This is a genomic window from Saccharothrix obliqua (genome assembly GCF_019375475.1).
In the GTDB taxonomy this organism is placed as follows: domain Bacteria; phylum Actinomycetota; class Actinomycetes; order Mycobacteriales; family Pseudonocardiaceae; genus Actinosynnema; species Actinosynnema obliqua.
Genome location: NZ_JAHXGQ010000001.1, coordinates 677,452 through 791,841, shown reverse-complemented (window position 1 = coordinate 791,841; position 114,390 = coordinate 677,452). Strand labels below are relative to the sequence as shown.

Below are 114,390 nucleotides of genomic sequence, written 5' to 3'. Positions count from 1 at the left end.
AGGATCGCCTGGTCGGTCTTGGCGATGTCGGCCGGGTCGCCGGACAGCGCCGCCCAGCGGAACGGGCCCTTGCCCTCGCAGAACAGCGGCCGGATGTAGGCGGGGACGAAACCGGGGAACTCGAACGCCCGCTCGTAGCCCCCGAGCTGCGCCTCACCGCGGATGGAGTTGCCGTAGTCGAACACCTCCGCGCCGCGGTCCATGAAGCCGACCATCGCCTCCACGTGGGCGGCCATCGACTCCCGCGCCCGGTCGGTGAACTCCTCGGGGCTCTTCGCCGCGTAGTCCGCCCAGTCGGCCAGGTCGACGCCCTTCGGCAGGTACGCCAGCGGGTCGTGCGCCGAGGTCTGGTCGGTGACGACGTCCACCGGCACGTCGCGGCGCAGCAGCTCCGGCAGCACCTCGGCGGCGTTGCCGATCAGGGCCACCGACAGCGGGCGGCCGTCGGCCTTCGCCCGGAGCACGCGGTCGACGGCGTCGTCGATGTCGTCCGCGATCTCGTCCAGGTACCGGGTTTCCACGCGGCGGCGCGCCCGCTTCGGGTCGACCTCGATGCACAGGGCGACGCCCTCGTTCATGGTCACGGCCAGCGGCTGCGCGCCGCCCATGCCACCGAGCCCCGCGGTGACCGTGAGCGTGCCCTTCAACGTGCCGCCGAACCGCTTGCGCGCCACGGCCGCGAACGTCTCGTAGGTGCCCTGGAGGATGCCCTGGGTGCCGATGTAGATCCACGAGCCCGCGGTCATGTTGCCGTACATGGTCAGCCCGAGCTTCTCCAGCCGGCGGAACTCCGGCCAGTCCGCCCAGTCCGGGACCAGGTTGGCGTTGGCGATCAGCACCCGCGGCGCCCACTCGTGCGTGCGCAGCACCCCGACCGGCTTGCCCGACTGCACCAGCAGGGTCTCGTCGTCGGCCAGTCGGGTCAGCTCGCGGGAGATGGCGTGGAAGCAGTCCCAGTCACGCGCGGCCTTCGCCGTGCCCCCGTAGACCACCAGGTCTTCAGGGCGCTCGGCCACCTCCGGGTCGAGGTTGTTCTGCAGCATCCGCAGTGCTGCCTCGGTACCCCAGCTCTTGGCGGCCAGCTCGGTTCCCCGACGGGCACGGATCTTCGCGTTCATGGCATCTGCTCGTCTCTCCCGCGCGGTCGCGGGTTGTTCAACTTCGGTGTCTCTGAAACGACGGGGGCGTGAGCACGGCAGTGCCCACGCCCCCAGGTCATTTCGGCACAGCGTCTACATCGGACTTGTCCCCTCCGCGGTCGTCATCGTCAGGCGGCCTGCCTGACCAAGCCCACCCTCGGCTCGGTGACGACCTGGATGTCCTTCATCTTCGCGTCGACGCCCGCGGGGTCCCGGTAGATGTTCCACAGCACCGAGACCTCCAGACCGGGGAAGTGCTTCCGGTCCGGCCCCTGCGGAGCGGTCACCTGGGACTCGTCCGCGTCCGCCAGGAGCAGTTGCGTCAACGCACGGGTGTCCGTGGACTCCGCCTCGCGGAGGTCGGTCATGCCCGCGATGATCTCGGTGAAGTTGCGCACCGGCTGGTCGTCGTAGCGGACCTGCTCGTGCACCAGCCGCTGCGACTGCCAGAAGAAGTCGTCCGCGCCCTCGTACCGCTCGTACATCCGCGACACGAGCACCAGCAGGCGCGTGTAGGCCCGCCGGTAGGCGTACTCGAAGAACGCCAGCGATTCCTCCTCGGACAGGTCGCCGTTGAAGATCGAGGACACCGTCGCGGCCCCGAGCAGCGCGCTGAACTGGGCCAGGTGCACCCCGGTGGACAGCAGCGGGTCCAGGAAGCAGGCCGAGTCCCCGACCATCAGGTAGCCCGGACCGCAGAACCGCTCGGCGACGTAGGAGAAGTCCTGCTCGGCGCGGATCGGGTCACCCGAGTCCCCGTTGAGCAGCGTCGCCTCGTCGAGCAGCCCGTGCAGCGGCGCGCAAGCCTTGATCCGGTCGAGGTAGAAGTCCTTCAGCGAGTCGAAGTTGTTGCGCCGCTCGGCGAAGGTCTTCTTGTGCGTGACGAACCCGATGCTGAACCGGTCCTCGGTCAGCGGGATGTGCCAGTACCAGCCGTTCGGCGAGGAAAGGCCGTTGAACCCGCCGTCCGGCGTGCCGGGCAGCAGCTTCGCCCCGCGCCAGTAGCCCCAGACCGCGATGTTCTGGAACACCTCGTGGGACTGCCGGATCTTGAAGTGCTGGTTGGCCAGCACACCCGCCCGGCCCGAGGCGTCGATGAGGTAGTCGAAGTGCTCGGTGTGGACGGTGTCGCTGTCCCGGCCCACCCACTCGACCGCCGTGGGCCTGCCGGCGTCGTTGAACACGACCCGCTTCACCGTGGCGCCCTCGACCACGTCGGCGCCCTGGTCGGCGGCGTTGCGTAACAAGATCTCGTCGTACTTGTCGCGCTCCACCTCCCAGGTCCACGCCTGGCTGTCGACGAGCTTCGCCCAGTCCAGCACCCATTCGTCGTCGCCCCAGCGGAACAACGAGCCGCGCTTGACGACGAAGCCGTGCTCCTCGACCTTTTCCAGGGCCCCGGACAACTTCAGCAGTGACTTGCACGAGGGCAGCAGGGACTCACCGATGTGGTAGCGCGGGAACACCTCCCGTTCCAGCAACCGCACCTGGACCCCGGACTTGGCCAGCAGGGCCGCTGCCGTTGACCCGGCGGGTCCCCCACCGATGACGAGCACTCTCTTCCCGTTTGACATGACGCATCCCTCTCAATCGTCAATGCATTCCGTGAGGCGGCTTCATCGGTGGGTGTGCCCTCGTCGTTCAGACCTCCGAGCGGTTCTGGTTCGAGACGACGTCGAGCAGCGCACCCGACCGGATGAACTCTTCGGCGGCGGCGATCTCCGGGGCGAGGTGGCGGTCCGGGCCGGGGCCCGGCACGTGGTGGCGCAGGGCGGCGACCGCCGCCGCGGTGGCGGGGGCGGGTCGGAGGGGGGCGCGCAGGTCCAGCGCGCGGGCGGCGGTCAGGAACTCGATCGCGAGCACCGTGCGCAGGCCGTCCACGGCCTTGCGCAGCTTGCGCGCCGCGGACCAGCCCATCGAGACGTGGTCCTCCTGCATGGCGCTGCTCGGGATGGAGTCGACGGACGCGGGCACCGCGAGCCGCTTCAGCTCGCTGACCACCGCGGCCTGGGTGTACTGGGCGATCATGTGGCCGGAGTCGACGCCCGGGTCGTCGGCCAGGAACGGCGGCAGGCCGTGCGAGCGGTTGACGTCCAGCATCCGGTCGGTGCGGCGCTCGGCGATGCTCGCCACGTCCGCGACCGGGATGGCGAGGAAGTCCAGCACGTAGGCGATCGGCGCGCCGTGGAAGTTGCCGTTGGACTCGACGCGGCCGTCCGCCAGCACCACCGGGTTGTCGATCGCGGCGGCCAGTTCCCGGTCGGCGACCGTCTCGGCGTAGCTCACCGTGTCCCGCGCCGCCCCGTGCACCTGGGGCGAGCAGCGCAGCGAGTACGCGTCCTGCACGCGGGTGCAGTCCGGGCCGCGGTGGCTCTCCATGATCTCCGAGCCGGCCAGCAGCTCGGCCATGCGCCGCGCGCTGAGCCCCTGGCCGGGGTGCGGGCGCAGGGCGTGCAGGTCGGCGGCGAAGACGCGGTCCGTGCCGAGCAGCGCCTCGACGCTCATCGCGGCCGTCAGGTCGGCCACGTCCAGCAGGTGGCGCAGGTCGTGCAGGGCCAGCACCAGCATCCCGAGCATGCCGTCGGTGCCGTTGATCAGCGCGAGGCCCTCCTTCTCGGCCAGCCGCACCGGCGTGATGCCCGCCCGGTCCAGGGCCGTGCGGGCGGGCACCAGCTCACCTGCGGCGTCCCGGACCTCGCCCTCGCCGGTCAGCGCCAGGGCCGCGGCGGACAGCGGCGCGAGGTCGCCCGAGCAGCCGAGCGAGCCGAACTCGTGCACCACGGGCGTGATGCCCGCGTTCAGCATGGCCGCCATCGCCTCGGCGGTTTCCAGGCGCACGCCGGTGTGGCCGGTGGCCAGGGTCTTCAGGCGGAGCAGCACGAGCGCCCGCACGACCTCCCGCTCGACCTCCGGGCCGGAGCCGGCGGCGTGCGAGCGGACGAGGGACTGCTGGAGGGCGGCACGCCGGTCCGGCGGGATGTGCCGGACGGCGAGGGCGCCGAACCCGGTGGACACGCCGTAGGTCGGCTTCTCCGCCGTGGCCAGTCGCTCGATGTGCGCACGAGCGGTGGCCACCGCTTCCCGCGCCGCCTCCGTCAACTCCACGGGCGCGTCGCCACGGGCGACGGCGTGGACGTCCTCGCGGGTGAGGAGCTTGGACCCCAGTTGCACGGGCTGCTGCATGTGCTCCATCACAACCCGACCGCCCGCGCCGCACGACCCGGGACCGGCGGAGACTGTCTGGTATTCCAGACGACGCGAAGATTCTTCGGGTGTGCTCGGCCCTGCTCCGGAGGTCGCCGGGGTTGTCGGGCGGCTCGGGCGGTGCCGATCGGCAAGCGGCGGCCGGCCGCCCCGAACAGCCAACCAGCAAGCCGGCTGCGAGGGAGGCGCGAACAGCAACCCGACCCTCGAACGGCCCAACACCACAGCAGCCCCGGAGGAGGAGCACGGCTGGGGTCCGAAGGCAGGCGGCGGCGGTCCGAAGGCGGGCGGCGGTCCGGGGGGGCGGCGGCGGTTCGTGTGTGCGGGCGGCGGTCCTGAGGCGGGCGGTGGCGGTCCGTGCTCGGATGGTGGGCGTCCGGCCGCAGGGGTGGACGGAGGGCCGTGTGCGGGCGGCGGCGGCCCCTGCGCAGGTGGGGCGGGCGGCGGGTCGTGCGCGAGCGGTGGGCGGCCGGTCGAGGGGGGCGAGCCGGGCGGGCTGGTCTGGTATTCCAGACGACGCGCACAATGGGGCCGTGGGCGCGAGCAGCGACGTGCCGGCGTTGCGCCGGGGACTGGCCGTGCTGCGGTTGCTGGCGAGCAGGCCCGGTCCCCTGTCCGCCGCCGCCGTGGCGCGGGAGTTGGGGCTGCCCCGCTCCACCACCTACCACCTGCTGGCCGAGCTGACCGAGGCCGGTTTCGCCACCCACTTCCCCGAGGAACGCCGCTACGGCCTCGGCGTCGCCGCGTTCGAACTGGGCTCCGCCTACCTCCGCCACGACCCCCTGGAACGCCTGGCGCGGCCGTTGCTCCGCCGCCTCGTGGACGTGGTCGGCCGGACCGCCCACCTCGGCGTCCTGCACGGGGCGGAAGCCCTCTACCTGCTCCGGGAGCAGCCCCGGCAGCCGTCGACGATCGTGTCCGACGTCGGGGTCCGGCTGCCCGCCCACCTGACGGCGTCCGGCCGCGCCCTGCTGGCGCACCTGCCTGCCGCCCAGGTGCGGGCGTTGTTCCCCGGTGTCACGTCGTTCGTCGAGCGCACCGGCCGCGGCCCGCGGGACCTCCCCGCGCTGCGCCGCCTGCTCGCCGCCGAGCGCCGCCGGGGCTGGGCCGTCGAGGACGGGTACGTGACGGCCGGTTTCGCGTCCGTCGCGGCACCCGTGTTCGACCACGGCGGGCGGCCGATCGCGGCGATCACGGTCACCTTCCGGCACGTGTGCGACGACGAGTGCGGCGAGACGTGGCCGGACCTCGCGTCGGAAGCCCGGCGGGCGGCCGACGCGCTCACCGATCGCATCGGCCCCCGGACACGCGAAAGGCCGCCGGCCCGTGCCGGCGGCCTCGACGCGTGATCAGCCGATCGCGGCGGTCTTGAGGAAGTCCGCGGCCACGTTCGCCACGGTCTCCTTGTCCACGTCCACGCGCTTGACCAGCTCGGCCAGCTTCTCCGTGGTCAACGCCTGCGACACCTTGTCGAGCACGGCCTTGCCCTTCGCGTCCACCGCGTCCGACCGCAGCAGCGGCACGATGTTCTGCGCCGGGTACATGCTCTTCGGGTCGGTCAGCTCCACGAAGTTGTTCGCCTTGATGTCCGCCGAGGTCGTGTAGAGGTTCACCACCTGCGCGGAGCCGTCCTTCAACGCGTCCACGGTGACCGGACCGCCCGCGTCGGTGGTCTTGACCTCCTTGAACGTGACGCCGTACAGCTCCTTGACCTTGCCCTGCCAGCGCTGCGCCCACTCGCCCGCCGCGCCCAGCACGTACTTGTTGTCGCCCAGGTCGGCGATCGACTTCACGCCCGAGTCGGCGGTCTCCTTGGTGACCACCAGCACGTCCTTGTCCTCGGCCGGCGACTTCGCCAGGACCTCCAGACCGGCCGGGGTCTTCTCCTTCAGCGCCGCGTACACCTCGTCCGGCGTGGTCTTCGCGTTCGCCTTGTCGAAGTAGTTGAGCAGGTTGCCCGTGTACTCCGGCACGACGCCGAGCGACTTGTCCTGCAACGCCTTCACGACCAGTTCGCGCGCGCCGATGCCGGACTTCACCGACACCTTGGCGCCGGTGGTCTTCAACGCCCCCGCGTACACCTCGGCGAGGATCTTGTTCTCGGTGAAGTCGGCCGAACCGACCACGACCTCACCCGAGGCGGCCTGCTGGTCGCTCCCGCTCAGGTCCTCCTTGGACCCGCACGCGGAAACGGCCAGCGCCGCCGCCGCGACGATGACGGTCAACGTGCGCTTCATGCCGTACTCCCTCTCCCACAACACTCAACCGACCCGGGGCGCCTTCGCGCGCCGCCGCGGCCGGGCGGACAGCCGCAAACCCCTCGGGATGACCAGCTTCCCCACGAGCGCGAGCACCACGTCCAGCACGACCGCCAGCAGGGCGACCAGCACCGCGCCGCCGACGAACTGGCCGTAGTCCAGCACTCGCAGGCCGTCCAGCAGTGGCCTGCCCAACGTCTCGATGCCCACGTACGCCGCCACCGACGCGGTCGCGACGACCTGCAACGTCGCGTTGCGCAGGCCACCGACCAGCAGCGGCAGCGCGTTCGGCAGCTCCACCCGCCACAGCCGCTGCGCGCCGGTCATCCCCATGCCGCGCGCGGCGTCCACGACACCGCGGTCCACGTCCTGGATGCCCGCGTACGCGCCCGCCAGGATCGGCGGCACGGCCAGCACGACGAGGCCGATCAGCACGCCGACCTGACCGCCGCCCGCCACCAGGTACAGGAACGTCACCAGGCCCAGCGTCGGCAGGGCGCGCAACGCGTTGCTGCCGCCGACCAGCAGCACGCCGCCACGACCGGTGTGCCCGACGTACAGCCCCAGCGGCACGGCGATCGCCGCCGCGCCGAGCACCGCGCCCAGGCAGTACAGCAGGTGCACGCCGACCCGCACCGGTATCGACCTGGACCCGGTCCAGTTGGCCGCGTCGAGCAGCCAGGCGAACGCGTCCGCGAAGATCATGCCCGACCCGCCCTCGCCCACGGCGTCACCAGGTTGCGCAGCCCCACCAGCAGCAGGTCCACCACCAGCGCGAGCGCCAGGGTCAGCACGATGCCGATGGCGATCGGCGCGAGGTAGCGCTGCCGGAAGCCGTCGGTGAACAACGTGCCGAGCCCGCCGGTGCCGATCAGCGCGCCGACGCTGACCAGGCTGATGTTGCTGACCGAACCGACCCGCACGCCCGCCGCCAGCACGGGCACGGACAGCGGCAGCTCCACGGTCAGGAACCGCCGCCACGGCCGGAAGCCCATCGCGGTCGCGGCGGCCGTCACGTGCGCGGGCACCGCGTTCAACGCCTCCACGACCGGGCGCACCAGCAGTGCCGTGGTGTAGATGGTGAGCGCCAGCACCACGTTCACCGGGTTCAACACCTGCGTGCCGATCACCGCCGGGATGATCGCGAACAACGCCAGCGACGGGATCGTGTAGACCACATTGGACAGTCCGACGACGAAGCCGTTGAGGCGCCGGTACCGGTGGCACACCAGGCCCAGCACGACCGCCAGCACCACGGAGATCACCAGCGGCAGCAGGGACAGCCACACGTGGTCGAGCAGCATGGACCACAGCGCCGCCCGCGTGCCCGCGTCGCTGAGGTACTTGACGACGTCACCCACGGCGGCTCTCGATCACGTCGAGCACCTGCCGCGCCTCCACCACGCCCGCGAGCCTGCCCTCGGCGTCCACCACGACGCCCAGCCCCGACGGCGACGACAGGGCGGCGTCCAGCGCGCCGCGGACCGGGCCGCCCGACTCGTAGAGCGAGCCGCCGGGCACGGTCGAGCCGTCCGGCGCGCGCCAGCCCTGCGGTCTGCGGTCGGCGTCCACCACCAGCCGCCACCGCCCGTCGCCGCCCGGCTCGTCGGCGGTCTCCACCGGGCGCACCTCCACGCCGGCGGCGTCCACAAAGGACAGACTGCGGTAACCGCGGTCCTTGCCCACGAAGCCCGCCACGAAGTCGTCGGCAGGCCGGGCGAGCAGTTCGGCGGGCGGCGCGTACTGGGCGAGGACGCCGCCCTCGCGGAACACCGCCACCTTCTCGCCGATCCGCACGGCCTCGTCGATGTCGTGGGTGACGAAGACGATCGTCTTGTCCAGTTCGGCCTGGAGCCGCAGCAACTCGTCCTGCAAACCCTCCCGCACCACCGGGTCCACCGCGCTGAACGGCTCGTCCATCAGCAGCACCGGCGGGTCGGCGGCCAGCGCGCGCGCCACGCCCACCCGTTGCTGCTGGCCACCGGAGAGCTGCACCGGGTAACGGCGACCGAGTTCGGCGGGCAGCCCCACCAGTTCCAGCAGCTCGGCGGCGCGGGTCCGCGCGCGGCCCTTCGACCAGCCGGACAGCAGGGGCACCGTGGCCACGTTGTCCAGCACGGTGCGGTGCGGGAACAGGCCGGCCTGCTGGATCACGTACCCGATGCCCAGCCGCAGCTTCGGCGGGTCGACGGTGAGCACGTCGCGGCCGTCCACCAGCACCGTGCCCGACGTCGGGTCGATCATCCGGTTGACCATGCGCAGGGACGTCGTCTTGCCGCAGCCGGACGGCCCGACGAAGACCGTGATCGTGCCCGCCTCGACCACGAGGTCCAGGCCGTTCACCGCGATCGTCCCGTCGTCGAACCGCTTGGTCACGCCGCGGAACTCGATCACCCGTGGTCCCTCCCCGTCGGTGGCAGCAGGCGTCGAACGACCCTAGCCCGTCCGGCCGGCGGTGGCAGCGGTGTTTCAGAATTCGGTCAGTAGGCTGCTCCGTTTGTGGCCACCGAACTAGTCCGCGAACTACTTGAATCGCACGGCGCACACGCGCGCAGACTCCGACGCGTCCTCACGTTGCTGGGTGACGACTGGCACACCCTCGCGGACCTGGTCCGCGTGCCGGCCGTGCCCCGGCGCACCGTGCAGGACGTGTTGAAGGCGCTGGGCGCGGACGTGGAGACCAGCGGCGACCGGTTCCGCATCACGCCGTCGCGGGCCGCGGCCTACAAGGAGTTCGGCGCCGCGCTGGAACCGGTGGACCCGCTGGTGACGCGCAACACCGCGCTGCTCACCGGCATCCGCGCCGACATCGCCGCGGTGCCGCCGCCGCTGACGGCGCTCGACCACGTGCAGGCGACGGCGGAGACCGCGTTGAAACGCGCGTTGTGGTTGGACGAGCAGTACGACCTGGTCGGCCGGACCCTGGTGCTCCTGGGCGACCACGACCTGACGTCGCTCGCGGTGGCCGCGGTGAACCCGGACGTCTCGTTGGTCGTGGTCGATGTGGACGATCGACTGCTCCAGTACGTCGAGGAGCGCTCGGGTGGCCGCGTCCGCGCGCTGCACGCGGACCTCCGGTTCGGGCTGCCCTCCGCCGTGCGCGAGTCGGCGGACCTGGTGTTCAGCGACCCGCCGTACAGCCCGGAGGGCATGGCGTTGTTCGCGTCCCGCGCCGTGGAGTGCCTGGCCCACCCGGCACACGGCCGCGTGCTGCTGGCGTACGGGTTCAGCGAGCGCACGCCCGCGCTCGGGCTGAAGGTGCAGCAGGAGTTGCTGCGGCAGGGCCTGGTGTTCGAGGCGGTCCTGCCCGCGTTCCACCGGTTCGACGGCGCGCAGGCCATCGGCAGCGCCGCCGACCTGTACGTGTGCCGGCCCACCGGCCGCCGCGCCGCCGTGCCCGCGAAGACCACGATCTACACGCACGGCCCGCAGTCGGTCGAGGCGACCGGTCCGGGCCCGGAAGCCCTGCGGGCGCTGGTGGAGCACGCGCCGCGGCCCGAGTCGTCACCGCCGCCCAAACCCCGCGCGCCCGGCTGGGCCGACCCGATCGGCAAGGGCGCGGCGTCGCTCGCCGTGGACCTGTCCGGCGACCCCGGTCCGTGGCTGCTGCGCACCCTGCTGGCGTGCTCGCCCGGCCGGATGGCCGCGCTGGTGCCGAACAACCACCCGGACGTCGCGTCCGCGGCGGGCCAGGCCGGGTTGTCGGCGCTGGTGGACACCCGGTTCACGTTGCGCCACCTGCGGTCCACCCCGGACGGCGGGCACTGCGTCGTGGTCGCCGACCAGGTGCTGCCGGGCACCCTCGACCCCGGTGGGCTGGTCGTGCGCGAGGTGTTGACGCGTGCCCACGGCAAGGTCGGCAACGTGTGGCGGGAGGCGTTGACCACCGTGCTGCGGGTCACCCGGCGCGAGGCGCGGGAGCTGGTGCCGCAGCACGACGACCTGGAGCACCGGCTGATCGACCTGCCGAGGCACCGGATCGCGGCCCTGCTGCCGCTGGTCCGGGCGTCGGCCGGCTGACCCGCCGGCGGCGGGTCAGCCCGCCCGCGGGATGTGCAGCGGGCCGAGGGCGAGCACGGCTCGGAACTCCTTGGGCGGCACCGGGCGGGAGAACAGCCAGCCCTGGTAGGCGTCCACGCCGACGCCGCGCAGCACGTGGAACTGGGTCGCCGTCTCCACGCCCTCGGCCACGCACTTGCGGCCCATCGCCCGCGCCATGTCCACCACGGCCCGCGCCACCGCGAAGTCCGACGAGTCGTTGCCCACCCCGGACACGAACCGCCGGTCCACCTTGATGATCTGCGCCGGCAGGTCCTTCAACCGCGCCAACGACGAGTACCCGGTCCCGAAGTCGTCCACCGCGAACCGGATGCCGCGCGCCACCAGCTCGTCCATCGACTGCCGGACCCGCGACGGCAGGTCCACCAACGCCGTCTCCACCAGCTCCAGCACCACCCGGTCCCACGGGATGCCCGCCTCGGCGATCGCACTCGCCACGATGTCCTCGAACTCCGAGTCACCCGGCACCAGGCCCGCGAGGTTCACCGCCACGGACACCGGCTTGCCGTTGGGCGCGGGCCACGTCGCGGCCTCCTTCAACGCCGTCCGCAGCACCCACCGGTCCAGCTCGCGCAGCAGGTCGCCCTGCTCGGCCACGGGCAGGAAGATGTCCGGCGGCAGCAGCCCGCGGTCCGGGTGCGGCCACCGCACCAGGGCCTCGGCGGTCTGCACCGAGCCGTCCACGCCCACCACCGGCTGGAAGTGCAGCGCCAGCCCGTCGTGCGCCAACGCGTCCCGGAGCTGGCCCTCCAGGTGGACTTGCCGGTCGGCGGACGCGATCAACGCCGCCGACGCGAGCGCCACCCGGCCCGCGCCGGACCGCTTGGCCTCGAACATCGCCGCGTCCGCGAACCGCAGCAGGTCGTTGCCGGTCGCGCGGGAACCGTTGGGCACCGCCGCGCCGATCGACGCGGACACCCGCACGAGCTGCCCGTGCACCGGCACGGCCGTGCGCAGCAGGCCCGCGACCTTGGTGGCCAGCGCGTCCACACCGCCCACCCGGTCGATGTTCTCGCAGATGATCACGTACTCGTCGCCGGACAGGCGGGCCGCCGTGCAGCCCTCCGGCAGGCCGCCCTCCAACCGCCGGGCCAACGCCACCAGCAACTCGTCACCCGCGTCGTGGCCCAGGGAGTCGTTGACCCGCTTGAAGTTGTCGATGTCGCAGAACAACACGGCCACCCGCGACCGGTTCTCCGACTCCAGCAGCTCCGCCAGCATGTCCTTGACCAGCGCCCGGTTCGGCAGGCCGGTCAGCTCGTCGTGCGTGGCCTGGTGGCGCAGCGCCTCCGAGGCGCGGCGGCGCTCGGTGATGTCCTGGAACACGGTCAGCCAGAACCGGCGGCCGTCGTCCTGGACGGACAACGCGATGTGCAGCTCGCAGTAGACCCGCTCGCCGTCCGGGCGGACCAGGATGCGCTGCGGGATCTTGTGCACGCGGTCCGCGCCGAGCTGCGTCATCCGGTTCACCGAGACGAGCCGGTTCTCCTTGTCGTCCGGGTGGGTGAGCTGGTCGGCGGTCATGCCGCGCAGCTGCTCCAGGTCCATGCCGAGCAGGTCGCACAACGCGTCGTTGGCGTCGACCAGGCGCTCCGCCTCGTCGAACAGGCCGATGCCGACCGGCGTCAACGACACCAGGTCGGCGAACCGCTGGCTGGACCGCTCCATCCGGGTCTCGGCGGCGCGCTGCTCGGTGATGTCCTGCGCCGTGCCGACCGCCAGCGGCCGGCCGTCCGGGCCCTTCACCACGACGCCGTGGCTGCGGAACACGCGGACCCGGCCGTCGCGGCGCAGGATGCGGTACTCGCACTGCACCGGCGAGCCGTCGGCGGACAACTGCTGCCACAGGTCGTCCACCCACGCCCGGTCCTCGGGGTGCACCAGCTCCAGGTACGTGCGGTAGTGGGTGCGCTCGTCACGCGGCACGCCGAACAGGTCGGCCAGCATGTCCGACCACACCACGTCGCCGGTCTGGAGGTTCCACTCCCACACGCCGAGCCGGGCCGCGCGCTGCGCGTCGGCCAGCCGCCGCCGGTCGTCCCGGAGCTGGCGCTCCAGCACCCGCGCGTCGGTGACGTCCTGGATCGTGCCGTGGAAGCGGTGCAGCCTGCCGCGCTCGAACTCGGGCCGCGCGCGGCAGACGTAGACGCGGTCGCCGTGCTCGCTGCGCACCTCGACCTCGACGGTGCGCTCGTCGGTGGCGCGCAGCAGGTCGCGGCGCAACGCCTCCAGCTTCGGGCGGTCCTCCGGGTGCACGCCGCACAGCAGGTCGGCGCCCGGCTCGACGCCCAGGTCGGCGTACATCTCGAGCAGGACCTCGCTGCGGTGCACGGCCTTCGTCGGCACCTCGTAGCTCCAGCTGCCGATGCGCGCGATGCGCTGCGCCTCCAGCAGCCGGGCGCGCTCGGTCTCCAGGGCGCGGTCCGCGCGCAGCTGGGCCGTGATGTCGCGGATGTAGCCGGTGATGAACTGGGTGCGGCCGTCCGAGCGGGCCTTCGCCTCGGCCACGCCGCGGATCCAGCGCAACTGGCCGTCCGGCAGCACCACGCGGTAGACGATGTCGATCGGGTGGCCGTCCAGCTCGCGGTTCGCCCAGTAGCTGGCCACCATGTCGTAGTCGTCCGGGTGGACGACGTCGAGCACGGCCTGCGCGCCCGGCACCACGTCACCTGGCCGCACGCCGAGCATCTCGTAGTGCGATTCGGACCAGACCGTCACGCCGGTCGCCGGGTCGTACTCCCACGACCCGATCTGGGCGACCCGCTGCACGGCACGCAGCCTGCGCTGCTCGTCACGCAGGTCGTCGGCGGCGCGGGCCAGGTCGGACACGTCGACCAGCAGCACGGCGTGCAGTTCCGCGCCGGGCACCGGGGTGCGGGCCACGCGGACCGGCAGCAGGCCGCCGTCGGACTGGCGCAGCCGCGGGTCCGACTCGTCGCCGACGAGGAGGTCGCCGAGGGTGCGGCCGACCAGGTCCTCGGCGGAACCCGCCTTGGCCAGCTCGGCGACCGCGGCGTTGGCGCTGACGACGACGCCCTCGGGGTCGCACAGCAGCGAGGGCGCCTCGGGTAGTGGGGTGCCGTCGAGCGCGACCGGTGTCCCGGCCGGGCGTGCAGGGTCGAGCACCACCGGAGCGCGTCCAACCCGCTTGGGCACGGTCCCACCTTCCCGTGACTACGGCAGGGATGAACCGGCCCGACCGCACCCGAATACGGCGTCCCTCTCCGCGGGCAATATTCACCCGAGGAGAGGGACGGTATCGCTTCGGAGCGTCATCGCCCACCCCTCTCGGAGGTAACGAAACAACACGTTGGTGGTTTCGTTGCTCTGTTGAGTCCAGTGGACGGATGCGGCCGGAGGTCTCCCAACTCCGACTGGGGGTCAGGCTACTCCGTCCCGGCGGGCTGCCAAGGCCACGGCGGCGGCGACTTCGGGGGCGACCCGCGGGTCGAGGGCGCTGGGCACGATCCGGTCGACCGCGAGGTCGTCGGCGGCGACGGCGGCGATGGCCTCCGCCGCGGCGAGCTTCATGTTCTCGGTGATGCGCTTCGCGCCCGCGTCCAGTGCGCCGCGGAAGATGCCGGGGAACGCGAGGACGTTGTTGATCTGGTTCGGGAAGTCGCTCCGGCCGGTCGCGACGACCGCCGCGTGCCTGCCCGCCACCTCCGGGTGCACCTCCGGGTCCGGGTTGGACAACGCGAACACGACGGAGTCGGCGGCCATGCTCGCGATCAGCTCCTCGCCCACCTGCGAGGAGGACACGCCGACGAACACGTCGGCGCCGCGCAGCGCTTCCGCGATGCCACCGCGGAGGTTGCTCGCGTTCGTCACCTCGGCGAGCCCGGCCTTGACCGGGTTCAGCCCGTCCCGGCCCGCGTGCACGATGCCGCGCGAGTCGACCACGGTGACCTCGCCGACGCCCGCGGCCAGCAGGATGCGCGCGCACGCCACACCCGCCGCGCCCGCGCCGGAGATGACCACGCGTTGGTTCGCGATGTCCTTGCCCAGCACGGTGTTCGCCCCGCGCAGCGCGGCCAGCAGGACCACGGCCGTGCCGTGCTGGTCGTCGTGCATGACCGGCACGTCCAGGGCTTCGACGAGCCGTTCCTCCAGCTCGAAGCAGCGCGGCGCGGCGACGTCCTCCAGGTTGACCGCGCCGAACGACGGGCGCAGCCGGACGAGCGTCTCCACGATCTCGTCCACGTCGGTCGTGTTCAGCACCAGCGGGATCGAGTCCAGCCCGCCGAACGTCTTGAACAACGCGGCCTTGCCCTCCATCACGGGCAGCGACGCGCTCGGGCCGATGTCGCCGAGGCCGAGCACGGCCGTGCCGTCGCTGACCACGGCCACCAGGCGGTGCGCCCACGTGTACCGGGCGGCGAGGGCGGGCTCCTCGGCGATGGCGCGGCTGACCCGCGCGACACCCGGCGTGTAGGCGATGGACAGCGCGCGGGGGTCGGCCAGCGGCGCGGTCGCGCCCACGGCCAGCTTGCCGCCCTCGTGGGCGCGGAAGATCTCGTCGTCGGACAGCTCGGTGGTCATGGGCTGGTCGTTCAAAGCGGTCACGGGGAAGTCCCTCCTGCGGTGCGCGATTCCTGCGGCGCACCGGGACCGGCGTTGTCACGCGGATCTGCGGGGCCTGTCGGCGGGCCGGCCGGTGCGGTTCACGCGACGGGCCCTGAGTTGCGGTGTGGGGCCAGCATGACAGCGTTGGTGATCGCTGTCTGCGGCGGGGATCACACACTTTTCCGCAGGTCAGAGCCGGTTTCAGCAGGACGTACGTCCGTTTTCCTGCGGTTTCCGCAGGCAGGATCGGTCAAGACCGGGAGACGCATAGGGTTGGGGTCATGCAGGCACGTGAGCTGAAAATCCCGGGGACTTTTGAATTCACCCCATCGGTCTTCCCGGACGACCGGGGGATGTTCGTGTCCCCGTACCAGGAGCAGGCGTTCACCGCGGCCGTCGGGCACGGGTTGCGGATCGCGCAGACCAACCACAGCAGGTCCCGGCGCGGCGTCGTCCGCGGCCTGCACTACGCCGACGTGCCGCCTGGTCAGTCCAAGTACGTGCACTGCCCGCGTGGCCGGCTGCTGGACGTGGTGCTCGACATCCGGGTGGGCTCGCCGACGTTCGGCGTGTGGGATGCCGTGGAGTTGTCCGAGGGCGCGTTCAACGCCGTGTACGTGCCGGAGGGTGTCGGGCACGCGCTCATGGCGTTGGAGGACGAGACGGTGGCCTCGTACCTGTGCTCGGAGGGGTACAACCCGCGGGCGGAGCGGGGCCTGCACCCGTTGGCGCTGGACCTGCCGTGGCCGGCCGACGTGACGCCCGTGCTGTCGCCGAAGGACGCCGCCGCGCCGACCCTGGAGGAGGCGCGGGCGGCGGGCCTGCTGCCGACGTACGCGGACTGCGTGGCCTGGTACGACAAGCTGCGGTCCTAGCGCAGGCGGCGCGGGCGGGGCCACAGGCGGAACCGGACGACGCCCAGCACCTCGGCCGCGCCCAGCGTGCGGGAGTCGGTCGACGCGAACGGGTTGTCGCCCTCCACGTGCCACCCGCCCGGCACCGCGCGGACGGCGCGCTTCACCGACAGCCGGCCCGGCCGGGCGGCCCACCTGACCAGCACGAGGTCGTTCGCCCGCGGTGGTCGGGCCCGTTCCAGGACGACGACGTCCCCGGTCCGCAGGGTGGGCGCCATGGATGGCCCGACCACCCGTACCAGCGGCAGCGGGTTGTGCTCCGCCAACGATCACCTCCAACTGCCCGACCGGGGTCCCCGGAGTAGGGTTCGGCCCTGTCGGAGCATCCACTGTCAGGGAGGAAAGATGCGACTGCTGTCGCGCATTCTCCGCCGTCCGCTACTGGAGGCCACCGCGCACTGCGACCTCCCGTGCGGCGTCTACGACCCGGCCCAGGCCCGGATCGAGGCGGAGTCGATCAAGGCGGTGCAGGAGAAGTACCAGGCCAACGAGGACCCGGAGTTCCGGGCGCGCGCCATCCTGATCAAGGAGCAGCGGAGCGAACTCGTGAAGCACCACCTGTGGGTGCTGTGGACCGACTACTTCAAGCCGCCGCACTTCGAGAAGTACCCGGAACTCCACGACCTCTTCAACCGCGCCACGAAGGCCGCGGGAGCCTCCGGCACGAAGGGCTCGATGGACCCGACGAAGGGGCAGGAGCTGCTCGACCTGATCGCTCAGATCGACAAGATCTTCTGGGAGACCAAGGCGGCGGCCTGACCTCGCGGTGACACGGCGCCGGCCGGGCGGAGAGATTTCCGCCCGGCCGGTGCTGTTTCTCGTTCGCGGCCACGGATGCCATGCGGACGCATCGAGTACCCGCCGGGCTGACGCACGCCCGATGCCAGCAGCGACCAACGAACCCAATGGTCCACCGACAGCGGCCGGTCCCGCCATGACGACCCAGGATGGTCCACAACGCTGTCAGGGTCTGATCAGCGCCAAGCTTCGGGCAGGATCGGCAGATCGGGAGACCCCGCGGCTCGCTCGCCGTGGCACGGCTGCTGCCGGCGCGCCAGGCTCGCTGAGCCACCGTCCCGCTCATTCCCCACGACATACCGGAACGTCATCGGAGTGAGGTTCGGGCGCAGGACCCGCCATGGGTGCACCACGTGTAACTCGCCCCCGGATGCCGTCACCGGAGTGGTGGTGCGATCAAGCGTGATCCGGCTGACGACAACCAACATGTTGTTCGGGTACACGTGTTCGTGCAGGTCGACTTCGTTCTTGGTCAGGATGATCTCCGAGTCGCCACCCCATGCCGACGTAGTGCCTTTTACTTCCACGAACAGACGTTGCTCTCCCCTGCGCGCGTCGAGGTCGTAACTGCGAGTTGCCCCGACGTCGGCGACAACGAACCCGTCGGCGGTGAGATGGCGCGAGGCGACCGCCACTGCTTGTCGCTCGATCGCAGCGCGTTCCGCAGCGGTAAGTCGAAGCCCCTGGCCCCTTCGCGATCTCCCGGCCGCTTGCTCCGCCGTGACGAGCGCATCGAGCACCTCAGGAGCCATCTCGCCAGGGAGGTCGATCGCGTTCTCTGCCAGTTGGTATAACTTCCCGAGGACAGATACGAGGAATCGGAGATCGGCAGTCAGCACCTCTTCGCCCGGTAATCCGTCCACCCGGTAGTCGAAGGCGACCACGGTGCCCGCTTCGTACGCGGGGCCCAGTTTGGATTTGCGGGCGCCGAGGCTGATACGTTCCACCAGTTCGCCCCGGCCTTGCAGGAAAGGCGAGAGGGCTTCACGAGCCCACTGCGCGCGGCGACGAAGCTCCACTGCCGGACGGGGGTGGAATTCGCCGTTCTCCCAGCGAGTGGTGCCCTGCATCAACGACAGGTAGACGCGATCCCCCGAAGCACCGAACAGGTAGACGACGTACCACCCCGTCGTCGCCGACGCCGAGCGACTGGCGGAGTACACGCGCGCCCACGGGATCTCGTTCTTCAGCCCTGTGCCGTCGCGCGCCTCCACCGCCCAGTCATCGATCCTCCCCGATGTCTCCGCGACATCCGGCAGCCGCTCTCGAAGCCACGCCGCGATCTCATGCCGGACCAACCGGCCCCGCTTCTGCATGGCCGGGGTATTTTGCCGGCTCCAAGCGGGCTGAAGCAGTAGCACCTCGCGCAGGAGGTCACGCATAGGGAACCCGACACTCCAATCGGCGCAAGCCGGCTTGGCTCACATCGTGATAAGTCACCAGAACATCGCCGCGGTCGGCCGGGTCGTTACCTCAGCACCGGCCAGACCGCCTGCGCGTCGAAGGCCACGTCGCCGGCCGTTTGCGGAGTCCTCCAAGGACCGGGGTGCTACCGCCGACCGACTGGGAGACCTCCTGTCGATGTGAGGCTGTCGCGTCGGTGATCTATCTGTTCGGCACACGCGACCGACTGGACCGTTGCCGCCCTGCGTTGAGCACCCCGCCGCCGGTCGAGACCCAGCGGTCGCTTACGCCGCGGATGGCCGGCGCGCACCGCCCGAACGGACATTTCCCCGTCACCCGGTTGAGCCGAACGGTCGAATCAAAATAATGCCAGCCCACTGCGAATAAATACCCGCCCGCCGCACACCCGAACGGAACCGCAGTTCAATCTGAACAGTCGACTGCTAATCTGGGCTGCCCCCACTTCGGAAATGGCAATTTTGCGGAGGCCGCGGTCATGCGGGAAGCTCGGGAACTCCTGGATCGCCCCGTCCAGGGGCGTGAGGTCAACCTCAAGCGGCTGGTTGTGGAGATCATGGTCAAGTCCGACCGGCAGTCCCAGTTGGTCCGGCGGACCGGGTTGTCCGGGGCCCAGGTGTCGCAGTCGGTGCAGGAGCTGGTCAAGGACGGCGTCCTGGAGGTCGACGCGCCCGGTTCCGGGCGGGCTCGGGGGCGGGTGCGGTTGAGTCGGATGCGCGGGGTCGCGGTGGGTGTCGACGTGGGGTTCAACCACATCTCCGCGGTCGCGCGGCCGGTGGGCGACCCGCACGACCGGATCGCCGTGCGGCGTGAGGGGTCCGGCGCGAACATCGGCTTCCGGCGCCTGCTGCCCTCGGTGTTGCGGCTGGTCCGCGAGGCCGTCGAGGAGACCAACCAGGGCATGGCGGACGTGGTGTCGGCCGGACTGGCGGTCCCCCGCATGGTCGACCCCCGCACGGGCCGGTTCACGACACCGGTGCTGCCCCCTTGGGAAACCGACGACGACCCGGCGGGCGAGCTGGCCGCCGAACTCGGCACGCCCGTGGTGATGGACAACGACGCCAACCTGGGCGCGTTGGCCGAGCAGACGTACACCTCGGAGGAGGCCGTCGAGCACGTCGTCTACGTCAAGGCGTCGACGGGCGTGGGCATCGGCATCGTCGTCGGCTCCAACCTGGTGCGCGGACGACGCGGGGCGGCCGGCGAGATCGGGCACCTGACGATCGACCCGAACGGCGAGATGTGCCTGTGCGGCGGACGCGGGTGCCTGGACACGCTGGTCGGCTCGGAATCCCTGCTGGCCAAGGTGAAGCAGTCGCAGCGCGGCACGGCGCGGGACGTGCCGAACACCCTCGCCGAGCTGGTCCTGCGCGCCCACAACGGCGACGCGGTGTGCGTGCGCGTGCTCAACGACGCCGGCCGCGTCCTCGGCTTCGCGCTCGCCCAGCTGTGCAACCTGATCAACCCGCACCGGATCGTCCTCGGCGGCGAGCTGGCAGACGCGCGGGCGCTGCTGCTGGAGCCGTGCCGCCAGGAGCTGGACCGGTACGCCCTGGCCGGCGCGGTCGCGCGAGCGGAGGACTTCGACCTGCGCACCAGCACCCTCAGCCCGCTGGCGGAGGCGCAGGGCGCGCTCATCCTGGGACTGCGGTCCCGGTCGTCGAAGTGAAGTCGCGGACGCGCCCGCGCCGCCTCCGCCGTTCGATTCTACGAATTGATCCGACCGAATCACGTGAACCGGTCCCCCGCCTGATCGGGTGAACCGCCCGGCACTTCCAGCGGGGATACCTCACGTATTCGCGCCGTGCGCATTCGAGCGCTGGCTCGCGGTTATTTCGATGGGATACGCTGCGGACGCACGAGACGCACCCGTCGCCCGCAGTCGAACGAGGCACCGCCATGGACTTCTTCCGCAGGTTGCGCGCGCGCTACCGCGCCACGCATTTCACGGTAATCGGGAATTCACCCGCCGAACCGCGGGCGGTCACCGCCGAACCACCCGTGCTGATCGACTTCGGCGACGTCCGGCGGGTCACCCTGGGCAGCTCGTCCAGCGGCAACGCGGATGCCAACTCCCAATACTACTGGTAGCGCTCCGGTGGCACCCGGACCCGGACTCGTCGGCACCCACGGCGCGCCCCCGCCGGCGGCCGGAGCGGAAACACCGGCCGCCGGCGCGTGGGCGGATCCGGCGAGACCCGTCGTGTGGGGGCCGTGGCGGACCGGTGAGGTGCGGGTGGTGGTGTGCCCCGGCGCGTGGCTGGTGGTGGTCGGCGACTGCCGGGCCGACGACCACCGGGTGCGGGCCGACCTGCGCGCCGCGGTGCACGACAACCGCTGGGAACCGATCACCCGCTGGCCCGGCAGCTACCTGGCGATCGTGCTCGCCGGAGGCCGGCTGACCGCGTTCGCCGACCTCGCCGGCCAGCACCCCCTCTTCTTCCACCCCGGCCCGCCCTTCGTCTTCGGCACGAGCGCGCAGGCCACCGCGCGCCGGGCGGGTCTCGGCACGCGCCCGGACCCGGTGCACGTCCTGGCCGACGTCTTCTGCGCCGCCGCACCCGTGCTCACCCGCGGCCGGACCCCGCTCACGGGTGTGCGGCGGCTGGAGGCGGGCGAGTCGCTGCGGGTGTCCGCGTCCGGCTCGTGGCACGTCGAACCGCCGAGCACACCGACCGGACCGTCCACTCCGGACTGGCCCGGTCGGTTGCGCGCCGCCCTGAGCGAGGCCGTGGCCGGTCGACGGGCACCGCTGTCGGCGGACTTCAGCGGTGGCCTGGACTCGACGTCCGTCGCGTTCCTCGCCGCCCGCGACCGCGCCGAGCCGTTACCCGTCTTCACCTACCACCACCCCGACGCGCCCGCCGACGACCTGGCGCACGCCCTGCGCAACGCCACGCCGGACCTCCACCTGGAGGTCGTGCACGGCACCGCGGCCACCCTGCCCTACCAGGACCTCGCCGCCGCGCCCACGACCGACCTGCCTGATTTCGCGGCCACCACGCACGCGCGCAACCGGCTGCGCCTGGCCCGCGCCGCCGCGGCGGGCAGCCGGGTCCACCTCGGCGGCGAGGGCGCGGACGCCCTCCTCGTCGCACCGCCCGCGTACCTGGGCGACCTGGCACGCGCGGGTCGGGTGGGCGCGTTGCTGGACGACACCCGCGCGTGGGCGCGACTCCGCGACGACTCCCCGACCAGGGTGCTCAACCGCGCGCTCCGCCTCGGCCGGACACCCATGACGCGCGCACTGCGCACGCTGTCCCACCAACTCCGCCACGGGCACGCCCGGCAGCCCGAGTGGGTGGACGCCATCGCCTGGTGGCCCGCGCCGGGCCTGGAGGCGCGTTGGCTGACCGCGTCCGCGCGACGCACCCTGGCGGATTTCGTGGGCGACCACGCGGCGACCGCGCCGGACGTGGCACCGACCGGGGTCGCCGACCTCACCGCCTACCACGACCTGCGCCGGTCCGGCGCGGTGCAGCGGCAGTTGAGCGAGTTGGCCCGCCCGTACGGGGTGTGGCCGCAGGCGCCGTTCCTGGACAACGACGTGATCCGGGTGTGCACGGAGCGACCCGCGCACCAGCGGGCGGAAGGGACGGCGTTCAAACCGCTGCTGCGGGCGGCGTTGCGGGATCTCGTGCCGGAACACGCGCTCGCCCGCCGGACCAAGGGCAACTACCTGGGCGAGGAGTACCGGGGCGTCCGGGCCGCCGCGCCCGCGCTGCGGGCGGCGTTGCGGGCGTCGCCGCTGGCCGACCTCGGCCTGGTCGAGCCGGCCGAGGTGGTCGCGTCCGTCGACCGGGCGGCGGCGGGCGCGGGCGCGCCGTTCCCGGCGCTCAACCGGCTGCTCGCCTACGACCTGTGGCTGGCGCGGCTGTGATCGTGCACGTGCCGGCCCACCTGCACGCGGCGAGCGCGGCGAGCGGGTCGACGTTCCTGCTCAACGCCCGGTCCGGCCGGTGGCACGTGCTCAACCCGGCGGCGACCGCGGTGTGGCGGGAACTCGGGCGCACCGGCGACCTGCGTCACGCGACCGACCCGGCGGCCCGCCGCCTGGTCGGGGAGCTGGCCGCCCGCGGCCTGCTGGCGGCCGGTCCGGGCACGCCGCCGCCGGCACCCGGTCGGGACCGGCCGGCGGGTCACCTGCCGACCAGCGGCACGCCGCCGCGACCGGCGGCCGTGGTGGCGTTCGCGGTCGCGTTGCTGTTGCTGCGCCTGCCGTTCCGCGTCACCGTCCGCGTGGTCCGCGTCCTGCACGGCCGGTGCACCCGGCCGGCGTCACCGGCCGAGGCGGCGCGGGCGGTCGCGGCGGCCGACGCGGCGGCGGACCGGTACCCGGGCCGGGCCGCCTGCCTGGAGCGCTCGCTGGCCGCCGTGGTGGCCGCGGCGGCGGCACGCCGGCGGGTCGACTGGGTGCTGGGCGCGGCCGAGGACCCGTGCCGCTTCCACGCCTGGGTGGAAGTGGACGGCGTGCTGGTGGGGCGACCGCCGGGAACACCCGAAGACGTTTTCCTCCGGGTGTTCTCGGTGTGACCGCCCGGATGGCGCTCCGGGCAGGCCGAGCTGCAGGCACGCCGCGCTGACCAGCGAATCCAGGACCATGGTTGCTCCCAACTACCTCGCCGAACACTGTCCGGGACCCCGTGGGAACGCGCAAACCGAAGCGAAGGGCGGTTTCGGCGCACTTCACGAGGCGCATTCCCGGATTACCGCCGCGGCCCGGTTCAGAATGAATTCGCACCACGCGCCGCACCCGCCGCGCGGATCAGTTCTAAGCCTTCCCCGGCCCGATGCCGCCGAACGCCACCGCACCGCACCCGGCGGGGTCGCGAGCACCGGCCACCCGCCGCACCCACCACCGCCGCCCGGTCCCGCGCCCGCGCCACCCCGCCGACCGACGATCTGAACGACCACCGGCCCGGCACGCCGCGCGCGTCATCAGTTCCGGGCGCGGGCGCCACCCGCCGACGTCCTGGGCAAAGCCGGCGGATTTCACCCGACCGGAGCAACGTCCCGAGCCACCGGCTGTGATCTTCGGCAACAGCGGCCCGGCCCCGGCGACACTACGATCGTCCGGGTGACCTCTCACGTTTACCTGCTGCGCCACGGCCAGACCGAGTGGTCGGAGAGCGGGCGGCACACGGGTCGTTCCGACATACCCCTCACGGACGGAGGGGTGCAGCAGGCGCGGCGGGCCGGTGCCGTGCTCGCGCGGTTGCGCGGCACCGACCGGCCACCCGCCCTGGTGCTGAGCAGCCCACGCGAACGGGCCTGGCGCACGGCCGAGCTGGCCGGGCTGGAGGCCACCCGGACCGAGGACCTGGCGGAGTGGGACTACGGCGACTACGAGGGCCTGACCACGCCCCGCATCCGCGAGGACGTCCCCGGCTGGACGGTGTGGACGCACCCGGTGCCCAACGGCGAGACGTCCGACGCGGTGGGCGCGCGCGCCGCGGCCGTGGTGGCACGTGCCCGGCAGGCGCTCGCGGGTGGTGACGTCGTGCTGGTCGGCCACGGCCACTTCAGCCGGGTGCTGATCGCCGCGTGGCTGGGGCTGCCGCCCGGGTACGGCGTCCACTTCGGACTCGACCCGGCCGGTCTCGCGGTGCTCGGCGAGGAGCGCGGCGATCCCCAGCTGCGCCGCCTGAACGTGCCCGCCTGGGAGGTCGACGTTGACTGAGCCGAACATCCGGCGCATCCGGCCGGGCGACGTGCCCGCCGTGGTCGGGTTGGTCCGCGAACTCGCCGAGTACGAGCGCGCGCTCCACGAGTGCCACCTCACCGAGGAGCAGTTGCACGCCGCGTTGTTCGGCGACGCGCCCGCGCTGCACGGGCACGTCGCCGAAGTGGACGGCCAGGTGGTCGGGATGGCGTTGTGGTTCCTCAACTTCTCCACGTGGCGCGGTGTGCACGGCATCTACCTGGAGGACCTGTACGTGCGGCCGGACCAACGCGGCGGCGGGCTCGGGAAGGCGTTGCTGCGTGCGTTGGCACGGGAGTGCGCGGACCGCGGTTACGCTCGCCTGGAGTGGTCGGTGCTCGACTGGAACGAGCCGGCGATCGGCTTCTACAAGTCGCTCGGCGCGGTGCCGATGGACGAGTGGACCGTGTTCCGGCTCACCGACGAGCCGTTGCGGGCGATGGCTGAAGTGGACGGTTGATCTCGAATCACTCACGTTTCGGCGAAACGGACCCGCCACCACACCGGGCGTTGACATCGTCCCGCGCCATGACCGAGTTCGGGACCCCGATGCGGGGTGACGAGCACCCCGCTCCCGGATGTCGGTCGTGGAGGAAGTTCCGTGAACCAGACCGACGCGTCCATCGGCGTCGTGCCCGTGATCATCAGCATCGCGATCGCGGTGCTCATGATCGCCGCGATGTGGAAGGTGTTCGCCAAGGCCGGCCAGCCCGGCTGGGCCGCGATCATCCCGATCTACAACATGTACGTGCTGTTGAAGGTCGCCGGCCGGCCCGGCTGGTGGCTGGTGCTCTACATCATCCCGATCGTGAACCTGGTGGTCTCGATCATCGTGGCCCTCGACGTCGCGAAGTCGTTCGGCAAGAGCGGCGTGTTCGGGTTCTTCGGCCTGTGGATGTTCGGGATCATCGGCTACCCGGTCCTGGCCTTCAGCGACGCCCGCTACCAGGGTCCCGCCGCGGCGTGACGACCGCGCCGGGCCTCCCGCGCCCCCGATGTGCGGGCGGCCCGGCGCTCAGTCGCGCACGCCCACCGCGCCGTAGCTGACGCCTTCGGCGGCGGACACGACGCCGTCCTCGCCACGCCACCGCGCGGTCGGCACGAGACCCGGCTCCAGCAGCCGGAAACCGGCGAGCATGGGCTCGATCCCGGCCTTCGACCTGGCGACGACCGGCGTCCCGGTCTCCGCCGCCACGCCGGCCAGCTTCGCCACCAGGTCCGGTCGCACGTCGTCGGTGAGGTGGGTGAGCACCAGGTGGCTGCCGGGCGCCATCGCCGCCCGGTAGCGGGCGACCACGGCGGCCGGGCGGTCCGCGTCGGTCAGGTGCGGCAGGATACCCACCATCAGCACGGCCACCGGCCGGGACAGGTCGAGCAGGGACCGCACCTCGGGCGAGCACAGCACCGCGCCGGAGTCCCGGACGTCCGCCTCCGCCACGGCCGCGGTCGGGTTGTCCCGCAGCATCGTGCGGCCGTGGGCGACGGTCGCCGGTTCGTTGTCCACGTACACCACGCGGCACGTCGGGTCGACCTGCTGGGCGACCTCGTGCACGTTGCCGGCCGTGGGTATGCCGGAGCCGAGGTCGAGGAACTGGCGGATGCCGTTGGCCACGCACACCCGGACGGCGCGGCGCAGGAACGCGCGGACGCCCTGCACCACCTCCGCGGTGGGCACGACCTTCATGGCCTGCTCGGCGAACTCGCGGTCGACCGCGAAGTTGTGCGCGCCACCGAGGTAGTAGTCGTAGAGCCGGGCCACGTTGGGACGCTCCGCGTCACCGTTGATGGACATCCGTCTCGGTGGGTTCTGCACCGCGCACCTCACCCTGCCTGATCCCGGAGCGCCTGCCGAACCGTATCCGGCTACTCCGTTCGTGTCCATCCGCCAAACGTGAACACGCAGTGTGATTGTGACTGGTGGGACCCCGGAAATCCAAACGGGTTCCGGTGCTCAGTCCTCGTCGACGCCGAGCGCCCAGCGGCGTGCCGGGTTGGTGAACAGCAGCACGACCACGACCACCACGTACAGGCCGACCAGCGCGCCGTAGAGCTGCTGCCCCGAGGGGCCGTACGCGTACCAGGCCACGCCCAGCAGCAGGAGTTGCACCACGATCGACGGCGTGCGCGCCCAGTGCCGCGCGAGCACGAGGCCGATGCCGGCCGCCAGCACGCCGCCGCCGAGCACCGCGAAGTACACCGCCTCGCCGAGCACGCCGCTCGCGTGGTCGACGCCGAACGACCGGACGACGAGGGCGACCGCGAACACCAGACCGGCGACGCCCTCCAGGGCGGTCAGGACGCCGGCGGCGCGGACCGCGTGCGGGACCTGCTTCGGCTGTGTCACGCTGCGCCTTTCCTCACGGTGCGTACTCGTCACGCATCGTAGGCCACCCGGTTGGCGAGTCCCGTTCCGCCGCCGCGCGAGCGAAGATCGAGGGGTTCCTTGGCAAGCCGGCGGTCGGACCGGGGTGCACTTGCGACGGGACGGGGACCGAGGACCCGCGCTGCGCGCGGGGAAAGGAGACATGGACCACTACAGTGCGCTCTGAAGCCTCCTATCGGGTGACGCGCGACCTGTCGCGGGTCACGCGCTGTCCTACGCTTCAGTAGTGCGCGCACTTCTGGTGGTCAACCCGCAGGCGACGGCAACGACGCCCGGCGGTCGTGACGTGCTGGCGCACGCGCTCGCGAGCGACGTGAAGCTGGACATCGTCGAGACGGCCTACCGCGGGCACGCCGCGGACGCCGCGGCCCAGGCCGTGCCGGAGGGTTACGACCTGGTGGTGGCGCACGGCGGCGACGGCACGGTGAACGAGGTCGTCAACGGCCTGCTGCGTGGCGGCGTGACGCCCGCCGTCCCCATGCTGGGCGTCGTGCCCGGCGGTTCGGCGAACGTCTTCGCGGGCGCGCTCGGCCTCCCGCGCGACCCGGTCGAGGCCACCTACCGCCTGCTCCAGTCGATCGAGCACGGCACCAACCGCAGGGTCGGCCTGGGACACGTCGCCTCGGCGGGCGGCGCGGAGGACCACGACCGGTGGTTCACCTTCAACGCGGGCGTGGGCTGGGACGCGGACGTCGTCGCCGGTGTGGAGGCCCAGCGCGCCAAGGGCCGTGAGGCTTCTCCGTCCCTCTACGTGCGCACGGCGTTCGCGAGTTACGTCAACCAGCGTCGGCGGCCGTCGAAGCTGACCGTGCGCATCCCGGACGAGGAGCCGTTCGAGGACGTCCGGCTCGCGTTCGTCTCCAACACCGATCCGTGGACGTACTTGAAGGACAAGGCGATCCGGCTCAACCCGAGCACGTCGTTCGACGCCGGGCTGGGCCTGTTCGCGCTGCGCGCCCTGGGACTGCCCACAATCACCCGCTACGTCACGCATCTTCTGGCGACGGACGGGAACCCCAAGGGCGGGAACCTGCTGCGGCGCGACGACGTCGAGTTCATCCGGGTGACGAGCCCGGAGCCGGTCAACCTCCAGGTCGACGGCGACCTGCTCGGCACGTGCACCGAAGTGGAGTTCACGTCGGTGCCGCGTGCACTGACGGTCGCGGTGTGACCGTCGTGTGACCGGGTCGCTACCCATACGCGACGTATGGGCTGGTCAACCGGCCACAGAGGGAAAGCGCACGTGAACCCAGTCGATCTTTCGGGTGAGTTCACTCACCGGGTTAGTGCTAACCCCTTGACTTCCTGGCCGTTCGTGAAAGCATTCACAAGCACCCCAAAAACCGACCGCTGACGACCGGCGCGCCTACGCGCGCGCCTAGCTGAGGAGTAGTTCCAATGGACTGGCGCCACCGCGCGATCTGCCGCGACGAGGACCCCGAGCTGTTCTTCCCCGTAGGGAACAGCGGTCCCGCGCTTCTCCAGATCGCCGAGGCGAAGACCGTCTGCCGCCGTTGTCCTGTCGTCTCCGACTGCCTCGCGTGGGCTTTGGAGAGCGGGCAGGACGCCGGTGTGTGGGGCGGGATGAGCGAAGACGAGCGCCGCGCCCTCAAGCGTCGCAACGCCCGCACCAGGGCTCGCAGCAACGCCTGAGCGTCGCCGCGCATAACGCACACGAAGGGCCCGACACCGTGCCAGGTGTCGGGCCCTTCGTCTTGTTGCACACCCTCCCGCATGACCACGTGACTCCGCTGAGGTAGGTCGTCACGTGTGCACGGGGGTTAGTTTAACGCCGTGCCCTGAGGGGCACGCGCAGGACCGCCTCAGTACCGCCTCGGGGCCTCCTCCGCAAGCTCAAACTGCCCCTGAGTTCCGACTCGACCAGGGTGCGGACGATCTGGAGGCCGAGCCTCTCCGTGCGTTCGAGCGAGAAGCCCGGCGGGAGTCCCCGGCCGTCGTCGGAGATCACCACGTCCAGCCACTTGGCCGAGCGCTCGGCCCGCACGACGACCTCACCCTGCTCGCCCGCCGGGTAGGCGTGCTCGAAGGCGTTCTGCACCAGTTCGGTCAGCACCATCACCAGCGGCGTCGCCAGTTCGGCCGGCACGACCCCGAAGCGCCCTTCCCGGCGCACCACGACCTGCGAGTCGGGGGCGGCCACGTCGGACATCATCGGGATGACCTTGTCCACCACGCCGTCCAGGTCGACGCGTTCGTCCACCGACATCGACAGCGTCTCGTGCACCAGGGCGATCGACGTGACGCGCCGGACCGACTCGGCCAACGCCTCGCGCGCCTCCTCGGACGAGGTGCGCCTGCTCTGCAACCGCAACAGCGCCGCGACGGTCTGGAGGTTGTTCTTGACCCGGTGGTGGATCTCCCGGATCGTGGCGTCCTTGGACATCAGCGCCCGGTCGCGGCGGCGCACCTCGGTGACGTCCCGGCACAGCACCAGCGCGCCGGCCGCACTGCCCCGCGGTCGCAGCGGGAGCGCCCGGAAGAGCACCGCGGCTCCCCGCCGCGACTCCGCCTCGATCCTCATGCCGGCCCGGCCGTCCAACGCGGACCTGATGCGCTGGGCGACCTCGGTCGCGTCGAACGGGTCCCCGATGAGCGACCGCGTCAGCGGTGCCAGGTGCACGCCGACGAGGTCGGACGCGTGGCCCATCCGGTGGTAGGCGCTCAACGCGTTGGGGCTGGCGAACACCACCGCGCCGGAGGCGTCCAGCCGGATCAACCCGTCCCCGACCCGCGGGCTGGTGTGCACGTCGGGTGAGGGCTCGCTGGTGGGGAACGTGCCGTCCGCGATCATCTGGCACAGGTCGGCGGCACTGCCCAGGTAGGAGATCTCCAGCGGGCTGGGCACCCGCGGGACGGCCAGGTTAGTGTTCCGGCTCAGCACGGCGATGACCGAGTCGCCCAGCCGAACGGGAATCGCCTCGCGCCGCACGGGGACGCCCAGGTGCCAGCGCGGGTCCTCCTCGCGGCAGATCCGGGCCTCCACCACGGCCCGCCGCAACTGCGGGTGCTCGTCCACGTCGACCGTGCTGCCCACCACGTCCTCGGGGTGCGCGGTGGGCGCCGTCGTGGGCCGGGCCTGGGCGACGCACATGAACGAGGAGTCGTCCAGCGGCACCCACATCAGGAAGTCGGCGAAGCTCAGGTCGGACAGCAACTGCCACTCGGCGACCACCTGCTGGAGGTGGTCGACCTCGACGCCGGACAGCTTGCTGTGCTCGGCGAGCAGATCAGTGAGCGTGGACAGCTACGCCACCACCAATACCCACCCTGAACACCCTCCCGACTCGCATCCAACGGCCCTCCATCCAACCACGCCCGTACCCCTCGCCAACTGCGACGAGCGGCGTGCCACACTGGGGGGAAGCAATCTGAGCACTAGGAGAACCCCATGTCGAAGCGTGCCCGCAAGCGCCGCGACCGCAAGAAGGGCGGCGCCAACCACGGGAAGCGCCCCAACGCCTGACAAGCGCCAGGCACACCCGCGAAGGCCGTCCAGAGCACCCGCTCAGGACGGCCTTCGCGCGAGTTGGGACCCGCAATCGCGCTCGAAGGGGCACTACTTACGACGCCCAGGAGCTGTCCGCACAGCAGGAACGCGCCCGGACCGCCCCGTCGGCGCGAGGAACACGGCGGTCGGCAGAGCGCTAACTATCAGGCAGGCTCCCTGAAAGTTTCAGGGCGGGAGCTTCCAGGGCCACCTCTGCCCGCGCGGGGAAGACAGCGGCCCAACGCGGCGCAGACAGCGGCCCGACGCGACGAACACGGCGGCCCGGCAGGACGCTAACTATCAGGCAGGCTCCCTGAAAGTTTCGGGGCGGGGGAACCTTCAAGACCTTGAGGACCTTCGCGCCTTCGGCCCACTTCGCGCCTTCGGCGCACTCCACGCCTTCGGCGCACTCCACGCCTCCCGTCGTGTTCTCCCCGTATGGCCTGCGCGCCAGCGAACCGCGCTCGTTCCCTGGGTGCAAACACGCTTTTCGTTTGCGCCCGGGGAACGAGGGTGGTTGTCTTGACCAGGTCATACGGGGAGAACACGACGGCGCTTTGACAGTTCTCCTTGGCGGTCTGCCCAGCGGCGAGCGTTCAGCAGTTCACCTGGGCAAACGTTCAGCAGTTCACCCCGGGCAAGCGTTCAGCAGTTCACCCGGGCGAAGAAGCCCGGCAAGGCGGCCGGACCCCAGCGTCACTCCGAGGTGACTTCGACCTCGGTGATCTCCACGGTGGTCTGCTGGTAGATCCGAGCCCGGAGCCGCCGCTTCAACTCCTCCGGCGCGTGCTCACCACCGCACTTCTTCGCGAGCAACGCCTTCAGGTGCTCTTCGAGCCCGTACTGCTCCAAGCACGGGTGGCACTCGTCCAGGTGCGTCTGGAGCAGTTCTTTGCGCCGGTCGTCACATTCGTGGTCGAGGTACAGCCACACCTCGGCCAGCACCTCGGAGCAATCCGTCTCGTGCGGTTCACCGCAGCTCATCGACCCGCCACCTCCGAACCGCGGAGGAACCCGCGCTCACGCGCCACGTCGGCCAACTGCTCGCGCAACTGCCGACGGCCCCGGTGCAACCGGGACATCACGGTGCCGATCGGGGTACCCATGATGTCTGCGATCTCCTTGTAGGCGAAGCCTTCGACGTCCGCCAGGTACACCGCGATCCGGAACTCCTCGGGCAGCCGCTGGAGGGCTTCCTTGACGTCCGAGTCGGGCAGCCGGTCCATCGCGTCCATCTCGGCGGAGCGCAGGCCGGTCGACGTGTGGCTCTCGGCCTGGGCCAACTGCCAGTCGGTGATCTCGTCGGTCGGCTGCTGCAACGGCTGGCGCTGCTTCTTGCGGTACCCGTTGATGTACGTGTTCGTCAGGATGCGGTACAGCCAGGCTTTGAGGTTCGTGCCCTGCGAGAAGGACGCGAAAGCCGCGTACGCCTTGAGGTAGGTCTCCTGGACCAGGTCCTCGGCGTCTGCGGGGTTGCGGGTCATCCGCAGGGCGGCCGAGTAGAGCTGGTCGAGCATCGGCATGGCGTCGCGCTCGAAGCGCGTCGCTCGTTCGGCCGTCGTCTCGTCCGTCGGCAAGTCCTGCGTTCGCGTGGCTGGCACCGCGCTCCCTTCCCACCGCGTGGCGGTGGACGAAGCTGTTGGGGACGCGTTCGAGGATACGCGCCGGTCACCCGGCCGGCAGTGAGCCGAACCACGGGGCGGACGGGTCACTCCGGGCCTGCTGACCTGCTGTTCCATCACCTCGGTTGCCACGTCCACCGTCAACGCAAACTCCACGCGCGACATTCCCCCGACTAGAGTCCGCGATCATGGCCGGACGTGGAACGCCTGCCACGGCGTTGCTGGACAAGCAAAAGGTGGCGCACAAGCTGCACTCCTACGACCACGACCCGCGACACGAGTCGTACGGGCTGGAGGCCGCGGAGGCGCTCGGTATCTCACCCGATCGGGTGTTCAAGACGTTGGTGGCCGAGGTGGACGGCCGGTTGGCCGTCGGCGTGGTTCCCGTCACGGGGCAGCTCGACCTCAAGGCCCTCGCCGCGGCGCTCGGTGGCAAGAAGGCGCGGATGGCGGACGTCACGGCGGCCGAGCGGGCCACCGGGTACGTGGCGGGCGGCATCTCGCCGTTGGGCCAGAAGAAGCGGCTCCCCCTCGCCCTCGACGCGTCCGCCGAGGACCACGGGACGATCTACTGCTCCGCGGGGCGGCGCGGGCTGGAGGTCGAGTTGAACCCCGCCGACCTCGTCCGGCTGACCAACGCGGTGGTGGCCAGACTCACCTGATCACTCCGCGTCCATCGGCCGGAGGATCCGCTCCAGCCACTCCCCCACCGCCCGCCGCACACCTTCGAGATCCGCTTTCAGGTTGTGGTCGCCGGGCAGCACCTCCACCTCCCGGCGGTGCGCGGCGGCGGGCCGGCCGAACGGGTCCTTCTCGCCCTGCACGACGAGCACCGGCACGTCCACGGCGTCCAGCTCGGGCACGCGGCTGCGGTCCGGCTTGCCCGGCGGGTGGACGGGGAACGCCAGGCACAGCACCGCCACCGCCAGCCCCTCCCCCGCCGTCCGGCACGCGACCCGCGCCCCGGACGACCGGCCGCCGAACACCAGCGGGAGCCCTTCGAACCACCGCGCGCCGAGGTCTTCGGCGACGGACAGCCACGCCGCGTCCAACTGCTTGGCGGGTGCGGGCGCACGACGGCCGGCCACGCGGTAGGGCTGCTCCACGAGCGCCACGTGCACGCCCGCGTCGACGGCCGCGCGGGTTGCGGCGACCAGGTCGGGCGCGGCGATCCCGCCGCCCGCCCCGTGGCCCAGCAGCAGCCCCGCGCGTCCCTCCGACGCGCAGTGCAGTTCAGCCCGCGCGGGACCGTGCGGTGTCTCGACCTCCGTGACGGTCATCCCGGACCACCCGACCCAAGCACCAGCACCACATCCCTCAGGACAACTCGAACAACGTCGGTTCGGGCTTCTCCTCCTCGGCCAGCGGCACCCGGTCCAGCAGCGTCGGGTCGTTGTTCCGGATGCTGTTGACCTTCATCGACACCGGGCGCAGCTCGAACGAGTTCACCAGGTCCAGGTCCGGCGCGAGGAGGTCCTTGGGATCGGTCAGGTCCGGGTCGAGCCACGCCGCCCACCGGTCCTCCGGCAGCACCAGCGGCATCCGGTGGTGGACCTGGGTCATCTCGCCGATCGCGTCCGCGGTCAGCACCGCGCACGTGATGACCGGGGTCCGCTCGTCGCCGTTCTGCTGCCACCACACCGACCAGATACCCGCCATGGCGAGGCTGGACCCGTCCCCGGGGTTGATGAAGTACGGCTGCTTGCGGCCTTCGCCGGGCTGCCACTCGTACCAGCCGTCGGCCGGGATGATGCACCGGCGCTTGGCGGCGGAATCGCGGTAGGCGGGCTTGTCGAGCACCGACTCCGACCGGGCGTTGATCATCTTGGCCGCGCCGGACAGGTCCTTGGCCCAGTGCGGCACCAGCCCCCAGCGCATCACGCGCAGGCTGCGCTCCACGACGTCCGGGTCGGCGTTGCCCTCTTCGTCCCTCGGGTGGCGCTCGACGACCGCGACCACCGACTTGGTGGGCGCCACGTTGTAGTCCGGGCCCGGCGCGTCGTCCCCGGTGGCGTCCACCGCGTCGAACTCGGCCGCCAGCAGCGCCGGGTTCTTGGTGGAGGCGTACCTGCCGCACAAAACCGATCACCTCCGATTCGCCATCGTCGCACGTGGGTACCACCGGTGCGAGCCGCGAACTCGCCCATGCGGGATCATCGGGCCATGACTCCGCAGTGGCCCGCTCCCGTCGCCGACGGCCCCGTGCACGCGACCGTACCCGTGCCCGGCTCCAAGTCGATCACGAACCGCGCCCTGGTCCTCGCCGCGCTGGCGGACGGGCCGTCCGCGCTGCACGCACCGCTGCGCAGCCGCGACACCACGCTCATGGTCGCGGCGCTGCGGTCGCTCGGCGTGGACGTGGCGGACGGCCCGGACGGGTCGTGGCTGGTGACGCCGAACCCGCTGCGTGGTCCGGCGGCGGTGGACTGCGGGCTCGCGGGCACCGTGATGCGGTTCCTGCCGCCCGCCGCCGCGCTCGCCGTGGGTGACGTCGTGTTCGATGGCGACGAGCACGCGCGGGTCCGGCCGATGGGCACGATCCTGAACGCGCTGCGCGCGCTGGGCGCGTCCGTCGACGGCGACGCGCTGCCGTTCACGCTGCACGGCAAGGGCGGGCTGCCCGGCGGCAAGGTGGTCATCGACGCCTCGGCGTCGTCCCAGTTCGTCTCGGGCCTGCTGCTGTCCGGCGCGCGGTACGAGGGCGGGGTGACCGTCGTGCACGACGGGAAGCCCGTGCCGTCGCTGCCGCACATCGAGATGACCGTGGCCATGCTCCGCGAGGCCGGGGTCGAGGTGGACGACTCCTCTCCCGACACGTGGCAGGTCTCCCCGGGCCCGATCGCCGCCCGCGAGTGGCACGTGGAGCCGGACCTGTCGAACGCCACGCCGTTCCTCGCCGCCGCGGCGGTCACCGCGGGCGAGGTCACCATCCCCGGCTGGCCCTCGACCACCACGCAGCCCGGCGTGGCGGTCCGGGGCATCTTCGAGCGCATGGGTTGCACCGTGACGCACACGTCCGCCGGCCTCACCGTCACCGGCCCGGCCGCGTTGCACGGCCTGGACGTCGACCTGCGTGACGAGAGCGAGCTGACGCCCACCATCGCCGCGCTCGCCGCGCTCGCCGACAGCCCCACCCGCATCCGGGGGGTGGCGCACATCCGGGGCCACGAGACGGACCGCATCGCCGCGCTGGCCGCCGAGATCAACCGCCTCGGCGGTGACGCCGCCGAGACCGACGACGGCCTCGTCATCACCCCGCGCCCGCTGCACGGCGGGACGTGGCGCGCCTACGCCGATCACCGCATGGCCACCGCCGGCGCGATCATCGGGTTGGCGGTGCCCGACGTGGCGGTGGACGACATCGGGTCCACCACCAAGACGATCCCCGACTTCCCGGGGATGTGGTCCGCGATGCTCGGAGCGCGTTGACCGTGGCCCGCGACTGGCGGCGGATGGACGAGTCCGACGTGCGGGTGCGGCCCGGCAAGGGCACGCGCCCGCGCAGCAAGCGGCGGCCGGAGCACGCCGACGCCGTGCCCGCGATGGTCGTCGCGGTGGACCGGGGGCGGTGGACGTGCGCGGTCGAGGACGACCCCGGCCGGTTGGTGACCGCGATGCGTGCGCGTGAGCTGGGGCGCACACCGGTCGTGGTCGGCGACCAGATCGGGTTGGTCGGCGACACGTCGGGCAACCCGGACGCGCTGGCGCGGATCGTGCGGGTGAACGAGCGGCGGTCGGTGCTCCGCCGCACCGCCGACGACACCGACCCGTTCGAGCGGGTCGTGGTGGCCAACGCCGAGCAGCTGGTGATCGTGTCGGCGCTGGCCGACCCGCAGCCGCGGCGGGGTTTCATCGACCGGTGCCTGGTCGCCGCGTACGCCGGTGGCCTGGAGCCCCTGCTGTGCCTTACCAAGTCGGACCTCGCGCCCGCCGACGAGCTGGTGTCGGCGTACGCCGAACTCGACCTGCCCGTGGTCGTCACGCGGTCCGACGTGGACCCGGCGGAGCTGCGCGAGCGGCTGGTGCACCGGCTGTCCGCGTTGATCGGGCACTCGGGGGTGGGCAAGTCCACGCTGGTGAACCGGCTCGTGCCGGACGCGAACCGGGCGGTCGGCGTGGTGAGCGGCGTCGGGAAGGGCAGGCACACGTCCACGCAGGCCGTCGCGCTGCCGCTGCCCGAGGGCGGGTGGGCGGTGGACACGCCCGGCATCCGGTCGTTCGGGCTGGCGCACATCACGCCGGACGACATCGTGGCGGCGTTCCCCGACATGAAGGCGATGGCGGAGGAGTGCCCGCCGGGGTGCGGCCACCTGGGCGCTCCGGAGGACCCCGACTGCATGTTGGACGAGTTGGTCACGTCCGGGGAGGCTTCTCCGGGGCGGTTGGCGTCGTTGCGGCGGTTGTTGGAGTCCCGGGGGAAACTCGAGGAGTACGACTGAGGAGTCCAGCCACAAAGCGGGGTACACCACACAGCAGGCACAGCACAAAGCGGGGTACCACCACAAAGCAGGCACCAGCCACACCGGGCACCAGCCAAGAACCGGGCACCGCCAGGAGCCTCACCCCATGTGCGGATACCCGACCCCCGTCGGCGGCACGAAGGTCTCCTTGATCGTCCGCGAGCTGACCCACCGTTGCAGGTTGAAGATCGACCCCGCCTTGTCGTTGGTCCCGGACGAACGCCCACCCCCGAACGGCTGCTGCCCCACCACCGCACCGGTCGGCTTGTCGTTGACGTAGAAATTCCCGGCCGCCGACCGCAACGCCCGCGCCGCCTGCTCCACGGCCGCCCGCTCGGTGGCGAACACCGCGCCGGTCAACGCGTACGGCGTCGAATCGTCCACAAGCTCCAGCACCGACGCGTAGTCCCCGTCCTCGTACACGTGCACCGAGAGGATCGGTCCGAAGTATTCGGTGGTGAACATCTCGTGCCGCGGGTCGTCGCCGACGAGCACCGTGGGCTCCACGAAGTACCCGACCTCGTCCGAACAGGAGCCCCCCGCCAGCACCTCGACCCCGGCCCACTCGCGGGCACCGGTCAGCACCGCCTCGTGCCGGGCGTACGCCCGCGCGTCGATCACCGCACCGCCGAAGTGGCGGAAGTCCGTCACGTCGCCGTACGACAGGGAACGGGTCGCGTCCGCCAGCTCGTCGCGGATCTTCGCCCACACCGACCGCGCCACGTACGCGCGGGACGCCGCCGAGCACTTCTGGCCCTGGTACTCGAACGCGCCCCGCACCAGACCGGTGACCAGTGCCGCCGGGTCGGCCGACGCGTGCGCGACGACGAAGTCCTTGCCGCCGGTCTCGCCCACGATCCGCGGGTACGACCGGTACCGGTCCAGGTTCCCCGCCATGGTGCGCCACAACGCTTTGAACGTCCTGGTGGACCCGGTGAAGTGGAGTCCGGCGAAGTCCGGGTCGGCCAACGCCACCTCGGACACGGCCGCGCCGTCGCCGGTGACCATGTTGACCACGCCCGGCGGCAACCCGGCCGCTTCCAGCAACCGCATCGTGTGGTGTGCCGCGAGTTGCTGCGTCGGCGACGGCTTCCACACCACCGCGTTCCCCATCAGCACGGGCGCGAGCGGCAGGTTGCCGGCGATGGCCGTGAAGTTGAACGGCGTGATGGCGACGACGAACCCGTCCAGCGGGCGGTGGTCGAACCGGTTCCACGCGCCGGGGCCGGACTCCGGTTGCTCCGCGAGCAGCCGCCGCGCGAAGTGCGCGTTGAACCGCAGGAAGTCGATCAGCTCGCACGCCGAGTCGATCTCGGCCTGCTGCACGGACTTCGACTGGCCGAGGACGGTCGCGGCGTTCAGCGTGTCCCGCCACGGCCCGGCGAGCAGGTCGGCCGCCTTGAGCAGGATCGCGGCACGCACGTCGAACGGCAGCTCCGCCCAACCCGGCGCGGCGCGGCGGGCGGCGCGCACGGCGTCGGCGACGTCCTCGCGGGTGGCCTGCGCGGTGACGCCGAGGACGTGCCGGTGGTCGTGCGGCTGGACCACCTCGACGCGGTCGCCGCCCGCCATCCGCTGCCTGCCGTCGACGGTGGTGGTCAGCTCGTGCCGCACGCCTTCGAGTTCCGCGATGCGACGGCGGAGGGAGTCGCGCTCCGGGCTGCCGGGCGCGTAGGTCCGAACGGGCTCGTTGACCGGGCCGGGCACTTCGGTGACCGCGTCCATGCCGCCATGGTGGCACGCGGTAGTACGGTGCGCAGCCGTGGCGAAAGTGACCGGCATCGGCGGCGTCTTCCTCCGCGCCCGCAACCCGGTGCGGCTGGCGGAGTGGTACCGGGCGCAGCTCGGCGTGCAGATGAACGACCGCGGCGCGGTGACGTTCCACTGGGAAGCGGCGGAGACGACGACGTTCGCGTTGTTCGCCCACGACACCGACTACTTCGGCGAGCCGGGGCAGCGGGCGATGCTGAACCTGCGCGTCGACGACCTGCCCGCGCTGCTGGCGGGGCTGCGCGAGCGGGGCGTCGAGGTGCTGCCGCAGACCGAGGACTCGGAGTTCGGCAGGTTCGGGTGGATCGTGGACCCGGAGGGCAACCGCATCGAGCTGTGGGAACCGGCTCCGGGCATGTGACGCCGCGCGAAGCCCCACCCCGCCGCTACATCAGCTCCAGCACGAACGGCAGCTCCTGCGGCGCGTACCACGCCAGCTCGTGGTCCTCGGCCTCGCCCAGCGCGAACTCGGCGTCCGGGTCCCCGAGGTCGGCCGCGTCGACGACCTCCGCCGCCTCCCGGACCGCGTCCTCGGCGTCGGAGGTGTCCAGGTGGATCGCGGCGATGAGCTTCATCGGCACGGTCCCGGTCACCTTGACCACGGAGAAGTCCAGGTCCGGCCGCAGCCTCGCGTCCTCCACGTCGGCCGCGACCACCGCGCGGCGCGGCACGGGCTTGTCGTCGTGCGCGAGCAGCCGCAACGACGCGCGGGCCGCGTCCAGCATCGCCGAATACTCCAGCTCCTCGGAGTCGCCGGTCGCGTAGGACTCGCGCAACGCCGGCGTCAACGCGAAACCCGTGCCGCCGACCGGCGTGAACTCGCCGCGCTCCACGAGGTCGCGCAGCATCGCGACGGTCGCCGGGAGAAACACCCTCATTGAGACACCGTTCCCATCAGTTCCTCCACAGACTCCTCGACCATCGCCGCGAGCACGTCCACATCGGACATCGCGTCCCGGTCGGCGTTCAGGCCGAAGTACACACCACCGTCGTACGAGGTGACGCCGATCGAGAGCGCCTGGTTCTTCGCCAGCGGCACGACCGGGAACATCTCGATCATCTTCGCCCCCGCCGCGTACAGCGGCACCTGGGGACCGGGCACGTTCGTCACCACCACGTTGAACAGCCGCCGCGAGAACGAGCTGGCGGCCCGCGCGCCCAGCGCGTGCAGGGTGGGCGGCGCGAATCCGGAGAACCGCACGAGGGTCTGCGCGGCGACCTGCTGGCCGGACTCCTGGTGCGCGCGCATCGCGTGGCTCACGTGGTGCAGCCGCACCACCGGGTTGGGTTCGCCGACCGGCAGGTCCACCAGGTACGCGGCCACCTGGCCGCCCCCGGGACCACCGTCGCGCACGGACATCGGGGTCATGGCGCGCATGGTCGTCTGCGCGGTCACCACCTCCCCGCGCGACAGCAGCCAGGTGCGCAGCGCGCCAGAGAGCACCGCGAGCACCCCGTCGTTGACGGTGCCGCCGTGGGCGCGGCGGATGGCGCGGAACTCGTCCAGGCGCGTGCGGGTGACCGCGAACCGCCGCTGCGGCGAGATGCGGACGTTGAGCGGGCTGACCGGCGCGGGGGTGGCGGCGGTGCGCAGGGCCGACGCGAGTCCGCCGAGCGCGCCGGTGACCTTGCGGACCGTGGCGACGGTGTCCATGGTGGCGCTGCGGACGTTCTCCACCAGCTCGCCGGGTCGCTGCACGGCCTCGGCGACCGCGTCGGCGACCAGTTGCAGGCCGGTCGGCGCGGGCCGCGGCATCCACAGCGCCGCCGAGGGCGGGCCGGGCGCGGGCGTCGGGTCCAGCACGACCTGGCCGATCTCGGGCGCGCCGATGCCGTCGACGACCGCCTGGTGGGTCTTGGTGATCACCGCGGTCCGGTTCCGGGCCAGGCCCTCCACCAGGTACACCTCCCACAGCGGGCGGCTGTGGTCCAGCGGCCGGGACATCAGGCGCGCCACGAGTTCGTGCAGCTGACCGTCGTGGCCGGGTTTGGGCAGGGCGGAGCGCCGCACGTGGTAGGTGACGTCGAAGTCCTGGTCGTCCACCCAGACGGGGCGGGCGAGCCTGCCCGGCACGGGCACCACCTTCTGCCGGTAGCGGGGCACCAGCGACAGCCGCTCCTCGATCAGGTCGACCAGCCGGTCGTAGTCGAAGCCCGCCTTCGGCCGGCGGAACACCGCGACGCCCCCGACGTGCATCGGCGTCGTGGAGTCCTCCAGGTACAGGAACGAGGCGTCGAGCGCGGACAGGCGGTCGGGCATGTCGCCAGGCTAGTCGCTACAGCTCGCCACCAGCCTGCGCACGGCGTCGACCTCGACCGGGTCACGGGCGTGCCGGGCGAGCCGGATCTCGGCGGCGGCGGGCATGGCGCGGCGGACACCGCGGTCCGCGCCGGCCAGGAAACCGCGCACCAGGCGTGAGCGGACCAGGCGCTTGACCGGTCTCAGCGGTGCGACGGCGATGGCGAGCCAGCTCAGCGCCACGTCCACCCGGCGGTCGCCGCGCTGGGCCGACGCCCAGTCCACCACCACCGGGCCGGCGGGGCCGAGCACGACGTTGCCGGGGTGCAGGTCCAGGTGCAGCAGGCGGCCGTCACCGGGCAGGAACCCCGGCGCGCGCACGTCGTCCAGGCTGCGGTGCAGGCGGGCCAGCTCGCGGCCGAGCGCGCCCGCGCGCCACGGTTTCGCGTCCAGCTCCTGCGACATGCGCGGGCCGGGGACGTACTCCATGACCAGGTCGCGGCCTGCCGCGTCGTGCACCCGGGGCACCGGCAGGCCGCGCGCGTGCAGGTACCGCATGAGGGCCGCTTCGGGCTCCAGGTCCCGCCCGGCGCGGCTGCGCTTGAGCAGCAGCCCGTCCGGACGCAGGTAGACGTCCGACTCCCGGCCGCGGGCCAGCAGACGGTGCGCCTCGTCGCGCGGTGTCATGTGACGATCATCATGCTTGATCGCCGGGAAACAAGCCCCAAACGGGTGCTAAAGACGACCGTTCCTCTGCTCGGGGGAGAATCACCGGGTGGACATCTCGCCCAAGGACCGGTTCGTCACCGTGTACGGCCGCAAGCCCGTGCTCGAAGCGCTCGACGACCCCCGGTTGGAAGTGGACAAGGTGCTGCTCGCCGAGGGTGCGCGCGGCCCGGCGGCGCGGGAGATCATCGAGGCGGCGCACCGGCGCGGCGTCGAGGTGCGGCGGGCGTCCGCGCAGCGGGTGAAGGTGCTGGCCGGCAACGGGCGGCACGACCAGGGCGTGCTGGCCGACGTGGTCGCGCCGCGGATGCTGCCCCTGGCGCACGGCCTGGCCGCCCGGCCGCGCCGCGTGCTGCTGCTGGACGGCATCACCACGCCCGCGAACGTGGGCATGATCCTCCGCACCGCGACCGCCGCCGGGATGGACGGGATCGTGCTGCCGCGCCGGGGCGTGGCGTCGATCGACCCGCTGGTGGTGAAGGCGTCCGCCGGCGTGGCGTTCCGCGCGCCGGTCCTGAAGTGCGCCACGGCGGGCGAGGCGGCGGCCGACCTGCGTGCCGCCGGGTACCCGGTGTACGCGTTGGACGCGGGCGCGCGGGAGACCGTCTACTCGGCCGACCTGCCGGACCGCGCGGTCTACGTGCTGGGCGGGGAGACCGAGGGCATCTCGGACGACGTGCGGCCACACGTGACCGGGTGGCTGTCCATCCCGATGGCGGCGGGTGTCGAGTCGCTGAACGTGGCGAGCGCCGCGGCGGTCCTGTGCTTCGAGGTGGTCCGCCGCTCGCTGGGCTGAGCCCGGCGGGCCGGCCCGCCCGGCACCGCCGGCCGAGCGCGCCACCCGCTCCCGGACCCCCAGCGGCCCGGGGTGCCCCTCGCGCTCACCACCCCCGGCCCGCCCCGCCTCGGCGTGCGGCGCGAGCGCCGGAGGGCCGCTCCGACACCCGCGCCGCTTCACCGCGGACCGGCTCTCGCGGCGTGCCCGCGCGACGAAGGTGGTCGCCGCCGTGCCGCGCCCCGCGCCGGCCCTACCCGGGGTCCCGCCACCGGCGGTGGGGACCCGGTGCCGCGACCCTGCCGCGACCCCGACCGGATCCACCCGCACACCGTCACCCGAACCGCTCCGCCGGCCCGAAGACGCGGAACCTCCGAAATGCCCTGCCCGGTTCCTTTTGGGGATTTCCGAACCATTCGAACGTACGCGCCGCGAAGGTGCACCGGCAATTCACCGCACGAGTGGTGAACCACAGCGGAAGGTCACCGCATTAGCTCGCCAGGGGGATGTCGAACAGCACTTCGAGTTCCGCGATGGTGGCGGGCACCGACCGGTGGTGCACGCCGACCATCCCGACGGCCGCCGCGCCGCGGACGTTGACCGCGAGGTCGTCGACGAACGCGCAGTCGGCGGGTGCGACGTCGAGCCGCGCGGCGACCAGCAGGTACACCCGCGCGTCCGGCTTGGCGACACCGGCCTCACCGGACGTGACGACGGCGTCGAACAGGCCGTCCCACTCCCGCGGCGGCGACCACAGGCCGTCCGCGTTGGACAGGATCGCCGTGCGCACACCGTGCCGACGCACTTCCCGGACGGCCGTCAGCAACGGCGGTTCGGGTGCGGCGAAATCGTCCCCGAGATCGGTCAGCACGCCGCCGAAGTCCAACACCAATCCGCGCACGCGCACCTCCGCCGCACCGGGAATTCACCAGACAAACCACCGCCGGAAAACACGACCCCACCGCGCCGGAGAACAACCCGACCGGGCCGGGCGCGGTGACCGGCGGGTCCCGGAGACGACACCGCCGGACCCCGAACGGGATCCGGCGGCGGTCGGGCGCGTGAACGGTCGGCTACTGCTGCTTGCCGCCCTTGCGGTTGGCCTTCTCCTGGGCGCGGGCCGCGGCGCGGCGCTCCTTGCGGGTCCCGCCCGGCTGGCCCGCGCGCTGCGGCTTGCCGTCGTCGGACGTCTCCGCGTCACCGCTCTCCGACGGGCCGCTGTAGGTCAGGCCCTGCTGGCCGCCCCGCTGGTCGAGGCCCTTGCCGCGCAGCGCGGGCGGGATGGCGTTGCCGCTGGAGAGCTGCGCCAGCGCCGGCCCGGCGGGCGCCGCGTCCTGCGGCCGGGCGTCCTGGGGCTTGGCGTCCTGGTTGGCCGCCGCGGCGGCGGCACGCGCCCGCGCCCGGCTGCCGGTCAGCGGACCCGCGCCCGCCGCGATGGACACCTGCACCGGGGGTTCCGGCGCGGGCTCCGGCTCGGCGGCCTCCACCTGGAGGTTGAACAGGAAGCCGACGCACTCCTCGCGCAGGGCGTCGAGCATCCCGTTGAACATGTCGAAGCCCTCCCGCTGGTACTCGATCAGCGGGTCGCGCTGCGCCATGGCGCGCAGGCCGATGCCTTCCTTCAGGTAGTCCATCTCGTACAGGTGCTCGCGCCACTTGCGGTCCAGCACGGACAGCAGCACGCGGCGCTCCAGCTCGCGCATCGCGCCCGGACCCACCCGGCCGTCGATCTCGGCCTCGCGGGCCTCGTACGCGGCCAGCGCGTCCGCCTGGAGCTTCGCCTTCAGGGACTCCTTGGTGAGGTCCTCGTCGTCGGCCTCGAGCAGTTCCTTGTGGTCCAGGGTGATCGGGTACAGCGTCTTGAGCGCCGTCCACAGCTGGTCCAGGTCCCAGTCCTCGGCGTAGCCGTCGGCGGTCGCGCCGTCCACGTAGTCGCCGACCACGCTGGTGATCATGTGCTCGACCTGGTCGCGCAGGTCCTCGCCGGCCAGCACGCGGTGGCGCTCGGCGTAGATCACCTTGCGCTGCTCGTTCATGACCTCGTCGTACTTGAGGACGTTCTTGCGGATCTCGAAGTTCTGCTGCTCGACCTGGGTCTGCGCGGACCGGATGGCGCGGGTGACCATCTTGTGCTCGATCGGCACGTCGTCCGGCACCCGCAGCCGGGTCATCACGTTCTCGACCATGGTGGCGTTGAAGCGGCGCATCAGCTCGTCCTTCAACGACAGGTAGAACCGCGACTCGCCGGGGTCGCCCTGGCGGCCCGAGCGACCGCGCAGCTGGTTGTCGATGCGCCGCGACTCGTGGCGCTCGGTGCCCAGCACGTAGAGGCCGCCCGCCTTGCGGACGTCCTCCGCCTCGGCCTTGACCTCGGTGGTGACCTCTTCGATGAGCTTCGCCCAGGCGGCCTCGTACTCGTCGGGCGTCGCCACCGGGTCCAGGCCGCGTTCACGCAGCTCCTGGTCGGCGATGATGTCCGGGTTGCCGCCCAGCACGATGTCGGTGCCGCGGCCCGCCATGTTGGTCGCGACCGTGACGGCGCCCTTGCGGCCCGCCTTCGCGATGATCAGCGCCTCGCGGTCGTGGTGCTTCGCGTTCAGCACCTCGTGCGGCACGTTCTTCTGCACCAGCAGTTTGGACAGGTACTCGGAGCGCTCGACGCTGGTCGTGCCGACCAGGACCGGCTGGCCCTTCTCGTGGCGCTCGACGATGTCCTCCGCGACGGCGAGGAACTTGGCCTCCTCGGTCTTGTAGACCAGGTCCGCCTCGTCGCGCCGCTGCATCGGCCGGTTGGTGGGGATGGGCACCACGCCCAGCTTGTAGGTCTGGTGGAACTCGGCGGCCTCGGTCTCGGCGGTACCGGTCATGCCGCCGAGCTTCTTGTAGAGGCGGAAGTAGTTCTGGAGGGTGATCGTGGCCAGCGTCTGGTTCTCGGCCTTGATCTCCACGCCCTCCTTCGCCTCGATCGCCTGGTGCATCCCCTCGTTGTAGCGGCGGCCGGCGAGCACGCGGCCGGTGAACTCGTCCACGATCAGGACCTCGCCGTTGCGGACGATGTAGTCCTTGTCCTTCGTGAACAGCTCCTTGGCCTTGATCGAGTTCTGGAGGTACCCGACCAGCGGCGTGTTCGTGGAGTCGTACAGGTTGTCGATGCCGAGCTGGTCCTCCACGAACTGGACGCCCTGCTCGGAGACGCCGATGGTGCGCTTGCGCTCGTCCACCTCGTAGTGCACGTCGCGCTTCATCCGCGTGGACAGGCGCGCGAACTCGACGTACCAGCGGGACGACTGGTCCGCCGGGCCGGAGATGATCAGCGGGGTGCGGGCCTCGTCGATGAGGATCGAGTCGACCTCGTCGACGATCGCGAAGAAGTGGCCGCGCTGGACGGTCTCGTCCAGGCTCCACGCCATGTTGTCGCGGAGGTAGTCGAAGCCGAACTCGTTGTTCGTGCCGTAGGTGATGTCGGCGTAGTACGCGTTGCGGCGCTCCTCGGGCGTCATCTCGGCGAGGATCACGCCGACCGTGAGGCCGAGGAAGCGGTGGATGCGGCCCATCCACTCCGCGTCGCGCTTGGCGAGGTAGTCGTTGGTGGTGACGACGTGGACGCCCTCGCCGGCGATCGCGTTCAGGTAGGCGGGCAGCACGGAGGTCAGCGTCTTGCCCTCACCGGTGCGCATCTCGGCGATCTGCCCGAGGTGCAGCGCCGCGCCGCCCATGAGCTGGACGTCGAAGTGGCGCTGGCCGAGGGTGCGCTTGGCGCCCTCGCGGACCACCGTGAACGCCTCGGGCAGCAGCTCGTCGAGGCTCTCGCCCTCGGCGTAGCGCTTCTTGAACTCCGTGGTTTTCTGGCGCAGCTCCGCGTCGGAGAGGTCGACGACATCGTCTTCGAGGCTGTTGATGTGCGCTGCGATGTTGCGCAGGCGCTTGAGCATCTTGCCTTCGCCGGCGCGGAGCAGTCGGGACAGCACCATCTCGGGTCGACCTCATTACCTCATCGCGACGCGCCCGCGGGCGAGCGCCTTCCACCGGCTCGCCACGGCCATGACGAGCCCACACCACCCGCCATCGTAGGCAAGTCGTGAAGGTGTGTGCACAGACACAGGTAGGAAGGGGTGCGGAACACCGCGCTCCACCCGCCCGCCCACCCCCCGTTCCGCCGAACGCCCGACCCCCTGCCGCGCCCCGTCCGGGGCCGTGGGGGCGATGACTTCGGGCGGTGACTTCGGGGTTCGCTCCCCCGGTGGGAGTTCAGGTGATTTCGGCACGCTATCGGCGCGTCGCGCCCGCGGGGGCGGGGCGGCAGCCGGCGGGGAGGGCGGCGCGGGTCGGCACCGCCGGCGGACCGGAGAGGCGCGCGCCGGCGGGGCGCACGGGCGGCCGGCTGATCGGCGGCGGGTGGGTGCCCGGCGGCGGGTAGGTGCCGGGCAGCGGGCGGGTGCCCAGCGGCGGGCGGGTGCCCAGCGGCGGGCGGGTGCCTGGCAGCGGGCGGGTGCCTGGCAGCGGGCGGGTGGCCGGCGGCGGGTAGGCGGCCAGCGGTGGACGGGTGGCCAGCGGCGGACGGGTGGCCAGCGGCGGACGGGTGGCCAGCGGCGGACGGGTGGCCAGCGGCGGACGGGTGGCCAGCGGCGGGTAGGCGGCCAGCGGCGGGTAGGCGGCCAGCGGCGGGTAGGCGGCCAGCGGCGGGTAGGCGGCCAGCGGCGGGTAGGCGGCCGGCAGCGGGTGGGTGGCCGGCGGCGGGCTGGGGCAGCGCGGGGTGGGCACCGGGTCCGGGGTGTCGCGTGCCGCCCTGGTCGGCGATCCCGGTCGCGAGGTGGGGAAGCGGGTGGGCCCGGTGCCCGTGGCGATGAGGGGACGGTCCGGCGGGGTGCCGGACGGGCGGAGAGGGGCGGCCCCGGCGAGGGGTGCCGGGGCCGCGGAGGTTGGTGGGGCTGGTTGGTCAGGGTGGGTGGGTCACGCCTGCCTGGTCACGCCAGCCTGATCACGCCGTAGTCGAAGCCCTTTCGGCGGTAGACGACGCTGGGACGTCCGCAGTCCGCGTCGGAGAACAAATAGAAGTCGTGGCCGACCAGCTCCATCTCGTAGAGGGCCTGGTCCACGGTCATCGGCTTGGCCGTGTGCTCCTTCTCGCGCACGATCTGGCCGGGCCGGTACTCCTCGTCGTCGGTGTCCCAACGGCCCTGGGCGGGGACTTCCGCCACACCCTCGCGGGTCGGCTCGGCGTCCGCTTCGAGCACCGCGGTGTGGCCCAACCACATGCCCTGCGCCTGCCCGTCGTGCTCGGCCACGACCGGCGGCAACCCGCTGGTCGCCTCCGCCACCGACCTCGGACCGCGGCGCCCGTGGTGCACCCGCCTGCGGTCGTGGACGCGGCGCAGCCGGTTTTCGAGCTTCGTGATCGCGGAGTCCAGGGCGGCGTAGAAATCGCCCGCGCACGCTTCCGAGCGGACCACCGGGCCACGTCCCTTCCCCGTGATCTCCACCCGCTGGCAGTTCTTCGACTGCCTGCGGTTCGGCTCGTGGAAAAGCTCCACGTCAAAACGGATGACCTTGCGGTCGTACCGCTCCAGCCGGGCCAGCTTCTCGGTGACGAGCACCCGGTAGTGATCGGGCACCTCTACGTTGCGGCCCTTAACGACGATGTCCATACACGACCTCCCTCGCGTTGCTGCGAGCAATGGCTTTCGGATCGTTGCGACACCGGTCCCGCGATCGCCTTCGCGGGTTTGTCGCCGAGGGATGTCCTCAGCGCTCGACCGGTGCCAGGGTCATGGGCTGTTCGCCTCCTCCCCGCGTGCCGGGAACGCTGATTGCGGTGCACGTTAGCCCGGTATTCGCCGCTGCGACAGCCCCCGAGGCGGGGGAAATCCATGATTTTCCGGCCGTGACGCAGAGCGACGGAAATCCGGCACCGGCGGTGCCCCAGGAGGGCGCACCGGAGCGCGACGCGAGCGGAAGCTCACCCGAACGGCTCAGCACCGTGCCGGTGGTCGTCGGCGTGGTGACTGGGCCGAACAGCGTCCGATCGCGCCTCATATCCGGCCAACGCCCGAACGCGCCTCCGGGTTCCCGACCGGAATCACTCGTGTGGGTGGGTGCGGCGCGCCGTCGTCAGCGTCAGGACGGCGGGTACCCGGAAACCACCGATCTTCAACGCCGAAACGCACGCCGATGCCGTCGCACCGGTCGTGACCACGTCATCCAGCAGCACCACGGCCGCACCCGGCGGTGGCAGGCCGCCCGGCACGAGCCGCACCCGGCCCGCGAGGTTCGCCCGCCGCGCCGCCGCGCCCAGCCCGACCGAGTCCGCCACGCCGGGCCCGAACGCCAGTGCGCACGCCACCGGCAGGCCCGCACGCCGGACGATTCCCACCAGGTGGGAGCCACCACGCCGCCGGGCGGCTGCGCGGCGTGACGGCACGGGCACCAGCCGCCATTCCCGGAACTCGCCCGGATAGCGCCGCGGCAGTTTCGGCACGGCCGCCGCCACCAACGCCCCGAAGACCGGCACGAGGTCGCGCCGCCCGCGCTCCTTCAACGCGAGCACGAGTGCGCCGCCGGGCCCGCGGTAATCGGCGAGCGCGAACACGGGCGGCCCTTTGCCGGGCACGTCGACCCGTCTCGGCGCGCCGAACGCGGCGAGGCACCGCGCGCAGCAGCTCGCGCCCTCCGCCCGGCACCCGGCGCAACGGGGTGGAAACAGCAGGTTGATCGGCATGTGATCGAGCCTGCCGGCGGGGTACGACAATTCCGGGCCCGATCCACACCGGGCGCTATCACTCGAAAGGGTGGATAATGCGGCGGGATTTCAGCCCGGGTAGAACGCCTGGGCCCCGGCGTCGACCTTCACGCCGCTCGCCCGCCACACGTCGCCCACGTCGCCCGCGCTCCACAACCCGCTCTGGTCCACCGCCACCACGTTGCGCCCCGGCGCGGCGGCCACCGAGGCGACCGGCACGGTCAGGTTCGACGTGTTGTACCGGTCGATCTTGAGCCCGTCCACGTTCACCTTGGCGATCGGCCACGACGGCAACGACGTGCTCGCCACCAGCACGTCCTGCGCCAGCCAGTCCACCGACAACGTCGCCGTGCCCAGCACGGCGGGCTGGAGGTTGCGCGCCAGCCGCACGGACACCGACGAGTCGCCGTCACGCACCACGGCCGCCACCACCAGGCGACCGCCGACCACGGCCGCGACGCGCGTGCCGTCCCGGGACAGCCGCAGCTCGGTGATCGACCCGAACTGGGTCAGCTCCGACGCGTTCACGGCGTTCGCGATCCAACCGGCGTCGGTCTTGATCACGCGGACCACGTTCGCGCCGTCGACGACCGTCCACACCTCCGCGCTCGGGTCGCCCGCACGGCCGCTGAGCAGCCACGTCGGCCTGGTCAGCGTCATCGCGGGCAGGTCGACCGCGGACAACGCCTCCTCCACGTTGCCCACCCGCAGCCGCACGGCCTTCTCGTCCAGCCTGCTCACCACGGCCAGCTCCGCGCCGTCCAACGACTGCGCCGCGCTGACCACCTGGTACTCACCGGTGCCCGCGGGACCGCGCAACGCCTCGCCGGTCGCCATCCGCCGCACCTGGCCGCCACTGGCCACCAGGCCGCTCAGGTCCGCGTCCGGCGTCACCAGCGCCTCGCCGGACTGGATGTCGGCGGGCCGCCACTCGATCTGCTCGGCGGAGATCGGCGCGCCCTCCACCAGGATGCGGATGCGGCTGCTGGTCACGCCGGCCAGCGACTTCACCACCTGCCCGACGACGAACTTGCGCATCTGGGCGGTCAGGTCGCCGACCTTGGTCAGGTCGACCTCCAACGCCCCGTCGTCGGCTTCGTGGGTGTCCTTGCGCTGCGCCGCGCCGTTGGGCACCGCCGTGGCCAACGCGCCCCGGAGACCCACCGCGGGCCCCTTGAGCAGCAGTTCGGTCACCCGGCGCGGGATGGACGTCGACGGCGGCACGACGACGTACCGCGGGTCGGGCACCAGCACGGTGAAGTCGGGGTTGTAGAAGTACAGCGTCACGCGGCGGTAGTTGGCGTGGAAGCCGATCAACGGCACGTAGATGCCGTTGGGCGGCTCGGAGATGCGCCACTCGCCGTCCTTGTCGGTCTCCAGGCCCACCGGCGCGGACAGGTCGCCGACCCGCTGCACGAACGAGTTGTCGACCTCCAGCGAGCCCACGTTCTTGCCCTGGAGCAGCACGGTCCGGTGCTTGGCGTCGGTCAGCAGGTCGCCGCCGGTCGGGACGGTGCTGAAGGTCGAGTCGATGATGGTCGGCGTGCCCTTGGTGTCCCACTTCCGCTTCGCCTCGTCGGTCAGGTACGCCCTGGCCGCGGCGTAGTCGCCCTCCGGGTTGGCCGCGGCGTTGACGAACTCGCGGACCAGGCTCAGCGGGTCGATGCCCTTGACCGGTTTCGGCGCGGCGGCCTCGGTGGCGCTGCCCGCCGATGGATTCACCGGGATGGGTGATGTCTGGGTGGGGATGGCGGCGCAGCCGGCCAGGGCCAGCACCGCCGACAACAACACGACCAGGCGCTTCACCGGACCTCCTCGCGGTCGCCCGCCACGGGTTCGGCGGGCTGCCAGGTCAGCTCGCCCTCGGTCAGCTCCACCTCCCCGGTCGGCTCCTCCTCGGCCTCCGCGGGCACGGCGGGCAGGTCCGGCGGCTCCAGCGGCAACGGGCTGGCGGTTAGCTCGTGCCCCCGCCGGCACGGCAGCGTCAGCCGGAACACGGCGCCGTGGCCGCGCTCGCCCCACGCCTCCAGCCAGCCGCCGTGCAGCCGCGCGTCCTCCAGGCTGATGGACAGCCCGAGGCCGGTGCCGCCGGTGCGCCGGTTGCGCGACGGGTCGGCACGCCAGAACCGGTTGAACACCAGGTCCGCCTCACCGGCCCGCAGGCCCACGCCGCGGTCGCGCACGGTCACCGCCACCGCGTCGCCGTCACCCCGCAGGGTCAGCTCCACGGGCAGGCCCTCGCCGTGGTCGATGGCGTTGGCCAGCAGGTTGCGCAGGATGCGCTCGACGCGGCGGGAGTCCAGCTCGGCCGTCACCTCGTGGTCGGGCATGTCCATCACGATCTCGGTGCCGCTGCTGTTGGCGATGGCCCGCACCGAGTCGTGCGCGCGCCGCGCCAGCACCCGGATGTCGACCAGCTCGGCCGCCAGCTCCTCCACGCCCGCGTCCAGGCGGCTGATCTCCAGCAGGTCGCCGAGCAGCGACTCGAACCGGTCCAGCTCGTCCACCAGCAGCTCGGTGGACCGGGCGAGGCCGCTGGGGAACTGCTCGCGGGAGGCGTGCAGCACGTCCGCCGCCATCCGCACCGTGGTCAGCGGTGTGCGCAGCTCGTGCGACACGTCCGAGGTGAACCGCCGCTGGAGCTGGCCGAACTCCTCGAGCTGGTGGATCTGGCGCTGGATGCTCGCGGCCATCTCGTTGTACGACTCGGCCAGGCGTGCCACGTCGTCCTCGCCGACCACGGGCATCCGCTCGTCCAGGCTGCCGTCCGCGAACCGCTCGGCCACCTCGGCGGCCTGCCGCACGGGGCGCACCACCTGCCGCGTCACCAGGTTCGCGATCACCGCGAGCAGCAGGAGCAGCACCAGGCCGCCGACGACCAGCGTCGACTGGACGACCTCGGCCGTGGCCTGCTCGCCGGTCAGCGGGAACAGCAGGTACAGGTGCATGGCCCGCGCCGAGCTGTTCACGGGCTTGCCGACGACCAGCAGCGTGGTCGGTCCGGTGCTGCGCTCGACGGTGTGGATCTGGTAGCCGGCGCTGCCCCGTTCGAGCATCTTGGTCAGGCCCTCGGGCACGTCCTGCCACGGGCCGACGGCCGTCGGCAGCCCGTCCGAGCCGACGCCGGCCGGGTCGACCAGCGCGGGTTCGAACGCGCCCGCGCCGGACGACGTGGCGTCCAGGCCCGCGCCCGCCGAGCTGATCTTGTTCAAGGCGGCGGTGAACCGCGCCTTGACGCTGTCGGGGCCGGGGTTCAGACCGGACAGGTCGGGCTGCACGGCCGCGGCCGACGCCTCGGTCTGCCGGATCGCCGCCTCGGTCTTGGTCTCCAGGAGCTGACCCGTGATCTGCACCTGGAGCACCATGCCCAGCACGAACACCACGGCGGAGGACAGCGCGAGCGTGCTGACCACGACCCGGAGCTGGAGCGACCGCCGCCACAGCTCGCCGAACGCGGCGGCCCGCCGCCGGGCGCGCTCGACCCCGCGGCGAAGCTCGCGGACCGCGGGATCAAGCACCTTCATCGGGCGCCGATCACGGAGGGCCCGCCTTGTAGCCGACACCGCGGACGGTCAGCACCACCTCGGGGTGCTCGGGGTCGCGCTCCACCTTGGACCGCAGCCGCTGCACGTGGACGTTCACCAGCCGCGTGTCGGCCGCGTGCCGGTAACCCCACACCTGCTCCAGCAGCACCTCGCGGGTGAACACCTGGCGCGGCTTGCGGGCCAGCGCCACCAGCAGGTCGAACTCCAGCGGCGTGAGCTGGATCGGCCTGCCCTCGCGCAGCACCTCGTGACCGGGCACGTCGATCGTCAGGTCGCCGATCTGGAGCACCTCGGCGGGCTCGGCCTCGGTGCGCCGCAGGCGGGCGCGGATGCGCGCCACCAGCTCCTTCGGCTTGAACGGCTTGACCACGTAGTCGTCCGCGCCGGACTCCAGGCCGAGCACCACGTCGACGGTGTCGCTCTTGGCGGTGAGCATGACGATCGGGACGCCCGACTCGGAGCGGATCGCCTTGCACACGTCGATGCCGTTCATGCCGGGCAGCATGAGGTCGAGCAGCACCAGGTCCGGTTTCAACTCGCGGAGCGCGGGCAGCGCGCGGGCGCCATCGGCCACCACCGCGGTATCGAAACCCTCGCCCCGCAGCACGATGGTCAGCATCTCCGCCAGAGCGGGGTCGTCGTCCACCACGAGCACGCGTGCCTTCATACCCAACATCGTCCCACTTGCGGTCGGACTCCCCCGCACCGCCCAGCGGTCATCGCCGCTGGTCGCCGCGCGCGTCCGCTCCGTCGCCGGTCTCGGTCGCCGTTCCACGTGCCCACCTCGCCTCGTCGCAGGGGGTTCGTCAGCGACTCATCGGTGAGGCCGTCACGTTTCGTTACGGACGTGAGACTATCGGGTGAAGTACCGGTCGAGGAGCGTTTCGACGCGTGAACTCGCCGCGCCGTCGGTGCCGCTCAGGACCTCCCAGGGCGACAGCCAGTTCGCGGCGGCCAGTTCCTCGTACACGGCGGCGCACCGGGCCTGCAGGTCGTCGTCGGACTCGTACACGTCCCGCGCGCGGTTCTCGGCCGCCTCGCGGTGGGCCGCCCGGTCCGCCGCCACGGACACCGGCACGCGCAGCAGCAGCTGGAGGTCCGGGATCGGCAACCCGAAGCGATCGACCTCCAGGCCCCGCAACCACGCGACGAACTCGCCGTCGGCGTGCTCACGCAGCCGTGCCGCGCCGTAGGCGGCGTTGGAGGCGATGTACCGGTCGAGCAGCACGACGTCGTAGTGCTCCAGGTCGGCCCGGATGTCGTCGGCCGCGCCACGCCGGTCGAGCGCGTAGAGGACGGACATGCCGTGCACCGAGTCCGTCAGGTCGCCGAGGCGGCCGTGCAGCGCGTCCCGGACGAGTTCCGCGTGGATGTCGTCGTCGTACCGGGGGAACGCGCCGGTGGCGACTTTCCGGCCGCGTGCCGAGAGCGCGTCGGTGAGCGCCTTGGCGAGGGTGCGCTTGCCCGCGCCGTCCAAACCCTCGATCACCACGAGTTTTCCCACGCCACCACCCTAAGGGTCGGCGCGCCACCTCGATTGGAGGCATCACGTCGCCCGGTTGGGCGACTGGAGATCTTTCTCTCACCAGATCGAGTGACTACGGTGAACCCAATTCGGGACCGTGCGAAGGGGTGGTGCCGCGGTGACCGCGGAATCCGGGCCGGTCGACCAGCCGCTGGGTCACCCCTCGGTGCTGCCCGACGAGCTGGCCGAAACCCTGCGCTACGGACCGTTCCACCGGGCGCTGCGTGACGCCATCGCCCACCGCGGGCTGTCCCTGGCCCGGCTGCGCGCGCACCTGGAGCAGGAGGGCGTGCAGGTCGGGCAGTCCACCCTCAGCTACTGGCAGCGCGGGCTGCGCCACCCCGAGGTGCCCCGCGCACTCGCCACCGTGCGCGCGTTGGAGACGGTGCTGCGGCTGCCCGCCGACTCGCTCGTGGCGCTGGTCGGCCACCGGCCCGCGGCCCGCCTGCCCCGGCCCGCGTTCACCGAGCTGGCCGACGCGTGGGTGCGCACCGCGCCGCTGCTGGCCGAGTTCGAGGCCGTGCCGGCGAGCGCGCGTGCCAACGCCGACCTCGAAGTGCTGTCCGTGCACGACACGGTGCTGATCGGCGGGCAGCGGGAGCAGCGGTCCATCACCACCCGGCTGGTCGTGCGCGCGTTGCGCGCCGGGCCGGACCGGTACCTGGCCGTGCACCAGGGCGACGCGGGGTGCGTCATCGAGAACGCGTTGGTGCGACCGGCCGAGGGCTGCCGGCAGGGTCGGCTGCGCCGGCAGAGCGCGACCCGCGGCCTGGCCTTCGAGCTGCTCTTCGACCGCCGCCTCGCCGAGGGCGAGGAGCACGTCTTCAGCTTCACCGTCGTGGACGACACCGGCGGGCCGACACCCGGCCACCACCGGACGTTCCGCGAACCGTGCCGCGGCTACCTGCTGCAACTGGCCTTCCACCGCCGCGCGCTGCCCGCGCGGTGCACCAAGCAGTTCCGCGTCGACCCCGCCTCCACGCCGGTCGACGTGGAGGAGCTGGTGTGCGGGCTGGGCGGGGTGGTCAGCGCGTACTTCACCGACGTGGGGCCGGGGATGGCGGGCATCGGCGTGGAGTGGAGCTGAGCCCCGGCACGGCGACGGGCCGGGGCGTCGCCACCCCGGCCCGTCGGTCCAACGACGATCAGTAGCGGTAGTGGTCGGGCTTGTACGGGCCCTCCACGTCCACGTCGATGTACTCGGCCTGGTCCTTGGACAGCTTGGTGAGCTTGCCGCCCAACGCCTCCAGGTGGATGCGGGCGACCTTCTCGTCCAGCTTCTTCGGCAGGCGGTACACCTCCTTGTCGTACTCCTGGTGCTTGGTGAACAGCTCGATCTGCGCGATCACCTGGTTGGAGAACGAGTTCGACATCACGAAGCTCGGGTGGCCGGTGGCGTTGCCCAGGTTCAGCAGGCGACCCTCCGACAGCACGAGGATCGACTTGCCGTCCGGGAACACCCACTCGTCGACCTGCGGCTTGATGTTGATCCGCCGGATGCCGGGGTAGCGCGCCAGGCCGGCCATGTCGATCTCGTTGTCGAAGTGGCCGATGTTGCCGACGATCGCCTGGTGCTTCATGGCCGCCATGTGCTCGATGCGCACGACGTCCTTGTTGCCGGTGGTCGTGATGACGATGTCGGCCTTGTCCAGCACGTCCTCCAGCACCTGGACGTCGTAGCCGTCCATGGCCGCCTGGAGGGCGCAGATGGGGTCGATCTCGGTCACGATGATCCGCGCGCCCTGGCCGCGCAGCGACTCCGCCGCGCCCTTGCCGACGTCGCCGTAGCCGCAGATGACCGCGACCTTGCCGCCCATCAGCACGTCGGTGCCGCGGTTGATGCCGTCGATCAGCGAGTGGCGGATGCCGTAGCGGTTGTCGAACTTCGACTTGGTCACGGCGTCGTTGACGTTGATCGCCGGGAACAGCAGGTCACCGGCGGCAGCGAGCTGGTACAGCCGCATGACGCCGGTGGTGGTCTCCTCGGTGACGCCGCGGATGCCCTCGGCGATCTTGGTCCACTTGCCGGGGTCCGCCGCCAGCGACTTGCGCAGCGTCTCCAGGACGACCTGCCACTCCTCCGGGTCGTCGTCCTCGGCCGCGGGCACGACGCCCGCCTTCTCGTACTGCGCGCCCTTGTGCACGAGCAGCGTCGCGTCGCCGCCGTCGTCCAGGATCATGTTGGGGCCGCCGCCGTCCGGCCACGTGAGCATGGACTCGGCGGTCCACCAGTATTCCTCCAGCGTCTCGCCCTTCCAGGCGAACACCGGAACACCCTTCGGCTCCTCTTCGGTGCCGTGCGGGCCGACGACGACCGCCGCCGCGGCGTGGTCCTGGGTCGAGAAGATGTTGCACGAGGCCCAGCGGACCTCGGCGCCGAGCGCGACCAGCGTCTCGATGAGCACGGCGGTCTGCACGGTCATGTGCAGCGAGCCGGAGATCCGCGCCCCCTTCAGCGGGTACACCTCGGAGAACTCGCGCCGAAGCGCCATCAGGCCCGGCATCTCGTGCTCGGCCAGGCGGATCTCCTTGCGGCCGAACTCAGCCAGGGAGAGGTCGGCGACGGCGAAATCGACGCCGTTGCGGGTCTGGAGCCTCTCGGCGGTCATCGCGGGTTCCTCCAAATTCGGGGTTGTCTCGACCCTACCGCCCGCCACGCCGGGGCCCGGGGTCGGCTGCGACTGCGGCTTCGATGCCCCACTATGGCCTGGCCGACGTGATGTTCGCTGGAGGTTTCGTGCTGATTCCCGGCCCCGACACACGGGTGGTCGAACTGCGGGTGCACGGTGTCCAGGGCACAACGCCCCAGTCATTGGTGGACGCCGTGGCCGCGGTGGACGTGGCCGGCGACGGCCTGGGCCGCATCGTGCGCCCCGCCGACCGACTGCGCAGACCCGCACCGGGACCGGTGCTCCAAGCGGGCGGTCGCCCGGTGCCGCGCGTCGTCGAGGGCTACGTGTGGGGCCGCATGACCTCCGGTGGGTGGGCGAAGGCGACGTGGGCGCTGCTGTTCCCGTTCTCCCTGGCGAACGTGGCGCACTGGATGCTGCCGCCGGTGCCGACCGGGTCGGTGGTGGCGCACCTGCTGGGCATCTGCCTGCGGTCGCTGCTGCGGCTCGCGGCGCTGCTGCTGACCGTGCTGCTGGTGGCCCAGCTGGCGGTGATCACCCTGGACCTGGTGGCGGCGCAGTGCCTCGCGCCCGGCTCCACGTGCCTGTGGGGACCGACGTGGCTCGGGGAGGCGCCGTGGGCCCGGTCGGTGCTCGGCATGACGCCCATCGCGTTGCTGCTGCTGGTGTTGCACCGCGTGTCGGCGGTCGACTGGCGGATCGAGCGCAGGCACGTGCCCGCGTCGGCGGTCGGCGCTTCGGGGTTGCCCGGCGCGCACGTGGCGACCGACCCGGACGTGCCGGCGTTGCGCGTGCTGCACCTCGTGGCGGGGTTGGGCACGGCCGTCGTGGTCGCGCTGGGCGGCCCGCCCGGTCCGCTGGTCGCGCCCGGCGGGCACGGCGGCGCGTTGACCGCGGCGTGGGCGCTCGGCGTGGTGCTGGTGGGTTTCTCGGCGCTGGCGGCGATGCTGCTCGACGACCCGACCGGCGGCGCGCCGCACCGGGGCGGGCGGTGGCTGCGGGCCGCGCTGGCGCGTCGGCCGCGGCGGGTGCTGCTGGTGGTGGCGTGGACGTTGTTCTTCACGTCGGTGGGGTTGTTGACCCGGTTGCCGGCGCAGCTCACCGGCGCGGACCTCGCGGTGCAGCTCGTCGCGGCGGCGGTGGCGCTGGTGTGCCTGCTGCTCGGGCTGCTGCTGGTGCCGGCCGCGTTGCTGGCCCGCCGGACGTGGCGTGAGCTGCCCCGGGAGCTGAGGCCGTGGGCGGGCGGGTGGATGGCCGCGCCCGTGGTGGCGGTCGCGGCGTTGCTGGGTGGCGGTTTCGGCGCCGGGGTGGCGTTGACGGTGCGGCGCGCGCTCGGCCACGGCGTCCTGCCGCGCGGCTACGACTACATCGCGTTGCTGTGGGGCGTGGCGGGCGTGCTGGCGTTCGTGGCGTTCCTGTTCGTGGCGGCCACGACCGGGGCGATGCGGTGGAGTTCGCTGCGGCGCGGCAAGGAGTGGGCGCGGGAGGCGGCGCTGCTGCACGCCGGCCGCGGGCGCGACCTGCACCGCGCGGCTCGCGCGTGGTGGTGGGCCCGGTGGGAGCGGCGGCACAGCCACCACGTGGTGCTGATCGTGGCGTGCGTGCTGGTGGGCGGTTCGGTGCCGGCGGCGTTGCTGCGGTTGCGCGAGGTCGACCCGCCGGCGTGGTCGCGTCCGCTCACCGGCCTCGGCGTCGCCGTGCTGGCGGTGCTGGCGCTGGCGCTGCTGCGTGCCGTGTGGCTGGCGGCGCGGAGGCCGGAAACGGCGCGGCAGCTCGGTGTGCTCGCCGACCTGGCCGCGTTCTGGCCGCGCGAGGCGCATCCCGTCGTGCCGCCGTGCTACGCGTTGAAGGTCGTGCCGGAACTCGTGTCGCGGGTGCGGGAGCACCTGGCGGACCCCGGCACGCGGGTCGTGCTCGCCGGGCACTCGCAGGGCAGCCTGCTGGCGGCCGTGGCGGCGGCGCGGTTGCTGGAGGAGCTGCCCGCCGACCAGGCGTCCCGGCTCGGGCTGGTGACCGCGGGGTCGCAGTTGCAGTGGGCGTACCCGAGGGCGTTCCCGGCGGTCGTGCCGCACGACTCGCTGGCCCGACTGGCGGGTGGGCTGGCCGGTCGGTGGCGTGCGCTGTGCCGGGGCACCGACCCGCTCGGCGGTGCGGTGACGACGTGGGACCGGCAGGTGTTCGACGGGATGCTGCTCGGTGTCGGCTTCCTGCCCGACGGGACGACCGGCGCCCTGCCACCCGCGCTGCGCGGGCCGACGGGGGCGCTGGTGCTCGGTGGCGACCACTGGCTGCCCGACCCGCAGCGGGGTCCGTTCCCGGGGCGGCGGTGGGCGGCGGGCGTGAACCGGCACGCGGACTACACGTCCGACCCGGAGTGGGACCGGGCGGTGGCCGTGGCGGCGGGGTTGGAGGACGTGACGGCGCCGCCGGCGGCGGGGCTGGTGCTGCCGGTGGCACGCCAGGCTCCGGTGGCCGCGCCGAAGCCCGAGGCGCGTTAGGGGCCGTCCGCGAAGCCCGGAACACTCCCGTCGGCGCGGCGGCATGTCACAACCACGCATTCGCCACACGCGCCCCGGACCACCTCGCCGGAAGGTGCGACGCCGACCCGGGAAGCGTCCTCGCACCTCCGGATCACCCCGCTGCCGCGGGGAAGACGAGTAGATGTTGCCCCCGAAGGTGACGGGGATCGGGCCACCCCCGCTGGCGCGGGGAAGACAGCGAGCAGATTTCGGCGTTGATGTGCGTCGTCGGACCACCCCCGCCGGCGCGGGAAGACGACCGGCGGCGCAACGCCGGGGTCATCGCCTCTGGATCACTCCGTCATCCGGTCACCAAGAGTCTTCCCCGCGTCGGCGGGGCCGGTCCAGGGCGTTCGACTGTTAATCGAAGGGTTACTGGCGCAGGCGGGGTCCCCGTACCTAGACCGCCAGGCGCGTCAGGAGGCGGTCGGCCGCAACCGGGTGGGTGGGGGCCAGCAGGCCCGTCGGGGCGAGCACGTAGTCCCGGTCCACCACCACCGCGGCCGACTTGAGCACCGGCCGCAGGACCGGGTCGGCGCGCAACGCCCGCTCCACCGCCCCCACGTCCGGCGCGTGCCGGAACACGCCACCGGACAGCACGAGCAGCCCCGCGCCGCGCGGGCCGAGCCTGCCGTCCACCAACCTCAGGTGGCGGCGCGCCGCCAGGACCGCAGCCAGCCCGGCCAGCCGCAGATCCGTGCCCGGGTCGTCGGCCAGCCACGTCACGTCCACCGCACGCCGCTCCGCCTCCCGTTGCAGCACAACGGCTTCCGCCCGATCCACCAACCGCTCCGCCACGGCCTCCGCCACGACGCCCGCCGCGGACCAGCGCACGCCGAGGTCGCCCTCCACCGTCCGCCGGTCGGGCGGCAGCGCCACCGTCCTCTCCGGACCTTCGTCCACAGTGGACACACTGGAGTAGACATCCGTTGTCGCGCCGCCCACGTCGACCACCAGGACGGCGCCCTCCCGGTCACGCGCCGCCAAGCGGGACACCCCGCCCAGCACGGCGTCCGGGGTCACCGCGCGCACCAACCGCCGGAACGCCGGCCCGCGCGACAGACCCTTGCCGCCGATCACGTGCCGCAGGAACACCTCGCGGATCGCGTCCCGCGCCGGGCCGGGGACCAGCGAGCCCACGTCCGGCAGCACGTTGTCCGTCGCCACGACCGTCCGCCGGGCCAGCAGCTCCAGCGCCTCGGCCCGCGCCTCGGCGTTGCCCGCCAGCACGACCGGACACGCCACCCGCGCCAGCTTCCGCGCGTTGTGCAGCAGCACGGCCGAATCACCACCGTCCGTGCCACCGACCAGCAGCACCAGGTCCGGCCGGGCCGCGCGCAACGCACGCACCCCCGCGCCGTCCAACGGCCCCGCCGACACGTGCACGACCCGCGCCCCCGCCGACAACGCCACCCGGTACCCGGCCTCGGCGCTGACCAGCCGCTCGTGCCCCACCACGGCCAACCGCAGGCCACCGCCCGCCGACGAGCACGCCAGCACCTCGTCCGCCGCACCCAGCTCGGCCCGCACCGCGGCGACGCCCGCCAACACCTCGGGCGGCGACGTGGGGTGCTGCGCGACGCCCAGCAGCTCACCCGTCGCGGACACCAGCGCGCCCTTGGTCCACGTCGAGCCAACGTCGAGGCAGAGCACGGCCATGCCCGGCAACCTAGCCGACCCTCCTCCGTGTCCGGAAGATCACGTCGGGTGCTCGCCGGCCGGTCCCCGCCGCGCCCGGCCTCTAGGCTGATCGGGCCACAACGCCTCAACGAGGAGGAGAAGCACCGTGCCGGGGAACGGGCTTTGGCGCACCAAGTCGATCGAGCAGTCGATCGCCGACACAGACCATCCGGACACCAAGCTGCGCAGGAACCTCACCGCCTGGGACCTCACGGTCTTCGGCGTCGCCGTGGTCATCGGGGCGGGCATCTTCACGCTCACCGCGTCCACGGCGGGCAACCTCGCCGGCCCCTCGGTGTCGCTCGCGTTCGTGCTCGCCGCCGTCGCGTGCGCGCTGGCGGCGCTCTGCTACGCCGAGTTCGCGTCCACCGTGCCCGTGGCGGGCAGCGCGTACACGTTCTCCTACGCCACGTTCGGCGAGTTCATGGCGTGGATCATCGGCTGGGACCTGGTCCTGGAGTTCGCGGTGGGCGCGGCGGCCGTGGCCAAGGGCTGGTCGCTGTACCTGGAGACCGTGCTGGGCCAACTGGGCCTGGACCTGAAGACCACCGCCGTGCTCGGCTCGCTGGAGGTCGACTGGGGATCGCTGCTGCTGGTGTTCGCGCTGACCGCGCTGCTGGTGGTGGGCACCAAGCTGTCGTCGCGGGTGAGCGCCGTGATCACGGCCGTGAAGGTCGCCGTGGTGCTGCTGGTGATCGTGCTGGGCATCGCGTACATCAACACCGACAACTACCGCCCCTACATCCCGCCGGCGGAGACCGGCGACAGCGTCGGGACCGGGCTGGAGCAATCGCTGTTCTCCCTGATCACCGGGTACGCGGGCAGCACGTACGGCGTGCTCGGCCTGCTCGCGGCGGCGTCGCTGGTGTTCTTCGCGTTCATCGGCTTCGACGTCGTGGCCACCACCGCCGAGGAGACCCGCAACCCGCAGAAGGCCGTGCCGCGCGGCATCCTCGGCTCGCTGGTCATCGTGACCGTGCTGTACGTCGCGGTGTCGCTGGTGATCACCGGGATGCTGCCGTACGACCGGCTCAAGACGCAGCCGGACGGCAGTCGCGCCACGCTCGCCACGGCGTTCGCGGAGAACGGCGTGGACTGGGCCGCCACCGTGATCTCGGTCGGCGCGCTGGCCGGTCTGACCACCGTGGTGATGGTGCTGATGCTCGGCCAGTCGCGGGTGTTGTTCGCGATGTCCCGCGACGGCCTGCTGCCCCGCGGCCTGGCCCGCACCGGCCGGTTCGGCACGCCCCACCGGATCACAGCGGGCATCGGCGTGCTGGTCGCCGTGGCGGCGGGTTTCTTCCCGGCGGGCAAGCTGGAGGAGATGGTCAACGTCGGCACGCTGTTCGCGTTCGTGCTGGTGTCGGCGGGCGTGCTGGTGCTGCGCAAGACCCGGCCGGACCTGCCGCGCGGCTTCCGCGTCCCGCTGGTGCCGCTGGTGCCCGTGCTGGCGATCATCGCGTGCGCCTGGCTGATGCTGAACCTGACCGCCCTGACGTGGGTGCGGTTCCTGGCGTGGATGGCGCTCGGCGTGGTCGTGTACTTCGCCTACAGCCGCCGGAACTCGTTGCTGGGCCGCAAGCACCACGCCGACGCGACGCCCGTCGTCCGACCGGACGAGGTGCCCTGACCGGCACGCGCGGGGGAACCGGGTCCGGTTCCCCCCGCGCGTCGGGCTCAGGCGCCGGTGAGCGAGCGGTCCAGGTCGGGCTCCAGGTAGATCAGGCGGGCCGCCGGCACCCGGTTGCGCACGCGCAGCTCGGCGTCGTCGATGGCCTGCGCCACCTCTTCGGCGGGCAGGCCCGGGTCGAGCGCGATCTTCGCGGCCACCAGCAGCTCGTCCGGCCCGATGTACTGGGTGCGGATGTGGATGACGCGCTGCACCTTGCCCGCCGCCAGCTCGTCCACGATCGCGTCCAGCTCCGCCGGCGCGGCGCCCTCGCCGATCAGCAGCGACTTCATCTCCACGATGAGGATGATCGCGATGACGCCCAGCAGCGCGCCGATGCAGATGGTGCCGACCGCGTCCCACACCGGGTCGCCGGTGAGCGTGGACAGGCCGACGCCGAGCAGCGCCAGCACCAGGCCGAACAACGCGCCCGCGTCCTCCAGCAGCACGACCGGCAGCTCCGGCACCTTCGACTGGCGGATGAACTGCCACCACGTCGCGTCGCCCTTGATCAGCCGCGATTCGGCGATGGCGGTCTTGAAGCTGTACGACTCCAGGCCGATCGCGATCACCAGGATGATCACCGCGACCAGCGGCGACGACAGCGGTTCGTGCGCCTCCAGCTTGTGGATGCCCTCGTACAGGGCGAACACCGAACCGAGGCTGAACAGCAGCAGCGCGACGACGAAGGAGTAGAAGTACCGGTCCCGGCCGAAGCCGAACGGGTGGTTCAGGGTCGCCTTGCGCCGGGACGTCTTCTGCCCGAGCAGCAGCAGGCCCTGGTTGGACGTGTCGGCCACCGAGTGCACGGCCTCGGCGAGCATCGACGACGAACCGGTCACCAGGAAGCCGACGAACTTGGCCACCGCGATGCCCGCGTTGGCCACCAGCGCGGCGATGATCGCCTTGGTACCGCCACCTGCTGACACGACAAGCTCCCTCACCGAAGTCCGCTTTGCCGGGAGTGCGCCCCCGGTCCGGGGGGTGACCCTAGCGGGCGGACTTTAATCCCCGCCTGCCGTTGCGCGGAATACGCGCGTGGGAGTCGTGGCGGACACAACGACCGCCGGGTCGGCCGCGGGCAGCCACACCGACTGCCCGCGGTCCACCTCCAGCACCTCGCCGGCCGGGTTCGCCAGCCGCGCCCGGCCCTCGGTGACCAGCAGGATCTGCGGCCCGTCGTGGTCGACGCGCACCTCCACGCCCGGCGCCAACTCCAGCCGGGACAGCTCGAACTCGGGGCTCGGCGTGCGGTAGGTCCACAGCCCGTCGGCCGTCGGCTCACCGGTCTGCACCGGCATGTCGCCGCACGTGAAGTCCAGCACGCGCATCAGCTCCGGCACGTCCACGTGCTTCGGCGTGAGGCCGCAGCGCAGCACGTTGTCGGAGTTGGCGAGGATCTCCACGCCCGTGCCGTGCAGGTAGGCGTGCAGGTTGCCGGCGGGCAGGTGGATCGCCTCGCCCGGCTGGAGCACCAGGCGGTTGAGCAGCAGCGCGGCCAGCACGCCCGCGTCACCGGGGTACGCCTCGCCCAGCTCCAGGACGGTGCGGCACTCCAGGTCGAACTCGCCGTGCTCCTTCACGTGCAGCACGCACGCGTCCAGCACCTGCGGCAGCAACGCGTCCAGGGTGGGCTGCGGCAGCGTGATGAGGGTGGTGAACAGGGCGCGCAGCCCGTTCTCGTCCGGCTGCGCGGCCAGCAGCTCGGTGTACGGCGTGAAGTCCGGTGCCTCCAGCGACCGCAGCAACGCCACGGTCCGCTCCGGCGCGCGGAACCCGGCCAGCGCGTGGAACTCGGTCAACGCGCACACCAGCTCGGGCTTCGCCGACGGGTCCTTGTAGTTGCGCACCGGCGAGTCGACCGGCAGGCCCGCCCGCTCCTCGGCGGCGAAACCCAGCGCGGCCTGCTCGGCCGAGGGGTGCGCCTGGAGGCTCAGCGGCTCCTCCGCCGCCAGCACCTTCAGCAGGAACGGCAGCCGCCCGCCCCAGCGCCGGCCGCACCGGTCGCCCAACTGGCCCCGCGGGTCGTCGGCGAGCAGCTCCAGCAGCGAACGCGTGCCCACGCGCGACGGGTCGCCCGGGTGGGCGCCCATCCACAGCTCGGCCTCCGGGTGCGGCGCGGGCACCTCCCTCCCGAGCAGCTCGGCGATGGCCGTGCGCGATCCCCACGCGTACGACCGCACCGCGTTGTGCAGCAGTTCCACAGCGAAATCCCCTCACACGGCCGGCGCGTACAGCCCCGGGCCGCCCAGCGTTCCCGCGGCCAGGCCCAGGTACAGCGCGGCCATCTCGAACCGCAGCGCGAGCAACGCGGAGCACACCGCGTCGCCGCCGGTCACTTCCTCGGCCGGTTCGAGCACGTCGGCTCCCGGCAAGGTCTCCATCGCCGACCGCCGCGCCCGCTCGGCCGCGCGGTCCTGGCGCACGGCCAGCAGCAGCACGCGCACCAGCCCGTCCTGCTCGTCCTCCGGGTCGGCGAAGATGTCCGCCCCGGAGGAGCCCCGCACGGCGCGGCGGTGCAGCACCGACCTGGTCAGCGCCTGCGGGTAGGGCGCGACGTCGCTCACCAGCCCCGCGTAGCACGCCAGCACGTGCGCGCCGTGCGCGGCGACGGCGGTGGCCGGGTCGTCCAGGCCCCACAGCAGCGGTGTGCGGTCGGCCACCCGCAGCGCGAGCGACTTGGCCGGGTTGACGAACGACTCGTGCACCGGATGGTCGCGCTCGGCCTCCCGGTCCAGCTCGTCGGCGATCACCGACACGTTCACGTCGAGCAGGCGCAACGCGTGCAACGCCACCACCCACGCCGCGAACGCCCTGGGGAAGCCGAAACCACGCGGCACCGGCACGCGTGGCGGGATGAGCAGCGCGTGCTGCGCCGCGGACGCCGCCACCGGGCCGTCCGCCTCGGCGGTCAGCAGCACCCGCGCGCCGCGCCGGGCGGCCCGGTCCACGGCCTCGGCGAGCACCACGTCACCCGGGTCCTCGGTGTGCGCGAGCACCACGTCCAGCGGGCCGACCCAGCCGGGCACGTCGTCCACCACGACCACCGGCACCGGGCAGCGCGGCCCGAGCAGGGCGGTGACCAGCGCGGCCACCGCCGGCGCGACACCCGGCCGGGTCACCAGCACCAGCGCGCGCGGCCGTTCCTGGAACACCCGCCGGACGCCCAGCTCGTCCGCCACCTCGGCGGTGGCCCGCACCTGCGCGCCCGCGCGGGCCGCCGCGCGCAGCAGCCCGGCGACGTCGGCTTCGAGCAGGCGGGTCCGGTCGTCGAGGAGGCTGTCGTCGAGCACCGGACGTCACCCCGCCGTCGGCGGGACGGCCTCGTCCAGCAGGAGCACCGGGATGCCCTCGCGGACCGGGAACGACCGACCGCACGCGGTGCAGGTGAGGAAATCGGCCCGCGGGTCCTCGGGCGTGCCCGGCGTCAGCGGGGCGTGCGCGGGGCACGGGCAGGCCAGGATCTCCAGGAGCTTGGCGTCGACCACGGTGGTCATCCCCTCACGATCGCCAGGACCTCGTCGCGCAGCGCGGCGACCGAGGTCTCGTCGGCGGCTTCGACGTTCAGCCGCAGCAGCGGCTCGGTGTTGGAGGCCCGCAGGTTGAACCACGAGCCGTCCGGCAGGACGACGGTGAGGCCGTCCAGCTCGTCCAGCTCGACACCGTCCCGGCCGCCGTACTCGGCCTTGACGGCGGCCAGCCGCGCCGCCTGGTCGTCCACCGTCGAGTTGATCTCGCCGGACGCCGCGTACCGCGCGTAGTCGGCGGTCAGCGCCGACAGCGGGCCGTCCTGCTCGCCCAGCGCGGCCAGCACGTGCAGTGCCGCCAACATACCGGTGTCGGCGCGCCAGAAGTCGCGGAAGTAGTAGTGCGCGGAGTGCTCGCCGCCGAAGATGGCGCCGGTCCGCGCCATCTCCTCCTTGATGAAGGAGTGGCCCACGCGGGTGCGCACCGGGTTGCCGCCGTGCTCGCGCACGATCTCCGGCACGGCGTGCGAGGTGATCAGGTTGTGGATGATGGTGCCGCCGGGGTCCTTGGCCAGCTCGCGCACCGCGACCAGGGCGGTGATGGCGCTCGGCGAGACCGGCTCACCCCGCTCGTCCACCACGAAGCAGCGGTCGGCGTCGCCGTCGAACGCGACACCCGCGTCCGCGCCCTCCGCGCGCACCCGCGCCTGGAGGTCCACGATGTTCTTCGGGTCCAGCGGGTTCGCCTCGTGGTTGGGGAAGCTGCCGTCCAGCTCGAAGTACATCGGCACGACGTCGATCGGCAGGCCGTCGAACACGCTGGGCACGGTGTGGCCGCCCATGCCGTTGCCGGCGTCGACCACGACCCGCAGCGGGCGGGAACCGGACAGGTCGACCAGCTCCCGCAGGTAGGCCGCGTACTCGCCGAGCATGTCGCGCTCGGTCACGGTGCCCGGGGTCACGCCCTCGGCGTCCGGCACGCCCTGCTCGACGTCGGCGCGGATCTGCGCGAGGCCGCTGTCCTGGCCGACCGGCGCCGCGCCCGCGCGGCACAGCTTGATGCCGTTGTACTTCGCCGGGTTGTGCGAGGCGGTGAACATCGCGCCCGGCAGGTCCAGCTTGCCGGAGGCGAAGTAGAGCATGTCCGTGCTGGCCAGACCGATGCTGACGACGTCGACGCCCTGCCGCGTCACGCCCTCCGCGAACGCCGCGGCGAGCGCGGGCGAGGACTCGCGCATGTCGTGGCCGATGACCACGGCCGACCCGCCGACGAGCCGCGCGAAGGCGGCGCCGAACTCGCGGACGACCTCCGCGTCAAGCTGCTCGCCGACGACACCGCGGATGTCGTAAGCCTTGACGATGCCGGACAGATCGCGCACAGCCACACTCCTGGATCGGCTCTTGACGTGGGCGTCGAAAGCCTACCGGCGTGGCCGCCCGAGCCGTGCCCGGCACAATCAGTCTTCGTTAGGATCGGGCAGAACCCGCAGGTGACCACGCCTGATCGTGCCGGCGGGCACCTCCGGGGGCTCGACCGGCCGGTCGGCCCGGCCCGCCTCGCGCACCGCCTCGGCGAGCGCGGTCAGGTCGTCCACGGTCGGTTCGGGGGTGCGGAACTCGCCCTGGTGGCGGACGACCTCCCAGCCGCGTGGCGCGGTCAGGCGCAGCGCGTGCTCCTCGCAGAGGTCGTAGCTGTGCGGCTCGGAGTAGGTGGCGAGGGGGCCGACGACGGCCGTCGAGTCCGCGTAGGCGTACGTGAGCGTGGCGACTGCCGGGTTAGCGCACCCGGTTCGCGAGCACCGTCTCACGCTCCGCACGGCGGGGACGATATCGCGTCCGGGCTGAGGTGTGTTGGATTACCTCCGGCGCGGCGGTCGACTTCGGCAAGTCCGCAGGTCGCCGACAGCCCGCGGGGCCCGCCAACTACCCTCTACCCCGTGGTGATGGCCAGAGGTTCCCGACGTCAGGGCAGCCCTCGCCGCCGCAACCGCGACCGCCACGGCCGCGGCCTGCGCGGTCCCCTGTACCCGGCCGGCCTGCCGGCCGCGCGGAGCAGGGCGGAGCGGTTCGACGCGCTGGTGCTGGAGGCGTTGGAGCCGATCGAGGCCCGGTGGCGCACGGAGTTGACGCAGCTCGACGTGGCGGTGGACGACGTGCCGGACGTGAAGGCGGCGACGGACGACGGTGACGTGGTCGAGGACGGCAACGTCCCACTCGCCCGCCTGCTGCCCGCCGGTGCCGACCGGAGGGCGCGCATAGTCCTGTACCGCCGGCCGTTGGAGGCGCGGGCCAAGGACGGGGCCGACCTGGCCGACCTGGTGCACGACGTGCTGGTGGAGCAGGTGGCCAACTACCTCGGCCTCGACCCGGACGTAATTGACGGGGAGTAGCCGCATTTCACTCATGCGGGTGGTTTTGCACTCGATTTTCAGGTGGGTGAATCGCGACATAGTCCCGGCTCGGACCGGGTTGTCTGCGCAGAGCGGCAAGCAGGTCGACGCGGGCTCGTTCGACGGCCGACGACGGGCGGTCGGGCGAGCCGGCAACGCCGGTCGCTCGACCGGCCGGTACGGCGAGCGGCCCGCCAGTCCCAGTCCGCAGCCGACCGACACCGCGGGGCACGCGCCTCGGCTGGCGAGACGCCTAGCCAACCCCAAACGGCCCGCGCCTAACTATCAGGCAGGCTCCCTGAAAGTTAATCCAGCCACGCACAGCCCCATCGGCAGCCAAGCCGGCCGGCGGCCCGCGGCCAGCCCGCCCACAGGCGGGCGGCGACCGGCGGAACGGGAAGCGGCGGAACGGGAAGCGGCGGGATGGCAGCGGCGGGACGGCAAGCGACTCGGCTGGCGAGCCGCCTAGCCAGCGACAGCCCGCCTCCGAACAGATCCACGCCTAATCATCAGGCAGGCTCCCTGAAAGTTAATCCGGCGAACGCGCGGCCCGGTCGGCAGCCGAGTCGGTCGGCGCGCCCACTGGTCCGCGGTGGATTCGCGGGCGAGCGGCGGCGAGGGGCGAGTAGCCGGACCGAAGGGCGAGCGGCCTGACCGAGCGGCGGACCGGTGGCGGGCGCGCGGGCAGTCAGGCGCGCGGCGGGCGCGCGGGCAGGCGGGGGCGGGCAGGCAGGCTGCGGCGGCGGGGGGCTGGCAGGCAGCGTGGGGCGGGCGAGTGGGCAAGCGAGTGCGCGAACAGGCGGGCGGGCGAGTGGCCCGGGTGGGGGTGGCTCGGGTGGGTGGCCCGGGTGGGGGTGGCCTGGGGGTTGGCGGGCGGTGGTGGTTAGGGGGCGCGGCTTCTTGTGGGGTCCGGTCGGCGGCGCGTGGGTAGGGCGGTCAGGGCGGTGAACAAGGCTGCCGCCGCCTGAACCAGCAGCAACAGCTCGCGCTGCGTGCCGGGCACCTCGACGCGCACCTCCGCCCCCGCCTCGGGCACCGGCACGCCGACCAGGTGCCCCCACGCCCGGACCACCGGCGCGGGACGGCCGTCCACCAGCGCGGTCCAGCCGGGTTCCTCCTCCGCCGCCACCACCAGGAGACGACCGTCCGGACCGTCGGACACCCGGACGCCGACGTCGGGTGGGCCGGCCTCGACCGGGGCCATGCCCGGTGCGCCCAGCGCGTCGGGCGGGGTGCCGCCGGTCCGCGCCCGGCGGGCCAGCTCGGGTGACAGCAGCACCGCGTTGCCCGCCGCGAGCTGCACCCGGAACACCGGCCGCCCATCGGTCATCGGTGGCGCGGGGGTGGCCAAGTCGCCCACCGCCTCGTGCAACCGCCGGCCGGCCGCCTCGTCCGGCGCCACGACGAACGCCACGCCCGCCGCCGCGGCCTGGGCCAGCGCCGCCCCGGCCTCGGCGCCCGAGCCGGACAGCAGGTCACGCCCCCACCGCTCCAGCCTCGCCGCGGCACCCGCGACCGGCACCAGGTCGTCGTCGCCGAACGCGGGCAGCCGGCCCGCGACCTGCCGGACGGGCGTGCCGAGCACCAGCACCGACCGCCCGGTCCGGGGCAGCTCCTGCGCGACGGACGGCGGCAGCTCCGCCGCGCCCGCCGTCAACGGCCCGGAGCGCAGGCCGGCGAAACCCGCGCCCGCCATCCCGACCAGCCCCACCACACCCGCGACACCCGCCACCCGCGGCCACGGCACGGGCACCGCGTCACGCCGGCACGCGGCCAGCACCACCCACAGCAACCCCCACGACGCGACCACCAGCGGGCCGCCGGTCCACCCGGTCACGGCGGGACCGCCACCCACCGGGGTCATCCCGACGGTCCGCAGCACGATCACCGCGAACCCCGCCAACACCACCACGGCCAGCCCCGGCAGCATCGCCCGCGACGGCCGCGTCACCACCGCGACCAGCGCGAACACCACCACCAGCACACCCGTGAACGCCACCGGGCCAGGTCCGCCGGGCCGCAGCGCCAGCAAGTCCACCACGCCGACCGGCACGGACGCGGCGCGCGCCCCGACGCCGTGCAGCACCACGGCCGGGTGCTGCAACACCACCGCGGGCCACGGCAGCAGCAACGCCATCGGCAGCAGCACGACGATGAACAACCCCGCCACCCGCCGCCTGCCGTCACCGACCCGACCGGGCACCACGACGAACCCGACCAGCACGGCCACCGCCGCCAACGCGTGCACCAACGGGGAGAACGCGCCGAGCGCGGCCAGCGCCAACGCCGTCCCGGACGCCACCGGCAGCCACGTGGTGGCGCTCCCGCCACGCAGCACCGCGTACCCGCCGGCGAACACCAACGGCACGAGGACGTGCACCACGACCACGTCGAGCCGCCCCTGCCCGACGGCCGCGGTGGCGGCGGGCAGCACGCCGTACACCGCGGCCACCACCGCGCGCACCGGCCGCCGCACGGGCAGCGAACGGGTCGCGATGTACGCCGCCAGTCCGGCCAGCGGCGCGTCGCCGATGAACAACGCGGCCACCGCGGCGGGTGGTCCGCCGGGCAGCACGCCCAGCACGCCGAGCACGGCCAGCGCCGCCGACGCGGGCGCGGTCGTGCCGCCGGCGATCGGGTGCCACGCCGCCAGGTACGACGACCAGGTGTCCGCCAGGTCCCGCACGGGCAGGAGCCGGCCACCGGTCAGGTCCAGGCCGAGCCGGCCCGCGTTGGCGAGCACCCCGAACACGGCGAGCCCGAGCACCAGCAGCAGCGGCGGCCCGAGCAGCAGCGAGCGCAACACCCGCGCGCGGTCCACCTCGACGAAGAGCACCTCGGGCCGGGTGGGCGCGCCCCGCGGTCCGGGCGACGGCCGGGGCGACGGCGGAGCGACCTCGGTGACGGCGACGGTGGTCGCGGGCAGCCGCAACCCGCCGGTGACCCGGACCGGCCGCCTGCGGGACAACGCGCCCGCGGGCAACGCCGCCGGGCCGAGCACGCGACGCTCCACATCGGACGGTGCGGACCACGCGTCGGACCACGCGTCGCCCTCGGGTAAGCGGCCGAGCGCCGCGTCCGCCTGCACGCGCCGCCGCACGAGGTACGCCGCCGCACCACGCGCCGCGTTGCGCAGCCGGGTCAGCCTGCTGGTGAACAACCCGCGCACGACGCCCTTCGCGGGCCGCGCGGCGCGGGCCGCCAGCAGCCCGCCGCGCCCGCCCAGCAGGTAGCCGAGCGCGCCGAGTTCCGCGTGCGCGTCGCCGAACCTGCGCAGCAGCAGGAAACCCACCGCGCGCAGCACGCCGAGCACCGCGATCCGGGGCAGGCCGAGGGCGAACGACACCGTGCCGCAGTTCACCAGGAACGTGCGCAGCCCGTGCGCGCGGTCGACGCCGCGCAGCGCGGGGCCGGGCCGGGCGGCGGCGGCGTCCAACCGGCGCACGCCGCGCGACACCGCGCGCGCGTGCCGCACCCGCGCGACCGGCACCGACAACACCAGGTGGCCGGCGCGGTTGGCGCGCCAGCCGAAGTCCACGTCGTCGCGCAACAGCGGCAGCCGCCGGTCGTACCCGCCGAGCGCGTCCCACACCGAGCGCCGCACCAGCGAACCCGCCGACGGCACGGCCAGCACCTCGGTGCTCTGCTCGAACGCGGTGGACAGCCCGGCGGGCGCCGCGCCGGCCAACCCGGTCTGCCGGTGCCCGGACGCGTCGGTGGACACGCCCGCCTCCACGACCAGCCGCGGATCGGCCCAGTCCAGGGCCAGCGGGCCGAGCACCGCCGCGGACGGCGCCACCTCGGCGGCCGTGAGCAGCGACGACAGGCAGTCCGGCGCGGGGGCGCAGTCGTCGTGCAGCAGCCACAGCCAGGCGCCGGGGTCGCCCCAGCGCTCGACGGCGTGCGTGACGGCGGCGTGCACGGCCGCGCCGAAACCGGTGCCGCGGGGCAGCCTGAGCACGCCGTCGAGGACCCGGTCGGGACCTTCGGCGGCTTCCGCGAGGAGATCGGGCGTGCGGTCCAGCGACCCGGTGTCGACCGCGATCACGTGCCGCGGTTTCGGCCGCTGCCTGCGCAGCGCGGACAACGCCGTGCCCAGCCACTGATCACCGTCGTGGCACACCAGCACGGCCAGCACGGGCGCGCTGCGCAGCCGTGGCGTGGCGCCGTTGGTCAACTAGCCGCTCCTCGTTCGTCCGACTACGCCGTGGGACGCCCACGGTAAGCCGGCACGATCACGAAGCGGATCACACCGCGCGCTTTTTGAGCTTCCTCCGCTCGCGTTCGGACAGCCCGCCCCAAATGCCGAAGCGCTCGTCGTGCTGCAACGCGTACTCCAGGCATTCGGAGCGCACCTCGCAGCCGAGGCAGATCCGCTTGGCCTCCCTCGTGGAGCCGCCCTTCTCGGGGAAGAACGCCTCGGGGTCGGTCTGCGCGCACAGGGCGCGCTCCTGCCAGTCCTGCTCGTCGGTCGCGTCGAACAGATCGGACAACACCGCCGGCTCCCGTGCCGACGCGTCCCCGTCCACGTTGCGACCCCCGTCGAATTCCCGCATCCGTCCGCCTCCTCGCCTTCCGCTCTCCCCGGTTGGCGGACACCACTCGACGTCCCCACAACGCCGAATGACACCGATGTGATTACACCTGTGTCACAACACCCGGTCAAGCGGAGTCCACAGGACGGGGGATATTCGCGCGGTCGGCCGCAAAAACCTTGACTGGCAGCACACACGGTGATTTAGGCGGCACGCCGAGCTATAACGGCTGCGCGGATGGCCTAACACGCCCTTGTGTGGCACCGGATCGAGGAGGCCACACTGGAAGGGTGAAGCGATCAGCGGTGCGACCGAGTCCACTGTTCCTCAGCCTGCTCGCGGTGACGGTGGCAGGCGCCGTGCTGACCCTGTTCGACGAGTCCGACCCCGCGCTGATCGGGGGCACCGTCCTGTTCGTGCTCGGCGGGTGGGCGGTTTCACTGTGCCTGCACGAGTTCGGGCACGCGATCGTCGCCTACCGGGGCGGCGACCACGCGGTGGCGGCGAAGGGCTACCTCACGCTCGACATCCGCCGCTACACCGACCCGGTCATGTCCGTCGTGCTGCCGCTGGTGCTGCTGGCGTTCGGCGGCATCCCGCTGCCCGGCGGCGCGGTGTGGATCAACCACCACGCCCTGCGCGACAAGCGGGTCGAGTCGATGGTGTCGCTCGCCGGACCGCTGAGCAACCTCGTGCTCGGCGCGGTGCTGAGCCTGTCCGTGCTGTTGTTCACACCGCCCGCCGGCCTCGCCGCCGCGCTGTCCTACCTGGCGCTGTTGCAGGTCTTCGCGTTCGTGCTGAACATCCTGCCGATCCCCGGCCTCGACGGGTGGGGCGTGATCGAGCCGTACATGTCGTACCAGGCGCGGCAGTTCGGCGCGAAGGCCCGGCCGTGGGCGCCGTTGGTGCTCTTCGCGGTGCTGATCGGGTTCCCGAGCATCGCACGCGTGTTCTTCGACCTCTCCTACGCCGTGTTCGGGCTGGTCGGCGGCGAGGAGCTGTGGGCGCGGTTCGGGCAGGCCACGTTCATGTTCTGGCGGTGAACCGCCCTCACCGCCGCCCCTCCGGGCAGCGGTGGGAGGATGGCGACCCGTGAAGGTCGTCGTACTGGTGGGCGGGGTCGGCGGGGCGCGGTTCCTCGTCGGCCTCAAGGCGTTGTTGGGTGGGCCCGAGCACGAGATCACCGCGGTGGTGAACACCGGGGACGACGTGTGGATGCACGGGCTGCGGATCTGCCCCGACCTCGACACCTGCATGTACACCCTGGGGGGTGGCATCGACGTCGAGCGCGGCTGGGGCCGGGCGGGCGAGTCGTGGGCGGTGAAGGAGGAACTCGCCGCCTACGGGGCCGACCCGACGTGGTTCGGGCTCGGCGACCGGGACATCGCGACGCACCTGGTGCGCACGCGGATGCTCCGCGCGGGCTACCCGCTCTCGGCGGTGACCGAGGCGTTGTGCCACCGGTGGGAGCCGGGCGTGCGGCTGCTGCCGATGTCCGACGACCGGGTGGAGACGCACGTCGTGGTCGCCGACGGCGACGAGACCAGGGCGATCCACTTCCAGGAGTGGTGGGTGAAGCACCGGGCGGGCCTGCCGGCGCAGTCGTTCGCGTCGGTCGGCGCGGAGACCGCGACCGCCGGGCCGGGCGTGGTGGACGCGGTGCTCGCGGCGGACGCCGTGCTGGTCGCGCCGTCCAACCCGGTGGTGAGCGTCGGCACCATCCTGAACGTGCCGGGCGTGCGGGACGCGTTGCGCAAGACCGAGGCGGGCGTGGTGGGCCTGTCGCCCATCGTCGGCGGCAAGCCGCTGCGCGGCATGGCGGACGCGTGCCTGACCGCGATCGGCGTGGACACCTCCGCCGAGGCGGTCGGCCGGCTCTACGGTTCCCGCAAGACCACCGAGGACGGCGTCCTGGACGGCTGGCTGGTGCACACCGGCGACCGCTCCGACGTGCCGGGGGTCGCGGTGCGCGCGGTGCCGCTGCTGATGTCCGATGTGGACGCGACGGCCGCGATGGCGCGGGCCGCGCTGGAACTCGCCGGGGTGCGGGTTGGCTGAGGCGGTGCCCGACCACGCGGCGGCCGGCGGGCTGACCGTGCTGCCCGTGCCGGGGTTGCCGGAGTTCCGGCCCGGTGACGACCTGGCGGGCGCGCTGGCGTCGGCCGCGCCGTGGCTCGCGGACGGCGACGTGGTCGTGGTGACCAGCAAGGTGTTGTCCAAAGTGGAGGGTCGGCTGGTCGCCGTGCCCGCCGACCCGGAGCAGCGGGACGCCGTGCGCCGGTCCTACGTGGAGTCCGAGGCGGTGCGCGTGCTGGCCCGCCGCGGCCGGACGCTGATCACGGAGAACAAGCTCGGCGTCGTGCAGGCGGCGTCCGGTGTGGACGCGTCGAACGTGGCGGGCGACGAGATCGCCCTGCTGCCGGTGGACCCGGACGGCTCGGCGGCGGCGTTGCGGGCGAGCCTGCGCGTGGCGCTCGGCGTGGACGTGGCCGTGGTGGTCACCGACACCATGGGCCGGGCGTGGCGGGTCGGCCAGACCGATGCCGCGATCGGCGCGGCGGGTCTCGCCGTCGTGCACCGCTACGCGGGCGCGGTGGACGGCCAGGGCAACGAGCTGCACGTGACCGAGGTCGCGGTGGCCGACGAGATCGCCGCGGCGGCCGACCTGGTGAAGGGCAAGCTCGGCGGGGTGCCGGTGGCCGTGGTGCGCGGCCTGCCGGTGGCCGACGACGGCTCCACCGCCCGCGACCTGACCCGGCCCGTCGCGGACGACCTGTTCCACCTCGGGGTCGAGGAGGCGGTGGCGCGGGGTCGGGCGGAAGCCCTGCTGGTGCGCCGCTCGGTGCGCTCGTTCACCGACGAGCCGGTGGACCCGGCCGTGCTGCGGCGGGCCGTCGGCGCGGCGCTCACCGCGCCCGCGCCGCACCACACCCGGCCGGTGCGGTTCGCGCACCTGCGGGAACGCCGGACCGCGCTGCTCGACGCGATGCGCGAGCGCTGGGCGGCCGACCTGCGTGGTGACGGCTTCCGGCCGGAGCAGGTCGAGCGGCGGCTCGCGCGTGGCGACTTCCTGCGCGACGCGCCGGAGATCGTCCTGCCGTTCCTGGTGGCGGAGGGCGCGCACGACTACCCGGACCCGGCCCGGTCGGCGGCGGAGCACACCATGTTCACCATCGCGGGCGGCGCGGCGGTGCAGGGCCTGCTGGTGGCGTTGGCGGCGGAGGGCGTCGGCTCCTGCTGGGTGTCGTCCACCATCTTCTGCCCCGACGTGGTGCGCGAGGTGCTGGACCTGCCCCCGTCGTGGGAGCCGCTGGGCGCGGTCGCCGTCGGCCACCCGGCCGAACCGCTGACACCCCGCCCGCCGCGGGCGCTGGACGAGGGGTTCCTGGAACTGTGACGACCCGATCACCGCGGGGCGAACCGGACGGGATCGGGCCGGACCCGGTCGGCGCGCTGCACGCGGACGCGGTGGCGGTGCTCGACGCGTGGCGGCCGGCGGACCGGGGGCAGGAGGCGTTGCGGCAGTCCTACCTCGGTTTCCTGGCCGCGCGCGACGACGCCTGCCTGCGGTCGTGCGCGGCCGGCCACCTCACGGCGTCGGCACTCGTCCTGGACGCCACCGGTGAGCACACGCTGCTCACCCTGCACCCGCGGGTCGGCCGCTGGCTCCAGCTCGGCGGCCACTGCGAGCCGTCGGACGTGACGCTCGCCGGTGCGGCGTTGCGGGAGGCCGCGGAGGAGTCGGGCATCCGGGGGCTGCGCATCGAGCCGACGCCGATCCACCTGGACGTGCACCCCATCACGTGCTCGCTGGGCGTCCCGACGCGGCACTTCGACGTCCGCTTCCTGGTCCGCGCCCCGCTGGGTGCGCGGCCGGTGCGCAGCGCCGAGTCGCTCGACCTCCAGTGGTGGCCGTTGGACGCCATGCCGTCCAACGTGGACGACCTGCACCCGATGGTCGAGGCGGCGCTCGACCGGATCAGCGGTGGTCGCCGCCCAGGCGCTGGGTGAGGCCCCGGGGTCGCTGCTCCTGCCCGCCGGACAACCGCTGGGACAACGACGGCCGGGACGTCTCCACCTGCTGCACGGTCGGCACCGGTCCGGGTGCGACCCGCAGCTCCGGTTCCGGCGCGGGCGGTGTGGGCGCGCCGCCCGCCGCGACGTGCGCCGACAGGACCATGGTGGAGTCCGGGTCCGCCTGGCGGGGATCGGCCGCGTCGACCATCGACCGCGGGATCTGCTGGGTGGCCGACGAGTCCATCGGCGACGTCATGTTGTCCGGCGTCACGACGTGGATGCCACGTGCACGAGCACGGGCGAGCGCCGCGTCGGCCCGAGCGCGGGGGTCCATCCGGATCTCTCCTGCGTGTCCCTTGGGCCGGCGGGTGCGCCGGCGGTGCCGATCGGCGACCCGGACCTGCGCCCGGGTCGGCATGGTGCTCATGCCAGAGTATTCGCATCCACGGGCTGAAGTAAGCGGAGGAGGAAAAACGGCATGTCGGAGCTGCAAGGCGTCGAGGCGGTGGTCCTGGTCGGGGGTAGGGGAACCCGACTGCGGCCGCTGACCCTGTCCGCCCCCAAGCCCATGCTGCCCACGGCCGGGGTGCCGTTCCTCACGCACCTGCTGTCCCGCATCCGCGAGGCCGGGATCAGGCACGTCGTGCTGGGCACCTCGTACAAGGCGGAGGTGTTCCAGGAGCACTTCGGCGACGGCTCGGCGCTCGGCCTCGAACTGGAGTACGTGGTCGAGGACGTGCCGCTGGACACGGCGGGCGCGATCCGGAACGTGGCGCACAAGCTGCGCGAGCGCGACGTGATGGTGTTCAACGGCGACATCCTGTCCGGTGTGGACCTGCGTGGCGTGCTCGCCACGCACCGCGAGTCCGCCGCGGACGTGACGCTGCACCTGGTGAAGGTCGAGGACCCGCGCCGGTTCGGCTGCGTGCCGACCGACGCCGAGGGCCGGGTGACCGCGTTCCTGGAGAAGACGGAGAACCCGCCGACCGACCAGATCAACGCGGGCTGCTACGTGTTCCGGCGCGAGGTGGTCGAGGGCATCCCGGCGGGCCGGCCGGTGTCGGTGGAGCGGGAGACGTTCCCGGGTCTGCTGGCGGCGGGCGCGCGGCTCCAGGGCCACGTCGACGCGTCGTACTGGTTGGACCTGGGCACGCCGGCGGCGTTCGTGCGCGGCTCGGCGGACCTGGTGCGCGGTGTCGCGCCGTCCGCGGCGCTGCCCGCGCCGGCGGGCGAGGCGGTCGTGCTGCCGGGCGCGCGGGTGGCCGGGGACGCGGTGGTGACCGGCGGCGCGACGATCGGCGCGGGCTGCACGGTCGCGGCGGGCGCGGTGGTCGACGGCGCGGTGTTGTTCGACGGCGCCGTGGTCGGCGAGGGCGCCCGGGTCGAGCGCAGCGTGCTCGGGGCGAACGCGCTGGTCCAGGCGGGTGCGGTGGTGGCGGACGCGGTGATCGGCGACAACGCCGTGATCGGCGCGCGGTGCGAGCTGGTCGGCGGCGCGCGGGTGTGGCCGGGTGTGGTGCTGCCCGAGGCGGGGATCCGGTTCTCGGCCGATGTCTAGGACGTGGCGTCCCCCGTTCCCGCTGGACGTGGCCGCGGTGCTGGCCCCGCTCCGGCGGGGTGCGGGTGACGTCGCGCACCACGTCGACGACGGGGTGTGGTTGACCGCGAACACCCCGGACGGGCCGGGCACGCTGCGCGTGACCCGGCCGGACGACGTGGTGGCCGAGGCGTGGGGCGACGGGGCGGCGTGGCTGCTGGACGGGTTGCCCGCGCTGCTCGGCGCGGACGACGACGACGCGGCGTTCGTGGCACACCACCCGCTGGTCGCCACGACCCGCCGCCGGCTGCCCGGCGTCCGGCTGGGTTCGACCGGGCGGGTGTGGGACGCGTTGCTGCCCGCGGTCCTGGAGCAGAAGGTGACGCTGGTCGAGGCGCACCGGTCCTACCGCGAGCTGTGCACGCGCTTCGGCACGCCCGCGCCGGGTCCCGCGCCGACGGGACTGCGGGTGCCGCCGACACCACGCGCGGTGCTCGCCATCACCGACTGGGAGTGGCACCGGGCCGGTGTGGACGGTGCGCGGCGGCGGGCGCTGGTCGCGGCGGCGCAGGTGGCGCACCGGCTGGAGGCGGCGGCCGGGTTGCGCGGCGCGGCCGGGCGCGCGTTGCTGTGCAAGGTGCCCGGGATCGGTCCGTGGACGGCGGCCGAGGTGGCGCAGCGGGCGTGGGGTGACGCGGACGCGGTCAGCTTCGGCGACTACCACCTGGCGGGTTTCGTGGGCTGGGCGTTGCTCGGCCGGCCGCTGGACGACGACGGCATGGCCGAGGTGCTGGCGCCGTACGCGCCGCAGCGCCACCGCGCGGTGCGGTACCTGGAGCTGTCCGGGGCGCGCAAGCCGCGCTTCGGCCCGCGGTTCTCCCCGCGCGACTACCGCGCGATGTGAGCGGCGGGCCGGTCAGCCGCGGGTGACCAGCCTGAGGCGCAACCCGAGCCCGGCACGCACGGCGAGCCGCAACGGCGCCCACAACGGGCCCTGGTGGCGGTCGGCGAGGTAGCGGTACGCGCTGCTGTGGTGGGCGGCCAGCATCCGCTTGGACGCGCGGGCCGTGGAGTGGCCGCCGATGTGCGTCACCTCGGCGTCCGGCACGTAGACGTTCAGCCACCCGGCGCGGCCGAGGCGGTCGCCCAGGTCGACGTCCTCGAAGTACATGAAGTAACGCGGGTCGAACCCGTCGACCGAGTCGAACGCCTCGCGCCGCAGCAGCAGGCACGACCCGGACAGCCACCCCGCGGTGCGCTCCCGCACCGCCGCCTTCTCCTGCCGGTACTCGGCGGTCCACGGGTTGTCCGGCCACACCTTCGCGAACGCGGCGTGCCCGAGCCCGCGGCCGAGTGCGGGCAGTTGCCGCGCGGACGGGTACACGACCCCGTTGGGCTCGCGGATCAGCGGACCGAACGCGCCGCCGCGCGGCCACCGCTTCGCGGCCTCCAGCAGCACGTCGAGGCTGCCCGCGCCCCACGACAGGTCGGGGTTGGCCACGACCACCCAGCCGATGTCGTCGGGCAGCCCGGCGACACCCCGGTTGGCCGCCGCGCCGTAGCCGAGGTTGCCGCCGGTGGGCAGGAACTCGACGTGGTCGTGCTCGGCCGCCGCGCGCTCGGGCACGCCGTCGGTGGAGCCGTTGTCGGCGAGCACCACGGTGACCGGCCGCGTGGTGGCCGCCGCGAGGGTGGTGAGGAAGCCGTCGAGGGTTTCCCCTGGCGAGTAGGTGACGGTCACGACCGCCAGTCCGTCTCCGTAGCGCGTCACGGCGGTCACCCTAGTGGTGGTGGAGGTGGTGCACGACGGCGTGCCCCTTGCCGCGTGCGATCAGCCACCGGTTGACCGGCACGGTGAGCACGAACGCGACCGCGAGCGAGAACGCCAACGCGCCCCAGAACAACCACGACCCGAGACCCGCGTCCATCGCGCCCGGCACGACCAGCATGACCCCGTTGTCCACGACCTCCATCACCAGGATGGACACGGTGTCGGCGGCGAGCGCGGTCTTCACGGCGGCCTTGAAGCCGACGCCGGCCCGCAGCACGCCGCGCAGGGTCAGCGCGTAGCCGAAGAAGAACGCCAGCACCACGGCCAGCGCGATGGTGCCGCCGTTGGACAGCCCCAGCGCGGTGCCGATCACCATGCCCAGGACTTCGCCGATGGCGCAGCCGGTGAGGCAGTGCAGGGTCGCGGAGGCCGCCGTCTTCCAGGTCGCGTTCATGCCGGGAACCATACCCCCGGGGGGTATCAAAAGCACCCGCGGGATCGAGTGATCCACGCGATACCGGTTCAGCGGCGGTGCGCCCGCGCCGCCCGCTCGTACGCCACGCGGTGCCGCGCGGCCGACGACGCCCACGAGAAGTCCTTGGCACGCACCAGGGCCGCCGCCGCGAGCGCGTCCCGCCGCACCGGGTCGTCCAGCAGCGCACCGAGCGCCGCCGCGATGTCACCCGCGCCGACACCGCAGTACGCGACCGCGTCGCCACCCACCTCGGGCAGGCTCAACCGGCGCGTGGTCAACACCGCCGCGCCGCACGCCATCGCCTCCAGCACGGGCAGGCCGAAACCCTCGCCCAGCGACGGGTAGGCCACCACCTCGGCACCGCCCAGGAAACCGGCCAGCCGCTCGAACGGCAGGTAACCCGCCCGGATCACGCGGACGCGGTGCGGCACCGCGTCCAGCGCCCGCTCCACCTGGCCGTCCCAGCCCGGCTGGCCCGCGAGCACCAGCGTCGGCGGGTTGGTCCGGCCCCGGCACGCCTGCGCGAAACCCCGGATCAAGGCGGGCACGTTCTTGCGCGGCTCCAGCGCGCCGAGGAACGCCACGTACGGCGCGTCGCCCAGCGACAGCGACCGGCGCACCTCCGCCACCTCGGCGGCGGTCGGCGGGTGGAACCGGTCGGTGTCCACGCCGTGCTGCGCGATGTGCAGCGCCCGGCGGTCCGCGCCGGCCACCCGCGCCAGCTCGTCCGCCGTGGCCCGGCTCGGCACGACGCACAACGCCGCGCGCCGCAGCGACGCCCGCGTCCACGCCCGGAAGAACCGCGCCTTCACCGACGAGTGCAGCGCGGCGTCGGTGAAGAAGGTGGCGTCGTGCAGCGTCACCACGGACGCCGCCCGGTTCGCCAGCGGCACGGTGTAGTGCGGCGAGTGCACCACCTGCACGCCCAGCCGCGACGCCAGGCGCGGCAACGACGTCTGCTCCCAGGTCAGCCGCGCGGTGCGGGTGGCGACGGCGTCCGCCGCCGTGACGACCCGCGACCGCGGCGCGAGCCGGTCGAACAGCCGCGCGTCCCGCGGCTGGCACACCACGCTCAGCCGCGCGCCGTCCGCGTCCAGCGCCGCCACCAGGGAATCCACGTACCGACCGACGCCCCCGCGGTCCGTCGGGACGGCCGTGGCGTCGATCAGCACGCTTGGTTCGGACGGTGACACGCGCAGAAGGGTACGGGTGAGGGCCCCGCGGTTACCGCGAAACGGCTCAAACCGCACGCCGCCGACCGACCGCCACGTGCAGCTCCCAGACGGCGCGAGCGGCGTCCGCCCAGGTGAACGCGGCGGCGCGGGCCTTGCCGGCGGCGGTTATGCGGTCCGCTACACCGGGTTCCGACCACACGGACCGCAACGCCGCCGCGAGCGCGGCCCGGTCGCCGCGCGGCGTCACGAGGCCCGCGCCACCCGCCACCTCGACCAGCGCCGGCGCGTCCGAGTGGACCACCGGCACGCCCGCCGCCATCGCCTCCACCACCGGCAGCCCGAACCCCTCGGCGAGGCTCGGCGCGGCCAGCACCGCGGCGCGCCGCAGCACGTGCGCCAGCCGGGCGTCGCTCAGCCGGCCGAGCAGCCGGACGTGCGGCGCGCGCAGGTCGACCCCGCCCCACCCCCGCGGTCCGACCACCACCAGCGGCACGCCGATCTCGGCGGTCGCGGCCACCAGCACGTCGAAACCCTTGCGCGGCTCGATCGTGCCGATCGCCAGCACGTACCGGTCGGGCAGGTCGGGCACGGCCTCCTCGGCGGGCAACGCGGTCACGCCGTTGGGCACCACCCGCACCGGAGCCGGGCCCGGCGCGTACCGCCGCAGCTCGGCGGCCACGGCGGCGGTCGGCACCACGACCGCGGCGGCCTTCGCCACCGCGCGACCGATCACCTTGCGGTGCCACGCCGCGCCACGCGGCGTCAACGTCTCGGGGTGCGTCCACGGCACGCAGTCGTGCACCGTCACCACCACCGGCCCGCGCGGTGGCGCGAGCGGCGTCGGCGCGTGCACCGCGTCGCCACCGGGCCAGTACGGCACGCCGTGCTCCCACGCCGCGATCAACGCCCGCCGGGGCAGCGGCAGCACGCGTGGCCCCAGCACCCCGGGCACCTCCGCCGCGGCCGGGTCCGCGTGCCTGCCCACCACGCCGGTGACCTCCCAGCCGGGCGGCGCGGTCGCGGCCAGCGCGGCGGCCAGTTCCCGGGTGTAGCGCCCGGTGCCGCCGGGCACGGGTGCCAGCAGCTGCTCGGTCAGCACCACGAGGTTGGGCATGTCGCGTACCGTCTCACGTCGTGTCCGAACCCAGCACGACGGTGGTCGTGGTGACGTGGCGCGGTCGCGAGCACATCACCGCCTGCCTGGACGCCCTCGCCCGCCAACGCCCGCACCGGGCGGTCGTCGTGGACAACGCCTCCGACGACGGCACCGCGGCCCTGATCGCCACGCACCCCAGCGCGCCACGCGTCGTGCGGCTGAGCCGCAACCGCGGTTATGCGGGCGCGTTGGCCGCCGTGCTGCCGCACGTGGACACCGAATTCGTCGCGTGGCTCAACGACGACGCCGCGCCCGAGGACACGTGGCTCGCCCACCTGGAAGACGCCCTGCGTGCCGCGCCGGCCGCCGCTGCCGCCACGTCGGCGCTCCTGCGCGCGGACGGCTCGACGCAGTCGGTGGGTGTGCGGCTGACCGCCGACGGGCACGGCGCGGACGTCGTCACGGGTCACGACGTGTTCGGGTTCTGCGGCGGCGCGGCGTTGCTGCGGACGGCCGCGCTGCGTGCCGCGGGCGGCGTGCCGGGCGGGTTCTTCTGCTACTACGAGGACACCGACACGGCGTGGCGGCTGCGGCTCGCGGGCCACGACGTGCTCTCCGTCGCCGCGGCCCGCGTGCACCACCGGCACGGCGCGAGCACCCGCCCCGGCTCCCGCCGGTTCCACCGCTGGAACGAGCGCAACCGGCTGCTGGCCCTGCTGCGCTGCGCGCCGCCGGGGGTGGCGGTGGGGCAGGTGGCGCGGTTCGCCGCGCTGACCGCCGCGTTGCCGCTGCGCCGCGGGCCGCGGCCGTGGAACTTCCGCGTCGGGCTGCGCCTCCAGGTGCTCGCCGAGGTGGTGCTCCGCCTGCCCGCGACGATCGGGCAGCGGATCGGGGTGACGCGGCGGTCCACCGTCCCGAGGACCGCGGTGTGGCGGGTCTGGGCAGGACGCTGAACCGGCGCGCCGGGCGGTGGTAGCTTCTCGCCGTGGTCGACGTCTCCCCCGCCTACGACGCCGTCGCGCCCCTCTACGCCGAGCTGTTCAGCGACGTGCTGGAATCGCTGCCGTTCGAACGGGCGCTGCTGGCCGCGTTCGCGGAACGCGTGCGGGGCAGCGGGCCGGTCCTCGACGTCGGGTGCGGTCCGGGCCACGTGACCGCGCACCTGACCGGGCTGGGCCTGACCGCCTTCGGCGTGGACCTGTCGCCCGCCATGGTCGACCTGGCCCGCCGGGCGCACCCGGACCTGCGGTTCGAGGTGGGGACGATGACCGCGCTGGACCTGGCGGACGGCGTGCTCGGCGGCGTGCTGGCCTCCTACTCCACCATCCACCTCCCGCCGCCGCTGCTGCCCGGCGTGTTCGCCGAGTTCCGCCGGGTGCTGGCGCCCGGCGGCCACCTGCTGATCGGGTTCTTCGCCGGCGACGACGCGCTCCCCCGCGAGTTCGACCACAAGGTCGCGCCCGCCTACCGGTGGTCGCCCGACCGGCTCGCGGAACTGCTGCGCGAGGCCGGTTTCGCCGAGGTCGCCCGCCTGGTGCGCGAGCCCGGCGCGGGCGAGCGGTTCCGCCAGGCCCACCTGCTGGTCCGGGCGCGTGGCTGAGCGGGCCTGTCGAGAGGAGTGTCGTGGCCGAGTACGTCGAGGTGCGCACGGCGGACGGCGACCTGGTGCCGTTCGAGCTGGACGAGGAGTACGACGGGCCGGTGCGGGCCGGGCGGCGGTGGGACGCCGCGCTGGAGAAGGCCGACGAGACGCTGGAGGCCGGTGTCGAGCGGGCGCGGAAGGTGGCGCGCTCGGTGGCGGCCCGGATCGGCTCGATGCCGGACCCGCGACCGGACAAGGTGGCCGTGGAGATCGGCCTGAAGGTCAGCTCGGGCGCGGCGCTGGCGATCGCGAAGTCGTCGGCCGAGGCGCACATCAAGATCACCGTCGAGTGGCAGCGGGCGAGCCTGCCCGCGCCCGCGCCGGAGGACGCCGAGAGCACGCCGGCCGGCGGCGACGGCGATCAGGCGGAGGCGTAGGCCACCTTCCGGCAACCTCCCGGACCCCGATGAGGCAGGCTTAGGACGTGGAGCGAGCGAGCCTGCCTGACGTGTCGGTGGTCGTGGTGAACCACCGCGGTACCGAAGACACCATCACCTGCCTGCGCGCTTTGTTCGCCGACCTGTCCTACCCGGCGGACAAGCTCCAGGTCATCTGCGTGGACAACGCGTCGGGCGACGGGAGCGCGGAACGCATCCGGGCGGCCGTGCCGCGGGCCCTCGTGGTGGACTCGCCGACCAACCTCGGTTTCGCGGGCGGCTGCAACCTCGGCGCGCGGCGCGCGACGGGCACGGTGCTCGCCTTCCTCAACAACGACGCGCGACCGCACCCGGACTGGGTGCGCGCGGCGGTGCGGGTGCTGCGCGCGGAGCCGACCGTGGGCGCGGTGGCGTCGAAGGTGCTGGACTGGGACGGCCGGGCGGTCGACTTCGTGGACGGCGGCCTGACCTGGTTCGGCATGGGGTACAAGCGGCACGCCGGGCAGCCCGACGACGGTTCCCACGACGTGCCCCGGGACGTGTTGTTCGGCACCGGCTCGGCGTTGCTGGTGCGTGCCGGGTTGTTCCGCGAGCTGGGCGGCTTCGACGAGCGGTTCTTCATGTTCTACGAGGACGTGGACCTCGGCTGGCGGCTCAACCTGCGTGGCTGGCGCGTCCGCTACGAGCCCGCTTCGCTGACCTACCACAAGCACCACGCCTCCATGTCCGCCGTGGACCCCAGCCGCGAGCTGTACCTGTTGGAGCGCAACGCGTTGGCGGCGCTCTACAAGAACGCGTCGGACGAGACGCTGGCGAAGGCGCTGCCCGCCGCGCTGGCGCTGGTGGTCCGGCGGGCGACCGCGCGCGGCGCGCTCGACCCGACCCAGTTGGAGATCACCCGCCGCCCGGCGGACCCGGCCGAGGACGCCGCGCCGGTGCCGGTGCCGCGGCAGGCGCTCGCCGGTTTCCTGGCGATCGACCAGTTCGTGGAGCTGCTGCCGGCGCTGGCCGAGTCGCGCGCGGTGGAGCAGGCGGCACGACGCGTGTCCGACGCCGACCTGGTCCCGCTGATGCGTAAGGCGCTGGAACCCGCCTACCCGTTGGAGCGGTACCTCAAGGCGCACGAGGTGCTGGTCGACGTGTTCGGCATCGAGGAGCTGTACGGCAGGCCGCGCCGCGTCCTCATCGTCACCGGCGACGCGATCTCGGACCGGATGGCCGGTCCCGCGATCCGCGCGTGGAACATGGCGGACGTGCTGTCCGACGAGCACGACGTGCGGCTGGTGACGATCAACCCGCTGTGCCTGCCGCCGGACGCGCCGTTCGACGTCCGGGGCGTGCAGCCGCGTGACGTCGACCCCCACCTGGCGTGGGCGGACGTGATCGTGCTCCAGGGCCACGCGCTGGAGTTCCTGCCGCAGCTCAAGCAGCCGGGCTCGACCAAGATCGTCGTCTGCGACATCTACGACCCGATGCACCTGGAACTGCTGGAGCAGGGCCGCGACGACACCGACGAGCAACGCGCGCGCGACCTCGTCGGCGTCACCCGCGTGCTGGCCAACCAGTTGGCGCGCGGCGACTTCTTCCTCTGCGCGTCCGAGCGGCAGCGGCACTTCTGGCTGGGCCACCTGGCCGCGATGGGCCGCCTGACGCCCGCGCTGTACGACACCGACCCCACGGTCAAGTCGCTGCTCGCCGTCGCGCCGTTCGGCCTGTCCGGCAAGCCGCCGCAACGCACCGGTCCCGGTCTGCGCGACGCGCTGGGCATCGGCCCCGACGACAAGGTCGTGCTGTGGGCGGGCGGTGTCTACAGCTGGTTCGACCCGCTGACCCTGATCCACGCCATGGACCGCCTGCGCGCCACGCGGCCGGACGCGCGCCTGGTGTTCCTGGGCATGAAGCACCCCAACCCCCAGGTGCCGGACATGGACGTCGCGGGCCGGACGCGGGCGCTGGCCGCGCACCTGGACCTCGTCGACAAGCACGTGTTCTTCAACGAGACGTGGGTTCCCTACCACGACCGGCAGAACTGGCTGCTGGACGCGGACAGCGGCGTCACCACGCACTACGAGCACGTGGAGACGACGTTCGCGTTCCGCACCCGCGTGCTGGACTACCTGTGGGCCGGGCTGCCGATCGTGACGACCGACGGCGACTCGTTCGCCGACCTGGTGTCCCGCGAGGGGCTGGGCGTCGTGGTGCCGGCCGAGGACCCGGCCGCGCTCGCGGCGGCGTTGGAGAAGGTGTTGTACGACGAGGAGTTCGCGACGGCGTGCGCCGAGCGCATAGCGGGCGTCCGCGAGCGGTTCACTTGGGAGGCGGCGCTCGCGCCGCTGGTCGACTTCTGCCGGCACCCGCGACCCGCCACCGACCGGCTGGCGGGCATCTCGCCGATGGTCCGCGACCGGCCGCTCGGCCGGGCGGAGAAGCTGCGGCGCGACGCCCGGCTGTTCCGCGAGTACCTCGACCAGGGCGGTGCGGGCGAGGTCGCGAAGCGCGCGACCGGCCGCGTGCTCAAGAAGCTGCGCGGCCATGGCTGAACCGCTTGAGGTGCTGCTCGACGGCACACCCCTGCTCGGCCACCGCACCGGCATCGGCCGCTACACCGCCGCGCTGGCCGAGGAACTGGCGTCCATGCCCGACGAGGTGGAGGTGCGCGCGGTCGCGTTCACGCTGCGCGGCTGGCGCGCGCTGCGGACCGTGCTGCCGCACGAGGTGGTGGCCCGCGGCCTGCCCGTGTCGGCGCGGCTGCTGCGCCAGTGCTGGCTGCGCGCGCCGTTCCCGCCGGTGGAGTTCCTGGCCGGGCCCGCGGACGTCATGCACGCCACCAACTTCGTGCTGCCACCCGCGATCCGCGCGGGCGGCGTGACCACGATCCACGACCTCGCGTTCCTGGACGCGCCGCAGGACCTGCCGCCCGCCGACCGCAGGCTGCCCGAACTGGTGCGGAAGTCGGCCGTGCGCGCGGACGTGGTGTGCACGCCGACGCGTGCCGTGGCCAACGTCGTCACGGAGCGGTTCGAGGTCGACCCGGAGAAGATCGTCGTGACGCCGCTGGGCGTGGACCCCGCGTGGTTCGCCGCGCGGGCGCCGTCCGCCCCGCTGCGCGCCCGCCTCGGGCTGCCCGCCGAGTACCTGCTGTTCGTCGGCGCGGGCGGGCCGCGCAAGGGTCTGCGCACGTTGTTCGACGCGCACGCGACGCACCCGACGCTGCCGCCGCTGGTGCTCGCCGGTCCCGGTCACGCGGGCGTCGACGGCCGCGTGGTGCGGACGGGCTACCTGAGCGACGTCGACCTGCGCAGCGTGGTCGCGGGCGCGGCGGCGCTGGTGCTCCCGTCCCGCGACGAGGGCTTCGGCCTGCCGGTGCTGGAAGCGTTGGCGTGCAACGTGCCCGTGGTGTGCACGGACGTGCCGGCGTTGCGCGAGGTCGCGGGCGGGCACGCCACGCACGTGCCGGTCGGCGACGCGGAGGCGCTGGGCCAGGCCCTGGTGGACGCCGTGGAGGCGCCGCCGACGCCGGCAGACCAGGCGGCGCGGCGAGCGCACGCGGCCGGGTTCACGTGGCGGCGGACGGCGGAGCTGACCGTGGGTGCGTACCGGTTGGCCGCGTCACGGACCCGCTGAGGGGGTCAGTGGAGCTTCGCCGGGCCGGTCTCGCGGGGCCCGGTCAGCACGCTCCACGAGATCTGCCGCGAACCCGTCACGGCGCAGACCCGGCGCAGGAAGCGCTGGCGCTCCCAGTCGGAGCGTTGCGCGACGGCTTCTGACGAACGCCCGTGCTCGGACATGGCGCAAAGGCTCCCGCAAGGCGCATATGCAAAACTAGTGCGACACGCCACCTCCACTCCAACGGCGCAACCGCCGGGCCGGCTGGTCACTCCCCGCGTTCGCTGCGATGATGCCGACCATGAGCTTCACCGCCGTGTGGCCGACCACCGACGCCGCGGGCGCCGAATCCGCCGATGAGATGACCGTCGAGACCCCGGACGACGTGGACGCCCTGCTGCGCCGCCTCGCGGAACCCGGCGCGGGTCCCGCGGTGGTCGAGCACCGGGAGCGCGACCTCATCGAGGACACCGAGGGCCTGCTCGGCCCGCCCGGTAAGACCCGCATCCCGGACCACGACGTCGCGGCGGCCGTGCACGCCGGTTACGGCTACCTGACCTACGCCGACCCCGACCACGACTACGCCACCCTGGCGGGCGAGCCGAACTCACCCGGGTACCGCTCCGAGTACGTCGACTTCCCCGCCGGGGCGGGCGTGCCGGTGGTCGTGCTCGCCGCCGCGCTGAAGGAGTTCCTGGCCACCGCGCGCCGTCCGGGCGACGTCGCGTGGACGGCGGCGAGCCCCGGGGAGGGCTAGGGCACCGCCCCGGTGGCGAAGGCCGCGTGCAGCGCGTCCCGCCAGGGTCGCAGCGGGGTGAGGCCGGCGGCGGCCCAGGCGTGGCCGGACAGCACCGAGTAGGCCGGGCGCGGCGCGGGGCGGGGGAAGTCCGAGGTGGCGCTGGGGCGCACGCGCTCCGGGTCCGCGCCCAGCTCCTCGAAGATCGCCCGCGCGAAACCCCACCACGTCGTCTCGCCGCCGCCGGTCGCGTGCAGCACGCGTGCCCGCGGCCCGGTGCGCACCGCCCGGCCGGCCAGTTCCACCAGGCCCGCGGCGAGGTCCAGCGACCAGGTCGGCGAGCCGCGCTGGTCGTCCACGACGGACAACTCCTCGCGCTCGCCCGCCAGGCGGATGATCGTCTTCACGAAGTTGTGCCCGCTCGCGCCGTAGACCCACGCCGTGCGGACCACCCAGGACCGCTCCCACTCGGCGAGCACCCGCTGCTCGCCGGCGAGCTTCGTCCGCCCGTACGCGGACCGCGGCCCGGTCTCGTCGGCCGGCTCGTAGGGCCGCGACCCGTCGCCGGGGAACACGTAGTCCGTGGACACGTGCAGCAGCGGCACGTTGTGCTCCCGGCACGCCGCCGCCAGCAGGCCCGGTCCGACGGCGTTCACCGCGAACGCGCGGTCCTCGTCCTCCTCGGCGCGGTCGACCGCGGTGTAGGCGGCGGCGTTCACCACCACCGGCCGCAGACCGCCGTCCCGCGCGGTGGCGGCGATCGACGCCACCGCGTCGGCCACCGCGCCGCCGTCCGTCACGTCCAGTTCCGCCGAGGACGGCGCGTGCACCAGGCCGTCGGCCGGGGCCGCGGCCAGCAGGTCGTGCCCGAGCTGGCCCTTGCCGCCCGGCACCAGCAGCGCGAGCATCAGCCGGCCAGCGCCGCGCGCTGCTTGAGCGGCTCCCACCAGGACCGGTTGTCCCGGTACCACGCGACGGTCCCGGCCAGGCCGGCGGTGAAGTCGACGCGTGGCGCGTAGCCGAGTTCGGTGGCGATCTTGGTGATGTCGACCGAGTAGCGGCGGTCGTGGCCCTTGCGGTCCGCCACCGGCTCAACCGACGACCAGTCGCGACCGGTGGCCGCGAGGAGGCGTTCGGTGAGTTCCCGGTTGGTCAGCTCGGTGCCGCCGCCGATGTTGTAGATCTCACCGCCCCGGCCGTTCTCCAGCACCAGTTGGATGCCGCGGCAGTGGTCGTCCACGTGCAGCCAGTCCCGGACGTTGAGACCGTCGCCGTACAGCGGGACCTTCCGGCCGTCCAACAGGTTGGTGATGAACAGCGGGATCACCTTCTCCGGGAACTGGTACGGACCGTAGTTGTTCGAGCACCGCGTGATGCTGACCGGCAGGCCGTGCGTGCGGTGGAAGGCCCGCGCCAACAGGTCCGACGACGCCTTCGACGCCGAGTACGGCGAATTCGGCTCCAGGAGGTGGTTCTCCGCCCAGGAACCCTCGTCGATGGTGCCGTACACCTCGTCGGTGGACACGTGCACGAACTTCTCGACGTTCGCGTCCAGGGCCGCTTGGAGCAGCGTTTGCGTGCCGAGGACGTTGGTGAGCACGAAATCCGCGGAACCGGCGATGGAGCGGTCCACATGCGACTCGGCCGCGAAGTGCACGACCGCGTCCGTTCGGCCCATCAGCCCGGCCACCAGTTCGCGGTCGCAGATGTCGCCGCGCACGAAGGTGAGCCGCGGGTCGTCCGCGACCGGTGCCAGGTTGGCCTCGTTGCCCGCGTAGGTGAGCTTGTCCAGCACCACCACCTCGGCGTCCGCGTAGGCCGGGTACGCGCCGCCCACCAACTCCCGCACGTAGTGCGAGCCGATGAACCCGGCCCCACCCGTCACCAGAACGCGCATCGTCAATGCCTCTCCGCAGCCGTCGTCCACACCCAGTCTGTCACCCGTGTTTACCGTGCAACCCACTTCCCCGTTACAGCGTCTCCCGTATTAAGTGGAACGGCAGGCCGGGACCCCGGTCGGCCACTAATCTGGTTCGCAGTCGTGGCAGTACGGGGGAGGCACCACCAGTGGGCACCAGTCCGCGCAGACCGGTCGCGCTGCGAGTCCTCCTCACCACCTGGCGCTCGCTCGTCGCCCTGGTGTCGGCCGCCGTGCTGATGATCACCTGGTACGGCTGGACGTACCTGCGGGACATCCACGACGGCCTGGTCACGACCGACGTCATCCCGTCCTCGGTGGCCGAGCAGGGCGCGGCGCGCAAGCCGCTCGACGGCGCCATCGACATCCTGCTGGTGGGCGTGGACAGCCGCACCGACGCCCAGGGCAAGCCCCTGTCGGACGAGGTGCTGGCGCTGCTCAACGGCGGTGTGGCGGACGGCACGCTGAACACGGACACGATGATCCTGGTGCACATCCCCCAGGACGGCACGCGTGCGGTGGCCATCTCGTTCCCCCGCGACTCGTACGTGGAGATCGCGGACGGCTTCGGCAAGCACAAGCTGAACTCGGCGATGGCACGGCAGAAGAACGACACCGCGGCCCGGCTGCGCACCGAGGGCGTCACCGACGAGGCACGCATCGAGCGGGAGTCGAGCCAGCTCGGCCGCCGCACCCTGATCAAGACCATCGAGGGCCTGACCGGCGGCGCGGTCACCGTCGACCGGTACGCCGAGGTGAACCTCGCCTCGTTCTACGAGGTGACCAAGGCCGTGGGCGGCGTCGAGGTGTGCTTGACCAACGCCACCCGCGACTCCGACTCGGGCGCGGACTTCCCGGCCGGGCCGCAGACCGTCGCGGGCGCGGAGGCGTTGTCGTTCGTGCGGCAGCGCGGCGGCCTGCCCGGCGGCGACCTGGACCGGATCGTGCGGCAGCAGGTGTTCATCGGCGCGTTGGCCCGCAAGGTGCTCTCCACGGGCACGTTGACCGACTTCGCCAAGCTCGACCAGCTCGTGACGGCGATCAAGAAGTCCGTGGTGCTCAGCGACCGGTGGGACATCACCGAGTTCGCCGAGCAGATGCAGGGCCTGGTGTCGGGCAACATCCAGTTCCGCACCATCCCGGTCGGCCCGCCCACCGACACCTGGTCCGACGGCAACGTGCTGCCGGTGGACCCGGCGGGAGTGCGCCAGTTCATCAAGGGCCTCGCCACCGAGCCCGAGCCGACCGGCGGGGCGACCACGACGCCGAGCGGACCGCCGCCGTCGTCGATCACCACCCACGTGTTCAACTCCTCGGGCGTGGGGGGCCGGGCCATCAGCGTGCTGGAGATGTTGGCGGGCAAGGGTTTCCAGCGGGGCGAGGCGACCAGCGGCACGTACCTGGACACCACCGCCGTCCGGCACGCGCCGGGTGAGCGGTCGAGCGCGGATCGAGTGATTTCGGCCCTGGGCGGTAACGCGACGGCCGTCGAGGACGACTCCGTGCCGAGAGGGCAGGTTCAGGTGTACGTCGGCGCGGACTTCCCGTCGTCCGACGTGCCCGACCCGGCCTCGGCGGGCGCCGTCACGACCACCGCGCCGGTACCGCCGCCGATCACCGCGCAAGGTGTGGTCTGCGTCAACTGAACGCCGGACACCCGCAGACTAGGAGGACCGCCCGTGAAGGCCGCGGTGATCACCGGGCGCACGCTGCTGGCGTTGCTGTCCGCGGCCGTGCTGGTGGTGACGGGCTACAGCTGGTCGGCGGTGGTGCGGGTGGACCGCAGCGTCAACAAGACCGACGTGCTGAACCAGCTCTCCGACACACCGGACGCGCCGCCCGCCGACGACGGCGCGGTGGACGTGCTGCTGGTCGGCAGCGACAGCCGGACCGACGCGCAGGGCAGGCCGCTGCCGGACCGGGTGCTGCGCGAGCTGCGCACCGAGGCGACCGACACGGTCAACACGGACACCATCATCGTGCTGCGCGTGCCGCGCAACGGCGGTCAGGCGCACGCGGTGTCCATCCCGCGCGACACCTACGTGCGCATCCCGGACCACGGCGAGGAGAAGATCAACTCCGCGTACGGCCTGACCCGGTACTTCACCATGGAGCGCCTCGCCGCCGAGGGCGGGCACGACCTGGCCGAGCGGACCAAGCTGGGCGACCAGGCGGGGCGGCGGGCGCTGGTGCAGGTCGTGCAGGACCTGACCGGTGTGCGCGTCGACCACTACGCCGAGGTGAACCTGTACGGGTTCTACCTGCTGACGCAGGTCATCGGCGGGGTCGAGGTGTGCTTGAACAACGCCACCAGCGACCCCGACTCGGGCGCCAACTTCCGGGCCGGCGTGCAGACCGTCTCCGGCGGTGACGCGCTGGCGTTCGTGCGGCAGCGCAAGAACATCCCGAACGGCGACCTCGGCCGCATCACCCGCCAGCAGGTGTTCCTGAAGGCGGCGGTGTCGGGCCTGCTGTCCGCGGGCACGTTCGCCGACCCGGCGAAGCTCAACGGGTTGCTGGAGGCCGTGTCCGCGTCGGTGGTCGTGGACGAGCGGTTCGACCTCGCGACGCTCGCCGAGCAGGCGCGGAACCTGGCGGGTGGCGACGTCGAGTTCACCACCATCCCGGTGACCGGCGTCGGCGCGCGCAACGAGCGCGGGCAGAGCATCGTGACCGTCGACCGGGACGCGGTGCGGGCGTTCGTGACGCGGGTGCTGGGCGAGAAGGCGCCCGCGCCGACGACCACCGGCGCGCGGAAGTTCGGCGGTGGCGGTGCCGTGGCGTTGGACGGCGCGGTCCGGCGGCAGGCCGCGGCCGGCCCGCCGTGCGTCGACTGAGGCGGTCCGGACCCCGTCGCCCGCGGTGACCGGGCGGATGGCAGGGTGGAGGTCATGACCGTCACGGAAGCCCTGCTGACGCCCTTGTTCGCCGCGGGTCCCGGCCGTCCGCTGATCACCCACTACGACGACGCGGCCGGCACGCGCGTCGAGCTGTCCCACGCGACAATCGGCAACTGGGCGGCGAAGACGGCCAACTGGCTGCGCGACGAGCTGGACGTCGAGCCGGGCGACCCGGTGGCCGTGCGGCTGCCCGCGCACTGGCAGACCGCGGGCGTGCTGCTGGGCGCGTGGTGGTGCGGCGCGACCGTGACCGACGACCCGGCGGGCGCGAAGGTCGCCTTCGTGCCGCCCGCGGGCGAAGCGCCCGGCGCGGCGGCCGTGGCGACGGTTTCCCTGCACCCCATGGGTTTGGGCTGCGGCGCGGACCTGGACTACGTGGACGAGGTGCGCGTGTTCGGCGACGAGTTCACGCCGTGGGCGCCCGTGCCGGGCGACACGCCCGCCCTCGGCAAGTCCACTGTGGACGAAGTGGTGGCGGAGGCGCGGCAGCGGGCGGCGACGCTCGGCATCACCGCCGGGACGCGCGTGCTGTCGACGGTCGAGTGGGGTCAGCCCGACGGGCTGCTGAACGGTTTCCTGGCCGTGCTCGCGGGTGGTGGTTCGCTGGTCCAGTGCAGCAACGCCGACCCGGCCCTGCTGCCCGCGCGGCGGGCGAGCGAGCACACGGATCTGGACCTCGTGGGCTGAGTCAGGCGAGACCCGGCAGGAGGGCGGCGACGTCGTCCGGTGACGGCATGGCCGCCACCTCGGCGGCCACCACGCGGGCGGCGTCCCGGACGGCCGGGTCGGCGAGCAGCCGCCGTGCCCGGTCCGCGATCGCGTCGGCCGTGACGTCGCCGCCCACCAGCCGGTCGCCCAGCCCGCGTGCGGTGACGGCGGCGGCGTTGCCGAACTGGTCCGCGCCCTGCGGGAGCACCAGTTGCGGCACGCCCGCGCCGCACGCGCCCAACGTGGTCCCGCTGCCGCCGTGGTGCACGACGAGGTCCGCGTGCGCCAGCAATGCCGCTTGCGGCACCCACGGCAACACGGTCACGTGGTCGGGCACCGCGCCCAGCTCCGCCACCGCGACGTTGGGTCCGGCGGCCACGAGGACCCGCACGCCGGTCAGCGCGGCCAGGCCCGTGATCGCGGCACGCAGCACGCCCGCGTGCCCGTAGGCGGTGCCGAGCGTGAGGTACACCAGGGGGTGTTCGCCCACCCACGCGGGCAGCTCGCCCGGTTCGGCGAACGGCACGGGTCGCAACGGGAGCACGTCGTGCCGGGCCAGGAAACCGGGGTTCTGCAACGACGGCGGGCACACGTCCAGGTACGGGTCGCCGTGCACCAGCGGGTCGTCGGCGGGCAGGTCGACGCCCAGTTCGGCGGCCAGCGCCAGGGTCGGCTCCCACCCGGCGGGCAGGTCCTCGTCCCGCCACATGCCGCCGTAGCCGTGGCACACCCCCGGCACGCCCGCCTGCCGCGCCGCGAGTGCCGCGCCGAGGTTCGCCACCTCCCGCACCACGAGGTCCGGTCGCCACCGGCGGAGGAACGGTGACAGGTCGGCGTGGTTGCGGCGCGGGAGGGTCGACGTGAAGAGGGCGGTGATCACGTCGCGCGGGGTCTCGGCCGGTGGCCGGTCGCCGAGCGGGGCGTGCGGCGCGATGCCCGCCGGGACGTGCCGGAGGCCGTGCCGCCGCACGGCCGGGGCGAACTCGGTGGTGGTGGCGAACGCGACCTCGTGGCCCCGCCGGCGGACGGCCGCGGCGAGCGGCAGCATCGGGTAGGTGTGGCCGTGTGCGCCGAGGCAGGCGAAGAGGACCTTCACCCGGTCCAGCCTAGGACCGGACCTCCGCCGTGCGGCGGTTGCTGATCAGCCGGTCGACGGTGAGCGAGCCGCCGTTGAAGCCCAGGGCGAGTGCCGCGACGCCGAGCGCGAGCACCAGCTCGAAGCCGCCCTGGCCGAGCAGGCCGTTGGGCAGGTGCACGATGAACAACGCGCCCGCCATGTCGATGGCGAGCAGGATCCCGACCACCGGCAGGGCCGCGCCCGCGATGAGCAGCGCGCCGCCGGCGAGTTCCACCAGTGCGGCGTACCAGGCGGACAGCGTCGGCAGCGGGACGCCCATGCCGTCGAACGCCTGGGCCGTGCCGTCGAGCCCCCACTCGGTGATCTTCTGCCAGCCGTGGGCGAGGAACACCACGCCAACCCCGATGCGCCCGATGAGTGCCGCCACATCCCGAACCATGCTGTCGTTCCCTTCGTCCCGCGGTCAGTGCACGGCCGACGTTATATGAAATTTCAACCACCTTCGGGGCGGGGCGGGGCCTTGACAGCATGTCGACAGGGCGTGTCCACGACCCGCCACACCTGCGAGTGCTGACCGCGACGCGTGGTGGCGTCTCCAGGAGTCCGCGCCTGGGTGGGCGGTGGCACGTGGCGTGGCGCCGTGAAGGCGGCAGCGAGATAAGCGGCGAGTACGCGGACATCACGCCCCACTCGGCGCACCGCGCAGCCGAGTCGTGGAGCGAGGGTGAATACAACGGAGTTCAAGCCGGAGGGCACGCGAACCACCGTGGTTCACACTATGCGATTCGCGTCTCCGGATGTCTCGACCAGGCACTACTGAACTTTGTCAATCATTGCGTGTCAGGGAACACCCTTGACGTCTTGGCCCTAGCGCTCGTTGCCACGTGGCCAAGCCGATGGCAAGGCAGCGAGGTCGTCGAGGCGGTCCATCGCCGAACACAGCCAGTCCTGCGGTGACTCACCGCGCGAGCGCCCCGGCTGTGGACGCCGGCTCGCGGCCGAACTCGCTGTCGTCGATGGCGTACTCCCACACGCAGCTCAGGCAGCACCGCTAAACCGCTGCTGGTAAGCGAAGTGCGAGTCCGCGAATCGGGGCGGATGCGGGTGCAAGCACCGGCGGAACGGGCTCTGGGCGCACCGCCGACGGCGACACACCTTGGCCGTGAAGCCATCTCACACAGGTTCCACCATCCTGAGTTGCCCTGCGATCGTTTTTGCTTACGCACGGTGGGCATCCGCTGACTCCACGAAGTAAAACCGGACCAGTTGCAAGTCATGCTTGGCTTGGCGACGCGTCCAGCGTAATCTCCGTTCACCTTGCGTGACGCCCGTTACACTGGGCTGAAAGGGGCGAGACCATGGCTAAGCACGCGTATGTCGCTTACAAGCTGACCGTCACTAAGGCGCGCCAGGCCGACACGCTGTTGAACCTCGGCGATCTGGAGGCAACTGGAATCGACTTCCTTGCGCTTTTCCATGGCTTTCTTTCCGATGTCCAAGCCAAGCCCATAAAGGACGAAAGGTTTGGCCGTTACCTGGACATCGAGTCGATCTCACCACGAGGCCGCTGCATTCGCTTCATTACGCAGTACGGTCGGTACGGCACAACGGGAAGGTTGATCGACACCACGACCGGGGACACAACGCACGACTATGACGAAGACGAGTCGGCGGTATCGCCGACGCGCAATCTTCTAGCTTCTCCCGAGTCCGGCGATTCGGCGGTATTCCTAGCCGAGCGTTACGGTGGTCGTGGTGCGGCGTCCATGATACTGGGACAGTTCAAACGTGCATTCAAGCAGCGATTCGAAGATGACAATTTGATCTTCAACTACGAGGGATTGCTTGACCAGGCGGCTTGGGACAAGTACGTTCAGAATGCGGACATGACCGCGATAGAGGTGACTCGACATGGGGCATCATCCGACTTTGCCGACGGATCGGTCGCGAAGGCTGTCGGAAAGATCGTGTGCGCGGTCAAACCCCGATGGGGCGAGAGGCGTTTTCCTCGAACTGTGCGCGATCGGGTGCTGAGTAGCGAAGTAAAAGCGCAAGAAGTGATCGGACTGAAGGCTCAAGACGACGACGAAGTCGAACTGGTCCTGAACGATGGCGTCCAACAAAAGCGCCTGCTCGTCGGCCAGCCCGGAGTGCCCGTCCTGGTATATCCAGTAGCTGACGACAATGCCGACCGGCCTACGGACGACGAAGTCTATGCAGCAATGAGGCAGAAAGTGTCAGAACTCAGGACCAGCATAGGGCTGAAACTACCGTACGCATGGGAGGCCGGAGAGTGGGGACGGCAGCAGCTCGGCGTTGCCTTGGCAGCCGTTCGTGACGGCTAAGTGGTCAGCCGCGCGGATACTTCGCGACCATTGGAAGACCTTGGTCGACGCCAGGACAGGAAAGACTCGCGCACTGGACATAGTCGCGTTTTACGGCACGTCGACCCTGGTCGGGGTAACAGCATTTTTGGGTGAGTTCCAATTGCGCGGACTGGAGGGCGTGCTGAGCGGGGTTTCTATTTACACGGCACTCCTCTTCGGATTGCTGGTCCATGTATTTCAGCTTCGCATCCGCATGCTGGACCAGCCACCCGCGACACCCGAACCGGTTCGACTGATAGACGAGCTAGAAGCTAACGTGTCGTATACGGTTTTTGTTGGCGTACTCACTACCGCACTGTTAATAACAACTATCGCCCTGACCCCCAAGGACACACCGGCTTCAGTGGTTCTCAGCGCACCCGCGAGCGCCTTACTGGTGCATTTGATCTTGTCGTTGCTCCTTGTGTTGAAGCGCACGCGGGCCGCCTATCGAAACCTGACCCACACCATTTCGCGGCGATAGCAATGCGAAGTCACACGAAGGCGGCGCACCCTACGGACTGCGAACCAAGCCAGTAGATGGCTTGAAAAGATTCGCGAAACCGGCGGTGGCTACAGCCGAATTGACAAGGCCGCTTGTCCCTCACCGTTAACCGCGAAGTATCCCACTTGTCGATAAGCAGAGAACTTGCCTTCGCCAGTCGAGACCACCTTGAGGCATACCAAGCCGAAGGCGATCCGACAACTTGATCGCCACTGACAAGAACGAGCGGCCTCACACGGGCGATCTATTCCACGAGGCGATCCGGCAGGACAACTTCGGGGCAAGAGGGTTGCTCTACCGCAAACAGTCAGATGGATGCACGCGCTAAGGCATTCGACCCCGGCTTCACGCTCCGGACGTACACGCACCTGGTCCCGTCCAGCTACGAACGCGCACGCTCGGCGACCAACGGCGTGTTCGGTTCGCAAGATCGCGGCACGGGGGCGGCATGGTCATGGAGAACCGCCGCCCCCACACCGGATCCGAGGTCGCCGTCCTAGCCCTTGAGCAGGGCGCGCGACATCACGACGCGCTGGATCTGGTTCGTGCCCTCGTAGATCTGGGTGATCTTGGCGTCCCTCATCATGCGCTCCACCGGGAAGTCACGGGTGTACCCGGCACCCCCGAAGAGTTGGACCGCGTCGGTCGTCACCTCCATCGCCACGTCGGACGCGAAGCACTTGGCGGCGGCCGTGATGAAGCTGATGTTCGGCTCTCCCCGCTCGGCCTTGGCCGCCGCCACGTACACCATGTGGCGGGCCGCCTCGATCTTCATCGCCATGTCCGCCAACATGAACTGCACGCCCTGGAAGTCGGCGATCGCCTTGCCGAACTGCTTGCGGTCCTTCACGTACGCCACCGCGGCTTCCAGGGCGCCCTGCGCGATGCCCACGGCCTGTGCCCCGATGGTGGGACGGGTGTGGTCCAGGGTCCTCAACGCGGTCTTCAGCCCGGTGCCCGGCTCGCCGATGAGGCGGTTCTCCGGGATCGTGCAGTTCTCGAAGTGGATCTCCCGCGTCGGCGAGCCCTTGATGCCGAGCTTGCGCTCCTTCGAACCGACCACGAAACCCGGGTCGTCCTTGTGCACGACGAACGCCGAGATCCCCTGCGACTTCTTCGGGGCGTCCGGGTCCGACACGGCCATGACGGTGTACCAGGTGGACTCGCCCGCGTTGGTGATCCAGCACTTGGTGCCGTTGAGCACCCAGTGGTCGCCGTCGAGCCGCGCACGCGTGCGCATGGACGCCGTGTCGGAACCGGCCTCCCGCTCGGACAGCGCGTAGGACGCCATCGCCTCGCCGGAGGCGATGGACGGCAGCACCAGGCGCTTCAACTCCTCCGACGCCGACAGCAGGATGGGCATGGTGCCCAGCTTGTTGACCGCCGGGATGAGGGACGACGACGCGCACGCACGCGCCACCTCCTCGATCACGATGCACGTGGCGACCGAGTCGGCACCCTGCCCGTCGTACTCCTCGGGCACGTGCACGGCCGCGAAGCCGGACTTGACTAGCGCGTTCAGTGCCTCGACCGGGAACCGCTCCTGCTCGTCGACCTCGGCCGCGTGCGGCGCGACCTCCTTGTCGGCGAGTGCCCGGACGGCTTCGCGCAGCGCCTCGTGCTCCTCGGCGAGCTGGTAGGTACCGAAACTCGGGTCCACGTTAAGTTACCTCCCGGTAGGGCGTTCTACCGAGATGTTAGCGCGCGTTCACCACCCGCACGCAACACCACCTCAGAGCCCGGCGCGCAACGCCTCGTCCTTCTCCAGCACCAGCCGCTCCAACGACGCCTGGAACTCGGCCATCCGCTCCTGGAGCGCCGGGTCGGCCGCGGCCAGCACGCGGACCGCCAGCAGGCCCGCGTTGCGCGCACCGCCGACGGACACCGTCGCCACCGGCACGCCCGCCGGCATCTGCACGATCGACAGCAGCGAGTCCATGCCGTCCAGGTACTTCAACGGCACGGGCACGCCGATCACCGGCAGCACCGTCGCCGACGCGACCATGCCCGGCAGGTGCGCCGCGCCGCCCGCGCCCGCGATGATGACCTTCAGCCCGCGCCCGGCGGCCGACTCGGCGTAGTCCAGCATCCGCCGCGGCGTCCGGTGCGCGGACACCACGCTCACCTCGTACGGCACGCCGAACTCGGCCAGTGCCTCGGCCGCGGCCTTCATCACCGGCCAGTCCGAGTCGCTGCCCATGATCACGCCGACTGACGTCACTGCTGCCCTCCGTGGACTCCGTGGATGTCGTACCCGTCCAGCCACACGCCGTCGGACAGCCAGTGCGCCGCGAGCCGCGCCCGCTCACGCACCTCCGCCGGCCGCTCACCCAGGAACGTCACGTGGCCGATCTTGCGCCCCGGCCGCTCCGCCTTGCCGTACAGGTGCACGTGGGCGTCGGGGAACCGGGCGAACAGGTGGTGCAGCCGCTCGTCCGGACCCATCTCCGGCGGCGCGGCGGCGCCCAGCACGTTGGCCATGACGACGGCGGGCGCGACGAGGTCGGTCGCGCCGAGCGGGTAGTCCAGCACGGCACGCAGGTGCTGCTCGAACTGCGACGTCCGCGCGCCCTCGATGGTCCAGTGGCCGGAGTTGTGCGGGCGCATCGCGAGTTCGTTGACCACGAGGCCGTCCTCGGTCTCGAACAGCTCGACCGCGAGCAGCCCCACGACGTCGAGTTCGGCCGCGACCCGCAGCGCCAGCTCCTGCGCACGCACGCCGTCGGTGTCCGGCGCGGGCGCGAGGACCTCGACGCAGATGCCGTCCCGCTGCACCGTCTGCACCACGGGCCACGCCGCACCCTGCCCGAACGGCGACCGCGCGACCAGCGCGGCCAGCTCCCGGCGCATCGGGACGCACTGCTCCACCATCAGCGGCGTGCCGGCGGCCAGCAGCTCGGGCACCACGCGGTGCGCGCTCTCCGGCGTGTTCAACATCCACACGCCACGGCCGTCGTAGCCGCCACGCACCGCCTTCAGCACGCACGGCCAGCCGTGCTCCGCGCCGAACCGCACGACGTCCGCCGTCTCCCGCACCGCGGTGAACGGCGGCACGGGCAGGCCCAGCTCGGCGAGCCTGGTCCGCATCACCAGCTTGTCCTGCGCGTGCTCCAGCGCCGCCGGGCCGGGGTGGACCTTCACGCCGTCGGCGACCAGCGCCTTCAGGTGCTCCTGCGGCACGTGCTCGTGGTCGAACGTCAGCACGTCGCACGACTTGGCGAACGCCCGCAGCGCGTCCAGGTCGGTGTGCTTGCCCAGCTCGACGTCCCGCGCGACCAGGGCGGCGGGGTCGGCTTCGGTCTCGGCGAGCACCCGCAGCGACTGGCCGAGCGGGATGGCCGCCTGGTGGGTCATGCGGGCGAGCTGGCCGCCGCCGATCATGCCCACGACGGGGAGACGAGTTCGGGAGTCCACGGGTGACAGATCCTACCTGGGCAAATGGCGGTCGGGCCCCGCGCGCCCCCCGAGGCGCGCGGGACCCGTGCTCAGCGCCGGCGGACCCGGGTGAACGCCACCGCCAGCAACCCGGCCGCGAGCACGGCGAAGACGCCGAACTCGATGAGCTGGAACGGCACGACGCGGTCCGCCGGGTGGAAGTCGGTGAAATACTGCACCACGCCGTGGTCCGTCACGCACTTGATGTAGTTGTCCTCGTCGCCGCCCCGATACCCGTCCGAGCACACGCTCGGGAACGGCACCTCGCGACCGGCGGCGTCCGCGTAACCACCGCGGATGTGCATCGAACCCACCCTCTGGTCGTCGACGACCGTCGGGTCGCGGAACCTCGGCTCGTACATCTCGTACGTGCGCACGGGCGTCATGAAGTGAGGCCGCCACACATTACCGACCAGGAAGCGCACGGTGACGAACGCACCCAACGTCAACCCCATCGACAACACGGTCCGCCGGGTGAGCGCGCTGAACGCCAGGCCGAGCGCGAAGCCGAAGGCCGCGTAGCCGACCTGCACCAGCGGCGCGGCCTCGAACGAGAGCGAGCTGAACGGGGAGAACGGCACGTAGTACCCGCGCCCCGGGACCTGGGGCATGGCCTCGTTGACCGCGTCGAGCAGCACTAGCACGGCCGCGCCGAAACCGGCCGAGAGCCCGACCGCGGGCACGCCCAGCAGCACGACCTTGCCGAGCAGCCACCGGGTCGGCGGCAGGTCCTGGCTCCACACCAGCAGGTGCGTCTGCTGCTCGTACTCGCGGGACAGCAGCGGTGCGGCCCAGAACACGGCGATCACCGCCGCGCCGGCGGCTGGCAGCTCGGCGATGAGCTGCGAGGGACCACGCAGGCCGCCGATGAACCAGAACCCGTGGTCGGTGGTGCCGGTCGAGTTGATCAGCCACGCCAGCGCCAGCCACACCAGCGAGCCGAGCACGGCCCCGCCGCCGACGGTGAGGAGCTGCCAGCGGTGCTGCCGCCAGGTCAGCCACAGCAGGTCGGGCCAGCCGACCCGGTCCCTGCGGATCGCGGTGGTCACGCGGCCGGCTCCTTCCTGGTCACGGCGAGCTGCGCCAGCACGTAGTCCTCCAACGACACCGCCCGCTCCGCCCACTGGCCCGCCACCGCCGGCCGCGGCCCCTCGGGCAGGCGGACCAGGAACGACGACTGGCCGCCGTGGTGCCGCGCCTCGACGACGTCGCCGAGCACGGGCGGCACGTCCGAGCGCGGCCCCTCGTACCGGACGTGCCGGGCGAGCAGGTCGTCCAGGTCGCCGCCGACCAGCAGCCGGCCGCGGGCGAGCAGCAGCAGGTGGTCGGCGACGCCACCCAGCTCGGTCACCACGTGCGTGGACAGCAGCACGGTCATCCCGGTCGCGGCGACCTCGGCGAGCAGTTCGCCGGTCACCTCGCGGCGGGCCAGCGGGTCGAGGTTGGCCAGCGGCTCGTCGAGCAGCAGCACGTCCGGGCACGAGCCGACGGCCACCGCGAACGCCACCTGCGCCCGCTGACCGCCGGACAGCTTCCCGCACGGCCGGTCCAGCGGCACCTCGAAGCGCTCCAGCCAGCGCCGCGCCCGCGCCTCGTCCCACACGACGTTCAGGCGCGCGCCCAAGCGCAGCACGTCGGCGGCGGTGAAGCCCCGGTACACCGGCTTGTCCTGGGCCACGAACGCGACCCGGCCGGTCGCCACCGCCGACCCCTCGTCGGCGTTGACCAGACCCGCCAGGACGCTCAGCAGCGTCGTCTTGCCCGCGCCGTTCGCGCCGACCAGGGCGGCGACCCGCCCGGCGGGCAGCTCGAACGCGCACTCGCGCAGGGCCCACTTGGCGCGGTACCGCTTGCCCAGGCCGCTCGCCCGCACCGCGACCGCGGCCGTTCCGGCGGGCTCCGCGACGGTAGTGGTCATGTGACCGCCACCCCTTCCCCCTCGGTCTCCCCGGCGGTCACCACGGACCGCACCAGGGCGTCGATGTCTTCCCGGTCCAACCCGGCCGCGCGCGCCGCGCGCACCCACTCGACGAGCCGCGCGCGCAACGCGGCCAGCACGGCGGGGTCGGCGGAGCCGAGGCCGGCCTTCACGAACGTGCCCGCGCCCTGACGCGCCTCGACCAGGCCGGACCGCTCCAGTTCCCGGTACGCCTTGAGCACGGTGTTCGCGTTCACGCCGCTGGTCGCGACCACGTCCCGCACGGTCGGCAACCGGTCACCCGGACCGAGCCAGCCCAGCCGGAGCGCTTCCCGCGCCTGGCGCACGAGTTGGAGGTACGCGGGCAGCCCGCTCGACCGGTCCACGCGGAACTCCACACCATCACCCCCGTCCGAAATTGTTCTAGTCAACTAAGACACTAGTGAACTAGACCAGCCGCCGAGGCGTCAAGCAGACGAGGAGGCCCGCGACGCGAGGAAGCTCAACGTCGCGGGCCTCGGGGGAGGAACGCCGGGGGCGGGCGCCGGACAGGGGTCGTCAGCGCCCGGGAGCCGCCAGCAGTGCGACGGCCTCGCCATAAGTGGCCGGCAGCTCCTCCAGCCAAACCTCCGCCGGTCCGGTCCGCGCCACGTGCGGGTCGACGGCCAGCCGGTCGGCCGCCAGCACCCGCAGGTTGGCCATCGACCGGTGCAGCGCCTCGTCCCGCCGCACCAGCACCGCCGCCAACGCCGGCCCGACCACCGCGATCGTCTGGCCCGCGTCGAACACCTCGCGCAACGCGTCGGCCAGCAACGTCATCGCCACCACCCGCGACCAGCCGACGACCCGGTCCAGGTCCAGCGCCACCAGCACCAGGACGTGCTCCCGGCGCCCCGTCGCGCGTGCCTCCGCGTACACCTCGCGCAGCCTGGTCCGCAGGTACGCGCCGGTGGCCAGCCCGGTCAGCGGGTCGTCCGCACCGCTGTCCGCGATCTGCCGGCACACCACGTCGCCCCAGCCCAGCGCGGTCGCCCGCAGCATCGACGCGGGCGTGGCGTCCACGTTCGGCGACACGATCCCGGTCGACCCGGGCGGCTCGGCGAGCACCGCGTGCAGCGCGGCCAGGTCGAGCAGCGTCTCCGCCAGGTCCGCGCCCGCCTCGGCCCGCGCGCCGCCCAGCCGGTACAGCGCGGCGGACGGGTCGGCCGGGCCGCCCAGCACCGCCGCGCACACCTCGTCGACCTCGGGCAGCGGCCAGTCGGCGGGGAACGCCCACCCCGCGGCCGTGGTCGCCGTCCGCCACCTCGACCGCAACGCCCGCGCCGCGTCCGCACCGGGCGACCGGCCCGTGGACACCGGTTCGCCGGCCTCGCCGGCGGTCGTCGTTCCCCGCACACCCACCCGGATGCCTCCTCGCCCTCGGAACACGGATACGGGACGTCGTGGGAGGCGATCCATGACGTCGCCGTGCCGCCCGGTCGGGGGGTCGGAGGTGACGTTGCGCTGCCCGGTGAGTCACACTGAGCGCGCGAGGAGGGGAATACACGTGGCGACAGTTCCAGCCGACGTCCAGGGGCCGAGTGACGCGGAGCTGATCGACTCCGTGCGAGCCGGGGCGGTGGACGCCTACGGACAGCTCTACGAGCGCCACGTGAGCGCGGCCTACAACCTGGCCCGCCAGCTCGCGCGCTCCTCCGCCGAGGCCGACGACCTGGTCTCGGACGCGTTCGCCAAGGTGCTCGACGCCCTCCGCGCGGGCCGCGGGCCCGACTCGGCGTTCCGCGCCTACCTGCTCACCGCGCTGCGGCACACCGCTTACGACAAGACGCGCCGCGAGAAGAAGGTGGACCTCGCCGAGGACGTCGCGGAGGTCGCGCCCGAGGCCACGTCGGTGCCGTTCCGGGACACGGCGGTGGCCGGGCTGGAGCGGTCGCTGGCCGCGCGGGCGTTCGCCCGGCTGCCCGAGCGCTGGCAGACCGTGCTGTGGCACACCGAGATCGAGGGCCAGTCGCCCGCCGAGGTCGCGCCGCTGCTCGGCCTGACCGCCAACGGCGTGTCCGCGCTCGCCTACCGCGCCCGCGAGGGGCTGAAGCAGGCGTACCTCCAGGTGCACCTGGCCGAGACGCAGGCCGAGCGCTGCCGCGCCACCGTGGACCGGCTGGGCGCGTGGACCCGCGGTGGCCTGTCCAGGCGGGAGACCACGCAGGTCGAGGCGCACCTCGACGAGTGCGCCGACTGCCGGGCGCTGGCCGCCGAACTCGCCGACGTCAACGGCGCGTTGCGCGCCTTCGTCGCGCCGCTGGTGCTCGGCCTGGGCGCGGGCGGCTACCTGGCCGCGACCGCCGCCACCGCGAAGGCCGCGACCGCCGTCGCCGCCGCGGCCGGGACGGGTGGTGCGGCGGGCGCGCTGGGTTCGGCGCCCCGGCAGTTGCTCGGCGTCGCCGCCTCGGCCGCCGCGCTGGTCGTGGCCGTGGCGGTCGGGCTCGCGTCCGGCGGCGACCAGCAGGTGCCCGCCGCCCAGACCTCCCCTCCGCCGCCGACCACGACCGCGCGGGTCCAACCGCCGGCACCGCCGCCCGCCACCCCGGAGCCGCCCGCCCAGGAACCACCGGCCCAGGAACCGCCCGCCGAGGACCCACCGGCTCAGGAACCGCCTGCCCAGGAACCACCGGTGCAGGAACCGCCGGTGCGGGAACCGCCCGCGCAGAACCCACCGGCACCGACGACCACCCCGCCGACCTCGCAGCCCCCGACGTCACGACCGCCGGACCCCGAGCCGGAGCCGGAGCCGACGCCGCCGCTCCTCGTGCCGACGGTGCCCAGCGGTTTCACGCTCACCCCCGGCTCACCGCCGGTCGACCTGCCGGTCAAGGTGCGCAACACCGGCGAGACGGCGTCGCAGCCCGCGAACGCCGCGCTGCACCTGCCGCCCGGCGTGCACGCGGTCGGTCCCGGCGCGGCCTTCGCCGGCCCGGGGCCCGCGCGCCTCGACAGCGCGGCCGACCAGACGGTGCCCTGCCCGGCGGGCGAGGGCGACATCACCTGCACCACCGAGCGGGGCATCGAACCCGGTGAGGCGGCGACGTTCGTGTTCCGCCTGCGTGCCGACCCGGAAGCCGTGACCGGCCCCATCACCGGCACGGTCAGCGCCGGTGTCGCGATCTCCGTGGGCATCCGGGTCGACATGGCGATCCAACCCGCGGACGACGCCGTCGACCTGCGCGTGCACCAGTGGCACCCCGGTCACTGGGACCCGCGGCTGGACATCACGGCCACCAACACCGGCGGCCGGGCGGGCGTGTTGCGGCTGGTCGTCGAGGCCGACCGCGACGTGGTGCTGGTGATGCTGCGGCCGGACTGCGTGCTGGGCCCGCACCGGGTGGTGTGCGAGCGGGAGCTGGCGCGTGGCGAGTCGTTCCGGCTGCCCGTGTGGGCGATCGGCATGCCCTTCCGGCACGGTCACGTGACCGTGACGGCCACCCTCGGCGACGCAAGCCAGTCCGTGCGGGTCCCGGTGGGGCACCACATGCCGGACAACCCGGTGCCCGAACTCCCCGCACCGGGCCCCGACGACCCGACGCGGTTCCCCGTGACGACGACCCCGACCCCGCCGCCGGTCAAGCGCACCACGCCCGGGACCGTCGAGCCGCCCGCCGGCACACCGGGCACCAAGGCGCCGACGACGTCATCGCCGCAGCTCACGACCACGAACCCGACCACGACGCGGGGCACGTCACCACCCACAGCGCCCTCCACCACGCCCTCCACCACACCGCCCACCACGACCACGTCGCCGACGGGGACCGGACCGCCGTGCCGGTCGCACACGACCCAGGCGCACCCGGGCACGCACGACCGGCCCTGCCGAACCCCTTGACGTCCGGTGGCGTCACGCGGGCGTAGGCTGCCCCGGTGCTACCAGTCGTGCGCAGGCTCTTCAGCCTCCTCCCCGAGCCGGTGCGCTTCCTGATCAACAAGCACCGCGAGCTGATCAGGTTCGCCGTGGTCGGCGGGACGACCTTCCTGATCGACAACGGCATCTGGTACGCCCTGAAGCTGACCGTGCTCCAGGACAAGGTGGTCACGGCCAAGGCGATCGCGGTCCTGGTGGCGGTGATCGCGTCCTACGTGCTCAGCCGCGAGTGGTCGTTCCACACCCGGGGCGGGCGCGAGCGGCACCACGAAGCCGCGTTGTTCTTCATCGTCAGCGGCATGGGCATCGGCGTGAACCTGGCCCCGCTGTACGTGTCCCGGCACATGCTGGACCTCCACAGCCAGGTCGCCGACTTCCTGAGCGGTTCGGTCATCGGGATGCTGCTCGCCACCGCGTTCAAGTTCTGGGCGATGCGCCGGGTGGTGTTCCCGGAGGCCGACGCGCGGCCCGCCGTGCGCCGCCTCCGCGTGGTGTCCGACGACCAGCGCGACGTCGCCTGAACAGCGCTCTCACCCGTTCTCCGTACACTCGTCGGAGTGTCTTCCGTCGAGAACGTCGTCCGCCGACTGCCCGAGCCGCTGCGCTCCCTGGCGCTCCGGCACCGGGAACTGCTGAAGTTCGCGGTGGTCGGCGGCATCTGCTTCGTGATCGACACGGTCATCTTCCTCGTCCTCAAGACGACCGTGCTGCACGAGAAGCCGGTGACGGCGAAGGTGGTGGCGACCCTGGTCGCCACGATCGTGTCGTACGTCCTGAACCGCGAGTGGTCGTTCCGCACCAGGGGCGGTCGGGAACGCCACCACGAGGCGGCGTTGTTCTTCATCGTCAACGGCCTCGCGATCGGCCTCAACTCGCTGCCGCTGGGCGTCTCGCGCTACCTGCTGCACCTCCAGGAGCCGGAGGTCAGCCGCCTCGTGCAGGAGGTCGCCGACTTCACCAGCGCCCAGATCATCGGCACGCTCGTCGCCATGGCGTTCCGGTGGTACGGCTACAAGAAGTGGGTGTTCCCGCAGGCCGACGCCCGGCCCAGGGTCACGCCCGGTGCCGCGCCAGCAACGCCAACGCCGCCTCGTGCAGCCGACCGTTCGTCGACAACGCGTCCCCTCCGTCGAACCGGTCCGCGCCGGACAGGTCGCTGAACCGCCCGCCCGCCTCGCGCACCAGGACCTGGAACGGGGCCACGTCCCACGGGTTCACGACCGCCTCGGCGGCCACGTCGATCGCGCCCTCGGCCACCAGGCAGTGCTGCCAGAAGTCGCCGAACGCCCGGTTCTCCCAGCACGCGTCCACCAGCCGCAGGTACGCCTCCCGCGAGTGGTGCTCCACCCACGACCCGAGGTGCGTGGTGGACAGGTAGGCGTCGGAGAGGTCGGCCACCGCGCTCACGCCGATGCGCCGCTCCCCCGTCGCGTCCAGCGTGAACGCGCCCTGCCCCTCGGCGGCCCACCACCGGCGGCCCAGCGCGGGCGCGCTGACCACGCCGACCCGCGGCGTCCCGTCCACGACCAGGGCGATCAGCGTCGCCCACACGGGTACGCCGCGCAGGAAGTTCTTGGTGCCGTCGATCGGGTCCACGACCCACGTCCGGCCCGCGCCCACCACGCCACCGCGTTCCTCGCCCGCCACCTGGTCACCGGTGTCGGCGAGCACCGCGCGGATCGCGTCCTCCACGGCCACGTCGGCGTCCGTCACGGGTGTCCGGTCGGGTTTGCGCTCCACCTGGAGGTCACGCGCGCGGAACCGGGACGTGGTGATCGCGTCGGCCGCATCGGCCAGCCGCAACGCGAGCGTCAGATCGGAGGACACGCGGGGATCGTCCCACGCCTACGCTGGGTGGCGTGAGCGTGGTCTTGTTGGCGGAGGATGATCCGGCGATCGCGGATCCCCTGTCCCGCGCGTTGCAGCGGGAGGGTTATCAGGTGCAGGTGGTCGGTGACGGCCCCGGCGCGCTCCGGGCGACCTCGCACGGTGGCGTGGACCTGCTGGTGCTCGACCTGGGGCTGCCCGGCATGGACGGCCTGGAGGTGTGCCGCCGGCTGCGCGCCGGCGGGCGGGCCATCCCGGTGCTGATGCTCACCGCGCGGTCCGACGAGGTGGACTTCGTGGTGGGCCTGGACGCGGGCGCGGACGACTACGTCGCCAAGCCGTTCCGGCTGGCCGAGCTGATGGCCCGCATCCGGGCGCTGCTGCGCAGGCGCGCGCCGGGCACGCTGGAGGTCAACGGCGTGCGGGTCGACCTCGCCGCGCGGCGCGTCACCGTGGACGGGCAGGAGGTGCAGCTCGCGAACAAGGAGTTCGAGCTGCTGCGGGTGCTCATCCAGCGCGCCGGGCAGGTGGTGCACCGGGACGAGATCCTGTCCGAGGTGTGGAACGACCCGGAGCTGAAGAGCAGCAAGACCCTCGACATGCACATGTCGTGGCTGCGCCGGAAGCTGGGCGACGTGCGCTCGGTGGAGCGGCGCATCGCCACCGTGCGCGGCGTGGGCTTCCGGTTCAACACGGTCGACTAGATGCGCAGCCGCATCCTGCGAGCCATCCTGCTCGCGGTCGCGGTGACCGGGTTCGCGCTCGGCATACCGCTCGGCTACACCGCGCTGCGCCTGGTCGACGACGCCGCGCGGGGCGACCTCGGGGTGCGTGCCCAGCAGATCGCGGCGTCCGTGGACGACCAGATCGCCTCCGGGCAGCCGATCGACCTGGAGCCGGTGGAGATCCTCGTGCCCGAGGGCGGGCACCTGGTGGTCTCGTCCAACCACGGCAGGCAGGAGCTGGGCGCGTCGCCCGGACCCGACGTGCTGTCCATCGACGTGCCGATCGCGCAGCAGGGCACCGTGACGCTGGAGGTGTCGGACGGGCCGATGCGCACGGTCCAGTACCAGGTGGCGGCGCTGGTGGTGCTGCTGGTGGTGTTGTCGGTGGGCACCGGGACCGTGGTGGCGACGGTGACCGCGCGCAAGCTCGCCAAACCGCTGCGGCACGTGGCGGTGCGCGCGGCCCGGCTCGGCGCGGGCGACTTCCGGCGCGACGACCGGCGGCACGGCGTGCCCGAGCTGGACCTCGTGGCGGACGCGCTGGACCGGTCGGCGGGCGCGCTCGCGTTGCTGGTGCAGCGGGAGCGCGAGCTGGTCGGCGACGTGTCGCACCAGTTGCGCAGCCGGCTCACCGCGTTGCAGCTGCGGTTGGAGGCGTTGGCCGAGCACCCCGAGCCGGAGACGGCGGCCGAGGCGCGGGCCGCGCTGGAGCAGGCGGAACGGTTGGCGGGCGTGCTGAACGAGCTGCTGGCCGCCGCGCGTGCCGCCCGCGCGGTCGGCGCGGAACCGCTGGACCTGGGCGTGGAGCTGGCCGCGATCGCCGAGGAGTGGCGGGAGCCGATGCGTGGCGCCGGCCGCGTGCTGCGGGTGCGCGTGCCGGAGGGTCTGCTGGCGCGGGCCACGCCGGCGCGGCTGCGGGAAGCCATCGGCGTGCTGCTGGACAACGCCCTGCGGCACGGCGAGGGCACGGTCGTGGTGTCCGCGCGCAGCGACGAGGGCACGGTGGTGGTGGAGGTCGCGGACAGCGGCGTGGGCGTGCCCGACGAGCTGGCGGCGCACATCTTCGAGCGCGGTGTGTCCGGTGGCGGTTCGACCGGCGTCGGCCTGGCGCTCGCGCGGGCGCTGGTGGACGCCGACGGCGGGCGGCTGGAGCTGTCCACCGCCCGGCCCGCGACGTTCGCCGTCTACCTGCCGGTGCCCAAGGCCGACGACGTGGTGAACGTGACCTGGCGCTCCGACCTCACGCCCCGCTAGCCGCCTGCCGCGGCAGCAGGCCGACCGCGCCACGCACCACCTGCGCCCACACCAGGCGGCCGAAGAGGTAGTGGCAGGCGACGTCCTCGCTGGTGAACCGGGCCCAGTCGTAGCGGTTGCCCTGTTCCCGCCAGAAGACCTCGAAACCCTCGTCGTCGGCGACCAGGCACCAGGCGTTGTCCGCCTCCGCGCCCACCGAGACCACCTCGGCGGGCACGCCCACCGCGAGCAGCCAGCCCTGGATCGACTCGGCGTTCATCGGACCTCCTCCAGGTGGCCCAGCGCGACCAGTTCGGCCACCGGGTGCGTCGTGCGGTAGCGGACACCGCCGCCGGGCTGCCCGAACCAGCCGGCGGACAGCGTGAACCACACCGGCAGCTCCCGGGTCACCCGGTACCGGCGGTAACCGGCGGTCAACGCGGTGGGCGGCAGCGACCGCTGGGTGAACGGCGTGCCCGTCTCGGACAGCACCCGGCCCTCCGGCGTGCCGAACCGGTCCAGCTCGACGCCGACCGCGAGGACACCCGGCTGACCGGCCTCGTAGCCGCCCTCGGGGAACAGCTCGGCGGGCGGCCACGCGTGCTCGGGCGGCTCGGCGCGCACCAGGAACCGCCGGTCCCAGTCCCGCTCGTGCAGCCCGGCCTGCGGGTCGTAGCCGTCGAGCAGCGCCGGGTCGGGCGGGCCGGCCGGTGCGGCTGGTCGGCGTGGCAGCTCACGCGCGGACGTGTCGACGAGGTGGCCGTCCGGGTGGCCCTGCGGCTCGAAGCGGAGGCCGGGCGCGAAATCGCGGTCCTCGGGCGGGGCGGGCAGCTGACGCGCGGGCGCCGACCGGGGCGGCGGCAGCACACCGCCGGGGAACATGTGGGCGAGGAAGGCGGTGACGGCGTCGTCGGCCGACCGGACCTCCTGCCCGACCTGCCGCGAGGGCTCGGGTGCCGGGTGGCCCTCGCCGAGCACGCCGGACAGCGACCCGTACGCCTCCTTGCCGCCGATGCCCGCCCCGGCGGCGGGAACGCCCGTGCCCGCGATGGGCACGCCCTGGCCGGGTGCGGTTCCCTGGCCGCCGCGGACGAGGAGGTCGCGCTTGCCGGCCAGCGGCACGACGGCGAAGCCGAGCAGCCCGTCATCGCGCTTCGCCGATTCCGGGCGGTTGTCCTTGGCCGGTGGCTCCTTCGGCTGGGTGTCCTTGTGCTGCGCGGCCGGGTCCTTGCCGGGCGTGGGCTGGGCCGCGTCCTTGGCGGCGGGCTGGCCGCCGGGGGCCGGCTGGCCGGGTTGCGCGGACTGGCCCGGGAGTCCCGGGGACGTGCCGCGTTGGCCGGGCTGCGTGGTCTGGCCGGGCTGGGCCGTTCCCGGTGCGGTCTGGCCGGGAGCAGCCGGCTGCGCACCCGCCGAGACCGCGCCCGCGGCGGGTGCGGCGGTCGTCGGCGCCCCGCCGACCTGCGCCACGGGTGCACCACCCACCGGCGCACCACCCACCGGGGCGCTGCCGACCGCGGGCGGCACGTTCGTGGCGGGGGCGGAGGTCGTGGGTGGCGGGGTGTGGGTGTCGATCGGCAGCACCGGGCGGTCCAGGACCGCCGCGGCCGATGACGTGACGGTGTCCGCGACGCGGCCGACCGGCTCGGTGATCGGGGCGGCGACACCCGGCAGGTCGCCCGTGACCGGGGCGATCACCTGGTGCACCGGTCCGCGGTCCGGACCCCGGTCCGGGCCGCGGTCCACGACGGGTCCCTGGCCGTGGTTCGGACCCGGGCCGTGGCCGGAACCGTTGTCGGGACCGCGATCCGGTCCGTGGTCCGGACCGTGCTCGGGGCCGCCCGGCAGGATGTCCACCGCGCCCTCGACGGTCCGGTCGACGGTTTCCACCACGCCGTCCACGACCTCGGTCGCGGTGTCCACCACCGGGTTCACGACACCGGTGACCGCGTCCACCACACCGCCGACCACACCGCCGACCAGGCCACCGCCCTGCTGACCGCCGCCGAGCAGGTTCCCGAGGAGGCCACCCGGCGCGGCCCCCGGAGCACCGGGCGCGTCGTGATCACCGGGGGCTTCGGAGGTGTCGGGCGCGTCGCCACCGCCGATGAGGGTGTCCACCAGGTCGCCCAGCAGGCCACCGCGTCCGGGCCCCGCGCCGGGCTCGGTCGGCGCGTGCGCGCCGGGGTTGGTGTCGACCGGCAGGCGTCCGCCCATCTCGACGCCGCTGTCCAGGCGGACGGCCGCGGCGAGGGTGTTGGTCAGGTGGTTGACGTTGGCCGCCGCGCCGCGGATGGCCGTGTCCAGGCCCAGCAGCGCGTTGGGGTGCCCCGCGGCGGCGGCCTGGTTGGCGGCCTCGGTGTTCTTCGCCAGGTTGACCAGTTCGCGCACCAGCTCGACCTTCGCCGCGCCCACCTGGCGTGCGGCGTGGTCCAGGCGGTCGGCGGCGGCGGTGCAGCGGCGGATCGCCTGGTTGAGCTTGCCGTCGGGCGCGGTGAACGTGTTCCAGTGGCGGCGGGCCGCGTCCGCGGTCTCACCGGTCATCGCGGACAGCGCGGTGCCCGCCGCGGCGTCCGACTCGCCCGCCAGCGCGGTCAGCTTGGCGCCCGCCTCCCGCCACGCGACGGCCGACGCGCGCAACGCGTCCTCGTCCGCCTTCGGCCAGGACACGCCTGCTTTGGCGGCGACCTCGGCGAGTTCGGCCGGCAGCTCGATCCCCATGTCGGTGGCCCCTCGTGTCAGAACGCGCGGAACGCGGTGCTGTTGCCGTCTTCGGCGGCGCGGTAGGTGCGGGCGGTGTCGCCGAAGCGCTGCCCGACGCCACGCAGGCCCGGACCGAGGTCGCCGACACCGGTCAACGCGTCGGACGCCGGACCGACGTGCGAGGACGCGAAGCTCCGTCCGACGGCGTCGTCACCCCAGCACGCGCCGAGCGCGTCGAGCGCGCCGCCGAGTTCGCCGAAGACCTTCCCGGCGCGCTCGGCGAAACCGCCGAAGTCGGCCGCCCCCGCGTCGAGCCGGGCGAGGTCGATCTCGAAACCGGTCACCGGAGTCCCCCTGAGATCTCGACGTTCAACCAGTCGCGCTGCTCGAAGTCCTCGTCGTCGTCCGGACGTGCCCGCTCCGGCGGCGCGATCTCCTCCGGCCGCAGGTCGGCCGTGCCGCGCACGACGGCCTCCGGGTCGGCGCCACCGG

At 72.8% G+C, this 114,390-nt stretch carries 108 protein-coding genes (2 of these 108 cut by a window edge); 45 read left to right on the top strand and 63 right to left on the bottom strand.

All coding sequences use genetic code 11. From position 1 onward, the window contains the following. The 3 genes from hutU to hutH form a co-directional block, all read right to left on the bottom strand. A protein-coding gene (gene hutU / locus KZQ38_RS03935; RefSeq protein WP_219438414.1) for a urocanate hydratase crosses the window boundary here: on the bottom strand, positions 1-1,118 show its 5' portion. The gene continues 535 nt to the left of window position 1, outside the view; 1,118 of the gene's 1,653 nt are visible here — the first part of the coding sequence; it begins with the start codon at positions 1,116-1,118; its stop codon lies off the left edge, out of view. 149 nt (positions 1,119-1,267) lie between these two features. Then, positions 1,268-2,713 (bottom strand): NAD(P)/FAD-dependent oxidoreductase, encoded by a 1,446-nt coding sequence (locus tag KZQ38_RS03930; RefSeq protein WP_219438412.1) that lies wholly within the window; start codon positions 2,711-2,713, stop codon positions 1,268-1,270. A 67-nt stretch (positions 2,714-2,780) separates the two neighbouring features. Next, positions 2,781-4,322 carry a histidine ammonia-lyase gene (gene hutH / locus KZQ38_RS03925; protein ID WP_219438410.1) on the bottom strand — a complete coding sequence of 514 codons (1,542 nt, stop codon included), beginning with the start codon at positions 4,320-4,322 and terminating at the stop codon, positions 2,781-2,783. Positions 4,323-4,876: 554 nt separating this feature from the next. Between hutH and KZQ38_RS03920 the strand changes: the two genes are divergently transcribed. Then, positions 4,877-5,692 carry an IclR family transcriptional regulator gene (locus tag KZQ38_RS03920; protein ID WP_219438408.1) on the top strand — a complete coding sequence of 272 codons (816 nt, stop codon included), beginning with the start codon at positions 4,877-4,879 and terminating at the stop codon, positions 5,690-5,692. On the opposite strand, the gene KZQ38_RS03915 is transcribed toward KZQ38_RS03920, so the two are convergent. The 4 genes from KZQ38_RS03915 to KZQ38_RS03900 are packed head-to-tail and all read right to left on the bottom strand — an operon-like array spanning position 5,693 to position 8,995. Then, positions 5,693-6,580: an ABC transporter substrate-binding protein gene (locus KZQ38_RS03915; protein WP_219438406.1), complete on the bottom strand. Its 888-nt coding sequence runs from the start codon at positions 6,578-6,580 to the stop codon at positions 5,693-5,695. Between the two features lie 24 nt (positions 6,581-6,604). Then, a complete protein-coding gene (locus tag KZQ38_RS03910; RefSeq protein ID WP_219439362.1) occupies positions 6,605-7,306 on the bottom strand; it encodes an ABC transporter permease in 702 nt (233 codons plus the stop codon). Then, positions 7,303-7,962 (bottom strand): ABC transporter permease, encoded by a 660-nt coding sequence (locus tag KZQ38_RS03905; RefSeq protein ID WP_372452203.1) that lies wholly within the window; start codon positions 7,960-7,962, stop codon positions 7,303-7,305. The genes KZQ38_RS03910 and KZQ38_RS03905 overlap by 4 nt, the downstream gene beginning before the upstream one ends. Next, positions 7,955-8,995, bottom strand: a complete 1,041-nt coding sequence (locus KZQ38_RS03900) for an ABC transporter ATP-binding protein (RefSeq protein WP_219438404.1) — start codon at positions 8,993-8,995, stop codon at positions 7,955-7,957. Before KZQ38_RS03900 ends, KZQ38_RS03905 begins: the two co-directional genes overlap by 8 nt. A 105-nt stretch (positions 8,996-9,100) precedes the next feature. Here KZQ38_RS03900 and KZQ38_RS03895 point away from each other — a divergent pair, with 105 nt between their 5' ends. After that, complete coding sequence (locus KZQ38_RS03895; protein ID WP_219438402.1) at positions 9,101-10,621, top strand: bis-aminopropyl spermidine synthase family protein; 1,521 nt, start codon at positions 9,101-9,103, stop codon at positions 10,619-10,621. Positions 10,622-10,636: 15 nt separating this feature from the next. On the opposite strand, the gene KZQ38_RS03890 is transcribed toward KZQ38_RS03895, so the two are convergent. Both KZQ38_RS03890 and KZQ38_RS03885 read right to left on the bottom strand, forming a co-directional pair. After that, positions 10,637-13,816 carry a sensor domain-containing protein gene (locus tag KZQ38_RS03890; protein WP_219438400.1) on the bottom strand — a complete coding sequence of 1,060 codons (3,180 nt, stop codon included), beginning with the start codon at positions 13,814-13,816 and terminating at the stop codon, positions 10,637-10,639. 225 nt (positions 13,817-14,041) lie between these two features. Continuing rightward, positions 14,042-15,202, bottom strand: a complete 1,161-nt coding sequence (locus tag KZQ38_RS03885; RefSeq protein WP_219439358.1) for an NAD(P)-dependent malic enzyme — start codon at positions 15,200-15,202, stop codon at positions 14,042-14,044. A 305-nt stretch (positions 15,203-15,507) separates the two neighbouring features. Here KZQ38_RS03885 and KZQ38_RS03880 point away from each other — a divergent pair, with 305 nt between their 5' ends. Continuing rightward, a complete protein-coding gene (locus KZQ38_RS03880; protein ID WP_219438398.1) occupies positions 15,508-16,101 on the top strand; it encodes a dTDP-4-dehydrorhamnose 3,5-epimerase family protein in 594 nt (197 codons plus the stop codon). Here KZQ38_RS03880 and KZQ38_RS03875 read toward each other — a convergent pair. Continuing rightward, on the bottom strand, positions 16,098-16,406 hold the full coding sequence (locus KZQ38_RS03875) for a S26 family signal peptidase (protein ID WP_257900592.1): 309 nt from the start codon (positions 16,404-16,406) through the stop codon (positions 16,098-16,100). The genes KZQ38_RS03880 and KZQ38_RS03875 overlap by 4 nt on opposite strands. Before the next feature lie 79 nt (positions 16,407-16,485). Here KZQ38_RS03875 and sodN point away from each other — a divergent pair, with 79 nt between their 5' ends. Further along, the gene (gene sodN, locus KZQ38_RS03870; RefSeq protein ID WP_257900591.1) at positions 16,486-16,899 is read left to right on the top strand and encodes a superoxide dismutase, Ni; all 414 of its coding nucleotides are present in this window, start codon (positions 16,486-16,488) and stop codon (positions 16,897-16,899) included. Positions 16,900-17,114: 215 nt separating this feature from the next. Here the strand turns inward: sodN and KZQ38_RS03865 are convergent, their stop codons facing one another. Beyond that, positions 17,115-18,320: an MrcB family domain-containing protein gene (locus tag KZQ38_RS03865; RefSeq protein ID WP_219438396.1), complete on the bottom strand. Its 1,206-nt coding sequence runs from the start codon at positions 18,318-18,320 to the stop codon at positions 17,115-17,117. A gap of 518 nt (positions 18,321-18,838) precedes the next feature. Here KZQ38_RS03865 and KZQ38_RS03860 point away from each other — a divergent pair. From KZQ38_RS03860 to KZQ38_RS03830, 7 genes are all read left to right on the top strand, one after another. Then, the gene (locus KZQ38_RS03860) at positions 18,839-20,029 is read left to right on the top strand and encodes an ROK family transcriptional regulator (RefSeq protein WP_219438394.1); all 1,191 of its coding nucleotides are present in this window, start codon (positions 18,839-18,841) and stop codon (positions 20,027-20,029) included. A gap of 230 nt (positions 20,030-20,259) precedes the next feature. Continuing rightward, positions 20,260-20,451 carry a lasso RiPP family leader peptide-containing protein gene (locus KZQ38_RS03855; RefSeq protein ID WP_219438392.1) on the top strand — a complete coding sequence of 64 codons (192 nt, stop codon included), beginning with the start codon at positions 20,260-20,262 and terminating at the stop codon, positions 20,449-20,451. 112 nt (positions 20,452-20,563) lie between these two features. Next, positions 20,564-22,240, top strand: coding sequence for an asparagine synthase-related protein (locus KZQ38_RS03850; RefSeq protein WP_219438390.1), 1,677 nt, complete (start codon positions 20,564-20,566; stop codon positions 22,238-22,240). After that, on the top strand, positions 22,222-22,893 hold the full coding sequence (locus tag KZQ38_RS36900; RefSeq protein WP_219438388.1) for a lasso peptide biosynthesis B2 protein: 672 nt from the start codon (positions 22,222-22,224) through the stop codon (positions 22,891-22,893). The genes KZQ38_RS03850 and KZQ38_RS36900 overlap by 19 nt, the downstream gene beginning before the upstream one ends. Before the next feature lie 544 nt (positions 22,894-23,437). Continuing rightward, positions 23,438-24,040 carry a histidine phosphatase family protein gene (locus tag KZQ38_RS03840; RefSeq protein ID WP_219438386.1) on the top strand — a complete coding sequence of 201 codons (603 nt, stop codon included), beginning with the start codon at positions 23,438-23,440 and terminating at the stop codon, positions 24,038-24,040. Beyond that, positions 24,033-24,521 (top strand): GNAT family N-acetyltransferase, encoded by a 489-nt coding sequence (locus KZQ38_RS03835; protein WP_219438384.1) that lies wholly within the window; start codon positions 24,033-24,035, stop codon positions 24,519-24,521. The genes KZQ38_RS03840 and KZQ38_RS03835 overlap by 8 nt, the downstream gene beginning before the upstream one ends. A gap of 141 nt (positions 24,522-24,662) precedes the next feature. Continuing rightward, entirely contained in the window at positions 24,663-25,028 is a 366-nt protein-coding gene (locus KZQ38_RS03830; protein WP_308258224.1) for a DUF5684 domain-containing protein, read from the top strand. Between the two features lie 48 nt (positions 25,029-25,076). On the opposite strand, the gene KZQ38_RS03825 is transcribed toward KZQ38_RS03830, so the two are convergent. Both KZQ38_RS03825 and KZQ38_RS03820 read right to left on the bottom strand, forming a co-directional pair. Continuing rightward, positions 25,077-25,853 (bottom strand): SAM-dependent methyltransferase, encoded by a 777-nt coding sequence (locus KZQ38_RS03825; protein WP_257900589.1) that lies wholly within the window; start codon positions 25,851-25,853, stop codon positions 25,077-25,079. A 159-nt stretch (positions 25,854-26,012) separates the two neighbouring features. Continuing rightward, positions 26,013-26,405: a hypothetical protein gene (locus tag KZQ38_RS03820; RefSeq protein ID WP_308258223.1), complete on the bottom strand. Its 393-nt coding sequence runs from the start codon at positions 26,403-26,405 to the stop codon at positions 26,013-26,015. Positions 26,406-26,670: 265 nt separating this feature from the next. Between KZQ38_RS03820 and KZQ38_RS03815 the strand changes: the two genes are divergently transcribed. Together KZQ38_RS03815 and KZQ38_RS03810 are read left to right on the top strand one after the other, a co-directional pair. Beyond that, entirely contained in the window at positions 26,671-27,615 is a 945-nt protein-coding gene (locus KZQ38_RS03815; RefSeq protein ID WP_219438378.1) for a diacylglycerol/lipid kinase family protein, read from the top strand. A 227-nt stretch (positions 27,616-27,842) separates the two neighbouring features. Further along, positions 27,843-28,097 (top strand): WhiB family transcriptional regulator, encoded by a 255-nt coding sequence (locus KZQ38_RS03810; RefSeq protein WP_015104912.1) that lies wholly within the window; start codon positions 27,843-27,845, stop codon positions 28,095-28,097. 133 nt (positions 28,098-28,230) lie between these two features. Here KZQ38_RS03810 and KZQ38_RS03805 read toward each other — a convergent pair whose 3' ends face one another. Continuing rightward, positions 28,231-29,709 (bottom strand): sensor histidine kinase, encoded by a 1,479-nt coding sequence (locus KZQ38_RS03805; RefSeq protein ID WP_219439349.1) that lies wholly within the window; start codon positions 29,707-29,709, stop codon positions 28,231-28,233. A 144-nt stretch (positions 29,710-29,853) separates the two neighbouring features. On the opposite strand from KZQ38_RS03805, the gene KZQ38_RS37450 reads away from it, so the two are divergent. Further along, positions 29,854-29,928, top strand: coding sequence for a 50S ribosomal protein bL37 (locus KZQ38_RS37450; RefSeq protein WP_096498094.1), 75 nt, complete (start codon positions 29,854-29,856; stop codon positions 29,926-29,928). Between the two features lie 720 nt (positions 29,929-30,648). On the opposite strand, the gene rsrA is transcribed toward KZQ38_RS37450, so the two are convergent. Then, complete coding sequence (rsrA, locus tag KZQ38_RS03800) at positions 30,649-30,936, bottom strand: mycothiol system anti-sigma-R factor (RefSeq protein WP_219438376.1); 288 nt, start codon at positions 30,934-30,936, stop codon at positions 30,649-30,651. Next, positions 30,933-31,553, bottom strand: coding sequence for a sigma-70 family RNA polymerase sigma factor (locus tag KZQ38_RS03795; RefSeq protein ID WP_219438374.1), 621 nt, complete (start codon positions 31,551-31,553; stop codon positions 30,933-30,935). The genes rsrA and KZQ38_RS03795 overlap by 4 nt, the downstream gene beginning before the upstream one ends. A gap of 209 nt (positions 31,554-31,762) precedes the next feature. On the opposite strand from KZQ38_RS03795, the gene ybaK reads away from it, so the two are divergent. Continuing rightward, a complete protein-coding gene (ybaK, locus tag KZQ38_RS03790) occupies positions 31,763-32,236 on the top strand; it encodes a Cys-tRNA(Pro) deacylase (protein ID WP_219438372.1) in 474 nt (157 codons plus the stop codon). Here ybaK and KZQ38_RS03785 read toward each other — a convergent pair whose 3' ends face one another. Continuing rightward, positions 32,237-32,854, bottom strand: coding sequence for an alpha/beta hydrolase family protein (locus KZQ38_RS03785; protein ID WP_219438370.1), 618 nt, complete (start codon positions 32,852-32,854; stop codon positions 32,237-32,239). Between the two features lie 37 nt (positions 32,855-32,891). Further along, positions 32,892-33,653, bottom strand: coding sequence for an SOS response-associated peptidase (locus KZQ38_RS03780; protein WP_219438368.1), 762 nt, complete (start codon positions 33,651-33,653; stop codon positions 32,892-32,894). Between the two features lie 84 nt (positions 33,654-33,737). Between KZQ38_RS03780 and aroA the strand changes: the two genes are divergently transcribed. Together aroA and rsgA are read left to right on the top strand one after the other, a co-directional pair. Continuing rightward, complete coding sequence (aroA, locus tag KZQ38_RS03775) at positions 33,738-35,003, top strand: 3-phosphoshikimate 1-carboxyvinyltransferase (protein ID WP_219438366.1); 1,266 nt, start codon at positions 33,738-33,740, stop codon at positions 35,001-35,003. A 2-nt stretch (positions 35,004-35,005) separates the two neighbouring features. Further along, positions 35,006-36,013, top strand: a complete 1,008-nt coding sequence (rsgA, locus tag KZQ38_RS03770) for a ribosome small subunit-dependent GTPase A (protein WP_308258263.1) — start codon at positions 35,006-35,008, stop codon at positions 36,011-36,013. A 120-nt stretch (positions 36,014-36,133) separates the two neighbouring features. On the opposite strand, the gene pruA is transcribed toward rsgA, so the two are convergent. After that, positions 36,134-37,759 carry an L-glutamate gamma-semialdehyde dehydrogenase gene (gene pruA / locus KZQ38_RS03765; protein WP_219438364.1) on the bottom strand — a complete coding sequence of 542 codons (1,626 nt, stop codon included), beginning with the start codon at positions 37,757-37,759 and terminating at the stop codon, positions 36,134-36,136. 37 nt (positions 37,760-37,796) lie between these two features. Here pruA and KZQ38_RS03760 point away from each other — a divergent pair, with 37 nt between their 5' ends. Further along, on the top strand, positions 37,797-38,165 hold the full coding sequence (locus KZQ38_RS03760; protein WP_308258222.1) for a VOC family protein: 369 nt from the start codon (positions 37,797-37,799) through the stop codon (positions 38,163-38,165). A gap of 25 nt (positions 38,166-38,190) precedes the next feature. On the opposite strand, the gene KZQ38_RS03755 is transcribed toward KZQ38_RS03760, so the two are convergent. The 3 genes from KZQ38_RS03755 to KZQ38_RS03745 are packed head-to-tail and all read right to left on the bottom strand — an operon-like array spanning position 38,191 to position 40,730. Next, positions 38,191-38,682, bottom strand: coding sequence for a DUF6912 family protein (locus tag KZQ38_RS03755; protein WP_219438359.1), 492 nt, complete (start codon positions 38,680-38,682; stop codon positions 38,191-38,193). Beyond that, positions 38,679-40,064, bottom strand: a complete 1,386-nt coding sequence (locus KZQ38_RS03750; protein ID WP_219438357.1) for a WS/DGAT/MGAT family O-acyltransferase — start codon at positions 40,062-40,064, stop codon at positions 38,679-38,681. Before KZQ38_RS03750 ends, KZQ38_RS03755 begins: the two co-directional genes overlap by 4 nt. Positions 40,065-40,073: 9 nt before the next feature. Next, positions 40,074-40,730 (bottom strand): phosphotransferase, encoded by a 657-nt coding sequence (locus tag KZQ38_RS03745; protein WP_219438355.1) that lies wholly within the window; start codon positions 40,728-40,730, stop codon positions 40,074-40,076. A gap of 88 nt (positions 40,731-40,818) precedes the next feature. On the opposite strand from KZQ38_RS03745, the gene KZQ38_RS03740 reads away from it, so the two are divergent. After that, complete coding sequence (locus KZQ38_RS03740) at positions 40,819-41,565, top strand: TrmH family RNA methyltransferase (RefSeq protein WP_219438353.1); 747 nt, start codon at positions 40,819-40,821, stop codon at positions 41,563-41,565. A gap of 469 nt (positions 41,566-42,034) precedes the next feature. Here the strand turns inward: KZQ38_RS03740 and KZQ38_RS03735 are convergent, their stop codons facing one another. The 9 genes from KZQ38_RS03735 to KZQ38_RS03695 all read right to left on the bottom strand — a co-directional run bounded on the left by KZQ38_RS03735 (position 42,035) and on the right by KZQ38_RS03695 (position 53,329). After that, positions 42,035-42,445 carry an HAD-IA family hydrolase gene (locus KZQ38_RS03735; protein WP_372452202.1) on the bottom strand — a complete coding sequence of 137 codons (411 nt, stop codon included), beginning with the start codon at positions 42,443-42,445 and terminating at the stop codon, positions 42,035-42,037. A 172-nt stretch (positions 42,446-42,617) separates the two neighbouring features. Then, on the bottom strand, positions 42,618-45,515 hold the full coding sequence (gene secA, locus KZQ38_RS03730; protein ID WP_219438348.1) for a preprotein translocase subunit SecA: 2,898 nt from the start codon (positions 45,513-45,515) through the stop codon (positions 42,618-42,620). Between the two features lie 295 nt (positions 45,516-45,810). Beyond that, positions 45,811-46,305 (bottom strand): hypothetical protein, encoded by a 495-nt coding sequence (locus tag KZQ38_RS03725; RefSeq protein ID WP_219438346.1) that lies wholly within the window; start codon positions 46,303-46,305, stop codon positions 45,811-45,813. A gap of 203 nt (positions 46,306-46,508) precedes the next feature. Beyond that, complete coding sequence (gene hpf, locus KZQ38_RS03720; RefSeq protein WP_219438344.1) at positions 46,509-47,189, bottom strand: ribosome hibernation-promoting factor, HPF/YfiA family; 681 nt, start codon at positions 47,187-47,189, stop codon at positions 46,509-46,511. 431 nt (positions 47,190-47,620) lie between these two features. Further along, positions 47,621-48,259: a ComF family protein gene (locus KZQ38_RS03715; RefSeq protein WP_219438342.1), complete on the bottom strand. Its 639-nt coding sequence runs from the start codon at positions 48,257-48,259 to the stop codon at positions 47,621-47,623. A gap of 90 nt (positions 48,260-48,349) precedes the next feature. After that, positions 48,350-50,086, bottom strand: a complete 1,737-nt coding sequence (locus tag KZQ38_RS03710; RefSeq protein ID WP_219438340.1) for an LpqB family beta-propeller domain-containing protein — start codon at positions 50,084-50,086, stop codon at positions 48,350-48,352. Then, a complete protein-coding gene (mtrB, locus tag KZQ38_RS03705; RefSeq protein ID WP_219438339.1) occupies positions 50,083-51,804 on the bottom strand; it encodes an MtrAB system histidine kinase MtrB in 1,722 nt (573 codons plus the stop codon). The genes KZQ38_RS03710 and mtrB overlap by 4 nt, the downstream gene beginning before the upstream one ends. A gap of 10 nt (positions 51,805-51,814) precedes the next feature. Further along, positions 51,815-52,492 (bottom strand): MtrAB system response regulator MtrA, encoded by a 678-nt coding sequence (gene mtrA / locus KZQ38_RS03700; protein WP_121009184.1) that lies wholly within the window; start codon positions 52,490-52,492, stop codon positions 51,815-51,817. A 186-nt stretch (positions 52,493-52,678) separates the two neighbouring features. Further along, a complete protein-coding gene (locus KZQ38_RS03695; RefSeq protein ID WP_219438337.1) occupies positions 52,679-53,329 on the bottom strand; it encodes a dTMP kinase in 651 nt (216 codons plus the stop codon). A gap of 139 nt (positions 53,330-53,468) precedes the next feature. On the opposite strand from KZQ38_RS03695, the gene KZQ38_RS03690 reads away from it, so the two are divergent. Further along, on the top strand, positions 53,469-54,437 hold the full coding sequence (locus KZQ38_RS03690; protein WP_219438335.1) for a hypothetical protein: 969 nt from the start codon (positions 53,469-53,471) through the stop codon (positions 54,435-54,437). Positions 54,438-54,495: 58 nt separating this feature from the next. Here KZQ38_RS03690 and ahcY read toward each other — a convergent pair whose 3' ends face one another. Next, on the bottom strand, positions 54,496-55,959 hold the full coding sequence (ahcY, locus tag KZQ38_RS03685; protein ID WP_219438333.1) for an adenosylhomocysteinase: 1,464 nt from the start codon (positions 55,957-55,959) through the stop codon (positions 54,496-54,498). 110 nt (positions 55,960-56,069) lie between these two features. On the opposite strand from ahcY, the gene KZQ38_RS03680 reads away from it, so the two are divergent. Beyond that, positions 56,070-58,478, top strand: a complete 2,409-nt coding sequence (locus KZQ38_RS03680; protein ID WP_308258262.1) for a hypothetical protein — start codon at positions 56,070-56,072, stop codon at positions 58,476-58,478. Positions 58,479-58,898: 420 nt separating this feature from the next. On the opposite strand, the gene KZQ38_RS03675 is transcribed toward KZQ38_RS03680, so the two are convergent. After that, positions 58,899-60,158 (bottom strand): glutamate mutase L, encoded by a 1,260-nt coding sequence (locus KZQ38_RS03675; RefSeq protein ID WP_219438329.1) that lies wholly within the window; start codon positions 60,156-60,158, stop codon positions 58,899-58,901. 127 nt (positions 60,159-60,285) lie between these two features. On the opposite strand from KZQ38_RS03675, the gene KZQ38_RS03670 reads away from it, so the two are divergent. Beyond that, positions 60,286-61,809 carry an amino acid permease gene (locus KZQ38_RS03670; protein WP_219438327.1) on the top strand — a complete coding sequence of 508 codons (1,524 nt, stop codon included), beginning with the start codon at positions 60,286-60,288 and terminating at the stop codon, positions 61,807-61,809. Positions 61,810-61,856: 47 nt separating this feature from the next. Here the strand turns inward: KZQ38_RS03670 and KZQ38_RS03665 are convergent, their stop codons facing one another. The 6 genes from KZQ38_RS03665 to KZQ38_RS03640 all read right to left on the bottom strand — a co-directional run bounded on the left by KZQ38_RS03665 (position 61,857) and on the right by KZQ38_RS03640 (position 67,132). Then, positions 61,857-62,777 (bottom strand): cation diffusion facilitator family transporter, encoded by a 921-nt coding sequence (locus KZQ38_RS03665; protein ID WP_219438325.1) that lies wholly within the window; start codon positions 62,775-62,777, stop codon positions 61,857-61,859. A gap of 75 nt (positions 62,778-62,852) precedes the next feature. Then, on the bottom strand, positions 62,853-64,052 hold the full coding sequence (manA, locus tag KZQ38_RS03660) for a mannose-6-phosphate isomerase, class I (RefSeq protein ID WP_219438323.1): 1,200 nt from the start codon (positions 64,050-64,052) through the stop codon (positions 62,853-62,855). Between the two features lie 12 nt (positions 64,053-64,064). After that, complete coding sequence (locus KZQ38_RS03655; RefSeq protein WP_219438321.1) at positions 64,065-65,141, bottom strand: SIS domain-containing protein; 1,077 nt, start codon at positions 65,139-65,141, stop codon at positions 64,065-64,067. Positions 65,142-65,147: 6 nt separating this feature from the next. Further along, a complete protein-coding gene (locus KZQ38_RS03650) occupies positions 65,148-65,345 on the bottom strand; it encodes a Trm112 family protein (RefSeq protein ID WP_219438320.1) in 198 nt (65 codons plus the stop codon). Then, positions 65,342-66,694: a phosphomannomutase/phosphoglucomutase gene (locus KZQ38_RS03645; protein WP_219438318.1), complete on the bottom strand. Its 1,353-nt coding sequence runs from the start codon at positions 66,692-66,694 to the stop codon at positions 65,342-65,344. Before KZQ38_RS03645 ends, KZQ38_RS03650 begins: the two co-directional genes overlap by 4 nt. Positions 66,695-66,772: 78 nt before the next feature. After that, positions 66,773-67,132: a DUF3499 domain-containing protein gene (locus KZQ38_RS03640; RefSeq protein ID WP_219438316.1), complete on the bottom strand. Its 360-nt coding sequence runs from the start codon at positions 67,130-67,132 to the stop codon at positions 66,773-66,775. A 126-nt stretch (positions 67,133-67,258) separates the two neighbouring features. On the opposite strand from KZQ38_RS03640, the gene KZQ38_RS03635 reads away from it, so the two are divergent. Continuing rightward, entirely contained in the window at positions 67,259-67,705 is a 447-nt protein-coding gene (locus KZQ38_RS03635; protein WP_219439345.1) for a metallopeptidase family protein, read from the top strand. An 883-nt stretch (positions 67,706-68,588) separates the two neighbouring features. Here KZQ38_RS03635 and KZQ38_RS03630 read toward each other — a convergent pair. Further along, complete coding sequence (locus tag KZQ38_RS03630; RefSeq protein ID WP_219438314.1) at positions 68,589-71,882, bottom strand: glycosyltransferase family 2 protein; 3,294 nt, start codon at positions 71,880-71,882, stop codon at positions 68,589-68,591. A gap of 70 nt (positions 71,883-71,952) precedes the next feature. Beyond that, positions 71,953-72,261, bottom strand: coding sequence for a WhiB family transcriptional regulator (locus KZQ38_RS03625; protein WP_257900587.1), 309 nt, complete (start codon positions 72,259-72,261; stop codon positions 71,953-71,955). Between the two features lie 269 nt (positions 72,262-72,530). Here KZQ38_RS03625 and KZQ38_RS03620 point away from each other — a divergent pair, with 269 nt between their 5' ends. From KZQ38_RS03620 to KZQ38_RS03605, 4 genes are read left to right on the top strand one after another with little or no spacing between them, the layout of a single operon-like run. After that, positions 72,531-73,283 carry a site-2 protease family protein gene (locus tag KZQ38_RS03620; RefSeq protein WP_219438312.1) on the top strand — a complete coding sequence of 251 codons (753 nt, stop codon included), beginning with the start codon at positions 72,531-72,533 and terminating at the stop codon, positions 73,281-73,283. A gap of 49 nt (positions 73,284-73,332) precedes the next feature. Then, positions 73,333-74,298: a 2-phospho-L-lactate transferase gene (cofD, locus tag KZQ38_RS03615; RefSeq protein ID WP_219438310.1), complete on the top strand. Its 966-nt coding sequence runs from the start codon at positions 73,333-73,335 to the stop codon at positions 74,296-74,298. Positions 74,299-74,302: 4 nt separating this feature from the next. Further along, positions 74,303-75,637 carry a coenzyme F420-0:L-glutamate ligase gene (locus KZQ38_RS03610; RefSeq protein WP_219439341.1) on the top strand — a complete coding sequence of 445 codons (1,335 nt, stop codon included), beginning with the start codon at positions 74,303-74,305 and terminating at the stop codon, positions 75,635-75,637. Next, a complete protein-coding gene (locus KZQ38_RS03605; protein WP_308258221.1) occupies positions 75,634-76,251 on the top strand; it encodes an NUDIX hydrolase in 618 nt (205 codons plus the stop codon). The genes KZQ38_RS03610 and KZQ38_RS03605 overlap by 4 nt, the downstream gene beginning before the upstream one ends. Here KZQ38_RS03605 and KZQ38_RS03600 read toward each other — a convergent pair. After that, a complete protein-coding gene (locus tag KZQ38_RS03600; protein ID WP_219438307.1) occupies positions 76,220-76,591 on the bottom strand; it encodes a hypothetical protein in 372 nt (123 codons plus the stop codon). The genes KZQ38_RS03605 and KZQ38_RS03600 overlap by 32 nt on opposite strands. A gap of 144 nt (positions 76,592-76,735) precedes the next feature. Here KZQ38_RS03600 and manB point away from each other — a divergent pair, with 144 nt between their 5' ends. Beyond that, entirely contained in the window at positions 76,736-77,815 is a 1,080-nt protein-coding gene (gene manB, locus KZQ38_RS03595; RefSeq protein WP_219438305.1) for a mannose-1-phosphate guanylyltransferase, read from the top strand. Next, positions 77,808-78,698 (top strand): DNA-3-methyladenine glycosylase family protein, encoded by an 891-nt coding sequence (locus tag KZQ38_RS03590; protein ID WP_219438303.1) that lies wholly within the window; start codon positions 77,808-77,810, stop codon positions 78,696-78,698. The genes manB and KZQ38_RS03590 overlap by 8 nt, the downstream gene beginning before the upstream one ends. A 12-nt stretch (positions 78,699-78,710) precedes the next feature. Here KZQ38_RS03590 and KZQ38_RS03585 read toward each other — a convergent pair whose 3' ends face one another. The 4 genes from KZQ38_RS03585 to KZQ38_RS03570 form a co-directional block, all read right to left on the bottom strand. Continuing rightward, entirely contained in the window at positions 78,711-79,565 is an 855-nt protein-coding gene (locus tag KZQ38_RS03585) for a glycosyltransferase family 2 protein (RefSeq protein WP_219438302.1), read from the bottom strand. A gap of 10 nt (positions 79,566-79,575) precedes the next feature. Further along, positions 79,576-80,019, bottom strand: a complete 444-nt coding sequence (locus KZQ38_RS03580; RefSeq protein ID WP_219438300.1) for a DUF4396 domain-containing protein — start codon at positions 80,017-80,019, stop codon at positions 79,576-79,578. Positions 80,020-80,087: 68 nt separating this feature from the next. Continuing rightward, positions 80,088-81,212: a glycosyltransferase family 4 protein gene (locus KZQ38_RS03575; RefSeq protein WP_219439337.1), complete on the bottom strand. Its 1,125-nt coding sequence runs from the start codon at positions 81,210-81,212 to the stop codon at positions 80,088-80,090. Between the two features lie 67 nt (positions 81,213-81,279). After that, entirely contained in the window at positions 81,280-82,329 is a 1,050-nt protein-coding gene (locus tag KZQ38_RS03570) for a glycosyltransferase (RefSeq protein ID WP_219438298.1), read from the bottom strand. A gap of 20 nt (positions 82,330-82,349) precedes the next feature. Here KZQ38_RS03570 and KZQ38_RS03565 point away from each other — a divergent pair, with 20 nt between their 5' ends. Genes KZQ38_RS03565 through KZQ38_RS03545 form a run of 5 tightly spaced genes read left to right on the top strand, consistent with a single transcriptional unit; the run spans position 82,350 to position 87,954 of the window. Next, positions 82,350-83,264 carry a glycosyltransferase family 2 protein gene (locus KZQ38_RS03565; RefSeq protein ID WP_308258220.1) on the top strand — a complete coding sequence of 305 codons (915 nt, stop codon included), beginning with the start codon at positions 82,350-82,352 and terminating at the stop codon, positions 83,262-83,264. A gap of 32 nt (positions 83,265-83,296) precedes the next feature. After that, entirely contained in the window at positions 83,297-83,911 is a 615-nt protein-coding gene (locus KZQ38_RS03560; RefSeq protein ID WP_219438296.1) for a class I SAM-dependent methyltransferase, read from the top strand. Between the two features lie 23 nt (positions 83,912-83,934). Further along, a complete protein-coding gene (locus KZQ38_RS03555; RefSeq protein ID WP_219438295.1) occupies positions 83,935-84,330 on the top strand; it encodes a CU044_2847 family protein in 396 nt (131 codons plus the stop codon). Between the two features lie 47 nt (positions 84,331-84,377). After that, a complete protein-coding gene (locus KZQ38_RS03550; RefSeq protein WP_219438294.1) occupies positions 84,378-86,870 on the top strand; it encodes a glycosyltransferase in 2,493 nt (830 codons plus the stop codon). After that, positions 86,863-87,954 (top strand): glycosyltransferase family 4 protein, encoded by a 1,092-nt coding sequence (locus tag KZQ38_RS03545; RefSeq protein ID WP_219438292.1) that lies wholly within the window; start codon positions 86,863-86,865, stop codon positions 87,952-87,954. Before KZQ38_RS03550 ends, KZQ38_RS03545 begins: the two co-directional genes overlap by 8 nt. Positions 87,955-87,959: 5 nt before the next feature. On the opposite strand, the gene KZQ38_RS03540 is transcribed toward KZQ38_RS03545, so the two are convergent. After that, on the bottom strand, positions 87,960-88,118 hold the full coding sequence (locus tag KZQ38_RS03540; protein WP_219438290.1) for a hypothetical protein: 159 nt from the start codon (positions 88,116-88,118) through the stop codon (positions 87,960-87,962). A gap of 119 nt (positions 88,119-88,237) precedes the next feature. Here KZQ38_RS03540 and KZQ38_RS03535 point away from each other — a divergent pair, with 119 nt between their 5' ends. Next, entirely contained in the window at positions 88,238-88,693 is a 456-nt protein-coding gene (locus KZQ38_RS03535) for an Imm1 family immunity protein (protein WP_219438288.1), read from the top strand. Here KZQ38_RS03535 and rfbD read toward each other — a convergent pair. Both rfbD and rfbB read right to left on the bottom strand, forming a co-directional pair. Continuing rightward, entirely contained in the window at positions 88,690-89,580 is an 891-nt protein-coding gene (gene rfbD, locus KZQ38_RS03530) for a dTDP-4-dehydrorhamnose reductase (protein WP_219438286.1), read from the bottom strand. The genes KZQ38_RS03535 and rfbD overlap by 4 nt on opposite strands. Beyond that, positions 89,580-90,569 (bottom strand): dTDP-glucose 4,6-dehydratase, encoded by a 990-nt coding sequence (gene rfbB / locus KZQ38_RS03525; protein WP_219438283.1) that lies wholly within the window; start codon positions 90,567-90,569, stop codon positions 89,580-89,582. Before rfbB ends, rfbD begins: the two co-directional genes overlap by 1 nt. Positions 90,570-90,739: 170 nt before the next feature. Here rfbB and KZQ38_RS03520 point away from each other — a divergent pair, with 170 nt between their 5' ends. From KZQ38_RS03520 to KZQ38_RS03510, 3 genes are read left to right on the top strand one after another with little or no spacing between them, the layout of a single operon-like run. Continuing rightward, positions 90,740-92,236 (top strand): LCP family protein, encoded by a 1,497-nt coding sequence (locus tag KZQ38_RS03520; protein WP_219438281.1) that lies wholly within the window; start codon positions 90,740-90,742, stop codon positions 92,234-92,236. A gap of 33 nt (positions 92,237-92,269) precedes the next feature. Further along, a complete protein-coding gene (locus tag KZQ38_RS03515; protein WP_219438279.1) occupies positions 92,270-93,427 on the top strand; it encodes an LCP family protein in 1,158 nt (385 codons plus the stop codon). A gap of 54 nt (positions 93,428-93,481) precedes the next feature. Beyond that, on the top strand, positions 93,482-94,177 hold the full coding sequence (locus tag KZQ38_RS03510; RefSeq protein WP_219438277.1) for a TIGR03089 family protein: 696 nt from the start codon (positions 93,482-93,484) through the stop codon (positions 94,175-94,177). Between the two features lies 1 nt (position 94,178). Here KZQ38_RS03510 and KZQ38_RS03505 read toward each other — a convergent pair whose 3' ends face one another. Continuing rightward, positions 94,179-95,294, bottom strand: coding sequence for a glycosyltransferase (locus tag KZQ38_RS03505; protein WP_219438275.1), 1,116 nt, complete (start codon positions 95,292-95,294; stop codon positions 94,179-94,181). Positions 95,295-95,304: 10 nt separating this feature from the next. After that, positions 95,305-95,715: a DoxX family protein gene (locus KZQ38_RS03500; RefSeq protein ID WP_219438273.1), complete on the bottom strand. Its 411-nt coding sequence runs from the start codon at positions 95,713-95,715 to the stop codon at positions 95,305-95,307. Positions 95,716-96,634: 919 nt separating this feature from the next. Between KZQ38_RS03500 and KZQ38_RS03495 the strand changes: the two genes are divergently transcribed. Both KZQ38_RS03495 and KZQ38_RS03490 read left to right on the top strand, forming a co-directional pair. Next, positions 96,635-97,621: a hypothetical protein gene (locus tag KZQ38_RS03495; RefSeq protein WP_219438271.1), complete on the top strand. Its 987-nt coding sequence runs from the start codon at positions 96,635-96,637 to the stop codon at positions 97,619-97,621. Further along, a complete protein-coding gene (locus tag KZQ38_RS03490) occupies positions 97,611-98,126 on the top strand; it encodes a hypothetical protein (protein WP_219438269.1) in 516 nt (171 codons plus the stop codon). The genes KZQ38_RS03495 and KZQ38_RS03490 overlap by 11 nt, the downstream gene beginning before the upstream one ends. Positions 98,127-98,643: 517 nt before the next feature. Here KZQ38_RS03490 and KZQ38_RS03485 read toward each other — a convergent pair. From KZQ38_RS03485 to KZQ38_RS03455, 7 genes are all read right to left on the bottom strand, one after another. After that, the gene (locus KZQ38_RS03485; protein ID WP_219438268.1) at positions 98,644-99,807 is read right to left on the bottom strand and encodes an acyl-CoA dehydrogenase; all 1,164 of its coding nucleotides are present in this window, start codon (positions 99,805-99,807) and stop codon (positions 98,644-98,646) included. Between the two features lie 72 nt (positions 99,808-99,879). Beyond that, the gene (gene purE / locus KZQ38_RS03480) at positions 99,880-100,347 is read right to left on the bottom strand and encodes a 5-(carboxyamino)imidazole ribonucleotide mutase (RefSeq protein WP_219439333.1); all 468 of its coding nucleotides are present in this window, start codon (positions 100,345-100,347) and stop codon (positions 99,880-99,882) included. Between the two features lie 17 nt (positions 100,348-100,364). After that, positions 100,365-101,561: a 5-(carboxyamino)imidazole ribonucleotide synthase gene (locus KZQ38_RS03475; protein ID WP_219438266.1), complete on the bottom strand. Its 1,197-nt coding sequence runs from the start codon at positions 101,559-101,561 to the stop codon at positions 100,365-100,367. 71 nt (positions 101,562-101,632) lie between these two features. After that, positions 101,633-102,631 carry an ABC transporter permease gene (locus tag KZQ38_RS03470; protein WP_219438264.1) on the bottom strand — a complete coding sequence of 333 codons (999 nt, stop codon included), beginning with the start codon at positions 102,629-102,631 and terminating at the stop codon, positions 101,633-101,635. Continuing rightward, complete coding sequence (locus tag KZQ38_RS03465; RefSeq protein WP_219438262.1) at positions 102,628-103,500, bottom strand: ATP-binding cassette domain-containing protein; 873 nt, start codon at positions 103,498-103,500, stop codon at positions 102,628-102,630. Before KZQ38_RS03465 ends, KZQ38_RS03470 begins: the two co-directional genes overlap by 4 nt. Beyond that, positions 103,497-103,898: a GntR family transcriptional regulator gene (locus KZQ38_RS03460; RefSeq protein ID WP_219438260.1), complete on the bottom strand. Its 402-nt coding sequence runs from the start codon at positions 103,896-103,898 to the stop codon at positions 103,497-103,499. The genes KZQ38_RS03465 and KZQ38_RS03460 overlap by 4 nt, the downstream gene beginning before the upstream one ends. Before the next feature lie 160 nt (positions 103,899-104,058). Next, the gene (locus KZQ38_RS03455; RefSeq protein ID WP_308258219.1) at positions 104,059-104,901 is read right to left on the bottom strand and encodes a GGDEF domain-containing protein; all 843 of its coding nucleotides are present in this window, start codon (positions 104,899-104,901) and stop codon (positions 104,059-104,061) included. A 145-nt stretch (positions 104,902-105,046) separates the two neighbouring features. Here KZQ38_RS03455 and KZQ38_RS03450 point away from each other — a divergent pair, with 145 nt between their 5' ends. From KZQ38_RS03450 to KZQ38_RS03440, 3 genes are read left to right on the top strand one after another with little or no spacing between them, the layout of a single operon-like run. Next, positions 105,047-107,377, top strand: a complete 2,331-nt coding sequence (locus KZQ38_RS03450; RefSeq protein ID WP_219438256.1) for a sigma-70 family RNA polymerase sigma factor — start codon at positions 105,047-105,049, stop codon at positions 107,375-107,377. Between the two features lie 47 nt (positions 107,378-107,424). After that, positions 107,425-107,934: a GtrA family protein gene (locus KZQ38_RS03445; protein ID WP_219439331.1), complete on the top strand. Its 510-nt coding sequence runs from the start codon at positions 107,425-107,427 to the stop codon at positions 107,932-107,934. A gap of 36 nt (positions 107,935-107,970) precedes the next feature. Continuing rightward, on the top strand, positions 107,971-108,573 hold the full coding sequence (locus tag KZQ38_RS03440; protein ID WP_219438254.1) for a GtrA family protein: 603 nt from the start codon (positions 107,971-107,973) through the stop codon (positions 108,571-108,573). Here the strand turns inward: KZQ38_RS03440 and hisN are convergent. Further along, positions 108,467-109,240: a histidinol-phosphatase gene (gene hisN, locus KZQ38_RS03435; RefSeq protein WP_219438252.1), complete on the bottom strand. Its 774-nt coding sequence runs from the start codon at positions 109,238-109,240 to the stop codon at positions 108,467-108,469. The two genes, KZQ38_RS03440 and hisN, sit on opposite strands and share 107 nt — an antisense overlap. 32 nt (positions 109,241-109,272) lie before the next feature. On the opposite strand from hisN, the gene KZQ38_RS03430 reads away from it, so the two are divergent. Together KZQ38_RS03430 and KZQ38_RS03425 are read left to right on the top strand one after the other, a co-directional pair. After that, on the top strand, positions 109,273-109,944 hold the full coding sequence (locus tag KZQ38_RS03430) for a response regulator transcription factor (protein WP_219438250.1): 672 nt from the start codon (positions 109,273-109,275) through the stop codon (positions 109,942-109,944). Next, entirely contained in the window at positions 109,945-111,219 is a 1,275-nt protein-coding gene (locus KZQ38_RS03425) for a sensor histidine kinase (protein WP_219438249.1), read from the top strand. Here KZQ38_RS03425 and KZQ38_RS03420 read toward each other — a convergent pair. The 4 genes in view from KZQ38_RS03420 to KZQ38_RS03405 are tightly spaced (at most 17 nt apart) and all read right to left on the bottom strand, a layout consistent with a single transcriptional unit that may run on beyond the window. Next, on the bottom strand, positions 111,206-111,478 hold the full coding sequence (locus KZQ38_RS03420; RefSeq protein WP_219438246.1) for a hypothetical protein: 273 nt from the start codon (positions 111,476-111,478) through the stop codon (positions 111,206-111,208). The two genes, KZQ38_RS03425 and KZQ38_RS03420, sit on opposite strands and share 14 nt — an antisense overlap. Then, positions 111,475-113,916, bottom strand: a complete 2,442-nt coding sequence (locus KZQ38_RS35845; RefSeq protein ID WP_257900585.1) for a glycohydrolase toxin TNT-related protein — start codon at positions 113,914-113,916, stop codon at positions 111,475-111,477. Before KZQ38_RS35845 ends, KZQ38_RS03420 begins: the two co-directional genes overlap by 4 nt. Before the next feature lie 17 nt (positions 113,917-113,933). Further along, positions 113,934-114,242: a WXG100 family type VII secretion target gene (locus KZQ38_RS03410; protein WP_219438244.1), complete on the bottom strand. Its 309-nt coding sequence runs from the start codon at positions 114,240-114,242 to the stop codon at positions 113,934-113,936. Then, on the bottom strand, positions 114,239-114,390 hold the 3' end of the coding sequence (locus KZQ38_RS03405; RefSeq protein WP_219438242.1) for a YbaB/EbfC family nucleoid-associated protein. 295 nt of this gene lie beyond the right edge of the window; 152 of the gene's 447 nt are visible here — the last part of the coding sequence; its start codon lies beyond the right edge, outside the window; its stop codon occupies positions 114,239-114,241. Before KZQ38_RS03405 ends, KZQ38_RS03410 begins: the two co-directional genes overlap by 4 nt.

Bases quoted from the DNA above. Each gene is read 5' to 3' on its own strand.
- KZQ38_RS03915 (WP_219438406.1), bottom strand. From the start codon at position 6,580: ATGAAGCGCACGTTGACCGTCATCGTCGCGGCGGCGGCGCTGGCCGTT.
- KZQ38_RS03880 (WP_219438398.1), top strand. From the start codon at position 15,508: ATGCAGGCACGTGAGCTGAAAATCCCGGGGACTTTTGAATTCACCCCA.
- mtrB (WP_219438339.1), bottom strand. From the start codon at position 51,804: ATGAAGGTGCTTGATCCCGCGGTCCGCGAGCTTCGCCGCGGGGTCGAG.
- KZQ38_RS03420 (WP_219438246.1), bottom strand. From the start codon at position 111,478: ATGAACGCCGAGTCGATCCAGGGCTGGCTGCTCGCGGTGGGCGTGCCC.
- KZQ38_RS03625 (WP_257900587.1), bottom strand. From the start codon at position 72,261: ATGCGGGAATTCGACGGGGGTCGCAACGTGGACGGGGACGCGTCGGCA.
- KZQ38_RS03930 (WP_219438412.1), bottom strand. From the start codon at position 2,713: ATGTCAAACGGGAAGAGAGTGCTCGTCATCGGTGGGGGACCCGCCGGG.
- pruA (WP_219438364.1), bottom strand. From the start codon at position 37,759: ATGGACGCGGTCACCGAAGTGCCCGGCCCGGTCAACGAGCCCGTTCGG.
- KZQ38_RS03425 (WP_219438249.1), top strand. From the start codon at position 109,945: ATGCGCAGCCGCATCCTGCGAGCCATCCTGCTCGCGGTCGCGGTGACC.
- rsrA (WP_219438376.1), bottom strand. From the start codon at position 30,936: ATGAGCTGCGGTGAACCGCACGAGACGGATTGCTCCGAGGTGCTGGCC.
- rfbB (WP_219438283.1), bottom strand. From the start codon at position 90,569: ATGCGCGTTCTGGTGACGGGTGGGGCCGGGTTCATCGGCTCGCACTAC.
- KZQ38_RS03510 (WP_219438277.1), top strand. From the start codon at position 93,482: ATGACCGTCACGGAAGCCCTGCTGACGCCCTTGTTCGCCGCGGGTCCC.
- hutH (WP_219438410.1), bottom strand. From the start codon at position 4,322: ATGCAGCAGCCCGTGCAACTGGGGTCCAAGCTCCTCACCCGCGAGGAC.
- KZQ38_RS03810 (WP_015104912.1), top strand. From the start codon at position 27,843: ATGGACTGGCGCCACCGCGCGATCTGCCGCGACGAGGACCCCGAGCTG.
- KZQ38_RS03750 (WP_219438357.1), bottom strand. From the start codon at position 40,064: ATGCCCGACCGCCTGTCCGCGCTCGACGCCTCGTTCCTGTACCTGGAG.
- hpf (WP_219438344.1), bottom strand. From the start codon at position 47,189: ATGGACATCGTCGTTAAGGGCCGCAACGTAGAGGTGCCCGATCACTAC.
- KZQ38_RS03745 (WP_219438355.1), bottom strand. From the start codon at position 40,730: ATGACACCGCGCGACGAGGCGCACCGTCTGCTGGCCCGCGGCCGGGAG.
- KZQ38_RS03635 (WP_219439345.1), top strand. From the start codon at position 67,259: ATGGCCAGAGGTTCCCGACGTCAGGGCAGCCCTCGCCGCCGCAACCGC.
- KZQ38_RS03495 (WP_219438271.1), top strand. From the start codon at position 96,635: ATGGCTAAGCACGCGTATGTCGCTTACAAGCTGACCGTCACTAAGGCG.
- KZQ38_RS03465 (WP_219438262.1), bottom strand. From the start codon at position 103,500: ATGACCACTACCGTCGCGGAGCCCGCCGGAACGGCCGCGGTCGCGGTG.
- KZQ38_RS03785 (WP_219438370.1), bottom strand. From the start codon at position 32,854: ATGACCGTCACGGAGGTCGAGACACCGCACGGTCCCGCGCGGGCTGAA.
- rfbD (WP_219438286.1), bottom strand. From the start codon at position 89,580: ATGCTCGCGCTGCTGGTGCCGGGCGGCAAGGGCCAGCTCGGGCACGAC.
- manB (WP_219438305.1), top strand. From the start codon at position 76,736: ATGTCGGAGCTGCAAGGCGTCGAGGCGGTGGTCCTGGTCGGGGGTAGG.
- KZQ38_RS03715 (WP_219438342.1), bottom strand. From the start codon at position 48,259: ATGCCGATCAACCTGCTGTTTCCACCCCGTTGCGCCGGGTGCCGGGCG.
- purE (WP_219439333.1), bottom strand. From the start codon at position 100,347: ATGGGCAGCGACTCGGACTGGCCGGTGATGAAGGCCGCGGCCGAGGCA.
- mtrA (WP_121009184.1), bottom strand. From the start codon at position 52,492: ATGAAGGCACGCGTGCTCGTGGTGGACGACGACCCCGCTCTGGCGGAG.
- KZQ38_RS03680 (WP_308258262.1), top strand. From the start codon at position 56,070: ATGTTCGCTGGAGGTTTCGTGCTGATTCCCGGCCCCGACACACGGGTG.
- ybaK (WP_219438372.1), top strand. From the start codon at position 31,763: ATGGCCGGACGTGGAACGCCTGCCACGGCGTTGCTGGACAAGCAAAAG.
- sodN (WP_257900591.1), top strand. From the start codon at position 16,486: ATGCGACTGCTGTCGCGCATTCTCCGCCGTCCGCTACTGGAGGCCACC.
- KZQ38_RS03755 (WP_219438359.1), bottom strand. From the start codon at position 38,682: ATGAGGGTGTTTCTCCCGGCGACCGTCGCGATGCTGCGCGACCTCGTG.
- KZQ38_RS03500 (WP_219438273.1), bottom strand. From the start codon at position 95,715: ATGGTTCGGGATGTGGCGGCACTCATCGGGCGCATCGGGGTTGGCGTG.
- KZQ38_RS03650 (WP_219438320.1), bottom strand. From the start codon at position 65,345: ATGACCACCGTGGTCGACGCCAAGCTCCTGGAGATCCTGGCCTGCCCG.
- KZQ38_RS03910 (WP_219439362.1), bottom strand. From the start codon at position 7,306: ATGATCTTCGCGGACGCGTTCGCCTGGCTGCTCGACGCGGCCAACTGG.
- KZQ38_RS35845 (WP_257900585.1), bottom strand. From the start codon at position 113,916: ATGGGGATCGAGCTGCCGGCCGAACTCGCCGAGGTCGCCGCCAAAGCA.
- KZQ38_RS03535 (WP_219438288.1), top strand. From the start codon at position 88,238: ATGAGCTTCACCGCCGTGTGGCCGACCACCGACGCCGCGGGCGCCGAA.
- KZQ38_RS03580 (WP_219438300.1), bottom strand. From the start codon at position 80,019: ATGAACGCGACCTGGAAGACGGCGGCCTCCGCGACCCTGCACTGCCTC.
- KZQ38_RS03825 (WP_257900589.1), bottom strand. From the start codon at position 25,853: ATGTCCATCAACGGTGACGCGGAGCGTCCCAACGTGGCCCGGCTCTAC.
- aroA (WP_219438366.1), top strand. From the start codon at position 33,738: ATGACTCCGCAGTGGCCCGCTCCCGTCGCCGACGGCCCCGTGCACGCG.
- KZQ38_RS03590 (WP_219438303.1), top strand. From the start codon at position 77,808: ATGTCTAGGACGTGGCGTCCCCCGTTCCCGCTGGACGTGGCCGCGGTG.
- KZQ38_RS03865 (WP_219438396.1), bottom strand. From the start codon at position 18,320: ATGCGTGACCTCCTGCGCGAGGTGCTACTGCTTCAGCCCGCTTGGAGC.
- ahcY (WP_219438333.1), bottom strand. From the start codon at position 55,959: ATGACCGCCGAGAGGCTCCAGACCCGCAACGGCGTCGATTTCGCCGTC.
- KZQ38_RS03545 (WP_219438292.1), top strand. From the start codon at position 86,863: ATGGCTGAACCGCTTGAGGTGCTGCTCGACGGCACACCCCTGCTCGGC.
- KZQ38_RS03570 (WP_219438298.1), bottom strand. From the start codon at position 82,329: ATGCCCAACCTCGTGGTGCTGACCGAGCAGCTGCTGGCACCCGTGCCC.
- KZQ38_RS03855 (WP_219438392.1), top strand. From the start codon at position 20,260: ATGGACTTCTTCCGCAGGTTGCGCGCGCGCTACCGCGCCACGCATTTC.
- KZQ38_RS03675 (WP_219438329.1), bottom strand. From the start codon at position 60,158: ATGGCCGTGCTCTGCCTCGACGTTGGCTCGACGTGGACCAAGGGCGCG.
- KZQ38_RS03540 (WP_219438290.1), bottom strand. From the start codon at position 88,118: ATGTCCGAGCACGGGCGTTCGTCAGAAGCCGTCGCGCAACGCTCCGAC.
- KZQ38_RS03885 (WP_219439358.1), bottom strand. From the start codon at position 15,202: ATGACCACCGAGCTGTCCGACGACGAGATCTTCCGCGCCCACGAGGGC.
- KZQ38_RS03600 (WP_219438307.1), bottom strand. From the start codon at position 76,591: ATGGACCCCCGCGCTCGGGCCGACGCGGCGCTCGCCCGTGCTCGTGCA.
- secA (WP_219438348.1), bottom strand. From the start codon at position 45,515: ATGGTGCTGTCCCGACTGCTCCGCGCCGGCGAAGGCAAGATGCTCAAG.
- KZQ38_RS03860 (WP_219438394.1), top strand. From the start codon at position 18,839: ATGCGGGAAGCTCGGGAACTCCTGGATCGCCCCGTCCAGGGGCGTGAG.